At 62.0% G+C, this 112,022-nt stretch carries 109 protein-coding genes (2 of these 109 only partly in view); 79 read left to right on the plus strand and 30 right to left on the minus strand.

What is annotated here, in order from left to right:
* Together ABDK06_RS13925 and ABDK06_RS13930 are read left to right on the plus strand one after the other, a co-directional pair.
* Window positions 1-844, plus strand: partial view of an alpha-ketoacid dehydrogenase subunit beta gene (locus tag ABDK06_RS13925; RefSeq protein ID WP_394942070.1) — the 3' portion only. Its footprint begins 179 nt before the window's first position; only the last 844 of its 1,023 coding nucleotides appear in the window; its start codon lies off the left edge, out of view; it ends in the stop codon at window positions 842-844.
* Entirely contained in the window at window positions 841-2,214 is a 1,374-nt protein-coding gene (locus tag ABDK06_RS13930) for a dihydrolipoamide acetyltransferase family protein (RefSeq protein WP_394942072.1), read from the plus strand. The genes ABDK06_RS13925 and ABDK06_RS13930 overlap by 4 nt, the downstream gene beginning before the upstream one ends.
* 270 nt (window positions 2,215-2,484) lie before the next feature.
* Here the strand turns inward: ABDK06_RS13930 and ABDK06_RS13935 are convergent, their stop codons facing one another.
* Together ABDK06_RS13935 and ABDK06_RS13940 are read right to left on the minus strand one after the other, a co-directional pair.
* Window positions 2,485-3,300 carry a hypothetical protein gene (locus ABDK06_RS13935; RefSeq protein ID WP_394942074.1) on the minus strand — a complete coding sequence of 272 codons (816 nt, stop codon included), beginning with the start codon at window positions 3,298-3,300 and terminating at the stop codon, window positions 2,485-2,487.
* Between the two features lie 319 nt (window positions 3,301-3,619).
* Window positions 3,620-4,288, minus strand: coding sequence for a TetR/AcrR family transcriptional regulator (locus tag ABDK06_RS13940; protein ID WP_394942076.1), 669 nt, complete (start codon window positions 4,286-4,288; stop codon window positions 3,620-3,622).
* 134 nt (window positions 4,289-4,422) lie between these two features.
* Here ABDK06_RS13940 and ABDK06_RS13945 point away from each other — a divergent pair, with 134 nt between their 5' ends.
* From ABDK06_RS13945 to ABDK06_RS13975, 7 genes are all read left to right on the plus strand, one after another.
* The gene (locus ABDK06_RS13945; protein ID WP_394942078.1) at window positions 4,423-6,030 is read left to right on the plus strand and encodes a carboxyl transferase domain-containing protein; all 1,608 of its coding nucleotides are present in this window, start codon (window positions 4,423-4,425) and stop codon (window positions 6,028-6,030) included.
* 32 nt (window positions 6,031-6,062) lie between these two features.
* Window positions 6,063-8,063, plus strand: a complete 2,001-nt coding sequence (locus tag ABDK06_RS13950) for an ATP-binding protein (protein WP_394942080.1) — start codon at window positions 6,063-6,065, stop codon at window positions 8,061-8,063.
* On the plus strand, window positions 8,060-9,247 hold the full coding sequence (locus tag ABDK06_RS13955) for an acyl-CoA dehydrogenase family protein (RefSeq protein ID WP_394942082.1): 1,188 nt from the start codon (window positions 8,060-8,062) through the stop codon (window positions 9,245-9,247). The genes ABDK06_RS13950 and ABDK06_RS13955 overlap by 4 nt, the downstream gene beginning before the upstream one ends.
* 69 nt (window positions 9,248-9,316) lie before the next feature.
* Window positions 9,317-10,222 carry a CoA transferase subunit A gene (locus ABDK06_RS13960; RefSeq protein WP_394942084.1) on the plus strand — a complete coding sequence of 302 codons (906 nt, stop codon included), beginning with the start codon at window positions 9,317-9,319 and terminating at the stop codon, window positions 10,220-10,222.
* The gene (locus ABDK06_RS13965; protein WP_394942086.1) at window positions 10,219-10,875 is read left to right on the plus strand and encodes a CoA transferase subunit B; all 657 of its coding nucleotides are present in this window, start codon (window positions 10,219-10,221) and stop codon (window positions 10,873-10,875) included. The genes ABDK06_RS13960 and ABDK06_RS13965 overlap by 4 nt, the downstream gene beginning before the upstream one ends.
* On the plus strand, window positions 10,868-11,419 hold the full coding sequence (locus ABDK06_RS13970) for a MaoC family dehydratase (RefSeq protein ID WP_394942088.1): 552 nt from the start codon (window positions 10,868-10,870) through the stop codon (window positions 11,417-11,419). Before ABDK06_RS13965 ends, ABDK06_RS13970 begins: the two co-directional genes overlap by 8 nt.
* Window positions 11,420-11,436: 17 nt before the next feature.
* The gene (locus ABDK06_RS13975; protein ID WP_394942314.1) at window positions 11,437-12,240 is read left to right on the plus strand and encodes an HpcH/HpaI aldolase/citrate lyase family protein; all 804 of its coding nucleotides are present in this window, start codon (window positions 11,437-11,439) and stop codon (window positions 12,238-12,240) included.
* A 167-nt stretch (window positions 12,241-12,407) separates the two neighbouring features.
* Here the strand turns inward: ABDK06_RS13975 and ABDK06_RS13980 are convergent, their stop codons facing one another.
* Window positions 12,408-13,202: an isocitrate lyase/PEP mutase family protein gene (locus tag ABDK06_RS13980; RefSeq protein ID WP_394942090.1), complete on the minus strand. Its 795-nt coding sequence runs from the start codon at window positions 13,200-13,202 to the stop codon at window positions 12,408-12,410.
* 105 nt (window positions 13,203-13,307) lie between these two features.
* Here ABDK06_RS13980 and dxr point away from each other — a divergent pair, with 105 nt between their 5' ends.
* The 7 genes from dxr to ABDK06_RS14015 all read left to right on the plus strand — a co-directional run bounded on the left by dxr (window position 13,308) and on the right by ABDK06_RS14015 (window position 19,691).
* Window positions 13,308-14,531 carry a 1-deoxy-D-xylulose-5-phosphate reductoisomerase gene (dxr, locus tag ABDK06_RS13985; RefSeq protein ID WP_394942092.1) on the plus strand — a complete coding sequence of 408 codons (1,224 nt, stop codon included), beginning with the start codon at window positions 13,308-13,310 and terminating at the stop codon, window positions 14,529-14,531.
* An 11-nt stretch (window positions 14,532-14,542) separates the two neighbouring features.
* Window positions 14,543-15,934, plus strand: a complete 1,392-nt coding sequence (locus ABDK06_RS13990) for a M50 family metallopeptidase (protein WP_394942316.1) — start codon at window positions 14,543-14,545, stop codon at window positions 15,932-15,934.
* A 59-nt stretch (window positions 15,935-15,993) separates the two neighbouring features.
* The gene (locus ABDK06_RS13995; RefSeq protein ID WP_394942094.1) at window positions 15,994-16,608 is read left to right on the plus strand and encodes a MarR family transcriptional regulator; all 615 of its coding nucleotides are present in this window, start codon (window positions 15,994-15,996) and stop codon (window positions 16,606-16,608) included.
* A gap of 43 nt (window positions 16,609-16,651) precedes the next feature.
* Entirely contained in the window at window positions 16,652-17,137 is a 486-nt protein-coding gene (locus tag ABDK06_RS14000; protein WP_394942096.1) for a hypothetical protein, read from the plus strand.
* Window positions 17,138-17,283: 146 nt separating this feature from the next.
* Window positions 17,284-17,574 carry a YciI family protein gene (locus ABDK06_RS14005; protein ID WP_394942098.1) on the plus strand — a complete coding sequence of 97 codons (291 nt, stop codon included), beginning with the start codon at window positions 17,284-17,286 and terminating at the stop codon, window positions 17,572-17,574.
* 88 nt (window positions 17,575-17,662) lie between these two features.
* Window positions 17,663-18,838 (plus strand): flavodoxin-dependent (E)-4-hydroxy-3-methylbut-2-enyl-diphosphate synthase, encoded by a 1,176-nt coding sequence (gene ispG, locus ABDK06_RS14010; RefSeq protein ID WP_394942100.1) that lies wholly within the window; start codon window positions 17,663-17,665, stop codon window positions 18,836-18,838.
* A 58-nt stretch (window positions 18,839-18,896) separates the two neighbouring features.
* Window positions 18,897-19,691 carry a GNAT family N-acetyltransferase gene (locus ABDK06_RS14015; protein WP_394942102.1) on the plus strand — a complete coding sequence of 265 codons (795 nt, stop codon included), beginning with the start codon at window positions 18,897-18,899 and terminating at the stop codon, window positions 19,689-19,691.
* 22 nt (window positions 19,692-19,713) lie between these two features.
* Here ABDK06_RS14015 and ABDK06_RS14020 read toward each other — a convergent pair whose 3' ends face one another.
* Entirely contained in the window at window positions 19,714-19,989 is a 276-nt protein-coding gene (locus tag ABDK06_RS14020; RefSeq protein ID WP_394942104.1) for a hypothetical protein, read from the minus strand.
* A gap of 93 nt (window positions 19,990-20,082) precedes the next feature.
* A complete protein-coding gene (locus tag ABDK06_RS14025; protein WP_394942106.1) occupies window positions 20,083-20,769 on the minus strand; it encodes a TetR/AcrR family transcriptional regulator in 687 nt (228 codons plus the stop codon).
* A gap of 28 nt (window positions 20,770-20,797) precedes the next feature.
* On the opposite strand from ABDK06_RS14025, the gene ABDK06_RS14030 reads away from it, so the two are divergent.
* The gene (locus ABDK06_RS14030; protein ID WP_394942108.1) at window positions 20,798-21,727 is read left to right on the plus strand and encodes an FAD-dependent monooxygenase; all 930 of its coding nucleotides are present in this window, start codon (window positions 20,798-20,800) and stop codon (window positions 21,725-21,727) included.
* Between the two features lie 215 nt (window positions 21,728-21,942).
* Here the strand turns inward: ABDK06_RS14030 and ABDK06_RS14035 are convergent, their stop codons facing one another.
* On the minus strand, window positions 21,943-22,623 hold the full coding sequence (locus ABDK06_RS14035; RefSeq protein ID WP_394942110.1) for a PadR family transcriptional regulator: 681 nt from the start codon (window positions 22,621-22,623) through the stop codon (window positions 21,943-21,945).
* A 104-nt stretch (window positions 22,624-22,727) separates the two neighbouring features.
* Here ABDK06_RS14035 and ABDK06_RS14040 point away from each other — a divergent pair, with 104 nt between their 5' ends.
* Together ABDK06_RS14040 and ABDK06_RS14045 are read left to right on the plus strand one after the other, a co-directional pair.
* The gene (locus ABDK06_RS14040) at window positions 22,728-24,533 is read left to right on the plus strand and encodes a proline--tRNA ligase (protein WP_394942112.1); all 1,806 of its coding nucleotides are present in this window, start codon (window positions 22,728-22,730) and stop codon (window positions 24,531-24,533) included.
* Entirely contained in the window at window positions 24,534-25,337 is an 804-nt protein-coding gene (locus tag ABDK06_RS14045; protein ID WP_394942114.1) for a sulfite exporter TauE/SafE family protein, read from the plus strand.
* Between the two features lie 14 nt (window positions 25,338-25,351).
* Here the strand turns inward: ABDK06_RS14045 and ABDK06_RS14050 are convergent, their stop codons facing one another.
* Both ABDK06_RS14050 and ABDK06_RS14055 read right to left on the minus strand, forming a co-directional pair.
* Window positions 25,352-26,350, minus strand: a complete 999-nt coding sequence (locus tag ABDK06_RS14050) for an aminoglycoside phosphotransferase family protein (RefSeq protein ID WP_394942116.1) — start codon at window positions 26,348-26,350, stop codon at window positions 25,352-25,354.
* Complete coding sequence (locus ABDK06_RS14055; RefSeq protein ID WP_394942118.1) at window positions 26,347-28,479, minus strand: DUF4439 domain-containing protein; 2,133 nt, start codon at window positions 28,477-28,479, stop codon at window positions 26,347-26,349. Before ABDK06_RS14055 ends, ABDK06_RS14050 begins: the two co-directional genes overlap by 4 nt.
* 126 nt (window positions 28,480-28,605) lie before the next feature.
* Here ABDK06_RS14055 and ABDK06_RS14060 point away from each other — a divergent pair, with 126 nt between their 5' ends.
* The 5 genes from ABDK06_RS14060 to rbfA all read left to right on the plus strand — a co-directional run bounded on the left by ABDK06_RS14060 (window position 28,606) and on the right by rbfA (window position 34,262).
* Window positions 28,606-29,169 (plus strand): ribosome maturation factor RimP, encoded by a 564-nt coding sequence (locus ABDK06_RS14060; RefSeq protein ID WP_394942120.1) that lies wholly within the window; start codon window positions 28,606-28,608, stop codon window positions 29,167-29,169.
* Between the two features lies 1 nt (window position 29,170).
* On the plus strand, window positions 29,171-30,148 hold the full coding sequence (nusA, locus tag ABDK06_RS14065; protein WP_394942122.1) for a transcription termination factor NusA: 978 nt from the start codon (window positions 29,171-29,173) through the stop codon (window positions 30,146-30,148).
* Window positions 30,149-30,376: 228 nt separating this feature from the next.
* Entirely contained in the window at window positions 30,377-30,658 is a 282-nt protein-coding gene (locus ABDK06_RS14070; RefSeq protein WP_394942318.1) for a YlxR family protein, read from the plus strand.
* A gap of 157 nt (window positions 30,659-30,815) precedes the next feature.
* The gene (infB, locus tag ABDK06_RS14075) at window positions 30,816-33,665 is read left to right on the plus strand and encodes a translation initiation factor IF-2 (protein ID WP_394942124.1); all 2,850 of its coding nucleotides are present in this window, start codon (window positions 30,816-30,818) and stop codon (window positions 33,663-33,665) included.
* 165 nt (window positions 33,666-33,830) lie between these two features.
* Window positions 33,831-34,262 (plus strand): 30S ribosome-binding factor RbfA, encoded by a 432-nt coding sequence (gene rbfA, locus ABDK06_RS14080; protein ID WP_394942126.1) that lies wholly within the window; start codon window positions 33,831-33,833, stop codon window positions 34,260-34,262.
* A 200-nt stretch (window positions 34,263-34,462) separates the two neighbouring features.
* Here the strand turns inward: rbfA and ABDK06_RS14085 are convergent, their stop codons facing one another.
* On the minus strand, window positions 34,463-35,617 hold the full coding sequence (locus ABDK06_RS14085) for a pyridoxal phosphate-dependent aminotransferase (RefSeq protein ID WP_394942128.1): 1,155 nt from the start codon (window positions 35,615-35,617) through the stop codon (window positions 34,463-34,465).
* Window positions 35,618-35,640: 23 nt separating this feature from the next.
* Here ABDK06_RS14085 and truB point away from each other — a divergent pair, with 23 nt between their 5' ends.
* The 4 genes from truB to ABDK06_RS14105 are packed head-to-tail and all read left to right on the plus strand — an operon-like array spanning window position 35,641 to window position 38,054.
* Window positions 35,641-36,600, plus strand: coding sequence for a tRNA pseudouridine(55) synthase TruB (gene truB, locus ABDK06_RS14090; RefSeq protein ID WP_394942130.1), 960 nt, complete (start codon window positions 35,641-35,643; stop codon window positions 36,598-36,600).
* Window positions 36,597-36,962, plus strand: a complete 366-nt coding sequence (locus tag ABDK06_RS14095; RefSeq protein ID WP_394942132.1) for a hypothetical protein — start codon at window positions 36,597-36,599, stop codon at window positions 36,960-36,962. The genes truB and ABDK06_RS14095 overlap by 4 nt, the downstream gene beginning before the upstream one ends.
* Before the next feature lie 52 nt (window positions 36,963-37,014).
* Window positions 37,015-37,428, plus strand: coding sequence for a hypothetical protein (locus tag ABDK06_RS14100; RefSeq protein ID WP_394942134.1), 414 nt, complete (start codon window positions 37,015-37,017; stop codon window positions 37,426-37,428).
* A 2-nt stretch (window positions 37,429-37,430) separates the two neighbouring features.
* Window positions 37,431-38,054, plus strand: a complete 624-nt coding sequence (locus ABDK06_RS14105; RefSeq protein ID WP_394942136.1) for a GNAT family N-acetyltransferase — start codon at window positions 37,431-37,433, stop codon at window positions 38,052-38,054.
* A gap of 50 nt (window positions 38,055-38,104) precedes the next feature.
* Here the strand turns inward: ABDK06_RS14105 and ABDK06_RS14110 are convergent, their stop codons facing one another.
* Entirely contained in the window at window positions 38,105-39,121 is a 1,017-nt protein-coding gene (locus tag ABDK06_RS14110) for an amidohydrolase family protein (RefSeq protein WP_394942138.1), read from the minus strand.
* 47 nt (window positions 39,122-39,168) lie between these two features.
* On the opposite strand from ABDK06_RS14110, the gene ABDK06_RS14115 reads away from it, so the two are divergent.
* The 3 genes from ABDK06_RS14115 (at window position 39,169) to ABDK06_RS14125 (ending at window position 41,247) form a co-directional block, all read left to right on the plus strand.
* Window positions 39,169-39,606, plus strand: a complete 438-nt coding sequence (locus ABDK06_RS14115) for a MarR family winged helix-turn-helix transcriptional regulator (RefSeq protein ID WP_394942140.1) — start codon at window positions 39,169-39,171, stop codon at window positions 39,604-39,606.
* A 116-nt stretch (window positions 39,607-39,722) separates the two neighbouring features.
* Window positions 39,723-40,280, plus strand: coding sequence for a DUF4345 domain-containing protein (locus ABDK06_RS14120; protein ID WP_394942142.1), 558 nt, complete (start codon window positions 39,723-39,725; stop codon window positions 40,278-40,280).
* A 10-nt stretch (window positions 40,281-40,290) separates the two neighbouring features.
* A complete protein-coding gene (locus ABDK06_RS14125) occupies window positions 40,291-41,247 on the plus strand; it encodes a bifunctional riboflavin kinase/FAD synthetase (protein ID WP_394942144.1) in 957 nt (318 codons plus the stop codon).
* Between the two features lie 26 nt (window positions 41,248-41,273).
* Here ABDK06_RS14125 and ABDK06_RS14130 read toward each other — a convergent pair whose 3' ends face one another.
* A complete protein-coding gene (locus tag ABDK06_RS14130) occupies window positions 41,274-41,861 on the minus strand; it encodes a TetR family transcriptional regulator (protein WP_394942146.1) in 588 nt (195 codons plus the stop codon).
* A 129-nt stretch (window positions 41,862-41,990) separates the two neighbouring features.
* On the opposite strand from ABDK06_RS14130, the gene ABDK06_RS14135 reads away from it, so the two are divergent.
* The 4 genes from ABDK06_RS14135 (at window position 41,991) to ABDK06_RS14150 (ending at window position 47,566) form a co-directional block, all read left to right on the plus strand.
* Window positions 41,991-43,241, plus strand: a complete 1,251-nt coding sequence (locus tag ABDK06_RS14135; protein WP_394942148.1) for an FAD-dependent monooxygenase — start codon at window positions 41,991-41,993, stop codon at window positions 43,239-43,241.
* A 196-nt stretch (window positions 43,242-43,437) separates the two neighbouring features.
* Window positions 43,438-43,707, plus strand: coding sequence for a 30S ribosomal protein S15 (gene rpsO / locus ABDK06_RS14140; protein WP_394942150.1), 270 nt, complete (start codon window positions 43,438-43,440; stop codon window positions 43,705-43,707).
* Window positions 43,708-43,932: 225 nt separating this feature from the next.
* Window positions 43,933-46,167, plus strand: a complete 2,235-nt coding sequence (locus ABDK06_RS14145) for a polyribonucleotide nucleotidyltransferase (RefSeq protein WP_394942152.1) — start codon at window positions 43,933-43,935, stop codon at window positions 46,165-46,167.
* A 49-nt stretch (window positions 46,168-46,216) separates the two neighbouring features.
* Window positions 46,217-47,566: a M16 family metallopeptidase gene (locus ABDK06_RS14150; RefSeq protein ID WP_394942320.1), complete on the plus strand. Its 1,350-nt coding sequence runs from the start codon at window positions 46,217-46,219 to the stop codon at window positions 47,564-47,566.
* Window positions 47,567-47,678: 112 nt separating this feature from the next.
* On the opposite strand, the gene ABDK06_RS14155 is transcribed toward ABDK06_RS14150, so the two are convergent.
* Together ABDK06_RS14155 and ABDK06_RS14160 are read right to left on the minus strand one after the other, a co-directional pair.
* Complete coding sequence (locus ABDK06_RS14155) at window positions 47,679-47,873, minus strand: hypothetical protein (RefSeq protein ID WP_394942154.1); 195 nt, start codon at window positions 47,871-47,873, stop codon at window positions 47,679-47,681.
* Window positions 47,874-48,154: 281 nt separating this feature from the next.
* Window positions 48,155-48,766, minus strand: coding sequence for a TIGR00645 family protein (locus ABDK06_RS14160; RefSeq protein WP_394942156.1), 612 nt, complete (start codon window positions 48,764-48,766; stop codon window positions 48,155-48,157).
* A 328-nt stretch (window positions 48,767-49,094) separates the two neighbouring features.
* Between ABDK06_RS14160 and dapB the strand changes: the two genes are divergently transcribed.
* The 9 genes from dapB (at window position 49,095) to ABDK06_RS14205 (ending at window position 58,455) form a co-directional block, all read left to right on the plus strand.
* A complete protein-coding gene (gene dapB, locus ABDK06_RS14165; RefSeq protein WP_394942158.1) occupies window positions 49,095-49,838 on the plus strand; it encodes a 4-hydroxy-tetrahydrodipicolinate reductase in 744 nt (247 codons plus the stop codon).
* Window positions 49,838-50,290, plus strand: a complete 453-nt coding sequence (locus ABDK06_RS14170; protein ID WP_394942160.1) for a hypothetical protein — start codon at window positions 49,838-49,840, stop codon at window positions 50,288-50,290. Before dapB ends, ABDK06_RS14170 begins: the two co-directional genes overlap by 1 nt.
* A 49-nt stretch (window positions 50,291-50,339) precedes the next feature.
* On the plus strand, window positions 50,340-51,134 hold the full coding sequence (locus tag ABDK06_RS14175) for an alpha/beta fold hydrolase (protein WP_394942162.1): 795 nt from the start codon (window positions 50,340-50,342) through the stop codon (window positions 51,132-51,134).
* Between the two features lie 45 nt (window positions 51,135-51,179).
* Window positions 51,180-52,100, plus strand: a complete 921-nt coding sequence (gene dapA / locus ABDK06_RS14180) for a 4-hydroxy-tetrahydrodipicolinate synthase (RefSeq protein WP_394942164.1) — start codon at window positions 51,180-51,182, stop codon at window positions 52,098-52,100.
* A 10-nt stretch (window positions 52,101-52,110) separates the two neighbouring features.
* The gene (locus ABDK06_RS14185; protein ID WP_394942166.1) at window positions 52,111-53,802 is read left to right on the plus strand and encodes a ribonuclease J; all 1,692 of its coding nucleotides are present in this window, start codon (window positions 52,111-52,113) and stop codon (window positions 53,800-53,802) included.
* A 57-nt stretch (window positions 53,803-53,859) separates the two neighbouring features.
* A complete protein-coding gene (locus tag ABDK06_RS14190) occupies window positions 53,860-56,691 on the plus strand; it encodes a DNA translocase FtsK (RefSeq protein WP_394942168.1) in 2,832 nt (943 codons plus the stop codon).
* Between the two features lie 112 nt (window positions 56,692-56,803).
* Window positions 56,804-57,403 (plus strand): CDP-diacylglycerol--glycerol-3-phosphate 3-phosphatidyltransferase, encoded by a 600-nt coding sequence (pgsA, locus tag ABDK06_RS14195; RefSeq protein WP_394942170.1) that lies wholly within the window; start codon window positions 56,804-56,806, stop codon window positions 57,401-57,403.
* On the plus strand, window positions 57,400-57,921 hold the full coding sequence (locus ABDK06_RS14200) for a CinA family protein (protein WP_394942172.1): 522 nt from the start codon (window positions 57,400-57,402) through the stop codon (window positions 57,919-57,921). Before pgsA ends, ABDK06_RS14200 begins: the two co-directional genes overlap by 4 nt.
* An 84-nt stretch (window positions 57,922-58,005) precedes the next feature.
* Entirely contained in the window at window positions 58,006-58,455 is a 450-nt protein-coding gene (locus ABDK06_RS14205; RefSeq protein ID WP_394942174.1) for a helix-turn-helix domain-containing protein, read from the plus strand.
* Window positions 58,456-58,525: 70 nt separating this feature from the next.
* Here ABDK06_RS14205 and ABDK06_RS14210 read toward each other — a convergent pair whose 3' ends face one another.
* The gene (locus ABDK06_RS14210) at window positions 58,526-59,011 is read right to left on the minus strand and encodes a MarR family winged helix-turn-helix transcriptional regulator (protein WP_394942176.1); all 486 of its coding nucleotides are present in this window, start codon (window positions 59,009-59,011) and stop codon (window positions 58,526-58,528) included.
* 28 nt (window positions 59,012-59,039) lie between these two features.
* On the opposite strand from ABDK06_RS14210, the gene ABDK06_RS14215 reads away from it, so the two are divergent.
* The 8 genes from ABDK06_RS14215 (at window position 59,040) to ABDK06_RS14250 (ending at window position 67,722) form a co-directional block, all read left to right on the plus strand.
* Entirely contained in the window at window positions 59,040-59,261 is a 222-nt protein-coding gene (locus tag ABDK06_RS14215) for a DUF3046 domain-containing protein (RefSeq protein ID WP_394942178.1), read from the plus strand.
* Between the two features lie 254 nt (window positions 59,262-59,515).
* A complete protein-coding gene (gene recA / locus ABDK06_RS14220) occupies window positions 59,516-60,571 on the plus strand; it encodes a recombinase RecA (protein ID WP_394942180.1) in 1,056 nt (351 codons plus the stop codon).
* 87 nt (window positions 60,572-60,658) lie between these two features.
* Window positions 60,659-61,150, plus strand: a complete 492-nt coding sequence (locus ABDK06_RS14225; RefSeq protein WP_394942322.1) for a regulatory protein RecX — start codon at window positions 60,659-60,661, stop codon at window positions 61,148-61,150.
* 124 nt (window positions 61,151-61,274) lie between these two features.
* Window positions 61,275-62,492 carry an aggregation-promoting factor C-terminal-like domain-containing protein gene (locus tag ABDK06_RS14230; RefSeq protein ID WP_394942182.1) on the plus strand — a complete coding sequence of 406 codons (1,218 nt, stop codon included), beginning with the start codon at window positions 61,275-61,277 and terminating at the stop codon, window positions 62,490-62,492.
* Between the two features lie 144 nt (window positions 62,493-62,636).
* Complete coding sequence (gene miaB / locus ABDK06_RS14235; protein WP_394942184.1) at window positions 62,637-64,190, plus strand: tRNA (N6-isopentenyl adenosine(37)-C2)-methylthiotransferase MiaB; 1,554 nt, start codon at window positions 62,637-62,639, stop codon at window positions 64,188-64,190.
* Window positions 64,187-65,143, plus strand: a complete 957-nt coding sequence (gene miaA / locus ABDK06_RS14240; RefSeq protein ID WP_394942186.1) for a tRNA (adenosine(37)-N6)-dimethylallyltransferase MiaA — start codon at window positions 64,187-64,189, stop codon at window positions 65,141-65,143. The genes miaB and miaA overlap by 4 nt, the downstream gene beginning before the upstream one ends.
* 9 nt (window positions 65,144-65,152) lie before the next feature.
* Window positions 65,153-66,091: a diaminopimelate epimerase gene (gene dapF, locus ABDK06_RS14245; protein WP_394942188.1), complete on the plus strand. Its 939-nt coding sequence runs from the start codon at window positions 65,153-65,155 to the stop codon at window positions 66,089-66,091.
* 77 nt (window positions 66,092-66,168) lie between these two features.
* Window positions 66,169-67,722: an amino acid permease gene (locus tag ABDK06_RS14250; RefSeq protein WP_394942190.1), complete on the plus strand. Its 1,554-nt coding sequence runs from the start codon at window positions 66,169-66,171 to the stop codon at window positions 67,720-67,722.
* Between the two features lie 8 nt (window positions 67,723-67,730).
* Here the strand turns inward: ABDK06_RS14250 and ABDK06_RS14255 are convergent, their stop codons facing one another.
* The gene (locus tag ABDK06_RS14255; protein ID WP_394942192.1) at window positions 67,731-68,348 is read right to left on the minus strand and encodes a class I SAM-dependent methyltransferase; all 618 of its coding nucleotides are present in this window, start codon (window positions 68,346-68,348) and stop codon (window positions 67,731-67,733) included.
* A 31-nt stretch (window positions 68,349-68,379) separates the two neighbouring features.
* Between ABDK06_RS14255 and ABDK06_RS14260 the strand changes: the two genes are divergently transcribed.
* From ABDK06_RS14260 to ABDK06_RS14270, 3 genes are all read left to right on the plus strand, one after another.
* Complete coding sequence (locus ABDK06_RS14260) at window positions 68,380-68,865, plus strand: GNAT family N-acetyltransferase (protein ID WP_394942194.1); 486 nt, start codon at window positions 68,380-68,382, stop codon at window positions 68,863-68,865.
* A gap of 478 nt (window positions 68,866-69,343) precedes the next feature.
* Window positions 69,344-70,867: a GTPase HflX gene (gene hflX / locus ABDK06_RS14265; RefSeq protein ID WP_463401509.1), complete on the plus strand. Its 1,524-nt coding sequence runs from the start codon at window positions 69,344-69,346 to the stop codon at window positions 70,865-70,867.
* A complete protein-coding gene (locus tag ABDK06_RS14270) occupies window positions 70,860-72,914 on the plus strand; it encodes an ATP-dependent DNA helicase (protein ID WP_394942196.1) in 2,055 nt (684 codons plus the stop codon). Before hflX ends, ABDK06_RS14270 begins: the two co-directional genes overlap by 8 nt.
* Window positions 72,915-73,051: 137 nt before the next feature.
* Here ABDK06_RS14270 and lexA read toward each other — a convergent pair whose 3' ends face one another.
* The gene (gene lexA, locus ABDK06_RS14275; RefSeq protein WP_394942326.1) at window positions 73,052-73,726 is read right to left on the minus strand and encodes a transcriptional repressor LexA; all 675 of its coding nucleotides are present in this window, start codon (window positions 73,724-73,726) and stop codon (window positions 73,052-73,054) included.
* A 404-nt stretch (window positions 73,727-74,130) separates the two neighbouring features.
* On the opposite strand from lexA, the gene ABDK06_RS14280 reads away from it, so the two are divergent.
* From ABDK06_RS14280 to ABDK06_RS14315, 8 genes are all read left to right on the plus strand, one after another.
* On the plus strand, window positions 74,131-74,487 hold the full coding sequence (locus tag ABDK06_RS14280; RefSeq protein WP_394942198.1) for a LysM peptidoglycan-binding domain-containing protein: 357 nt from the start codon (window positions 74,131-74,133) through the stop codon (window positions 74,485-74,487).
* A gap of 207 nt (window positions 74,488-74,694) precedes the next feature.
* Window positions 74,695-75,855 (plus strand): histidinol-phosphate transaminase, encoded by a 1,161-nt coding sequence (locus tag ABDK06_RS14285; RefSeq protein ID WP_394942328.1) that lies wholly within the window; start codon window positions 74,695-74,697, stop codon window positions 75,853-75,855.
* A gap of 92 nt (window positions 75,856-75,947) precedes the next feature.
* Window positions 75,948-76,565: an imidazoleglycerol-phosphate dehydratase HisB gene (gene hisB / locus ABDK06_RS14290; protein ID WP_394942200.1), complete on the plus strand. Its 618-nt coding sequence runs from the start codon at window positions 75,948-75,950 to the stop codon at window positions 76,563-76,565.
* The gene (gene hisH / locus ABDK06_RS14295) at window positions 76,562-77,251 is read left to right on the plus strand and encodes an imidazole glycerol phosphate synthase subunit HisH (RefSeq protein ID WP_394942202.1); all 690 of its coding nucleotides are present in this window, start codon (window positions 76,562-76,564) and stop codon (window positions 77,249-77,251) included. The genes hisB and hisH overlap by 4 nt, the downstream gene beginning before the upstream one ends.
* The gene (locus tag ABDK06_RS14300; protein WP_394942204.1) at window positions 77,252-77,404 is read left to right on the plus strand and encodes a hypothetical protein; all 153 of its coding nucleotides are present in this window, start codon (window positions 77,252-77,254) and stop codon (window positions 77,402-77,404) included. It abuts the gene before it with no gap.
* A 27-nt stretch (window positions 77,405-77,431) separates the two neighbouring features.
* Window positions 77,432-78,169, plus strand: coding sequence for a bifunctional 1-(5-phosphoribosyl)-5-((5-phosphoribosylamino)methylideneamino)imidazole-4-carboxamide isomerase/phosphoribosylanthranilate isomerase PriA (gene priA / locus ABDK06_RS14305; protein WP_394942206.1), 738 nt, complete (start codon window positions 77,432-77,434; stop codon window positions 78,167-78,169).
* A complete protein-coding gene (locus ABDK06_RS14310; RefSeq protein ID WP_394942208.1) occupies window positions 78,166-79,116 on the plus strand; it encodes an SseB family protein in 951 nt (316 codons plus the stop codon). Before priA ends, ABDK06_RS14310 begins: the two co-directional genes overlap by 4 nt.
* Window positions 79,113-80,405, plus strand: a complete 1,293-nt coding sequence (locus tag ABDK06_RS14315; protein ID WP_394942210.1) for an MFS transporter — start codon at window positions 79,113-79,115, stop codon at window positions 80,403-80,405. Before ABDK06_RS14310 ends, ABDK06_RS14315 begins: the two co-directional genes overlap by 4 nt.
* 6 nt (window positions 80,406-80,411) lie before the next feature.
* Here the strand turns inward: ABDK06_RS14315 and ABDK06_RS14320 are convergent, their stop codons facing one another.
* A complete protein-coding gene (locus tag ABDK06_RS14320) occupies window positions 80,412-81,332 on the minus strand; it encodes an NAD-dependent epimerase/dehydratase family protein (protein ID WP_394942212.1) in 921 nt (306 codons plus the stop codon).
* A 126-nt stretch (window positions 81,333-81,458) separates the two neighbouring features.
* On the opposite strand from ABDK06_RS14320, the gene ABDK06_RS14325 reads away from it, so the two are divergent.
* A complete protein-coding gene (locus ABDK06_RS14325) occupies window positions 81,459-82,172 on the plus strand; it encodes a TetR/AcrR family transcriptional regulator (RefSeq protein WP_394942214.1) in 714 nt (237 codons plus the stop codon).
* Window positions 82,173-82,346: 174 nt separating this feature from the next.
* On the opposite strand, the gene ABDK06_RS14330 is transcribed toward ABDK06_RS14325, so the two are convergent.
* On the minus strand, window positions 82,347-82,712 hold the full coding sequence (locus ABDK06_RS14330) for a DUF1844 domain-containing protein (protein WP_394942216.1): 366 nt from the start codon (window positions 82,710-82,712) through the stop codon (window positions 82,347-82,349).
* Between the two features lie 328 nt (window positions 82,713-83,040).
* On the opposite strand from ABDK06_RS14330, the gene infC reads away from it, so the two are divergent.
* From infC to ABDK06_RS14350, 4 genes are all read left to right on the plus strand, one after another.
* A complete protein-coding gene (gene infC, locus ABDK06_RS14335; RefSeq protein WP_394942218.1) occupies window positions 83,041-84,012 on the plus strand; it encodes a translation initiation factor IF-3 in 972 nt (323 codons plus the stop codon).
* Between the two features lie 78 nt (window positions 84,013-84,090).
* The gene (gene rpmI, locus ABDK06_RS14340; RefSeq protein ID WP_394942220.1) at window positions 84,091-84,285 is read left to right on the plus strand and encodes a 50S ribosomal protein L35; all 195 of its coding nucleotides are present in this window, start codon (window positions 84,091-84,093) and stop codon (window positions 84,283-84,285) included.
* Between the two features lie 93 nt (window positions 84,286-84,378).
* The gene (gene rplT, locus ABDK06_RS14345) at window positions 84,379-84,762 is read left to right on the plus strand and encodes a 50S ribosomal protein L20 (protein WP_394942222.1); all 384 of its coding nucleotides are present in this window, start codon (window positions 84,379-84,381) and stop codon (window positions 84,760-84,762) included.
* A gap of 18 nt (window positions 84,763-84,780) precedes the next feature.
* Window positions 84,781-85,689, plus strand: a complete 909-nt coding sequence (locus ABDK06_RS14350; protein WP_394942224.1) for a TrmH family RNA methyltransferase — start codon at window positions 84,781-84,783, stop codon at window positions 85,687-85,689.
* Between the two features lie 92 nt (window positions 85,690-85,781).
* Here ABDK06_RS14350 and ABDK06_RS14355 read toward each other — a convergent pair whose 3' ends face one another.
* Window positions 85,782-86,048: a GlsB/YeaQ/YmgE family stress response membrane protein gene (locus ABDK06_RS14355; protein WP_394942226.1), complete on the minus strand. Its 267-nt coding sequence runs from the start codon at window positions 86,046-86,048 to the stop codon at window positions 85,782-85,784.
* Between the two features lie 169 nt (window positions 86,049-86,217).
* On the opposite strand from ABDK06_RS14355, the gene ABDK06_RS14360 reads away from it, so the two are divergent.
* Window positions 86,218-87,174 carry a cation diffusion facilitator family transporter gene (locus ABDK06_RS14360; protein ID WP_394942228.1) on the plus strand — a complete coding sequence of 319 codons (957 nt, stop codon included), beginning with the start codon at window positions 86,218-86,220 and terminating at the stop codon, window positions 87,172-87,174.
* Here the strand turns inward: ABDK06_RS14360 and ABDK06_RS14365 are convergent.
* Window positions 87,152-88,354, minus strand: coding sequence for an MFS transporter (locus tag ABDK06_RS14365; protein ID WP_394942230.1), 1,203 nt, complete (start codon window positions 88,352-88,354; stop codon window positions 87,152-87,154). The two genes, ABDK06_RS14360 and ABDK06_RS14365, sit on opposite strands and share 23 nt — an antisense overlap.
* Window positions 88,355-88,417: 63 nt before the next feature.
* Here ABDK06_RS14365 and ABDK06_RS14370 point away from each other — a divergent pair, with 63 nt between their 5' ends.
* Window positions 88,418-88,852 (plus strand): (deoxy)nucleoside triphosphate pyrophosphohydrolase, encoded by a 435-nt coding sequence (locus ABDK06_RS14370; protein WP_394942330.1) that lies wholly within the window; start codon window positions 88,418-88,420, stop codon window positions 88,850-88,852.
* A gap of 59 nt (window positions 88,853-88,911) precedes the next feature.
* On the opposite strand, the gene ABDK06_RS14375 is transcribed toward ABDK06_RS14370, so the two are convergent.
* Window positions 88,912-89,304, minus strand: coding sequence for a VOC family protein (locus ABDK06_RS14375; RefSeq protein ID WP_394942232.1), 393 nt, complete (start codon window positions 89,302-89,304; stop codon window positions 88,912-88,914).
* 114 nt (window positions 89,305-89,418) lie between these two features.
* Between ABDK06_RS14375 and ABDK06_RS14380 the strand changes: the two genes are divergently transcribed.
* Entirely contained in the window at window positions 89,419-89,607 is a 189-nt protein-coding gene (locus ABDK06_RS14380) for a DUF5302 domain-containing protein (RefSeq protein WP_394942234.1), read from the plus strand.
* A gap of 309 nt (window positions 89,608-89,916) precedes the next feature.
* Here the strand turns inward: ABDK06_RS14380 and ABDK06_RS14385 are convergent, their stop codons facing one another.
* Both ABDK06_RS14385 and ABDK06_RS14390 read right to left on the minus strand, forming a co-directional pair.
* Entirely contained in the window at window positions 89,917-91,035 is a 1,119-nt protein-coding gene (locus ABDK06_RS14385) for an Rv2578c family radical SAM protein (protein ID WP_394942236.1), read from the minus strand.
* An 89-nt stretch (window positions 91,036-91,124) separates the two neighbouring features.
* Window positions 91,125-91,925 (minus strand): glycoside hydrolase family 16 protein, encoded by an 801-nt coding sequence (locus ABDK06_RS14390; RefSeq protein WP_394942238.1) that lies wholly within the window; start codon window positions 91,923-91,925, stop codon window positions 91,125-91,127.
* Between the two features lie 205 nt (window positions 91,926-92,130).
* Here ABDK06_RS14390 and ABDK06_RS14395 point away from each other — a divergent pair, with 205 nt between their 5' ends.
* Window positions 92,131-93,618, plus strand: a complete 1,488-nt coding sequence (locus ABDK06_RS14395; protein WP_394942240.1) for a long-chain-fatty-acid--CoA ligase — start codon at window positions 92,131-92,133, stop codon at window positions 93,616-93,618.
* A 184-nt stretch (window positions 93,619-93,802) separates the two neighbouring features.
* Here the strand turns inward: ABDK06_RS14395 and ABDK06_RS14400 are convergent, their stop codons facing one another.
* The gene (locus ABDK06_RS14400) at window positions 93,803-94,438 is read right to left on the minus strand and encodes an SIMPL domain-containing protein (RefSeq protein ID WP_394942242.1); all 636 of its coding nucleotides are present in this window, start codon (window positions 94,436-94,438) and stop codon (window positions 93,803-93,805) included.
* Window positions 94,411-94,887 carry an eCIS core domain-containing protein gene (locus tag ABDK06_RS14405; RefSeq protein WP_394942244.1) on the minus strand — a complete coding sequence of 159 codons (477 nt, stop codon included), beginning with the start codon at window positions 94,885-94,887 and terminating at the stop codon, window positions 94,411-94,413. Before ABDK06_RS14405 ends, ABDK06_RS14400 begins: the two co-directional genes overlap by 28 nt.
* Before the next feature lie 90 nt (window positions 94,888-94,977).
* On the opposite strand from ABDK06_RS14405, the gene pheS reads away from it, so the two are divergent.
* Both pheS and pheT read left to right on the plus strand, forming a co-directional pair.
* A complete protein-coding gene (gene pheS / locus ABDK06_RS14410) occupies window positions 94,978-96,060 on the plus strand; it encodes a phenylalanine--tRNA ligase subunit alpha (RefSeq protein WP_394942246.1) in 1,083 nt (360 codons plus the stop codon).
* Window positions 96,060-98,606, plus strand: a complete 2,547-nt coding sequence (gene pheT, locus ABDK06_RS14415) for a phenylalanine--tRNA ligase subunit beta (protein WP_394942248.1) — start codon at window positions 96,060-96,062, stop codon at window positions 98,604-98,606. Before pheS ends, pheT begins: the two co-directional genes overlap by 1 nt.
* Window positions 98,607-98,786: 180 nt before the next feature.
* On the opposite strand, the gene ppk2 is transcribed toward pheT, so the two are convergent.
* Entirely contained in the window at window positions 98,787-99,677 is an 891-nt protein-coding gene (gene ppk2 / locus ABDK06_RS14420) for a polyphosphate kinase 2 (protein WP_394942250.1), read from the minus strand.
* A 48-nt stretch (window positions 99,678-99,725) separates the two neighbouring features.
* On the opposite strand from ppk2, the gene ABDK06_RS14425 reads away from it, so the two are divergent.
* The gene (locus ABDK06_RS14425; RefSeq protein ID WP_394942252.1) at window positions 99,726-100,481 is read left to right on the plus strand and encodes a 4'-phosphopantetheinyl transferase family protein; all 756 of its coding nucleotides are present in this window, start codon (window positions 99,726-99,728) and stop codon (window positions 100,479-100,481) included.
* Window positions 100,482-100,552: 71 nt separating this feature from the next.
* On the opposite strand, the gene ABDK06_RS14430 is transcribed toward ABDK06_RS14425, so the two are convergent.
* From ABDK06_RS14430 to ABDK06_RS14445, 4 genes are read right to left on the minus strand one after another with little or no spacing between them, the layout of a single operon-like run.
* On the minus strand, window positions 100,553-101,917 hold the full coding sequence (locus tag ABDK06_RS14430) for a M1 family metallopeptidase (RefSeq protein ID WP_394942254.1): 1,365 nt from the start codon (window positions 101,915-101,917) through the stop codon (window positions 100,553-100,555).
* Window positions 101,917-105,924, minus strand: a complete 4,008-nt coding sequence (locus ABDK06_RS14435) for a Pls/PosA family non-ribosomal peptide synthetase (protein WP_394942256.1) — start codon at window positions 105,922-105,924, stop codon at window positions 101,917-101,919. Before ABDK06_RS14435 ends, ABDK06_RS14430 begins: the two co-directional genes overlap by 1 nt.
* 10 nt (window positions 105,925-105,934) lie before the next feature.
* Window positions 105,935-106,915 carry a quinone oxidoreductase family protein gene (locus ABDK06_RS14440; protein ID WP_394942258.1) on the minus strand — a complete coding sequence of 327 codons (981 nt, stop codon included), beginning with the start codon at window positions 106,913-106,915 and terminating at the stop codon, window positions 105,935-105,937.
* A 53-nt stretch (window positions 106,916-106,968) separates the two neighbouring features.
* Entirely contained in the window at window positions 106,969-107,469 is a 501-nt protein-coding gene (locus tag ABDK06_RS14445; RefSeq protein ID WP_394942260.1) for an SRPBCC family protein, read from the minus strand.
* Between the two features lie 51 nt (window positions 107,470-107,520).
* On the opposite strand from ABDK06_RS14445, the gene argC reads away from it, so the two are divergent.
* The 4 genes from argC to ABDK06_RS14465 form a co-directional block, all read left to right on the plus strand.
* Window positions 107,521-108,582: an N-acetyl-gamma-glutamyl-phosphate reductase gene (gene argC / locus ABDK06_RS14450; protein WP_394942262.1), complete on the plus strand. Its 1,062-nt coding sequence runs from the start codon at window positions 107,521-107,523 to the stop codon at window positions 108,580-108,582.
* Window positions 108,579-109,784, plus strand: a complete 1,206-nt coding sequence (gene argJ, locus ABDK06_RS14455; RefSeq protein WP_394942264.1) for a bifunctional glutamate N-acetyltransferase/amino-acid acetyltransferase ArgJ — start codon at window positions 108,579-108,581, stop codon at window positions 109,782-109,784. Before argC ends, argJ begins: the two co-directional genes overlap by 4 nt.
* Before the next feature lie 65 nt (window positions 109,785-109,849).
* Window positions 109,850-110,746 (plus strand): acetylglutamate kinase, encoded by an 897-nt coding sequence (gene argB / locus ABDK06_RS14460; RefSeq protein WP_394942266.1) that lies wholly within the window; start codon window positions 109,850-109,852, stop codon window positions 110,744-110,746.
* A protein-coding gene (locus ABDK06_RS14465; protein ID WP_394942268.1) for an acetylornithine transaminase crosses the window boundary here: on the plus strand, window positions 110,743-112,022 show its 5' portion. It continues 79 nt past the right edge of the window; 1,280 of the gene's 1,359 nt are visible here — the first part of the coding sequence; it begins with the start codon at window positions 110,743-110,745; its stop codon lies beyond the right edge, outside the window. The genes argB and ABDK06_RS14465 overlap by 4 nt, the downstream gene beginning before the upstream one ends.

The following is a 112,022-nucleotide window of genomic DNA, read 5'->3' on the forward strand; positions in this document are numbered from 1 at the left end:
ATCCGGAATTATGGGCACCGCTGTCGGCTTGGCCTTCCGTGGGTACCGTCCCGTGGTGGAGATCCAGTTCGACGGCTTCATCTACCCGGCCTTCGACCAGATCGTCGCCCAGGTGGCCAAGCTGCACTACCGGACCCAGGGCAAGGTGACGATGCCGATCACCATTCGGGTGCCCTTCGGCGGCGGGATCGGTTCTCCGGAGCACCATTCAGAATCCCCTGAGGCCTACTTCACGCACACCTCGGGGCTGCGGGTGGTGAGCGTCTCCAACCCGCAAGACGCTTACACCATGATCCAGCAGGCCATCGCCAGCAATGACCCGGTGCTCTACTTCGAGCCGAAGCGGCGCTACCACACTAAGGGCGAGGTGGATGAGAATGCGGATCTCTCCAGTGCTCTGCCGCTGGGCAGTGCACGGATCGTGAATTCCGGCAGCGACGTCACCCTGGTGGTTTACGGTCCTTTGGTGGCCACCGCCCAGGATGTCGCCTTGGCCGCAGCGGATGAAGGGATCTCCGTGGAGGTCATCGACTTGCGTTCGCTGGCTCCGGTGGACTTCCCTCCGGTGGAGGCTTCGGTGCGGAAAACCGGACGTCTAGTGATCGCCCACGAGGCCTCGCAGAGCGGTGGCTTGGGTGCCGAACTGGCGGCCAGCATCACTGAACGCTGCTTTAACTATCTGGAATCCGCACCCGTGCGGGTCACTGGTTTCGATGTGCCCTACCCGCCGTCGAAACTGGAAAAGCATCATGTGCCGGATCTGGACAGGATCTTGGACGGCATCGACCGCGCGATGGGTCGGGCCAATTCGCTCAGTGGTTTGGAAGGATCATTGCCCTCATGATCAAAATTTTCAATCTGCCAGACCTCGGTGAAGGCCTGACCGAGTCGGAGATCGTCTCCTGGAAAGTCTCCGTGGGGGACCGGGTGGAGCTCAACCAGGTGATCGCCGAAGTCGAGACCGCGAAGGCCGTGGTGGAACTGCCTTCCCCTTATGACGGCGTGATCTCTGAGCTGCACGAAGAGCCCGGCAGCGTGGTTGACGTGGGTAATCCGATTGTTTCTTTTGACGTCGAAGGTGCCGATGAGGATCCTTCCGCTCCCGCGGGCGACGCCGTGTCCGCTTCAGCCGAGTCCGTTCCGGCCGGGGCAGCTCCATCCGGTCGGGTGCCGACTCTGGTGGGCTACGGAGCCGAACCGGAAAAGGGTGGGCGTCCCGCGCGGCGGGCGCGGCTCCATGGCGCAGCGCAAGCCGCTTCGGTGGTTCCGGCGGTTGCAGCTGTTCCGTCTGTCAGTGCAGAGCCCATTAGTCAGACCGAGGAACGTCCGAGGTCGACGCCGCCGGTGCGGAAACTAGCGCGGGATCTCGGCGTCGACCTGAGCACCCTGAGCGGAACCGGCGCCGGCGGGCTGATCACCCGGGAGGATGTGCAGGCAGCCGCGAATAAACCGCAGGACGTCGATTTCGCCTTTGTGGCTGGTTCGCAGAACACGCCTTTCGACCTGACGAAGCCGCGCGAAACCCGAACCCCGATCAAGGGCGTTCGCAAGTACACCGCGGCTGCCATGGTGGCGAGCGCCTTCACTGCACCGCACGTCACCGAGATGCTCACCGTGGACGTCACGCCCACCATGGAGTTGCTCAGCAAACTCAAGGCCAGCCGTGCCTTCGCGGGGCTTAAGCTGACTCCACTCACCGTGGTCGCCAAGGCGCTGTGCATCGCCGTCGCCCGCAATCCTTCGGTCAATTCACGATGGGAGGAGGCGAGCCAGGAGATCGTCACGATGAACTACGTGAACCTGGGTATCGCAGCCGCCACACCACGTGGGTTGATGGTGCCCAATATCAAGGACGCCCATTCGCTCACGCTCAGTGAGCTAGCCGGGGCGCTCGCTGAGCTGACCGATACCGCTCGGGCTGGCAAGACCAGCCCGGAGGAACTCTCTCGTGGCACCATCTCGATCACCAATATCGGTGTCTTCGGGATCGACGCCGGGACGCCGATCCTCAATCCCGGTGAGGCCGCGATCCTCGCGATGGGAGCGGTGCGCCGTCAACCCTGGGAATACCAGGGAGAGATCGCGTTGCGCCAGCTGATGACCTTGAGTCTGTCCTTCGACCACCGGCTGGTGGACGGCGAGCAGGGCTCCAGATTCCTGGCGGATATTGGAACCATCCTGTCCGATCCGGGCATGCTGATCACTATGGTGTAGTTTCTTCTCGAAATTGCTGGGTGGTCCGTTGTTATTACGGGTTGCTTATTACTTGGCTGGCCGAGTTTTCTCGTTGTCGAAGTTTCACGTTGGTGGGTTTTCTCGTTGGCTGGCCTTCCCCGTTGGTAGGTTTCCTCCTCCAACTTATGTCTGTTTGTGGGCACTCAGTATCCCTGCCCACTGAAACACGCATTCGGTGGGCAGGAACGTGGCTTTGCCGCTGACGCTGTGAGGGGTGCGGTTCGGTGCCCACGGCTCTTTTGCCCGCGTTCAGTGCACGCTGCGAGCTTGCACGGTTTCCATTGCCCGGCCCACCAGAGCGATGAACTCTTCAGGGCGATAGACCACGACGGCGAAGCCGACCCGGAGCACTGGAACTCCGGCGACGGTATACAGGTTGAAACGCCGAAGGTCCTCCGCGAAAGCTCGGTCGTTCAGATGATATTGCTTTCCCATCAGTTCCAGGGCGAGGGCATGGTCGATGTACTGGTCCATCCGGCCAAGACCCGGCAGATAGACCTGGGAAGCGACCACGAACCCGGCGTTCTCCAGGTGAAAGCGCGAGGCGACTTCTAAGGCTGACTCCGCATGAGGGTCACAGCGACGGATCAAGGCACGCAGTTTGGCATCCCGTTTGCCCTTCAGACGCTGGAGCAACTCGCTGAGACTCACGCGGCTTTGCCGTACCGCCGAGGTCAGCACCACCAAGGCCTGCACTTCATCGGCGCAGCGCAGAACTTGTATGACGACGTCCGAATCGGAGAGCGGCAGCTTGGCTCGGTGCCTGATGAAACCGGGCGTCGGTTCGCCGCGATCGAGGGCAATATGGGGTAAGTCGGGAGGAATCAGCACCCAGAACCCCCGTTCCTGAGCAGCGCTGAGGCAGGCAACCGTTCCTCCATGCCGCAGCGTCTCTACTCGCGTTTTGCTGATTCCGGGCAAACCGTAGACGCCGTAGCCGAATCTGACGACTCGCCCCTTCCTCAGCGCCGCGGCGAGCTGCGAGGAGCTAACTCCCCGCTCGGTCAGGAGCTTCCACCTGGCACCGCCGTGCTGGGCAGCGAGGACTTCGACGGGATCAGCCACCCTGTCAGTTTTGTCGATCGTTCTCTCGAAGGGCAGCCGAGCAGCTGTCGATGTGGACAAACTGCTCAGTAGCGGGCTTGTTGAGGGCGAGTGATAGACGGTTTACCGGCGGGGCGGGGCGGGGCGGAGCTGAGGAGGCCGGCCGGGCCATTGTCTATGCCCATATTCTGGCCCACCGAATCAGCGTTTCGCTGGGCTGGGGTTAGTTTGGCCCACTGAAACCCCTTATTCAGTGGGCTCTGGTCCTCGGTGAGGTGAGGTGAGGCGAAGTGAGGCGAAGTGAGGTGAGTGGAAAGAATAACCCGACGTCGAGAGTGCCTCAGGCCAGCAGTCCGGCCAGGGCCATCTGCTCCAGGATCGGGCGTGCAGTTTTGGCTGAGACATTCTTGGCTGGGATGCTGCCCCCCTTGCCGGGAGAACGCAAGGAGTGCGGGGTTGAATTGATCAGTCCGAAAGCGGCGTGCGCCCGGATCCTGAGTTCCGGTTCTTCCGCAGCGGGGTGCAGCTGGCTGAGCACTCCGACCCAGAGCTGCAGATAATCCCGTTGCAGTGCCCGCACGGTATGCCGGTCCTCGGTGCTCATGCTGGCTAAATCTCGGTCCTGAACCCGGATGATATCGGCGTTCTGCAAGGCGAACTCCACATGGAACTCCACCAGCGAGCGGAGCGTCTGCTCCGCGCTGGTCTGAGCGGTGATCACCGAACGACCACCGGCGAGCAGATCTTCGCTGACCCCCACCAGGAGGGCCGCCAGAATGGTCTGCTTTCCGCTGAAGTGGCGGTACACCGCGGGCCCGCTCACCCCGGCAGCGGAGCCGAGCTCCTCGATCGAAACCCCGTTGAAGCCGCGTTGCGCGAAGAGCTGGGCTGCCGCGTGGAGCAGCGCCTCTCGGCGAGTGGCCTTCGCCTGGCTGCGCTGGGTGGGGCCGGATTCCTGGAGCTGAGGGTCTTCCAGCGCCTGACCGGCGTCATCAACGGGGGCTTCCACAGCTGCACCTTCCGTGGTGGACATCACAGTTAATAAAGACTAACCTAAAACTCAGTTAGTGAATACTAACCCAGGTTGGTTCGGGTACCGAGAATGTGCGCCCACTGGGTGGGAGACAGGTGAGAGGGAAGCCAATGGAGACTTTGACCACATCGGTGGTACCGGGCAGCGAGGATTTCGCCGCCAACGATGCGGGTCATCGGCAACTTCTCAAAGAGCTGCGAGAGAAGCTGGATACCGCAGCGCTCGGCGGACCAGAGCGATCCAGGCAGCGGCATATCGATCGCGGCAAGCTGCTGCCCCGTGAGCGCATTGACCAGCTGCTCGACGAAGGCAGCCCTTTTCTGGAGATCGCGCCGCTCGCAGCCGATGGACTCTACGACAACGAATGCCCCGGCGCGGGAGTGATCGCCGGGATCGGCCTGGTGCACGGACGTCAGGTTGTGGTGGTCTCCAATGACGCCACCGTCAAAGGCGGCACTTACTACCCGATGACGGTGAAGAAGCATCTGCGCGCCCAGGAGATCGCCCTGGAGAACCGGCTGCCTTGTATCTATCTGGTTGACTCCGGTGGAGCGTTCCTGCCCAAGCAGGACGAGGTCTTCCCGGACCGCGATCACTTCGGCAGGATCTTCTACAACCAGGCCCGGCTCTCCGCCGCCAAAATCCCGCAGATCGCCTCGGTGATGGGCTCCTGCACCGCGGGCGGTGCCTATGTGCCCGCGATGAGCGATGAAACCGTCATCGTGCGCAACCAGGGCACCATCTTCCTGGGTGGCCCGCCGCTGGTGAAGGCCGCCATCGGGGAGATCGTCACCGCTGAAGAATTGGGCGGCGGCGAGGTCCACTCGAAGATCTCCGGCGTCACCGATCACCTCGCCGAGAACGACGAGCATGCCCTGCAGATCGTCAGGGATATCGTCTCCACCTTACCTCTGCCGGAAGCCCCGGCCTGGGATACCGTGGAGAACCGTGAGCCAGTGGTAGACCCTGACGAGCTCTATGGTGCGGTTCCGGTGGATGTTCAGGCCCCCTACGACGCCCACGAGATCATCGCCCGGCTGGTCGACGCGAGCGAATTCCACGAGTTCAAAAAGAACTACGGCACCACCCTGGTCACCGGCTTCGCGCATATCCACGGTCATCCCGTGGGCATCATCGCAAACAACGGCGTGCTGTTCAGCGAATCCGCGCTCAAGGGCGCGCACTTCATCGAGCTGTGCGATCAACGTGGCATCCCGCTACTCTTCCTGCAGAACATCAACGGCTTCATGGTCGGCCGGGACTACGAGGCCGGTGGCATTGCCAAGAACGGCGCCAAAATGGTGACCGCGGTGGCCTCCACCCGGGTGCCCAAGCTCACCGTCGTGGTCGGTGGCTCCTTCGGCGCCGGGAACTACTCGATGTGCGGCCGGGCCTACAGCCCGCGCTTCCTCTGGATGTGGCCGAACGCCCGGATCTCAGTAATGGGCGGCGCTCAGGCCTCCTCGGTGTTGGCCACGGTGCGCCGCGAGCAGCTCGAAGGCCGTGGCGAGGAGTGGTCAGCGGAAGCCGAAGAGGCTTTCAAAGCGCCGATCAAAGAGCAGTACGAGGCACAGGGCAGTCCCTACTACTCCACTGCGAGGCTCTGGGACGACGGCATCATCGACCCCGCCGACACCAGGGACATCGTGGGCCTCGCGCTCCAGGTATGTTCGCAGACCCCGCTGCCGGAGACCTCCTTCGGCCTGTTCAGAATGTGATCGGCCAAAAGGTGAGCACACAGCAGATGACGATGTTTCAGACAGTTCTCGTTGCCAACCGCGGCGAAATCGCCTGCCGGGTGATCCGCACCCTGCGCAGCATGGGGATCCAGTCCGTCGCGGTGTACAGCGACGCCGACGCCGATGCCCGGCATGTCCGCGAGGCGGACCTCGCGGTCCGGATCGGCCCCGCTTCGGCCGCGGAAAGCTACCTCAAGATCGACGCCGTGCTGGAGGCCTGCCGGAAGACCGGCGCTCAGGCGGTGCACCCCGGCTACGGCTTCCTGAGTGAGAACCTGGCCTTCGCCCAAGCCCTCGACGCCGCCGGAATCACCTTCATCGGACCGAACCTCGAAGCGCTCAAGGTAATGGGCGATAAGATCCGCTCCAAGAACCACGTACAGCAGCATCAGGTGCCGGTGGTGCCCGGCATCGCTGAACCGGGGCTCTCCGATCAGGCGCTGATTGAAGCAGCGGCCGAGATCGGTTATCCGATCCTGATCAAACCCTCTGCCGGTGGCGGCGGGAAGGGCATGCACTCGGTGTTCGGTCCCGAGGAACTGCCGGAAACCCTCAAGACTGCGCGCCGGGTGGCGGCGTCATCTTTCGGCGATGACACACTGTTCCTGGAGCGGCTGGTGTCCACGCCCCGGCATATCGAAGTACAGGTGCTGGGCGATAACTTCGGGAACGTGATCCACCTCGGTGAACGCGAATGCTCGTTGCAAAGGCGGCACCAGAAGGTCATCGAGGAAGCGCCCTCCGCGCTGCTGGACGAAGCAACCCGGGCCAGGATCGGTGAGGCTGCCTGCAATGCTGCACGCAGCGTGAACTACACGGGAGCCGGAACCGTTGAGTTCCTGGTCTCCGACGACGCCCCCGACGAGTTCTTCTTCATGGAGATGAATACCCGGTTGCAGGTTGAACACCCGGTGACCGAGATGGTGACCGGTGTGGACCTGGTGGAATGGCAGATCCGGATCGCGGCAGGGGAGCGGCTCACCCTGGAGCAACACGACGTCGTGCTGGCCGGTCACGCGGTGGAGGCCCGGCTCTACGCCGAGAACCCGGAGCAGGGCTTCCTGCCGGAGACCGGAACGGTGCTCGCGCTCGCCGAATCGCCGCTGTCGCGTAATGATTCGGCGCTGCTGGAAGGCCTGAAGGTCGGTTCGAACTACGATCCGATGCTGGCCAAGGTGATCGTCTGGGCTGAAGACCGGGAGTCCGCGCTGAGTAAGCTCGATTCCGCGCTCGCGGAGACTCTGGTGCTGGGCGTGAAGACCAATATCGAATACCTGCGCCTGCTGGTGGGCGACGCCGACGTCCGGGCCGGGCGGCTGGACACCACGATGATCGAGCGGAAGCTACCGGGCTTCGTTTTCGCTGCTCCTGGGGAGGACGAGCTGCAAGCCGCAGCGCATTTCTTCGCCGCGCAACTGATCGATCAGACAACGGTCGGCGATTCTGTCTGGGGCTCAGCGAACGGCTGGCGGATCGGCGCGCATCGGCCGCTTTCCTTCTCTATCGCCAACGGGCTGGAAAACCACCGGGTCACCGTCGGCGACGGCGAGCTGGAGTTCGATGGCGAACAGCTGGCGCTGACGGTCGACGGCCTGCGTCGTCATTGGTACTACGCTTTTGACGCCGTCACGGAGACCCTCTGGCTGGGCCGCGATGGTGTGGGCTTCGCCTTGCACAAGCGAAGCCGTCAGGAGATCGTCGAGGCAAAGAATTCGGCGATGGACCGGGCCGAAGGGAGCGCCGACCCCACGGTTCGCTCACCGATGCCGGGGACCGTGGTCTCACTCTCTGTCGCGGATGGCGATTCCGTCGTCGAGGGCCAGACCCTGCTCGCCGTGGAGGCGATGAAGATGGAACACCAGCTCGCCGCTGCGATGGCCGGAGTGGTCAAGCTAGCGGTACACACCGGTGACTTGGTCAAGGCCCATCAGGTCCTCGCCACTATTCACCCCCTTGAAACCTCAGATACAGCCAGACCAGAAGAGTCGGCGCGGAACCAGGAGCAATCATGACGAACTCAGACAGCTACGGACTGAGCGAGGAATATCAGGACCTCAGCGATACCGTTCGCGAATTCGCTGACGAAGTGGTGGCCCCGGTCTCCGCCAAACACGACGAAGAGCACAGCTTCCCCTACGAAGTGGTCAAGCAGATGGGCGAGATGGGCCTCTTCGGGCTGCCCTTCCCCGAGGAATACGGCGGTATGGGCGGGGACTACTTCGCCCTCGCGCTGGCCCTGGAACAGCTGGGCCGGGTCGATCAGTCGGTCGCCATCACCCTGGAAGCCGGGGTCTCGCTCGGCGCGATGCCGGTGTATCGCTTCGGTACCGAGGAGCAGAAGCAGCAGTGGCTGCCGATGCTCGCTTCGGGGCAGGCCTTGGCTGGCTTCGGCCTGACCGAGCCGGAGGCCGGTTCGGACGCCGGCGGCACGAAGACCAAAGCTCGCCGGGAAGACGGTAACTGGGTGATCAATGGCAATAAGGAGTTCATCACCAACTCTGGCACCGAGATCACCCGACTGGTCACGGTGACCGCGGTGACGGGCGAATCGACCCGGGTGGCTGGCCCGAACGGGCAAAACACAGTCAAAAAAGAGATCTCCACCATCCTGGTACCCACCGACACCGAGGGGTTCACCGCCGAGAAGGCCTATAACAAAGTGGGCTGGAACGCCTCCGACACCCACCCGCTGACCCTCAAGGACGTTCGGGTGCCTGAGGAGAACCTGCTGGGCGTCGCAGGCCGCGGCTACGCGAACTTCCTCTCCATTCTCGACGAGGGCCGGATCGCGATCGCCGCTCTGGCCACCGGAGCGGCACAGGGCTGCGTGGACGAATCGGTGCGCTATGCCAAGGAACGGGTGGCCTTCGGCAACCATATCGGCAAGTACCAGGCCATTCAGTTCAAGATCGCCCGGATGGCGGCCCGTGCGCACACCGCCCGGCTGGCCTACTACGATGCGGCAGGCCGGATGCTCGCGGGCAAGCCGTTCAAAACCGAAGCCGCGATGGCCAAGATGATCGCCGGTGAGGCCGCGATGGACAACGCCCGCGACGCGACCCAGGTCTTCGGCGGCTATGGCTTTATCAACGAATTCACTGTCTCGCGTCACTACCGCGATTCCAAGATACTTGAAGTGGGCGAAGGCACCACCGAGGTTCAGCTCATGCTGATCGCCCGGGAACTGGGTCTCTAGGCTTCGCTGTCCAGGGAAACGGGCTGGAATGAAGGCCGAAATAAAGGATTGGGTAGAGGGAGATCGAGGATGATCGACAAAACAGTCGCCAGTGCCACTGAAGCGGTAGCCGATATACCCGATGGAGCCTCGCTCGCCGTCGGCGGTTTCGGGCTGTGCGGTATTCCGGTGGCGCTGATTGACGCGCTGCACGCCCAGGGCACCTCCGAACTGGAGACCGTGAGCAATAACTGCGGGGTCGACGACTGGGGTCTGGGCATCCTGCTCAGTGACGGGCGGATCCGGCGGACCATTTCCTCCTACGTGGGGGAGAACAAGGAGTTCGCCCGGCAGTACCTCTCCGGTGAGCTCGAGGTAGTGCTCACTCCGCAGGGCACCCTGGCAGAGAAGCTGCGAGCCGGTGGGGCGGGTATTCCCGCTTTCTACACCACCGCCGGGGTAGGGAGCCAGGTCTCCGAGGGCGGCCTGCCGCAGAAGTACGACGCCGAGGGCAAGGTGCTGATCGCCTCGGAACCCAAGGAGGTCCGCGAGTTCGGCGGCGCCGATTACGTGCTGGAGGAATCGCTGACCCCCGACTTCGCCCTGGTGCACGCCGCCAAGGGTGATCGGCACGGCAATCTGGTCTTCCACGCCACCGCGATGAACTTCAACCCGCTCTGCGCGATGGCCGGCAAGGTGACCATCGCCGAGGTCGAGGAGCTCGTGGAACCGGGAGAGCTGGACCCGGAACAGGTTCATTTGCCCGGGATCTTCGTGCAGCGCGTGGTGCATGTGCCGGTCGGAGCGCCGCACTCCGAGAAACGGATTGAGAAGCGGACAGTTTCAGCGGCCATCGGCGGAGACGGATCAACCGCCCCCGCCCGCTTCGCGGTGCCCGATGCCACTCCCTGGTCGGCTGATCCGTCCCCCACTAACTCTCTTGCCCCAAATCCCGGCTCTGCCCAACCTTCAGCGAATACGGGAGCTGCATCATGACTCTGACTCGAAACGAACTGGCTGCCCGGGTGGCTCAGGAGCTGGAAAACGGACAGTACGTGAACCTGGGCATCGGAATGCCGACGCTGATCCCGAACTACATCCCCGAGGGGGTGGAGGTGGTGCTGCACTCGGAGAACGGCATCCTGGGCACCGGGCCGTACCCCACCGAGGACGCCGTCGATCCGGACCTGATCAACGCCGGGAAGGAGACCGTCACGGTCAATAAGGGTGCTGCCTTTTTCGACTCCGCCGCTTCCTTCGGCATGGTGCGCGGCGGTCACGTCGACGTCGCGGTGCTCGGCGCCATGGAGGTCGCGCAGAATGGTGACCTGGCCAATTGGATGATCCCCGGCAAGATGGTCAAGGGTATGGGCGGCGCAATGGACCTGGTCTTCGGCGCTAAGAAGCTCATCGTGATGATGGAGCACACCGATAAAAACGGCAAGCCCAAGATCCTCAGCGAGTGCACGTTACCGCTCACCGGTAAGGGCTGTGTGGACCTGATTATTACCGATCTTGCGGTGATCGAAGTGGTCGCTGGCCAGGGGCTAGTGCTTCGCGAAACTGCTCCGGGGGTTTCGGTGGAGGGCGTCGTCGCGGCCACCGGAGCGCCGCTCACCGTGGACTTAAAGGCGGAACCCAATGTCTGAACTGCAAAACCTCTTAGGGCCGAGCCCTGAGCCGGCCGACTCCGAGTTGCCGGTGATCGAGCAGCGCGGCCTCTTCCTCGATGAACTGCAAACCGGCGTCATTTATGCGCACCGCCCCGGTCGTACTGTGACCGAGGCGGATAACGTGCTGTTCACCACGCTCACCATGAACACCCAGGCGCTGCACCTGGATGCCGCCTGGAGCGCCACCCAGCCTTTCGGACAGCGGCTGGTGAACTCGATGTTCACGCTCTCCACCGTGGTAGGACTCTCGGTGGCACAGCTCACCCAGGGCACCATCATCGGCCAGCTCGGGCTCACCGACGTGCGCTTTCCGCACCCGGTCTTCCACGGCGACACGCTCTACGCCGAGACCGTGGTGACCGAGAAACGGCTCTCCGCCTCACGGCATGGTCAGGGCATCGCCACCATGAAGCTGGTAGGCAAGAACCAGGACGGCGTGATGGTGGCCGAAGCGACCCGAAGCTGTCTGATCTGGGCCAACGCCCAAGCCGCCGCCGCTTCTGGCCGAAAGGAAGCTTGATCGTGGAAGCTTTCACCATGGGCCCGGCTCTGCTGTTCTGCCCGGCGGACCGCCCCGAGCGCTACACCAAGGCCGCCGAGCGGGCCGACGCCGTGATCCTCGACCTGGAGGACGCCGTCGCCCCCGAAGCGAAGGCCGCAGCCCGGCAGGCACTGATCGAGAATCCACTGGATCCGGAGCGCACCGTGGTCCGGGTGAATCCGCTCGACACCCCGGAGTTCGCTCTCGATCTGGAAGCGCTGCGCAGCACCGCCTACCGAACCGTGATGGTGGCCAAAGCGGAAGATGCGCAAGCTATCGCCCAGGCGCTCGCCGATTACCCGGTGCTCGCGCTCTGCGAGACCGCGCTCGGCGTGGTGCGGGCCGCGGAGATCGCCCAGGCCCACAATGTGGTGGGGCTGATGTGGGGAGCCGAGGATCTGGTGGCCTCGCTCGGCGGTACCTCCTCCCGCGATGAGGACGGCGGCTACCGCGCGGTGGCGCTGCAGGCCAGGTCTCAAGTGCTTTTGGCCGCGGGCGCCTATAGCAAGGCCGCTATCGACGCCGTCTATCTGAACATCCCCGACGTCGACGGTCTCTACCGGGAAGCCCAAGACGCGGTGGCTTCAGGTTTTTCAGCCACCGCCTGCATTCACCCCTCCCAGGTGGAGCACCTGCGACGGGCTTATCAGCCGCCGCGAGCCGACGTCGAATACGCTCGTGCGCTATTGGCGGCGGCTGCCGAGGCACAGAACGGCGTCTTCAGTTTCCAAGGCCGGATGATCGACGGCCCGGTGCTCAAACACGCCCAAGCGACTCTGCGACGCGCCGGCCAAGCCTAAATTTCTCGCTCACCAAACCAGCCGTCCCACTGAGTGTTACGGAAGTGAAAGATGCACACTCACAAGGTTCACCTTGGAAACATCTGCAACATTCAATGGGACGGCTGGTTAACGAACAGCTGGTTAAGGTGCGACGGATAAGAGCGGTTTTGGTTCGATGGGCGGTGTTAATTGAGCGGCTTGATGCCTTCGGGCAGCACGCCTCCGGCCAAGAGGTTCTCTGCCGCTGCCTGCAACGCGGTGAGTGCCAGCCGCTGGGTGAGCGGGCCGTAGGAGATCCGGCTGACGCCGAGTTCGCTGAGCTTCGCGGGTGCGAGCGAACCCGGGATGCCGATCACCGAGAGCTTATTCCGGCCCAGGCCTTCGACCAGCGCGCTGACTGTCGTTTCATCGAAAAGCCCGGGGACGAAGACGTTGGTCGCTCCTTCGTCGAGGAAGGCCTTGCCACGCTTCACGGCTTCGGCGATCTGCTCGTTCTTATCGGCGTCCGGGCCGCCTTTGACGAACACATCAGTGCGAGCGTTCAGGGCGAAAGTGACTCCTTCGTCGGAGGCGGCTTTTACCGCGGCGCGGACCGCGGCCACGGCTTCGTCAAAGGGCTTCAGCTGATCCTCTAGGTTCGCCCCGACGATGCCGACGCCGATGGCTTGCCGAACCGTCTCCCCGGCGTCGCCGTAGCCCGCTTCGAGATCTGCGCTGACCGGTAGTTCGGTGGAGGCTGCGATCCGACCCACCGCTTCGATCATCAGCTCGCGTGGGATGTTCTCGCCATCCTCATACCCCAGTGAAGCCGCAATGGAGTGGCTTGCCGTGGCTAAGGCCTTGGTCCCAGGCAGGTCCGCAATGACCTTGGCGGAGATCACGTCCCAGACATTGATCACCTGGAGCAGTTCCGGGGCGTTGTGCAATTCGACGAGCCGTTGGCCCTTGGCATTATTCGCTGAGCTCTGTGCTGTGTTCATGCTGCCCACGTTACCCTTGGCAGGCGGCTTCCCCAAGGTGGCTTTGCTCACCTCAAAGGGGTGGATGTTAGCTTCTCTCAGCCGAGTATGCGAGATACTCGGTCTATGCATCTTGAAATCATCGGCGATGCCTCGCAGCCTCGCCGGGTCACCATTCTCGGTTCTACCGGCTCCATCGGCACTCAGGCCCTCGACGTCATCGAACGGGCTTTCCATGAGGACGGCGCGCCGCGTTTCCTGGTCACCGCGCTGAGCGCGGGCGGCGGAAAGCTTGAGCTGCTGGCTCGGCAGGCCGTTGCCACCCGAGCTGCTGTGATCGGCATCGCGACCGGGGATCCCGAAGAGCTCCGAGCCATCATCCACCAGCTAGCCCCGGGCTATCAACCGCAGATCGAGGCCGGGCCGAATGCCGCCGCGCTGATCGCCGCCCTGCCGACGGACGTTGTGCTCAACGGAGTGACTGGCTCGATTGGATTGGCCCCTACGCTGGCTGCCTTGCAGGCCGGAACCACGCTAGCGCTGGCAAATAAAGAGTCACTCATCGTGGGCGGCCAATTGGTCAAGGACGCCGCCCGAGAGCACGGAGCGCAGCTGGTCCCGGTCGACTCTGAGCATTCTGCCATCGCCCAAGCTCTGCGTTCCGGCACTCCGGAGGAAGTCGACCGGCTGATTCTGACCGCTTCCGGCGGGCCATTCCGGGGCTGGCAGCGCTCCGAGTTGCAGGGGGTCACCCCGGCTCAGGCTCTTAAGCACCCCACCTGGGATATGGGGCTGATGGTCACTACCAATTCGGCGACCCTGGTCAACAAGGGTTTGGAGCTCATTGAGGCTCACCTGCTCTTCGACGTACCCCTGGATCGGATCGATGTCGTAGTTCATCCCCAGTCAGTGGTGCACTCCATGGTGCAGTTCATTGACGGCTCCACCATCGCGCAAGCCTCCCCGCCGGATATGCGCTTGCCGATCGCGCTCGGCCTCGCCTGGCCCGAACGGGTCAGGGGCGCCGCGCAGCCCTGCGACTGGAGCAAAGCCACTGAGTGGACCTTCGAACCGCTCGACAGCGAAGCCTTTCCCGCCGTCGAACTGGCCAGGGACGCCGCGAAACAGGGCGGAACCCACCCCGCGGTGTTCAACGCCGCGAATGAAGAGGCCGTGACCGCTTTCCATCAGGGCAGAGTGGATTTCCTGGGCATCGTCAATCTCGTTGAGGCGGTGCTCAGCGAACACTCAGCGGGGGCATCAGCAGAGGGGCTTACGCTAGATGCGGTGCTGAACGCTGAAAACTGGGCACGGTTACGGGCTCAGGAACGTTTGGCTAAGCAGAACTAGCGGGAAGATTGATCGTGACGGTATTGCTTTTTGTTCTCGGGGTGCTTTTCGTCGTCCTCGGGATCGGCGTCTCTATTGCGCTGCACGAGGTGGGTCACTTGGTGCCCGCGAAGCTCTTCAAGGTGCGGGTCACCCGCTACATGATCGGCTTCGGGCCCACTCTCTGGTCGCGTAAGAAGGGCGAAACCGAGTACGGGATCAAAGCGATTCCAGCGGGCGGTTATGTCGCGATGATCGGCATGTATCCGCCGAATAAGGCCGATGGCAGCATCCGGCCCTCCAGTACGGGTATGTTCCAGACTCTGGCGGAATCCGGAGCCGCTCAGCGCGAGAAGCGCCAGCGCAAGGCCGGTCGGTTCGAGCAGCTGGCTACCGAGGCACGCGCTATGGCGCACGAAGAAGTCGGGCCTGGCGATGAGAACCGGGTGTTCTACAAGCTGCCGGTGTGGAAGAAGATCATCATCATGCTCGGCGGCCCCTTCATGAACTTGCTGATCGGCACCGTGCTGATGGCCGTGCTGCTTATGGGCTTCGGAGTCGCGCAGCCGACCACTACGCTCTCAGTGGTCAACGCCTGCCAGGTCAAAGAAGGGGAGACCGCGGCTGATCCAGCGAATTGCACGCCGACGCCGGCCGCTGCGGCGAACCTGAAACCGGGTGATGTGATCAGCTCCTTCGACGGCAAGACCGTGACCAGCTGGGATGAGCTCACCTCCTGGATTCGAACCTCGGCTGGAAAGAATGTTCCGGTCACCGTGCAGCGCAACGGGCAGACCGTGCAACTCACGATCACCCCGGTGCTCACGGCCCGGCCCGTGCTGACTGCCGCAGGTACCCCTCAGAAGGACGCCTCGGGCAAGGCAGTGACCCAGGACGTCGGCTTCATCGGGGTGAGCCCGACGAGCCAGAACGTGCAGCAGCCGATCACCGCGGTACTGCCCGCAGTGGGCAACAACATCGCCCAAGTGGCGGGTGTAGTGATCAACCTTCCGCAGCGGCTAGTCGCGGTGGCTCAGGCGGCCTTCAGCTCCGCGCCGCGCGACCCGAACGGCCCGGTCTCGGTGGTCGGCGTGGGACGGGTCGCGGGTGAAGTCGCAGCGATGGAGGATGTGCCGTTGAGTGCTCGGTTCGCCACGCTGCTCGGTCTGCTGGCCGGGCTGAACTTCGCGCTCTGCGTTTTCAACCTGATCCCCTTGCTGCCGCTGGACGGCGGGCATGTGATCGGGGCGCTCTACGAGGCGGCCCGACGTCGGATCGCGAAGCTCTTCAAGCGCAAGGACCCGGGACCCTTCGATATCGCCAAGCTTTTGCCGCTGACCTATGTAGTGGCCTCCTTGATGCTCGTGATGGGTGCTCTGCTGATTTACGCCGATATCGTCAAACCAGTGAATCTCTTCGGTTGATTTCAGTAAATCAAGCAATAAAGATTGATTTACTGAAATCAAACATATATGGTTGATCAATGTTCGTGATGACCATTGATCAACGGGGCAGCCGCCGGAGCGAGGATCTGATCCCCGGCCTGGTCAAAGAGCTGGAGGGCGTGTCGACGCTCTTGCCCTTCGAGCGATCCGTCGGCGATGAGCTGCAGGGGGTGCTGCCTTCTGCGCAGGACGTCGTGGAAGTCTCGATGCGCGCTCTTCGCGCGGGCCAGTGGTACATCGGCATCGGGGTTGGGGCGGTGCAGACCCCGGTCTTTCAACATTCCCGCGATGCCAAGGGGAGTGCTTTCATCGCAGCACGCGAAGCAGTTGAGCAGGCCAAGAAATCCGGGAACCGAGTTCCGTTGGCGGTCTGCGGTGCTATTCCGAGCAAGCAGATAGCGGCGGCGGAAGCGGTGCTCCGATTGCTCGGGGGATTGGTGAGCGGGAGGAGCGCTGCGGAATGGCGGATCCTGGACCGGCTTACCCCTGGGGTGCGCGGGAATCAAGCCGAGGTGGCGGCGGCTCTCCAGGTCAGCCCGCAAGCGGTGAGCAACGCCGTCCGACGTTCTGGCTGGCTTGAGGAGTGGGCGGGGCGGGATGCCGCAGCGCTGTTATTGGAACTCGCGGATCGGACCGTTGAGGAATGGAGCTGAGTCGGGGAAGCCATCGCCGGGATGCCGAACGTAGGCTGGAGTCATGACGTTTTTGATCATCATCGCGGCTCTGCTGGTGGCGAGCCTTCTCGGTTGGCCACTGACCGCCCTGGTCCTCAAATTGGCGCGCAATGTGGATCTCAAGGCCAAGGCGACGGATGAAACGGCTTCGGAGAGTTTGCCGACGGCGATCCCAGAGAGTGAGCAAGCAGCCCAGGCCGAGCAAACAGCCGGTTCGGCTGAGATCGAGAAGCTAGCTGAACGCCCGCAACCCAGCCAGAACTCATCGAAAGTGCTCCGCGGCGGGCTGCTGATCGGCGTCCTGGAACGTCTAGCCGTGGTGCTCTGCCTGGTCTTCGATCAGCCGGTGGCGATCGCCTACGTGATCGCCGTAAAGGGACTGGGCCGGTATCCGGAATTGAAGGAAAGTCCGGCGGCGAGCGAACGATTCATCATCGGCACTCTGGCCTCGCTGATCTGGGCCACCGTGGTGGGCGTTACGGCCCGCTGGCTGATGAGTCTGCTCTAGCCCGCCGAGAAGCCACGAATTTCTCAGCCAGCGATCCCACTGAGTTTTACTGCTGCGACAGCAGATCGCTTATCCCAGCAACAGGAATAACTTCAGTAACACTCAGTGGGACGGCTGGATGTAGAGGTTCTGTGTAGGGTGAAGGTATGAGTATTTATGCGGTGGAATATCACTACGATCCGAAGACCGCCGGACTGCGCGATGAGCACCGGCCGGTGCATCGAGACTGGCTTTCCAGCCAATCAGAGGCCGGCGTCATCCTCGCCTCGGGGCCTTACCCGGACGGCAGCGGCGCGCTGCTGATCTTCCGTGCTGAGAACGAGGACGAACTGAGAGCACTCTTGCAGCAGGACCCCTTTGCGATTCAGCAGTGCATCGCTGGCGTCGGCGTTAAGGCCTGGAATCCGGTGATTGGGCGGCTCAAGGAATATGTCTGAGCCGCTCGAAGCTTAGAATGAAGAGTACGTCCGTCACCCGACAACCGTCGTCGTCACAGGACGCGAAGCACATAATGGAGTCACAGCAATGACATCAGTCAGTTTGGGTATGCCAGCCGCGCCACCGCCGGTGCTAGCTCCCCGGAGGAAGACCCGGCAGATCAAGGTCGGTTCGGTCGGGGTGGGATCGGATTCACCGATCAGCGTCCAATCGATGACCACTACGCCCACCACCGATATCAATGCCACTCTGCAACAGATCGCCGAACTGACGGCCTCGGGCTGCGATATCGTCCGGGTCGCCTGCCCCTCAGCGGACGACGCCGAGGCCCTGCCGATCATTGCCAAGAAATCACAGATCCCGGTGATCGCGGATATTCATTTTCAGCCCAAATACGTTTTCGCCGCGATCGAAGCCGGTTGCGCCGCGGTACGGGTGAACCCGGGCAATATCCGCAAATTCGACGATCAGGTCAAGGAGATCGCCCAGGCGGCCAAGGACCACGGCGTCTCGATCCGGATCGGCGTCAACGCCGGTTCGCTGGACCCCCGACTGATGCAGAAGTACGGCAAAGCGACTCCCGAAGCGCTCGTGGAGAGCGCGGTTTGGGAGGCTTCGCTCTTCGAAGAGCACGATTTCCATGACTTCAAGATCTCGGTGAAGCATAACGACCCGGTAGTGATGGTGCGGGCCTACGAACTGTTGGCGGAACGTGGAGATTGGCCTTTGCACCTCGGCGTGACCGAGGCAGGGCCGGCTTTCCAGGGCACCATTAAATCGGCCACCGCCTTCGGAGCTTTGCTCTCCAAGGGGATCGGCGACACCATCCGGGTCTCGCTTTCTGCTCCTCCGGTGGAGGAGATCAAGGTCGGCAATCAGATCCTGCAGTCCCTCAATCTGCGGCCTCGGAAGCTGGAGATCGTCTCCTGCCCCTCCTGCGGCCGAGCCCAGGTGGATGTCTACACCCTCGCTGAGCAGGTCACCTCAGGGCTGGAGGGCATGGAAGTGCCGTTGCGGGTGGCCGTCATGGGCTGTGTGGTAAACGGGCCGGGAGAAGCGCGTGAGGCCGATCTCGGAGTGGCCTCCGGCAATGGCAAAGGCCAGATTTTTGTGAAGGGAGAAGTCATTAAGACTGTTCCTGAGGATCAGATTGTTGAGACACTCATTGAGGAAGCAATGCGGATCGCCGAGGAAATAGAAGAGGCGGGTGGAACCGATGGCCAGAACGGCGTCAAGGGCTCTCCCGTGGTCAGCGTTTCCTAAAGCTGCCCGAACGGGCGAATCTCCGATTCGGGTACTCACCGAATCGGACACTGCGGCGTTGCGCGAATTGGTCGACCAAGACCCAGTGGCCAATGTCTTCATGGCCTCTCAGCTCGATCAGCACCACAGCGCCGTGCCCAATATCCTGGGGGTTCACACCGCAGGGTTCTTTGCCCCTGACGGTGAGTTATTGGCGGCCAGCTGGGTCGGTGCGAATGTCATTCCGATCGCCGTCACCGAGCAGCTAGCGCCGGCTTTCGGCAATTATCTGAGCGCTTTAGGACGTCGTCACGCCAGCATTTACGGCCCTGCGGAAGCGGTGCTCGCTATCTTCCGGCAGATGCGCGCCAAAGGTGCCCGGGCCAGCGAAGTCCGGCCGTGCCAGCCCCTGCTGGCGATGAGCGGGGCTTCATCGATCGCCCCGCATCCGCAGCTGCGCCCCAGTCGGATGGAATGTTTCGAACAGATCCTGCCCGCTGCGGTGGCGATGTTCGAAGAGGAAGTCGGCTACTCCCCGCTGACCACGGGGGAGGACTTCTATCGACGCCGGGTCGCCTCGCTGATTCGCCAGGGCTATTCCCTGAGCCACTTGGATCGATTCGGCGAAGTGATCTTCAAAGCCGATCTGGGTGCTGTCTCGCGGGCGGCGAGCCAGGTGCAAGGAGTCTGGTTGCGACCGGACCACCGCGGCCGGGGTCTCAGCCACGCCTATATGGCCGCAGTGGTCGAATTGGCCCGCCGGCACGCGCCGGTGGTGAGCCTCTACGTCAATGATTACAATACGAGGGCTTTCGCAAGCTACCAGCGAGTGGGCTTTGAACGGGTCGGCACCTTCGCCACCGTCCTTTTCTAGTCTTTCCGCCCTCCTGGCCGGCTCAGCTGGCGCTGGTGTCCTCTTGCTGCTGGGCCTGGCGGCCCAGCGCGAGCGAGCTATTGTGCAGCATCTCCGCGGCGTTCAGCAGAGTCGGGGCGTGAGAGGAATTCCAGGCGTGCTTGAAGAAGAAGGAGTCGGGGCCGTGCCATTCCAGAGGGCCGTTGATCTTGGCGCTCAGCGTAGCCCTGGCGGTTCTTAGTAAATCCGCCCCCTGGGCCATCTGACGGGCGAGGGCGCGCAGTTCCTCCGGATCGGCTCCCAGCAGGCTTTCGCTCACCGGTGCGCTCCTAGGTAGTTCACCTTTTCAGCCTAGAGCCCGGCTGCCCGGGCCGCGATGGGTAGTACTGCCCATTGAACTCTTGAGTGAGGATCACTCGCTGCTGTATGGAGCATAGAGCCGTCTGCCCGGCGCCGGGATTCCTGATGGCGTCATTTCCGGGGTCGTGGTTTCCGGGGTCGTCGCCCGGATTCCCTTGAGCACGATATCGACGATGTGCTCAGCGGTGCTCCGATCAAAAGCTCTGCGCTCTCTGAAGACAAAAAGGTACACCGGTCCTACCAGTAACTCGCCGAGGAAATAGGCATCGAGAGCGGGTAATTCCCCGGCCGCGGTCGCGGCATCGAGCCTGCGCTGCAGAGCTTCGACGCGGGTGTTCAGGATGGAGTTCTCAATGGCATGCAATGCCGGGGTGCCACGGGCGTGCTCCAGGAAACCCATAATGGCGCGGCCTCTCGGGGTGCGGATTCCCTCCGCTATCGCCAGCAGGTAACGGATCAGATCCTCGCGCAGATCGGCGCTGCTCTGCAAGGAGATCTGCACCGTGGAGAACCGTTCGAAGGCGGCCCGGATCAGGTCGTCTTTATTCGGCCAATTGCGGTAGAGGGTCGTCTTATGCACGCCGGATCGCTGGGCCACGGTTTCATAGCGCAGCGCGCCGATGCCTTCTTCAGCAAAGAGATCGAGGGTTGCTTCCAGTACGCGAGCCTTGATGGCCGCGGTGCGACCTCCCGGTCGGGAGCTGCGCTGGGTATTCGCTGTGGGCTCGATAGCATCCATGGATTATTGATCATAGCGCGTCCATCAGGTGACGATCGTCGAGCGGGCAAGCCATTTGCGGGTGACTGGTACACCGATCGATGTGCGCGGTGATGCCATTGAGATCGCGCGGCAGATGGGCATCCTGCCCCGCCTGATCGAGGAGCGAGTCAGGATGACCGAGCTCGTGCAACTCGTTGATGGGCAGGGCCGAGTGCTAGCCGATCTCGTCCCAGAGCAGATCAGCGATTCACCGGACGACCTTGAGATCGCCAGAAAGGATCTCAGCCAGATCCTGACCGATGCCCTTCCTGAATCGGTGCAGCTCACCTTTGCGGAATCCATCTCGGCCTTGCACGACACGGGCGACGTCGTCGAGGTCACCTTCACCTCGGCAGGTCAGGATGTGCACGATCTGGTGGTCGGCGCGGACGGGCTTCACTCGGCGGTGCGGAGGCCGGTGTTCGGACCCGAAGAGAACTACCTGAAGTATCTCGGTGTGTACTTCGGGATCACCACTTTGCCGTCCGTGCCCGACGATGGACGACGTTCCATGATGTACAACTTCCCGAACCATCCGGTCGGCTATCTCACCTACCGGACCGGAGCTCTCGGGTTCTTCGTCTTCCGTTCTGAGCCGCTGCACTATGACCATCAAGATATCGAAGCACAGCGCCGTCTGCTGCGTGAGGCGTTTTCCGCGGAGGGTTCTTGGAAGCTCCCAGATCTGCTCGACAACGCGCAACACGATGAGGACTTCTACCTTGATTCAGCGAGTCAGATCCATCTGCCTAGCTGGTCCAGCGGCCGGGTGGTGTTGATCGGCGACGCCGCCCATTCCGCGGCTTTCATCTCCGGACGGGGCATTTCGCTCGCCCTCACCGGCACTTGGTTCCTGGCCCAGGCGCTCGAACAGCACCCGAACGATCTGAAGGCAGCTTTTGCCGCCTATGCGGAGCAACAGCGGCCTTTATGTTGAACATCCGCAAAACAGCATGGGGCGCGGCAAAGAACTGATGGTTCCGCAGGGTTGGGAGGCCATTCATGAGCGCAATGCCCGCTTTCGCGAGTTGCAGGGTGACCAATTCACCGGATCTGCCCGCTAGCACGAAGCCTGGATCCTGTTCGGTCTGGAGCTCATGGACACCGCACTGCCTTTGGCTCGAGGGCCGATTACTCAGCCTTCTGGGGCTCTCACTGAGGCGGTGAGTCTTCGCTCTCGGCGACCTTGTGCCGCGAAAGTCGGACGGCCTGTTGATGGGAATTGCCCCAGATCGGGTCGTCCTCTCGCGGTTCCCAGATCGGCGGTTCGCCCAGGAAAGCATAATTCCCAGCAGTGATCCGGGCCAGAGCTCCATCGGTCCACCGAAGATCGCCCTGCAGCCGTTCCACCGCGAACAGGTGGTGCTCCATAACGTGCGGCGGTGTATCGCGACTGCCCTGCGAAAGCTCAGAGATGGCTTTCGCTTCCCGCCGTAGCGCTTCATTGAGGCCGTTTTTTCTTTCACCCAATAAGACTGAGACCTCCTCACGGCCGAAAAATGGCAGAAAAGCGATTCCCGCCATCGTTGTCGCTAGCGTTGGGGACGCCACATCGCGCAGCGCCTGGCGGAAGAGCTTGGAGAATTCAGCAGAGCCCGAATCAGTGATTCGGTAGGTGGCCTTGGCCGCGGATTCGTCGGCTTCCGTGGGGACCACCTCCAATAGGCCTTCTTTGGCCAGCGTACCCAGTGCCGAATAGATCGAACCCGGCTTCACATTCGCCCACTCATCGGCCTTCCAGGAATTGAGCTCCTGTAGCAGTAAATAGCCGTGAGCAGGCTGGAAGATCCGGACAACGCCGAGCACCAGTAAACGTGTGGAGTAGGGAGCCATGAACTTGAGTGTAAGTCACCGTTCTGCAAGTACTCTAGCGGCGGGTAGATTAGTAGTGACTTTTCAGCCGAAGAGTGTGTTCGAGTCAGAAGGGAGCCACATCAGTGGTACTTCGCCTTTCCCAGTTGTTCCTGCGCACCCTGCGCGAAGATCCGGTGGATGCCGAGATCGCCAGCCATAAGCTGCTGGTCCGAGCCGGGTACATCCGTCGCGCTGCGCCAGGAATCTATAGCTGGTTGCCGATGGGCCTCAAGGTGCTCGGCAAGGTGGAAGCCATCGTGCGCGAAGAAATGGCCTCGATCGGTGCTCAGGAAGTGCACTTTCCGGCGTTGCTGCCCCGCGAGCCCTATGAAGCCACTAACCGCTGGACCGAATACGGCGACGGCATCTTCCGGCTCAAGGACCGCAAGGAGAACGACTACCTGCTCGCTCCCACTCATGAGGAGATGTTCACCCTCTTAGTGAAGGATCTGTATTCCTCGTACAAGGATCTGCCGGTCAGCCTCTACCAGATTCAGACCAAATACCGTGACGAGGCCCGGCCCCGCGCCGGTCTGATGCGTGGCCGGGAATTCATTATGAAGGATTCCTACTCCTTCGACATGGACGACGCCGGTCTGGAGGCCAGCTACCAAGCGCACCGAGCCGCCTACTTCCGGATCTTCGAGCGGTTGGGCCTGGAAGTGGTCGCCGTTAAGGCCACCTCGGGGGCGATGGGCGGCTCGAAGAGCGAGGAGTTCCTGCACCCGACTCCGGTAGGCGAGGATACTTTCGTGCGTTCCGCAGGGGGCTATGCGGCCAATGTGGAGGCGGTGAGCACCGTGGTGCCCGCTGACATCGAGCACGCTGAGTTGCCCCCCGCTGAGGTTCGGGACACCCCTGACACCCCCACGATCGATACTTTGGTGAGTGCCGCCAATGAACTGGCCCCGCGAGCGGATGGCCTGGCTTGGACTGCCGCGGATACCTTGAAGAACGTAGTTCTCGCGGTGGATCTGCCCACCGGGGAACGGCAGCTCGTGGTGATCGGCCTACCCGGTGATCGCGGCGTCGACCTGAAGCGCATTGAGGCCAATATCGCCGGGCACCTGGGCATCGGCGGCGAGGTCGAGGTGGAAGCCGCCGGGGATGAAGATCTGAAGAAACACTCGCTGTTGGTGAAGGGCTATATCGGCCCAGGTTTGAATCTGGAAAACGGCCTGCTGGGTGCAGAAGCCGCCAGTAAGATCCTTTACCTGGTGGATCCGCGCGTGGTGAGCGGAAGCAGCTGGATCACCGGAGCCAATCAGGCGGGGAAGCACGTTTTCGGCCTGGTCGCCGGGCGGGATTTTACCTGGGACGGCGTGATCGAGGCGGCCGAAGTCCGTGAGGGCGATGAGGCCCCTGACGGCAGCGGGCCCCTGGAGATCGCCAGGGGAGTTGAAATGGGTCATGTCTTCCAACTGGGCCGCAAATACGCGGAGATCCTGGGCCTGAAGGTGCTCGATCAGAATGGCAAGCAGGTCGTTGTCACGATGGGATCTTACGGCGTCGGCGTCACTCGCGCGGTGGCAGCGATCGCTGAGAAATACCACGACGATCGCGGCCTGATCTGGCCCGTGGCAGTGGCTCCGGCCCACGTTCACCTGGTGGCAGTCGGCAAGGACCCGGCGGTCTTCGAAGCGGCCGAGCAGCTCGCTCAAGATCTTGAGGCGGCCGGCGTCGACGTTCTCTACGATGATCGTCCCAAGGTCTCCCCGGGGGTGAAGTTTGGCGACGCCGAGCTGATCGGCGTACCGATCGTGCTGGCGGTTGGCCGTGGTTTGGCGGATGGCGTGGTCGAACTGAAGAGCCGGGTCAGTGGCGAGGCCGTTGACGTTCCTCTGGAACAGGTGGTCCAGCAGGTCATCGCGCTTCGCGATTCACTGTAGATGCTCTCCGGCTTCGAGGATCTTCAGCTCTTCACTATCCTGCTGATCATCGTGGCGGGCTTCGCCGCGGGCTGGGTGGATGCCGTGGTCGGTGGCGGGGGCCTGATCATGCTTCCGGTGATGCTGATGGTCCCGGGGATCACCCCGGTGCAGGCCTTGGCGACCAATAAAATGGGTTCGATTTTCGGCACCACAACGAGTTCGATCACTTTTTACCGCCGCGTCAGACCGGATCTGCGCACCGCGCTGCCGATGGCGCTGATTGCTCTCGGCGGCAGCTTCGGCGGGGCCGTGGTGGCCGCCAATCTGCCGCAGTCGGTCTTCAAGCCGATCATTGTGCTGGCCTTGATCGCGGTGGCGCTCTTTACCGCGCTCAAGCCGAATCTGGGCGGAGAAACGGTGCTCAAGCACCAAGGGCGTCGGCACTATATTCTGGCCTGCCTGATCGGGGCGGTGATCGGTTTCTACGACGGGCTGCTCGGGCCGGGCACCGGTTCCTTCCTGGTGATCGCCCTGGTGAGCTTGATGGGCTACGCCTTCTTAGAAGCCAGTGCCAAAGCGAAAATCGTCAATATGGCCACCAACGCCGGTGCCCTGCTGTTCTTTCTGCCGCACGGCTCCATCCTGTGGGGACTCGGCCTCGTGGTGGGGGCGGCGAATATGGCCGGAGGCTACCTGGGGTCCCGGATGGCGGTGCAGAAGGGGAACAGGTTCATCCGAATTGTGTTCCTGCTCGTGGTGGCCGTGCTGATCATCAAGCTGGGCTGGGACGTGATTCAGGAGAACATTCTGCGCACTCGCTGAATTGAGCGGGCTGACTAGCGCTTATCCAGCAGATGCGGATGGGGTAAATCGGGGATGGACCGCCCGGCGAGCGTGCTGGCAACCCACAGCGAGCGGTGCAAATCGTCGTGGTGATCTACCTTGGCGGCGTACCACAGAGCGTCTTCGACTTCGCGGGCGATGGTCCACTGTCGAGCGATTTCGACGTCCAAACCGGCGGATTCGCAGAGTCGATTGAGCCGGTCCAGCAGACCCAATTCGGGATTGCGCTCCGGCAAATCGACCAGCCGGTTATCCAGCATCGGGGCCACCGCGAATTCGGCTTCGCCCAGCAGACCCTGCGGATCAATCGCCAAGAAGTCCTCGGCGTGCCACTCCGTGCTGCCCAGCCTGGCCAGGATGTTCATCCCGTGCAGATCGCCGTGCACCAGAACATCCCGGTTCTCCCGGCGTCCCACCGCGCCCCTGGTCTGGCAGACTTCCAGCGCGGTCTCCAGAAGCCAGCGCGGAAAGGGTTCCGCCAACTCTTTCCAGCGGTAAGGCAGCTCGTCATTCCAGCGTTCTGCTTGCTCTGCCAGGGCGGGTATCTGCCGCCAGGAAGGGCGATCATCGGGGAGGATCGAGAGTTTGCGCAGCACGGCTCCCCAGACCTCAATGGCCTGATCCATCGGAGCGGCTTGTAACCAGCGGTCGGCGTCTAGCCGTTCCAGCAGCATGGCTCGCTCTGCTGCGTCGCTGTCCAGCAGCCGCACCGCGCCGTTTCCCGCCCACAGTCTGAGCGTATCGGGCTCGTGGCGGATGTCGTCGTAAGGGTAGGAGATCTTCAGCACGGCCTGACCGCCGTCCTGAGTCTTTACTGGAAGGGCGATTCCGCTGAAACCGTTCCAGGCCGGTTGATCATCCGAGAGATCTGGCTGAACCGCCCACCGCGCGTAGGCATTGTCCAGCAGTTGCGGCAGCCTGCTCAGCCAGGCACGGCGCTCCGCTGTATTGCTGTATCGCCGTTGCAGATCTTCCGGGATCGGGATGCTCACGGCTGCAATCCGGGTAGCGGCTGTTGCGGGGCCGCGAAGATCAGAGCCTGGCGGCTGCTCGCCAGCAATTGACCGATTGCCCAGCTGCGGAGTGTGCCATCGCTGAGCGCCACCAGATCCCCGTAGCCGAGAGTGATCTGATTCTCCAGAGTGGCCAGTTCCGGACCGGGTGCGGAGAGGAACTTCACATCCAGCGGGAAGCCAGCTTGCTGGGCGGGCGGTTGCTGGCACAGCGCAGTGATCTGCGCCCGGTTTGCCTTGAGCGAGGCCTGATGACTTTCCAGCAGGCTGAGCGCGGAGTTCACCGCATCCTGGGTTTCCAGTCGGGTCGCCGCCACCTGGTAGGCGTAAACAGCTTTTTGTTCGGCGAGGTCAAGAGCATTCAGCGCCTGTTGCGTGTTCGGTTGCTGACCGTCCGGCGCTGCCGCTTCAGCGGCGGAGAGGCTGGCGCAGGACGTCGGGGCGGCCGGTGCAGCACCGGGGTCAAAACTCACGACGGCTGGCTTGAGGCCGCTCGATTGAGCGAGATACTGGCCGGTGACGGCTTGCCCGGCTCCCAGCGCAGCCAGTAAACGTGCCATTCCGGGATCTACAGTACGCGCCGCAGCGAGGTTTTTGCCGGCCGCTTCGTGGAGTGAGGTCAAGAACCCGGAGAGACTCGGTTGAGTCCGGCCGGTGCTGGAGGAGGTCGGGCTGGAGCTCGCTGTCGCTGAACCGGATGAGCTGGTACTCGGAAGATTCAGGGTCAAGGCACTGACGCCCGTGCTGAGCGTAGCGATCGCTTTGTTCAGCGCGGGTAGCAGGCTGGCGGCCGAGGGCTGCGCGGCGAGGGTTTTGGCTTCCGCCAGTAGTTGCTTGCTGTTCTCCAGCGCGGCGACTCTCGCCACTTCGGTGGCGGTCGGCCCCTCGGGCCCCTTGCTGGTCACTGAACTGCCCAGTGCGACGATGAGCAGAGCGACTAGTGCTAGGAGCAAGACCCGGCGTAGCCAACGTAGCGCTTGCCGGTCGGTGCGGCGTGCTGGCTGCTCGGCGGCTTTGGCTTGTTCGCGGGCGGCTTGTTGTAAACGCAGTGCCTGGCGGGTCTGTGGCTGTTCCGAGGCCGGCAGCGGAGGCAGTGATGCCGGAACAACGGATGCCGGGACAACGGATGCCGGGACAACGGAGGAAGGTTCGGTGGCTGCCGGCTCGGGGGATGCCGAGATCTCGGGCGTTTCAGTATCGGGGGAGGACTCGCGGAGAGGTGCCTCGCGGATCGCTGATTCTTGGTCTGCTTCGGCTTCTGCGAGGGAAGCAGAAGCAGTGCTGGAAGCGGCTTCAGTGGTTTCTTCTGCCGTTGTTTCAGTTTCTCGCGAAGCTTCTGTCGCTGAGCTTGCCGCCGATTCTGAATCGGGCGGCGTGGATTCCGGGCCTTCTGCCGCTGCGGGATCGGAAAATACGGCCTCAGCTGAATCTATCGATTCGTCGTCAGCCGGATGAGGCTCGTCGGAACCGGAGTCCGTAGTTGGCTCGGAGTTCGCTGGGGTATCGGCTACCTCCTCGCCCGCTGCATCGGTAGCTACCGAGGCTGCTTCGGCCTCGGGCTGCTGCTCGGTCTGGCCGGTGGCTTTTTCAGCCTCCGGGGTGGCTGAGCCGGTCGGGGAATCAGCTGAATCCTCAGCACCTTGAGCTTGTTCGGGCTTGGCATCTTCGCCCTCTGCTTCGTTGGGTTCTGCTTCGTTGGGTTCTGGCCGAACGCCAGTTGTCTCGGGTTGCCCAGCTCCGGTATTTTCGGCTTCAGGGGCTTCAGGGGCTTCAGGGGCTTCAGGGGCTTCAGGGGCTTCAGGGGCTTCAGGGGCTTCAGGGGCTTCAGGGGCTTCAGGGGCTAGCTTCGCCGTCGCACCTTCACCGTCTTCGGGCTGGGCATCCGCGGAGTCTTGCTCAGCAACAGCTGGTTCAGTGTCCGAGCCGAGAATGATCAGCGGGTTCGCCTGAGAACCAGAAGGCGCACCCGCCGGGGTGCTGACCCGGCGGGATTTGCCGCGTTTAGGCTTGATCGCAGCGGGGCTGGCCGCCGCTTCGGCAGCAACCGGAAGTACGCCGTCGGCTTGTTCTGAATCCGGGGCGTTCTGCTTTGGCTGCTGCTCAGTCACGGCTACGATCATGCCATGTTCGCCCAGTCAATGCACTTGGAATCACCGCAGCGCTGAACGGTTGGTAGGCTATATACCTACAACATCATCACGTGGGGCCCGCAGGGGCGCAGGAAGGCTTTGAGTATGTCCAAGCCGGATCGTTCGCAGCGGCTCTTCGAGCTGCTTGAGCCCGTAGTGATCGCACAGGGCCTCTATTTAGAAGAGGTCACTGTGCAGCATGCCGGAGATCAGCGCACGGTGCAGGTCGTCGTGGACCTGCCCGAGACGCAGCCTGGCAGTGTCAGCCTCGACGCCATTGCTGAGGTGTCCCAGCAACTCGGAACAGCTCTGGACAATGATCCAGAAGATGATGGACGCCCGTATGATCTGGAAGTCTCTTCCCCCGGGGTCAGCCGCCCATTGACCGAAGAACGGCATTGGCGCAGAGCGCTGGGCCGGATGGTCAGGGTGAATCTGCTCGCCGGGGACAATCCCACGGGTCGGCTCGTTGAGGTCAAAGATGACGGTGTGATCATCCGCCAAGAGCGAGTGGTCAAAAAAGGTATGAAACCCAAGATTTCCGATCCTGAGTTCATTGACTTCGCGGATATCCGCCGCGGCAATGTCGAGGTGGAATTTGCTCGATTGGATGCAATCGAAGCGCAAGAACCGGCCGGAGAAGAATCCGGCCAGAAAGGTCAGGATTGAGATGGATATTGACATGAGCGCGCTGCGTTTGTTGGAGCGCGAACGTGAGATTCCGTTAGAGAAGCTCATCCCGACCATTGAGCAAGCTCTCCTCGTGGCTTACCACAAGACCTCCGGCGCCTATGAGCAAGCCCGTGCGGAACTCGACCGGAAGAGCGGTCACGTCACCATCTGGGCTGCGGAACTTGACGACGACGGAGCGGTCATCGGCGAGTTCGACGACACCCCTGCTGGCTTCGGGCGGATCGCAGCGAGCACCGCGCGGCAGATCATCCTGCAGCGGCTGCGCGATGTGGAAGACGATAACGTGCTGGGAGAATTCCGTGGCAAAGAGGGGGAACTGGTCTCCGGCCAGATCCAGCAGGGTCACAACCCCAATATGGTGCAGGTCAACCTGGGATCAGTGGAAGCGGTACTGCCGCCCACCGAGCAGGCCCCCGGGGAGCGCTATCTGCACGGCAATCGTTTGCGGGCTTTCGTGATCGATGTGCACCGCGGTCCGAAGGGCCCCTCGATCACGCTGTCCCGTTCTCATCCGGGACTGGTTCGCAAGCTCTTTGAGCTGGAAGTGCCGGAGATCGCCGATAAATCGGTGGAGATCGTCGCCCTGGCTCGCGAAGCCGGGCACCGCACCAAGATCGCGGTCAAAGCCAATCAGGCCGGAATCAATGCCAAGGGCGCCTGCATCGGCGAAATGGGTGCCCGGGTGCGGGCCGTGATGAACGAGCTCAACGACGAGAAGATCGACATCGTCGACTTCAGCGATGATCCGGCGACCTTCATCGCCAACTCGCTTTCGCCATCCCGAGTGAACTCGGTGACCATTGTGGATGAGGCTGCCAGGTCTGCCCGGGTGATCGTGCCCGACTATCAGCTCTCGCTGGCGATTGGAAAAGAGGGCCAGAACGCCCGTTTGGCCGCCAAGCTGACCGGCTGGCGGATCGATATCATCTCGGACGCCGTCTCAACCGATTCCTGATCCGTTCTACTAAACCTTTTCGCAGAACGGGGCGAAAGAGGCCCCTCAAAGCGAATCGTTCGGTCACAGCGTTGCTTCGGTTGCGCGCTTTGAACCCCGCTGGACTCTCCGTGCAAGGCCGGGATTCGTTCCAGGTCGCACCGGAGGGCTAGAATGAATAGGCCGGGTCTTTCGACCGCAGCACTCCCACCAGGTGTAGCAGAAGGTTTTGCAGTGTCCAACACACCAATGCGCACTTGCGTAGGATGCCGTCGTCGAGATTTCCAGCAAAAGTTGCTACGCGTAGTGAAGACCCCAACCGGCTTGCTGGAGGCGGATCTCGGACGGCGGATGGCTGGCAGAGGTGCTTGGTTGCACCCCGATCAGGACTGTCTGACGTTAGCGCTCAAACGCCATGGTTTCTCAAGGGCTTTCAAAAGCCCGGTGGACACCGCGCCGATTGAACAGCCGCTACGTGAAGCAATAGCACGAAACGAACTTATCCAACCTGAAAGCGGGTCAGAAAACTGATGGAAACCCGATGAGTACCCAGCGATGAGTGCCGAACTGCGAGCTAAGCAATGAGGATTGTATTTAGCTCAAAAGTTGGCCATTCCCCGGTGGAAACCCAACAGAAGAATTAGATGGTTCGTGCCTGACTCGGTGCGAGCCGAGACAGGAGTAAAGCGTGGCCAAGGCCCGTGTACATGAGCTCGCCAAAGAGCTCGGAATTACCTCAAAAGATGCAGTAGCTAAGCTGCAGGAACTGGGCGAATTCGTTCGCTCAGCATCATCGACGATCGAAGCGCCGGTGGTCAAAAAACTTCGTGACGCCTTCCCGAACGTGGCTCCCGCCGCCAAAGAAGAAACACCTAAGGCCGCTGTCAAGCCTGCTCCTAAGGCGCCGGTCAAAGCGGCTGAGGCTCCTTCGGCGCCTGCCGCTCCGGAAGCCAAGGTCAGCGAAAGCCCCGTGGCAGCCGCGCCGGCTCCCGCAGCACCAGCTGCGCAGCGCCCTGCGGCACCGGTGAAAAACACTTCCGGAAGCGCTGGTCAGTCCAGTGCTGCCGCTGGTCCGCGTCCCGGTAATAACCCTTTCGCCACCTCGCAGGGCATGCCCCGCGCCGGTGCTGCTGCCGAGGGTGAGCGTCCCGCGGCTTCCGCCGCTCCGCGTCCGGGGGCTCCGGCCCCGCGGCCAGCTGAGCAGCGCGCTCCGCGTCCGGGAGGTTCCGGAGGCCCACGCCCCGGTAACAACCCCTTCGCTTCTTCGCAGGGCATGCCCCGCGCCGGTGCCCGCCCTGACGGCGAGCGTCCCGGTGGGCCTCGTCCGGCAGCCGGTGCCGGTGGACCCCGTCCCGGTGCCTCAGCGGGCCCGCGACCGGGTGGCTCTGCTGGCCCTCGCGGTGCCGGTGGCAATCGTCCGACACCCGGCATGATGCCGAACCGCACCGAACGCCCGGCTCCGGGTGCTCGTGGCGGTGCTGGCGGTGCCGGTGGCCCAGGTCGTGGTGGCGGAGCCGCTCGTCCGGGTGGAGCTCCAGGCGGCGCGCCGGGTGGCGCACCGGCCGGTGGTGGCTTCGGCAAGGGCGGTCGCGGTCGCGGCGGCACCCAGGGAGCCTTCGGTAAGGGCGGCGCAGGCCGCGGCAAGCAGCGCAAGTCGAAGCGGGCGAAGCGGCAAGAGCTGGAGCAGATGAGTGCTCCGTCGCTGGGTGGCGTGAGCGTACCCAGAGGCGACGGGAACACCGTGGTGCGCTTGCGCCGTGGCTCCTCGATCACCGACTTCGCAGACAAGATCGAGGCGAATCCCGCCGCGCTGGTCACCGTGCTGTTCCACCTGGGCGAGATGGCGACCGCCACTCAGTCCCTGGATGAGGACACCTTCGCCCTGCTCGGCGAGGAACTCGGTTACAAGCTCCAGGTGGTTTCCCCCGAGGACGAAGAGCGCGAGCTGCTCTCCAGCTTCGATATCGACTTCGACGCCGAGCTCGATGCTGAAGGCGACGACGACCTGGAGGCTCGTCCGCCGGTGGTCACCGTGATGGGTCACGTCGACCACGGTAAGACCCGCCTGTTGGACGCGATCCGGAACTCGGATGTGATGGCTGATGAGCACGGTGGCATCACCCAGCACATTGGCGCCTACCAGGTGCATCATGAACACGAAGGTCAAGTTCGTAAGATCACCTTCATCGACACCCCCGGTCACGAGGCGTTCACCGCTATGCGTGCCCGTGGTGCTCGGGTCACCGATATCGCCATCTTGGTGGTCGCAGCGGATGACGGCGTGATGCCGCAGACCGTTGAAGCGCTCAACCACGCGCAGGCGGCCAATGTGCCGATTGTGGTGGCGGTCAACAAGATCGATAAGGAAGGGGCCAACCCGGAGAAGATCCGTGGTCAGCTCACCGAATACGGTCTGGTGCCCGAAGAGTACGGTGGCGACACCATGTTCGTGGACGTCTCCGCACGGCAGAACCTGAACATCGACGATCTGCTCGAAGCCGTGATGCTCACCGCGGACGCCGCTCTGGATCTGCGCGCCAATCCGAATAAGGACGCTCGTGGCATTGCCATCGAAGCGAACCTCGACAAGGGCCGCGGTTCAGTGGCTACCGTGCTGGTGCAGTCCGGTACCTTGCACGTCGGTGACACCATCGTCGCCGGTACGGCTCACGGCCGGGTTCGTGCGATGTTCGATGAGGACGGCGTAGCAGTCGAAGAAGCCGGTCCATCACGGCCCGTGCAGGTGCTCGGCCTTTCCTCGGTGCCGAGCGCAGGCGACACCTTCTTCGTTACCAGTGACGAGCGCACCGCGCGGCAGATCGCTGAGAAGCGGGAAGCCGCCGATCGCAACGCCGCCCTGGCGAAGCGTCGCAAGCGGATCAGCCTTGAGGACTTCGATCAGGCCGTCGCCGACGGCAAGGTCGACACCCTCAACCTCATCCTCAAGGGCGACGTCTCCGGTGCTGTCGAAGCGCTGGAAGACTCGCTGCTCAAGATCGATGTTGGCGAAGGCGTGCAACTGCGCGTCATCCACCGCGGTGTTGGTGCGATCACCCAGAACGACGTCAACCTGGCGACCGTGGACAACGCGATCATCATCGGCTTCAACGTCAAGCCCGCTGAGCGGGTGGCCGAGCTGGCCGACCGCGAAGGCGTCGATATGCGCTTCTACTCGGTCATCTACGCCGCGATCGACGATATCGAGCTGGCCCTCAAGGGCATGCTCAAGCCCGAGTACGAGGAGGTCCAGCTGGGTACCGCGGAAATCCGCGAGATCTTCCGCTCCTCCAAGTTCGGCAATATCGCCGGTTCCATCGTGCGCAGCGGCTTGATTCGCCGTAACGCCAAGGCCCGGGTGCTGCGTGGCGGCAACGTCATCGGCGACAATCTCACGGTTGACTCGCTCAAGCGGTTCAAGGACGATGCCACCGAGGTCCGCGAGGGCTTCGAGTGCGGTATCGGCTTGGGATCCTTCAACGATCTGCAGGCCGAAGACATCATCGAGACCTTCGAGATGCGCGAAAAGCCAAGGGTCTAATTCCTTTGACGAGCCGGATGGACAGCTCCCCGCCCGTCCCTCGCTGGCTCCCAGAGCAGAGAAACCCGCTCTGCTCTGGGGCCCTCGCCAGCAGGGGACTCACCGCGGCGCGGCCTGGTCTCGCATACGAAAACTAGCTCTCAGATTGAGTTGAGGAGGAACACCATGGTTGATCCGGCACGGGCTGCTCGTTTGGCCCAACGTATTAAGGTGATCGTCGCCGAGGCGCTGCGCAAGCAGGTCAAAGAGCCCGGCGTCGAGAACATCACGCTGACTGAGGCGCGGGTCACCAATGATTTGCAGCATGCCACGCTGTATTACACGATCTTTGGTGACGAAGAGGCTAAGGCAGAAGCCACCGCCTCGTTAGAGAAGTCTCGCGGGATTCTGCGCCGTGAGGTGGGCAAGAACCTCACCATCAGGCTCACCCCGACTCTGGAGTTCATCGCTGATGAGATTCCGGAGACGGCGACTCACCTTGAGGAACTGATTCGCGAAGCTAAGGCTCGCGACGCCGAACTGGCCGCCCAGGCTGCACAAGCCAAGTTCGCGGGCGACGCCGATCCTTATAAAAAGGCAGAGGACGACGAGGAGTAGTTCTCGGCTCGTTTGGTTCGGCCCGGATGGAGTTTTTCGGAACTTCATCCGGGCCGCCTCTGTTTAACCCAGCTAGTGAGATCCAGATATCCCCTTGAGTGTTTCAGAAGTTATAGAAGTGACGCCGAATTTGTCACTTTGGAAACTCTGGTAACACTCACTGGGACGGCTGGTTCGGATTGGTAGAGATCGGGTTTGGCTCAGACCCCGGGAATCTTGGAGATCCCGGCTAGCAGCTCAGCCGTATCGCCGCAGAGCGCGATCCGCACCCAGCCCTCGCCCTGGGAGCCGAACGCGGTTCCGGGGGCGAGCGCGACGCCCTCGGCGGCCAAGAACCGGTGTACCCAGGCTCGTACATCGCCTTGACTGAGGTGGGAGACATCGGCCCAGAGGTAGAAGGCGCCGGTGGCTTTGAGGAAGCGGAGGCCCTGGGCACTCAATTGTGCTTCGGCGGCATCGCGATTGAGTCGATAGTGTTCCCGTGCAGTGTCGACATAGTCCTGCGGTCCGGTTAAAGCTGCCAGTGCGGCGTACTGTGCGGGAGTGCTGACACAGGAGAAGCTCGATTCAACCACACTGGCCACTGTTGATTCCAGACCCGGCGGAGTGAGCAGCGCGCCGACCCGAAGGCCGGTCAGCCCGTAGGTTTTAGAAGCCGTCCAGGACATTAAGACTCGGCCGTCGGTATCGAAGCGCGCCGGGCTGATATGCGGAGTTTCAAAGGTGAAAGCCTCATAGCATTCGTCAGAGACCACCCAGAGATCGTGTTTGCGAGCCAGCTCCACCAGCTGCTCGGTGAGCTGAGGATCCAAGACGGCGCCCAGCGGATTGGAGGGTGAGTTGAGCATCAGCACGCGGGTGCGAGGGGTGATCAGCGTCTCGATATCCGCTACCTGGGGCTGGAAAGCGTGTTCTGCCCGCAAGGGGTAGCTCACCGGCACCGCATTGAGCAGCTGACTGGTCATCGTAAAGGTCGGGTAGCCGGGATTAGGCAGCAGCACCTCATCCCCGGGGGCCAGTAATAAACTGAGCGCGAGGTGCAGGCCCTGCTGGGCTCCCGCCGTGACCACAATGCGCTTCGGGTCCACCTGAACGCCTTGCTGGGCCTGCAAACGTGCCGCAAAAGCCTCACGCAGCGCCCAGATCCCGGCGTTCGGCGTGTAGTTGGTCTCATCGCGCACCAAGCAGTCAATCGCCGCCTGCCGAATGTGCGGGGACACCTCGAAAGCGGGCTCTCCGATGCTCAGCACCACGGCACCCGGGCGTGCCCAAGCCGCCTCGGTGATTTCCCGGATCTGATTGGCGGGCAGGGAACGGACCTGTGTGGCGAGCGCCGACGCTGCATCAAATGGCATAGGGCCAACATATACTGAAAGGCGTGCTTTCAGGACTCGTGATCGTGGACAAACCCCAGGGCTGGACCAGCCACGATGTGGTGGCCAGAATGCGGCGCTTAGCCGGTACCCGCAAAGTCGGCCATGCCGGCACCCTGGATCCGATGGCCACCGGTGTCCTGGTGATCGGAATCAACCGGGCCACCAGGTTGCTCACCTACATCGTCGGAACCTCCAAGACCTACACCACCACCATCCGTCTGGGACAGTCCACCATCACCGACGACGCCGAAGGCGACGTGACCGGTTCGCACAGCACCGAGGCGATCACCGAAGAACAGCTCAGAGCCGGAGTGGCGAAGCTGACCGGCGAGATCCAGCAGGTGCCCAGCAGCGTGAGCGCGATCAAGGTCAACGGAGAACGCTCCTATGCCCGGGTCCGGGCCGGTGAAGACGTGAAACTCGCTGCCCGGGCGGTGAGCATCACAAGATTCGATATCCACAGCTGGCAGCGGATCCAACTGGTAGCAGAGGACGGCGCCCCGCAGCAGGTCATCGATCTGCAAGCCACCGTTGAATGCTCCTCCGGAACCTATATCCGGGCTCTGGCCCGGGATCTCGGAGAAGGGCTCGGAGTCGGCGGGCATCTGACCGCGCTGCGTCGCACCGCCGTCGGCCCCTATCAGATCGCCCAGGCGAAGACCCTCGAGGAACTCGAAAAAGAGTTCAACCTGCTGGAGATGTCCGAAGCCGCCCGGGCCCTGATGCCGGTACGGGAACTGAGCGAAGAGGAGGCCGTTGAGCTCTCCTACGGGCGTCGGATCGCTGCTACCGATCAACTTCACTCCGCTGAGCAGCCGGTGGCTGCCTTCGCCCCGGACGGTTCCCTGGTGGCTCTGCTGGAGGATCCCGGGAGCGCCGGTAAGTACGCCAAAGCGGTATTGGTCTTCGCGGCTTCGGGGGAACAGCATACGCCGGGGACCGCGCCAAGGAGCGCCTCATGATCGTCGATGGTTGGTTCATTGCCTCGCTCATCGTCGGGCTGCTCTCCGCGGTGATCTGCTTCGGTGCCGGTGTTCTCAAGAAGGGGCCGAACGACGTCACGATTCTCTCGGTGGCCGCCGTCGAACTCTTCCTGCTGGTTTTCCTAGTGGCTAGTATCGTCCGGCAGAGCGGAGGGGAGCCGATTCGCGGCGAGGTCTGGGAGTTCTGGGGCTACCTGATCACCGCTGTGGTGATTCCGATCGGCGGAGTCTGGTGGTCGTTGATCGAACGCAGTCGGTGGAGCAACTTCGTGCTCGGCGCGGTGGGGCTCATCGTCGTGGTGATGATGTACCGGATGAATCAGATCTGGTTCGGTGGATAGAGTGGGAAGCTCAGCTGGAGACGATGGTTCCAGAGGCGACGGAGGACAAAGAGTGACTGAGGATACGACGAGCAGGGCCACCGGTGCGGGGCGACTGTTGATCGCGGTGTACGGGATCTTTGCACTGGCCGCTACAGCGAGGGCGGGTTACCAGATCGCCACGAAGTTCTCCGAAGCGCCCACCGCCTATCTGCTCTCCGCTTTCGCCGCGGTGGTGTACATCGCGGCCACGGTGTCCTTGGCACGACGAGGACGGCGCTGGTACTGGATCTCAGTGGCGGCCGTGCTGATCGAGTTGCTGGGCGTCCTGGTGATCGGAGCGCTGAGTCTGCTGGATGCCGCAGTTTTCCCGCACGATACGGTCTGGAGCGTCTTCGGTCGGGGCTATGGTTTCGTCCCGCTCCTGTTGCCGATTCTCGGATTGATCTGGCTCTACCGAAAACGACCAACTATTCAGGAGGCCTGATCATGACCACGCAGGACGACGGCGCAGCAATTGAGCCGGTGGTAATTCCTCGGTTGAGCGATGGCGTGGTGACGCTTCGCGGGATCGAACTCTCTGATGCTGAGCAGATCGTTGCGATCTGTCAGGATCGACAAGCCCAGCGCTGGTTGCCCGATCTGCCGAATCCGTACACCTTGCACGATGCTGAGTCCTATATTCAGGAAATTGTTTTGCCCGGCTGGCAGAAAGGTGAACGGCATAGTTTTGCCGTCATCAAGGAAGGTCAAGACGACTATTTGGGCAGTGTAGATGTGCATCTTATTCGTGGCAGCATCGCGGAGATCGGCGTTAATATCGGTCCCGGCGCCCGCGGAACCGGGGTCGCCCTGCGAGCGGTGCAACTCATCATCGACTATGCTTTCAACGGGCTGAACCTGAAGCATCTCTATTGGCGCGCCGAAGTGCCTAACTGGGCAAGTCGGAAGCTCGCTTGGAAAGCGGGGTTCAGGTTCGAGGCCGAGCTACGGGCTTTCGCCGATAACAGGGGAGAGTCCGTGGATATGTGGCTGCTTTCGCTGGCGCATAACGAACCCCGAGATCCTCAGCAAGCCTGGACCGGTCCACAACAACGTGAGACCCAAAGCTAGCAGAATCCCGAGGTTCGAGCTGCCTGACGGTGTTCTTGTGTTTTTGAACGCTATGGCTTGAGCCGCAGAATGCGCTCGGCATTACCATGTGAGATAAGTTCTTTGTCTTCAGAACTGAGCGGTGCGGTACGGATGAACTCAGTGGCCTCTTCGTTTTTCTCGAAGGGGTAGTCGGCGGAGAACATCACATTCTCTGCGCCGATAACCTCTATTGCGTCTAATAGCCCCGAGTGCGAGAACACTCCGGAGGTAGTGATCGAAATATTGGTTCCGAAGTATTCCGAGGGGAGTTTCGGTAACCTCGGCTGGGCCTTGAGGTCGAGGGACTGATAGCGATTGTCGATACGGGATAGCTGGGCGGGCAGGAATTCCCCCATATGCCCCAAGATGATCTTGGCCTTAGGGTATCGGTCGAAGACTCCGCCGAAGATCAAACGCATAGCGTGTCCACCGGTGCGATGGTTCCAGCTCCAGACTGCGCCTTCTAGCCCAGGGTAGCCCTGTAAAACTTTCCATTCATCGCTAGGCACTGGGCTCGGGTGAATGTAGAGTGGCACTTCCAGTTCCTCCATTGCTTCCCAGAATGGTGCGAACTGTGGTTCGTCTAGGTAGTGGCCCTGGGTGTGGTCATTGACTAGGGCGCCGCACAGCCCCAGTTCGTTGACCGCGCGGCGCAGTTCCGCAGCGGCTCGTTCCGGGTCCTGTAACGGAATTGCGGCCAGGCCCTGGAACCTGCCCGGATAATCACGGATTACCTTGGCCAGGTAGTCATTGGCCAGACGTGCATCGGCTACCGCGATCTCCGGGTCTGACTGGGCCTGAATGCCGGGGGCGGTCAGCGAAAGCACCTGCATATCGATGCCATATTTGTCCATCTCTGGCAGCCGGAACTCGGTGAAGTCGGATAGTCTCCGCACCCAGTCGGCCAGAATCTCCGGTTTGCAGGGAACTTGGCCCTCGGGGGTGCCTTTGGTGGCCAATTTGTCGTACCAGAACGCTTCTTCTAAAGCGATCAGCTTCATGATATTGCCTTCCGTTGAAAGTGGATTTCGATCAGGCATGCTCATCGAAAAATTGTTAAGTAACTTAACGATTACGCTGTTATGCTAGCACCATGTCCACACAAGACAAGTCGGCTCCGGAACCCCTCGGTAAGCTGCTCTGGCAAGCGCACAACTGGTTTCGCGCGGCGGTGACCACCAGCCTGGGAAACGACAACGGCGGGGTCAGTCCGGCGCACGCCACGCTGCTCAGCCAGCTCGATCCGGAGGGTATGCCGATGGCCGAGTTGGCGCGGCGTATTGGGGTGAGCACCCCGGCGATCCATCAGATGGTGCATCGCCTGGTTGATCTCGACATCCTCGAGATCGTGCCAAACCCGAGCTCTGGGCGATCAAAACTCGTCTTGTTGACGCCGAAAGGCCAGACCCGCCGTCAGGAAGCTCTCGAGGTGATCGCCGAACTGGAAGCCAAGCTCGCTCAGCACATCGGACAGCGGCGGGTTAGCGCGCTGCGCGATGCGCTGGAGCAAGATTGGACCGGGGCCATCTGAGCTAGCTGCCGGGGCTCGGGGGGTCCGGATCTGCTGCGCATCGCCGTCGTGAAGCCGCTGAGCGCTTGAAGCGTGAGAACATATCAGAAGCGGCCCCAACCGGAAGGACTTGTCAGATGACTGAAGCAAAAGATTCAGAGGAAGCGGTTCCCCTGGAAATGGCTCCCGATGAAATCCTTCCGGCGGAGGAATCGGCGGAGGTTCCTGCGGAAGCGGCTGCCTCGCCGCAGCCTGCGAACGATCTGGCTGATTGGAAGGTCTTCCGGCTCGCGGTGGCCGCTCTCGGTATCGTCATCGTCGCTTTCGGTGCCTTCAGCTTGTTCGCCGGGGTAAAGGGCCTGCCGGATGCGATCAGCGAAAGCAACGCGACGCTGGAAAGCAATTATCGCTTCTTCGCGGCTCTGTTGGTCGGTGTGGGCGCTGCTTTTGTCGCGATAGCGATCAAGTTCAACTGGGCCAATGTGCTGATCTTCGTCTGCGCCACGATCTTCCTGGGTGGTTTGGCGAGAGTGCTCTCCTGGGCGATCAGCGGATTGCCGAACTTTCTGATGATCCTGCTGATGATCGTCGAACTGGTGATTCCGCCGGTCATTGCTGTCTGGTATCTCTGGATCAACCGCACCCAGAAGCTGCGCGAAAGCTACCGTGGAATGAATACGGTCCCGAAGCAGTAACCTGAGATACGTGCAATATTTCAATGGCCTGGCCGAGGTGCCCGCTGACTTCGGCCCCTCGGTAGTGACTCTCGGCAACTTCGATGGCGTGCACCGCGGCCACCAGGAAGTTCTGAACCACCTGGTGGCAACGGCTCGGCAGCGGCAAGCCCGAGCCGTTGCCATCACCTTTGACCCGCCACCGGCGCAGGTGCACCGGCCGGAGACCGCGCCAGGGCAAATCATGAGTCTCTCTGACCGCTTGGAGACCATGGCGCAGACCGGTTTGGACGCCGTCCTGGTCCTGCCGTACAGTCTGGAATTCGCTGCCCAGAGCGCGGAAGAGTTCGTCTCCTCCACCTTTGTCGCGGCGCTCCACGCGAGTGTTGTGGTGATCGGCCACGATGTGCGCTTCGGGCGCAATAACTCGGGTGATCTGAGCACTATGCAGGCACTCGGTCGAAAATACGATTTCGACGTCGAGGTGATCGAGGAGTTCGGCGAGGGGCGGCGCTGTTCCTCGACCTGGGTGCGAGAAGCCCTGGAATCCGGAGATGTGGCGAGTGCCGCTGCGGTGCTCGGCCGGCCGCACCAAATGCGTGGAGAAGTGGTGCACGGCGCTGCACGGGGCCGTGAGCTGGGCTTCCCGACGGCGAACCTCGCCGCGGATTCCTCGGGGTACATTCCGGCGGATGGGGTATATGCGGGGTGGCTGATCGATCAGCTCGGAGTGCGTTGGCCTGCGGCGATCTCAGTGGGCAGTAACCCGACCTTTGAAGGCGTCAGCAGGCAAGTGGAGGCCCACGTGCTGGATCGGCCCGAGGAAGCAGTGGAGGACTTCAATCTCTACGGGCAGTTCGTCACCGTGGAGTTCGTCGAGCGCTTGCGCGGCATGGTGGCCTATACCGGCCCCGAAGCCCTGATTGATCAGATGTGCAAGGACGTCGAGCGGAGCAGGGGAGTGCTGCTCGGTTCAGAGCTCACTTAGATCCTGCCTTTTCCGCGAGTGCGGGTTTAAGAGAGTTCGCCCAGGGCTCCCATCGCCTGATCGAGCACCAGGGAGAAGGGTTTTTTCGCTCCGCTTTCAATCCAGCTTGTCTCGGCGGCGTCCAGGCAGGCCAGAGCTGCGCCAGCCATGGCGTGGGGTCGTGGGTCATCCGCGCTGAGCTGCTCTGGAAAGCGATCCACAAGATTCGGTCTCAGCAGCTTTGGCCAGCCTGAGATCTGCTCGAAATAGTAGCCCTGAAGCGCCGGGGTCTCCATTCTCAGCCGAACCAGCGGCAAGGACTCCTGCGGGGAGCGGTTCAGCGGTTCGATCAGCACCTCGAAGGCTTGCCGCAGTGCGGCCCAACAGGGAACCTCGGCCGGTATCTCGGCCAATCTTCCATTGAGTCGTTCGCCCATTCGCTTGAGTCCTCCCAGCACCACCCCTTCCTTGGAGGGGAAGTACCGGAAAAAACTCCGCCGAGAGATTCCGGTAGCCGCTGCGATCTGATCCACCGTGGTTTCGGTGTAGCCGTACTCGACGAAAAGCTTGAGCGCCGCAGACATCAACTCTTCTCGGACGGCGCGTTGTGTTCTGGTCCTCAGGTCTTCTGGCATCTCCTGAGAATACCCGGTTTCCTGTGAAGATGTTGTTTTTGGCACTGCAAGTTGTTTTTGGCACTAAGTGCCATATACTGAATTCACATATTCACGACACCGTTGGTGCCGCATTGAAAGGGAAGAAAAATGTCAGCACATAGCAGCAGTCAGGGAACCCCTCGTGCACTGATCGTGGGGGCCGGAATAGCCGGTCTCGCCGCAGCCACAAGCTTGCATCGAGCCGGCTGGGAAGCCGTGATTATTGAGCGTGCAGCAGGTCGGCGCAGGGGCGGATATTTCGTCGCTTTGACCGGGGCGGGCCGCTACGCAGCGGAGCGCCTTGGCTCGCTCGATCTGATGCCGGACCGTGCCTCGCAGACCCGCAATGCCTTCGATATTGACCGAGAGGGCAACTTCAGTCCCAGCATCAGCCTTGCCGACCAGGTCGGGGCGCCCAGAATGATGCTGCGCGGCGATATCGAAAATGCGCTCTTCGAGCGGTTGCCCAGTGAAGTCGAGATCCGATTCTCTTCCCAGCCCACTGAGATCGTGGACCATGGAAGCCATGTTGAGGTCACGATCGTGAATGCGGAAACCGGAACGAGCAGCACGGAGAGATTCGATCTGCTGATCGGTGCCGATGGGCTGCGTTCCACGGTGCGCAGGATGGCTTTCGGCCCCGACGAGGACTTCCTGGCCCCTCTGGGCTATGTGATCGCGGCGACCGTGTTGGACGGCGGTTTGCGGGGTATCTCCCCGCAGGATGGTGTGAGCCTGGTCGAATCAGGGCGCGGCGCCTTCGCTTTCGGTCTGGAAGATGGGCGGCAGACGCTGTTCCTCAACTATCGTCCGGACGATATGAAAGCCGAATTCTCCCGCTCGGCTATCGAGTCGCTGCGGGCGGCTTTCGGTCCTGAGCCGGCCGGGGAAGTGCTGGGGGACATGCTCGATCAGTTCGAGAACTCCGATGAATTCCTCTTCGATTCCGCGAGCCAAGTGAAGATGCCGCAGTGGGTGAAGGGCAGGGTGATAGTGCTCGGCGACTCCGCATGGTGCCCGACCCTCTACGCCGGGCTGGGTGCCTCAAGCGCCCTTGCCGGGGCCGATCTGCTGGGCAAGATGCTCGAGTTGCACCCCGAGGATCTCGCTGAGGCCCTCGCTGACTGGGAACGCACCATGCGACCTCACGTGGATAAATTCCAGGAGTGCTGCTTCATCCTGAGGCCTTTCTTTATCGTGAATACACCGGAAGAGTTGCGGCAGCGCCAGGAGGCGGTGGCGAAGCTGTCCGATGCGAAGCTGCGCGAGGAATTCTACGCAACGGAAGAACAGAAGAAGTATGCGGAATGGAAGAACGTCGATGTCGTCCCGATCGTCTCGGAGATGCTCAGTGTCTAAGGATCACTGACCCTTCCACCGGAATCAACACCTTGAGCAAAATAGAGTAAACTGGAGGTGTGAATCCGGCTGCAGTCCGTGGCGGCTGGATTTCGTGATGCTCAAGCGTCAAACGTCGGTGATGTTTGACGCAGGGCACCTCGCACCCGTTGACGCAGGGTCCTCGGGATTCACGGCACAACTCAAGGAGTTACTTGTGGCATTAGACGCCGCTGTAAAGCAAGACATCATCAAGGAATACGCCACCACTGAGGGTGACACCGGTTCGCCGGAGGTTCAGATCGCGATGCTCTCCAAGCGCATCTCTGACTTGACCGAGCACCTGAAGATGCACAAGCACGATCACCACACTCGTCGTGGTCTGATGGCTCTGGTGGGTCGTCGGAAGCGTCTGCTGGCTTACCTGCATGACACCGACATTGCACGCTACCGTTCGCTCATCGAGCGTCTCGGCCTGCGTCGATAAAACTGTTTGAGGCCGCATTTCCCTGCCGGGAATGCGGCCTCAAAACTTTCAACTAAACCACAGCTGAAAGTCATCCACCGCTGCGCATTCGCGGTCCTCGGTAGTGACCTCCGGAAGATTTTGACATTCCGTGGGTCTCGATCGAAGGCCGGGTGCGGCCCGCCGTGAGGCTGGGCGGGTGGGGATGACCGAGGCTAGAACACAGAGAAACGGAGGTGACTCTCTATGGAGGGTCCCGAAATCCAATTCGCCGAAGCAGTGATCGACAACGGTCGCTTCGGCCAACGCACTATTCGCTTTGAAACCGGTCGCCTGGCGCAACAAGCCGCAGGCTCCGCGATGGTCTACATCGACGACGACACCGCGTTGCTCTCCGCGACCACCGCGGGCAAGCAGCCGCGTGAAGGCTTCGACTTCTTCCCGCTCACCGTGGACGTGGAAGAGCGGATGTATGCCGCAGGCCGCATCCCGGGCTCGTTCTTCCGCCGCGAAGGCCGCCCCTCCACCGAAGCTATCCTGGCTTGTCGGCTGATGGACCGCCCGCTGCGCCCAGCCTTCGTGAAGGGCCTGCGCAACGAGGTGCAGATCGTGGTCACCGTGCTGGCGATCAACCCCGATGAGCTGTACGACGTCGTCGCGATCAACGCTTCCTCGATGTCCACTCAGCTTTCCGGTCTGCCCTTCTCCGGCCCGATCGGCGGCGTCCGCGTCGCTCTGATCGAGGGCCAGTGGGTTGCATTCCCGCGTCACTCCGAGCTGGAGAACGCAGTCTTCGATATGGTCGTTGCTGGCCGAGTAGCTGGCGACGACGTTGCGATCATGATGGTCGAGGCGGAAGCCACCGACAACTCCTGGAAGCTGATCAAGGAAGACGGCGCCACTGCACCGACCGAAGAGGTCGTCGCCGAGGGCCTCGAAGCGGCTAAGCCGTTTATCAAGGTGCTCTGCGAGGCACAGGCCGATCTGGCTGCTCGCGCGGCTAAGCCCACCGTTGAGTTCCCGATCTTCCTGGACTACGAGCAGGATGCTTACGACGCCGTTGACGCGGCTGCCGCTACTCGTCTCGCCGAGGTCTTCCAGATCGCCGATAAGCAGGAGCGCGACAACGCTTCCGACGCGCTCAAGGACGAGGTTGTCTCAAGCTTGGCTGCGCAGTTCGAAGGCCGCGAGAAGGAGCTTTCGGCTGCTTTCCGCTCGGTCACCAAGAAGGTGGTACGCCAGCGCATCCTGAAGGATCAGGTCCGCATCGACGGCCGTGGCCTGACCGACATTCGCCAGCTCACCGCCGAGGTCGAGGTACTGCCTCGGGTTCACGGTTCAGCGATCTTCGAGCGCGGTGAAACCCAGATCATGGGTGTCACCACCTTGAACATGCTCAAGATGGAACAGCAGATCGACTCGCTCTCTCCGGAGAAGACGAAGCGCTACATGCACAACTACAACTTCCCGCCGTACTCCACCGGTGAAACCGGTCGGGTGGGTTCGCCCAAGCGCCGCGAAATCGGCCACGGTGCGCTCGCTGAGCGCGCTCTGGTGCCGGTGCTGCCTTCGCGTGAGGAATTCCCCTACGCGATCCGCCAGGTCTCCGAAGCGCTCGGATCCAACGGCTCCACCTCGATGGGCTCGGTCTGCGCTTCGACGCTCTCGCTGCTCAATGCCGGTGTGCCGTTGAAGGCTCCCGTGGCTGGTATCGCGATGGGCTTGGTCTCCGATGAGGTCGATGGTCAGACCCGTTACGCCGCGCTGACCGACATCCTGGGTGCCGAAGACGCCTTCGGCGATATGGACTTCAAGGTAGCCGGTACTTCCGAGTTCGTCACCGCGATCCAGCTCGACACCAAGCTCGACGGCATCCCCGCCTCCGTGCTGGCTGCCGCGCTCAAGCAGGCTCGCGAAGCCCGATTGCACATCCTGGGTGTGCTGAACGCCGCGATCGACGTACCGGATGAACTCTCCGAGTTCGCCCCGCGGGTCATCGCAGTCAAGATCCCGGTTGACAAGATCGGCGAGGTCATCGGGCCGAAGGGCAAGATGATCAACCAGATCCAGGAGGACACTGGCGCGGACATCTCGATCGAAGATGACGGCACGGTGTACATCGGCGCTACCAACGGTCCTTCGGCCGACGCAGCCCGATCGGCGATCAACGCGATCGCCAACCCGCAGGTCCCCGAGATCGGCGAGCGGTACCTGGGCACCGTGGTGAAGACCACCACCTTCGGTGCTTTCGTTTCACTCACCCCGGGCAAGGACGGTCTGTTGCACGTCACCGAGCTGCGCAAGATCAACGACGGCAAGCGAGTGGACAACGTCGACGACGTTGTCTCCGTAGGCCAGAAGATCCAGGTGGAGATCACCAAGATCGACGATCGTGGAAAGCTCTCGCTCTCCCCGGTGATCGCCGACGAGGCTTCCGCGGAGGCCACTGAGGCAGAGTCCGTCGAAGTTCAGGCTAACTAAAAAGTTGACTGAACAACTACCACTGCTCTCGGCTCAGACGCTCGAGAAGCTGTTCCGCTCGGAACAGGCCGTTGAAGGGCAGTTAGCTCCGGGGCAAGTGGTTTCAGGCCAGCCGGGCGGCGCCGTCGTGCGCCGCTCGGTGCTGCCTGGTGGAGTCCGGGTGCTGACCGAGTCGATGCCCGGCCAGCGTAGCGCTACTATCGGCTTCTGGGTCGGGGTGGGCTCGCGGGACGAGGCTGATGACCAGCACGGCTCCACCCATTTTCTTGAGCATTTGCTCTTCAAGGGCACCGCTCGTCGCACCGCGCTGGACATCGCCTCGGCTTTCGACGAGGTGGGCGGCGAATCCAATGCGGCGACCGCCAAGGAAAGCACCTGTTACTACGCTCGGGTGCTGGATAGCGATGTTGCGATGGCGATCGAGGTGATCGCCGATATGATCACTTCCGCCGTGCTTGACACCGAGGAACTCGAAGCAGAACGCGAGGTCATTCTCGAAGAAATCGCGATGGACAGCGACGACCCCACGGACGTGGCGCACGAGAAGTTCGTCGCGGCTGTGCTCGGGAATCACCCACTCGGCAGGCCCATCGGTGGCACTCCGGAAGCGATCAAAGAGGTTTCCCGGGACTCGGTATGGCAGCACTACCGGCGGTATTATCGCCCGGATGAGCTAGTGATCACCGCTGCAGGCGGATTGGACCACGACGTCGTCTGCGCCCGGGTGCTCGAAGCGCTGAGTTCGGCTGGCTGGCAGTTGGACCCGGCGGCAGCCCCGGTGCCACGTCGGAATACCGAGTTCGCGGCGATCAGCGGCACTGCTGGCCTCCAGGTTTTCCATCGCCAGGTGGAACAGGCAAATATCATCATGGGTTGCCCGTCGATCGTGGCCACCGATGAACGCCGCTTCGTGATGAGCGTGCTGAACGCCATTCTGGGCGGTGGGATGTCTTCCCGGTTGTTCCAGGAGATCCGTGAAAAGCGCGGCTTGGTGTACTCCACCTATTCTTTTTCCTCCGCGTACGCGGATGCCGGCTACTTCGGCATGTATGCGGGATGCTCGCCGCAGAAGGTGCCTCAGGTGCTCGGCCTGCTGGCCGCTGAACTGGAGAAGCTCGCTGCCGAGGGCATCTCTGCCGAAGAATTACGCAAGGCTACCGGACAGCTCTCCGGCGGTATTGTGCTCGCCCTGGAAGACACCGGTTCCCGGATGTCCAGGCTTGGCCGGGCTGAGCTGGTCTCCGGTGAGTTCCTGGACATCGATCAAACCCTGGAACGGATTCACGCGGTGACCGCTGAGCAGGTGCAGGAGCTGGCTCGAGAGCTGGCTGCTGCGCCTCGGACGATCACCGTGGTGGGGCCTTTTGAAGAGGATGAGACCTTCGGCCTCTCACTCTAGGCTGACTGTTGAGTAGCGCAGGGCGCTTGCAACCGAGTTTCCACTCACCAATCGCTGGATGTCTGTGGAGACGGTGCAAGCGCCCTGCGCTTTTAATAGCTCGCCATCACCATCAACGAGCGTTGAAGGTGATGCCTCGCCACCGATCTGTGTAATAGTTCTGAGATCCATTGCTGTACTTAAAGCAACCGCTGCCGCATGAACCTTGGTACACATAGGAATTTGCGGCGCTGGCGCTGCTGGCCGCTGCCAGTCCAATAGTTGAAGCGATGCCGATCGCAAGGACGGTGCCGACTAACTTTTTCATGTCGTACTCCTGACGGTGGTTGATGCTGTTTTTATCCCGGAAACTCTCCGGGTACAAGGAATATAACTCGACGATGGATAAATTAGCAATAGGTTATTCTATTGTTTATTTAAATTGAATCGCAGCTGATTGCCAGGCCAGAAATTGGCTGAATATTCTGATCGCGCGCAGCTCTGAGCTACCTTGCCGAGTACCTCGGCCTGCCGCCTCATTGGATTCCAAGAGGCTCTCCAACTGCTCGAATGGCTCTGGGCGCAGTGAGCTGCCGATCCCTGAGAACGCTAAGCGGTGACCGCTTGGGCCTTGTATTCTGCGGTCTTTTTCTGGCCGATCCTGTCGATCCAGGCCAGCGCCATCGCTGAGACGATGAAAGCCAGGTGAATCAAGGTCTGCCACATCAGGATGCCACCGGCATGCTCCGAGGTTTCTGGATCTGTGTACAGTCCTTGGATCCCGATGAAGGAACGCAGCAGGTGAATCGAGGAGATGCCGATGATCGACATCGCTAGCTTGGTTTTCAGCACATTGGCGTTCACATGGGAGAGCCACTCCGGCTGATCCGGGTGCCCCTTCAGATTGATCCTCGAGACGAAGGTCTCATAACCGCCGATGATGACCATGATCAAGAGGTTGGCGATCATCACCACGTCGACCAGGCCGAGCACAGCCAGCATCACCTTGGCCTCGGTCAGTTCACCACCGTGGTTGATCACCTCGTCGCCAAGGTGCCAGAGCTCTTTGACGAAAACCCAGACGTAGATCAACTGGGCCACGATCAGACCCAGATAGAGCGGCGCCTGCAACCAGCGGCTGAAGAAAATGAAACCGCCCAGCGTGCGAGGCGTGGCTTTGTTCAGGTAGTTATCATCGGTGGTGCTTTGATTCTGCGGCACGGTTTCTCCGGATGCTCGTCGTTGTGGCGGGTATTCGGGTGGTGAGTGAGGACCACTCTAGCCGAGCTCCGGCGAGCTGGTTCAGGATGGTCCTTACCTTCTCCCAACGCCTGTGCTTCGCTGTGGGTTCCTCGGACGTCTGGGCCCGAACCCCTCTCGATAGGTCAGTGACCCGGCGATAGCTTATTCACCGTGCAGCGGGCTATCCCGAAGCCGCTGGGCTATCCCGGCATGAGTACGAGCAGGCCCGGCATGAGCACGATCAGCCCCGACGTGAGGACGAACAGCCGGTCTCGGCGCCCGAGCCAGAAGCATTAGGCTTAGAAGCATGGAAAAAATGCGGATCGCCGTGCTCGGAGCGAAGGGGCGGATGGGTCAAGCCGCCGTCGCTGCGGTGCAGAACGCCTCCGATCTTGAGCTCGTCGCCGCCCTGGGCCGCGGGGACTCTCTTGAGGAACTCGTCACAGCCGGGGCTCAGCTGGTGATTGATCTGAGTGTGCCGGATGCTTCCGAGGCCAATGTCCGCTTCGCCGTAACCCACGGCATGCACGCCGTGGTCGGTACCACGGGCTGGGATGAGGCGAAACGGAAGTCCCTCGAAGAGCTACTGGCAGCGCACTCCGGCATCGGAGTGCTGATCGCGCCGAATTTCGCGCTCGGTTCGGTGCTCGCCACGCACTTCGCGGCCAAAGCCGCCAAATACTTTGACTCGGTAGAGATCATCGAACTCCATCACCCGGAAAAAATCGACGCTCCCTCGGGAACCGCGATCCGCACCGCGCAACTGATCGCCGAATCGCGGGACGGTCGCACTGCGCCTGACGCCACCAGCAAATCGCTCGACGGCGCCCGCGGCGCTCAAGTGCACGGCATCCCGGTGCACTCAGTGCGGCTCGCGGGGCTCTATGCACACCAAGAAGTGCTCCTCGGTTCGGTCGGGGAGCAACTGACCCTACGGCACGACTCTTTTGGTCAGGCCTCCTTCATGCCCGGCCTGCTGATCGGCGTCCGCACCGTGTCGAGCCGCCCCGGGCTGACCTACGGCCTCGACGGATACTTGGAACTCGACTGATGCGCACTAAGATCTGGGTGGCCGCGATCTGCCTGCTGCTGGTTTTTTACTTAGTGGTCCTGGTACAGCGCTCGGTGCTGCTGCTTACGGACGCCAATCCGGTAGCCAAAGCCTTAGGAGCCGCGCTCATCGTGCTGCCGCCGATCGGCGCCTGGGCGATGCTCCGGGAGCTTTTCTTCGGCGTCCGGATGGAAAAGTTGGCGAGCATCCTGGAAAAGGAGGGCGGACTGCCGGTGGACGATCTGCCGCGCACCCCCGGTGGCAGGATCGTCCGTGAAGCCGCCGACGCCGAATTCTTGAAGTACCAGCGCGAGGCGGAGGCAGCGCCGGAGGACTGGCGCTCCTGGTTCCGGCTCTCCTGCGCTTATGACGCCGCCGGTGACCGGAAACGGGCCCGCTCCTCGATGCGGGATGCTATCCGGCTGTACCGCAGCGCTCCCGCCGTCGGATAACCGCGCAGTAACTGATGAGCAGTACACACCCTGGAAGGATTCTGCGCTGATGCATTTTGCTAGCAATCCACAGGACGGCGTCGCCCTCGCCTGGGAGGAGCACGGCAACCCGGAAGGCGAACCGCTGTTGCTAGTGCACGGCAGCGCCTTGTCGAAAGCAGTTTGGCGCGGCATGGGCTACCTCCGTGCCCTCGGTCCGAAGTATCGTCTGCTCACCATGGATCTGCGGGGTCACGGTCGGAGCGGCAAACCGCGGCAGCCCGAGGACTACCGGATGCCGCTCGTGATGGCCGATGTGCTCGCGGTGTTGGATGCGGCCGGGGTGGCCTCGGCGCATTTCCTGGGCTACTCCTTCGGCGCCCGGATCGGGTTCTCACTCGGGGTGACGGCGCCCGAGCGGATGCGCAGCTTCATCTCAGCGGGCGGCAGCTACCGGATTTCCACGGGGTCGATCGGTCAGCTGTTCTTCCCAGAGTACGACGCCGCTCTCGCCCAGCGGGGGATGGCCGGTTTTATCGATGGCTGGGAACATCGCCTCGGCCACCCGGTGGACCCGGTCACCAGAATGGCCTTTATGGCGAACGACCCGGTGGCTCTGCGAGCCTATTTCGCCCAGACCGAGCGCGGTGAAGGAGTTCCGGAGCAGCGTCTGGCGGAGTTCCAGATCCCCAGCCTGTTACTGGCGGGCTCTCTTGATGCCCAGCGGCTCGACGATTCACGGTATGCCGTGAGCCTGATGCCGCACGCCGAATTGCTTGAACTGCCCGGCCGAGACCACGCCGACACGCTCTTCCCCGCAGGACCGGTGCTCGCCGTCATCGAACCCTTTTTGGACTCGCAGTGAGGGTTCGTTCTTCGAATCTCAGCCGGAGCGGGTAACGTTTTACCTATGGCCCCCCAGAAGCATTCGTACCCCTTCGGCACTTTGCTGACCGCCATGGTCACGCCTTTCAGCTCCGAAGGTGAGGTGGACTATCAGCAGGCCGCGCAACTCGCGGTGAAGCTGGTCGACGATGGATGCGACGGGCTCGTGGTGACCGGCACCACGGGGGAGACCTCAACACTGAGCGACGACGAAAAACTCAAGATGTTCCGCACGGTCAAAGAAGCCGTAGGCGATCGGGCAGCGATTATTGCCGGTACCGGCACCAGTGACACCAAGCATTCGGTTTCACTCTCCCAGCAGGCCGCTAAGCTCGGCGTCGATGGGCTGCTGATCGTCACCCCGTACTACAACAAGCCAAGCCAGTCCGGCGTGCAGGCACATTTCGAAACCATCGCCTCCGCCACCGAGCTGCCGGTGATGGTCTATGACGTTCCGGGCCGTACCGGCATTCCGATCAGCACCGAGACTCTGATCCGGTTGGCAGATCATCCGCAGATCATCGCCCTGAAAGACGCCAAAGCGGATCTCGCGGCCACTACGCGGGTGATGGCGAACACTGATCTGCATATTTACTCGGGCGACGACGCCCTGATTCTGCCGTGGATGGCCGCTGGAGCGGTGGGCCTGGTAGGCGTCACGACTCATCTGGCGACCAAGAAGTTCCGAGCCTTGATCGATGCTGCGCGATCAGGCGACTTCGCTACCGCGCGAACATTGCACTTTGAGCTGGAGCCCTTGTCCCGTGCCGTGATGACACGGATTCAGGGAGCTGTATCGGCCAAACAGATTTTGAAATGGCAGGGAGTCCTGCCGAACTCAGTGGTCAGATTGCCACTGGTGGAACCAAGCAGTGCGGAACTTGCCGTGATTAGAGCTGATCTGGAAGAGATCAGTTTTGATCTGGGGGCAAAATTCCCTGAATGAAAGAGACAGTATGACCCAAGTAGCCCAACCCGGCTTGCGCACCCCGCCTAAACTTTCACCGGGAACGCTCCGGGTGGTCCCACTCGGTGGACTGGGCGAGATCGGCCGGAATATGGCCGTCTTCGAAATCGACGGCAAATTGCTCATTGTGGACTGCGGGGTGCTCTTCCCCGAGGAGACCCAGCCCGGCGTCGACCTGATCCTGCCCGATTTCTCCTACATCGAAGACCGCCTGGACGACGTCGTCGCCGTGGTGCTCACCCACGGTCATGAGGACCATATCGGCGCGGTTCCTTATCTGTTGCGACTGCGCAAGGACATCCCCTTGATCGGTTCGCAACTGACCCTGGCATTGATCGAGGCGAAGCTTCAAGAACACCGGATCAAGCCCTATACGATGGCTGTCTCCGAGGGACAGGTTGAGCAGCTCGGCCCCTTCGAATGCGAATTCGTCGCGGTAAACCACTCGATTCCGGATGCCCTCGCGGTTTTCATCCGGACCGCAGGCGGCAATGTGCTGCACACCGGCGACTTCAAAATGGACCAGTTGCCGCTCGATGGCCGGATCACCGATTTGCGGGCTTTTGCCCGGCTCGGCGAAGAGGGCGTAGACCTCTTCATGGTGGACTCCACCAACGCTGATGTGCCCGGATTCACCACCGCCGAACGCGAGATCGGTCCGACGCTGGATCGGCTTTTCGGGCAGGCTGAAAAGCGGATCATCGTGGCGTCCTTCTCCTCCCACGTGCACCGGGTGCAGCAGGTGCTCAACGCGGCGGCCTTACATCGCCGCAAAGTCGCCTTCGTGGGGCGTTCCATGGTGCGGAATATGGGCATCGCCGCTCAGCTGGGTTATCTCGACGTGCCGCCGGGAATCCTGGTGGATATCAAGAATGTGGACAACCTTCCGGATAGTCAGGTCGTGCTGATGAGTACCGGCTCGCAGGGCGAACCGATGGCCGCACTGTCCAGGATGGCCAATGGTGATCACCGGATCCAGGTGGGCCACGGCGATACCGTGATCCTGGCTTCCTCCTTGATCCCGGGTAATGAGAACGCCGTCTTCCGGGTGATCAACGGCTTGCTCAAGCTAGGCGCTGAAGTCATTCACAAGGGCAATGCCAAGGTTCACGTCTCCGGCCACGCCGCCGCGGGGGAGCTGCTGTACTGCTACAACATCCTCAAGCCCAATAACGTGATGCCGGTGCACGGCGAGACTCGGCACCTGATCGCCAATGGCCGGATCGCCGAGAGCAGCGGGGTGCCCGCGGAGAACGTGCTGCTCACCGACGGCGGCACCGTGGTCGATCTGGTCAATCACCAGGCCAAAATCGTCGGCCAGGTGGAATGCGGATTCGTCTACGTCGACGGCACCAGCATCGGTGAAGTCACCGAAACCGATCTGAAGGACCGGCGGGTGCTCGGCGACGAAGGATTTATCTCCATCGTCACCGTGGTGAACCGCACCACCGGAAAGATCGTCAGCGGCCCGGAGATCCATGCGCGGGGCGTCGCCGAGGATGACGCGGTCTTTGACGAGATCATCCCGAAGATCAATGCTGCGCTCGAAGAAGCCGTGATGGCCTCGAAGGACCATACGAATTATCAGCTGCAGCAGGTGGTGCGCCGGGTGGTGGGTACCTGGGTGAACCGCAGGCTGCGGCGTCGTCCAATGATCGTCCCGGTGGTGCTGGAAGCATAAAGTGGGCACGGGGGCGAAATCCCAGAGAAACAGGGCTTCCACAGGTAGCGTGGGGGTATGGCGACTCGTACTTCCCCCGTGCGCCCAACCGCTAGTCGTGCCACTAAGGCAAATGGCAAGACCTCGACTGGCTCTGCTCGCACGCCCAAACACCCCGAACCCTCCCAACAAGCTGGCTCGGAGGTACAGCCTTGGCCGGTCCGAGCGATTGTCGGGCTGTGGCAAGGCATTGCCCACACCGTTGGTGGCGGCCTTCGCCGCGTCGGCCACGATGTCTCGGGCTTAGATCCGGCGCTGCGGCGTGATGGCAGCGCGCTGTTGTTGTTGCTGCTCGCGGTGGGCATCGCCACCTTCGAGTGGTGGGGGCTCAAAGGCTGGCTCGCCGACGGCGTGCACGGAGTGGTGAACGGCACTCTCGGCTGGATGGGCTTGCTGCTCCCTCTGATGCTGCTGATCTGCTCGATCGGTCAGTTCCGTCACCCCGAAAGCGTACGAGCCAATAACCGGATCGCGATCGGCTTCAGCATCATGACGGTGGCCGGGGCGGCTATTGCACATCTGGTGGCTGGCCAACCCAGCCTCTCTGCGGGTTTCGACGGCGTCAGCAAGGCCGGGGGAACCATCGGTTTCCTGGCGGCCACGCCGTTTTCCGCCGTGAACTTCTGGCTCGCGATCATCGCCTATATCGCAGTGGCTTTCGTGAGTCTGCTGATCGTCACCGCGACGCCATTCCGCGCTATCCCGTCCCGTTTGCGGCATCTTTACGAGCATCTGATGGGCCAGGATCCGGCGCCGGAGTCCGACCGCGACGGGCACGACCAGAGCTACCTCTACGACCGAGATGCGGTTCAGCCGGAACCGAAGAAGAAACGTGTAAAGCGAGGTTTGTTCGGCCGGAAGAAAGATCACCAGGACAGTACCGAGCTCTTCGACGCGCTGAGCGGAGATGAAGCCTTCGAGCGTGCTTTAGTGGATGAGCCGGCCACCGAACCGGTAATCCCGCCGGGCGTCCGGCGTCCCACCAAGGCTGAGCTCGCCGCCGAGCAGCTGAAAGCTGCCCAAGGCATCGGCGCAGCGGGTATCGGCACAGCGGCCGCAGCCCAGGTCGCTCCGGTGACTGAGGCACTCGCCACCTTGCCGGTGGTGCCTGAGAAGCCCACGGTCAGCCCGACCATCGCGGTGGCCAGAATTACCCCGCAGCCTCCCGCTACGCCCATCCCGCAGCGCTCCGAGCAGCTCAGCCTGGCCGGCGATGTGACCTACACCCTGCCCAACTCCGATCTGCTGACTCCCGGCACGATGCCCAAAGAACGCACCGAGGCGAATGACGCCGTCGTCGCCGCGCTGACCAATGTGCTGACTCAATTCGGGGTTGACGCCCAGGTGACCGGATTCTCCCGCGGTCCGACCGTGACGCGCTACGAGATCGAACTGGGTGCGGGCACCAAAGTGGAACGGGTCACCGCGCTGTCCAAGAACATCTCCTACGCGGTAGCGAGCGCTGATGTGCGCATTCTCTCGCCGATCCCCGGTAAGAGTGCGATCGGCATCGAGATTCCCAACACCGACCGTGAAGTGGTTTCGCTGGGCGATGTGCTGCGTTCGCAGAACGCGCGCCGCACCGATCACCCGATGGTGATGGGTGTCGGCAAGGACGTCGAAGGCGGCTTCGTGGTCGCCAACCTGGCCAAGATGCCGCACCTTCTGGTGGCCGGTGCCACCGGTGCTGGTAAGTCCTCCTTCGTGAATTCGATGATTACCTCGATTCTGATGCGTTCGACGCCGGATGAGGTCCGGATGGTGATGGTCGACCCGAAACGAGTCGAACTCACCGCCTACGAAGGCGTGCCGCACCTGATCACCCCGATCATCACTAACCCGAAGAAAGCTGCGGAGGCTCTGCAGTGGGTGGTGCGTGAGATGGATACGCGTTACGACGATCTCTCCAACTTCGGTTTCAAGCACATCGACGATTTCAACAAGGCAGTGCGCGCGGGCAAGGTCAAGCTGCCGCCGGACTCCAAACGGATTCTGAAGCCGTACCCGTACCTGCTGGTGATCGTGGACGAGCTGGCCGATCTGATGATGGTGGCTCCGCGCGACGTGGAAGACTCCATTGTCCGAATCACCCAGCTGGCACGGGCTGCCGGCATCCACCTGGTGCTCGCCACGCAGCGCCCCTCGGTCGATGTGGTGACCGGTCTGATCAAGGCCAATGTGCCGTCTCGGATGGCCTTCGCCACTTCCTCGGTCACCGACTCCCGGGTGGTACTGGATCAGCCCGGTGCGGAGAAGCTGATCGGTCAGGGCGACGCGCTCTTCCTGCCGATGGGCGCCTCCAAGGCGATCCGGGTGCAGGGTGCCTGGGTCACCGAGTCCGAGATCCACCAGATCGTCGAGCATGTGAAGGGCCAGCTGCAAGCTGTCTACCGGGACGACGTCGCGGTCGAGGCGCCGAAGAAGCAGGTCGACGAAGAGATCGGCGACGACCTGGATGTGCTCTTGCAAGCCACGGAGCTCGTGGTGACCACCCAGTTCGGCTCCACCTCCATGTTGCAGCGCAAGTTGCGGGTCGGCTTCGCCAAGGCCGGGCGTCTGATGGACCTGCTGGAATCACGCGGCGTAGTGGGCCCCTCGGAAGGCTCCAAAGCCCGTGACGTCCTGGTGAAGCCGGATGACCTGGCGGCGACACTGGCCGCCATTCGGGGCGATGAACCGACAGCCGCGGTGGATCCGACGACTGCGGCCTTAGCCGCCAACGCCAACGTGAATCAGGGCTATGGCACTGACCTAGTGGCAGAGGATCTGAACGCTCGTGCTCAGGCGGTCGACTACGGCGACGACGATGAGGACGGCGGAGAGGACGCCTGGCAACTTACCGGGCGCTAAGCCAACGGTGTGTGGAGATCTACGCCTTATGAAGGCTCGATAAGGTGTAGATCCCCGCACACGACCTCCATGCTCGACGGAGCTTCGCTGGCCGCGAGCTAAGGTAGATGCTGTGACTGAATCGGAAACGCGGCCGGCATCGGCGCTCAATATCGCCAATGCACTGACCGTGCTGCGCATCGCCATGGTGCCTTTTTTCATCTGGTTCTTGCTCGCGGATTCTGCTGAGTACTCCTGGTGGCGTTGGGCAGCATTACTGGTTTTCGCGGCCGCCATCTACACCGACAAGCTCGACGGGGATCTGGCGCGCAGCCGGGGGCTGATCACCAACTTCGGCAAGATCGCCGATCCGATCGCGGATAAATTACTCATCGGCTCGGCGCTGATCATCCTCTCCACGCTGGGTGAATTGTCCTGGTGGATCACCCTGCCGATCTTAATTCGCGAAGTCGGCATCACGCTGCTCAGGTTCGTGGTGATCCGCTATGGTGTGATCCCCGCTTCGCGGGGAGGCAAGCTCAAAACCGTGCTGCAGACCGCGGCGATCCTGCTCTATTTGCTCCCGCTCACCCCGCAGTGGCCCTGGTTGGGAGTCGTGGCTCTGTCGGTGATGCTCGCGGCCTTCGTTGTCACCCTGTGGACCGGGGTGGACTACATTGTGCAAGCGGTCCGGCTGCGGCGTTCCAGCGCCGCGGAGGGAACAGCCCGGTGAGCGCCCCGACGTCCCTCGAACCCCTGGTGGAGCTGATGATCCAGCGGCGGTTGAGCCTTGCGACGGCGGAATCTCTGACCGGCGGCGCCCTAGCCGCCGAGCTGGTCGGCGTTCCCGGAGTGTCGGCGATTTTTCAAGGCGGTGTGGTGGCTTACCAGAACCGGGTGAAAGCCACTGTGCTGGGCGTCTCCACGGAGCTGCTGGACCGGGTCGGCTCAGTTGACGGGGAAGTGGCCCGTCAGATGGCGCTGGGGGTCTGCCGGGCGGTGGGCGCCGAGGTCGGCGTCGCAACCACCGGCGCCGCTGGGCCGGAACCTCACGACGGAAAACCCGTCGGCACGGTGTTCCTCGCGGTGGCTCAGGCCGGGCGGGCGCAGTGCCGGGAGTATCACTTCAGCGGAGATCGGGCCGCTATTAGAGCCCAAGCGGTGCGGGCCGCTCTGCAACTGCTGGCCGAACTGCTGGGGCCCTCACAGCAAACTCCCGGGAACGAGCCGGGAACAAAACAAATCGGTTGATAGTTGGGCAATATATCCACGGTGCGTGATAAACACCTAGGATGTAAACATAAGTTCCCCGCAAGGGGATAGCTGAGGGAGTAAATGGTGAAACAACCCGTATCCGTAAACGGCGTAGTGCGCTGGCGCGATGTGGGTTTGGCAAACGAGGCCAAGGTGGCTCCCAGCTCCGGAAAGAAGCTGGTAGTTATTCGCCACGAAATTGGGGACGTTCTGCGAGACCTGCGTCAACGTCAAGGGCGTACACTGCGCGAAGTCTCACACAGTGCACGAGTGTCGCTGGGGTATCTCAGCGAAGTCGAGCGAGGCCAGAAGGAAGCTTCTTCCGAGCTGCTCTCCTCGATTTGCGCAGCCCTGGATGTGCCGTTGTCGATCATGCTCCGTGAGGTGAGCGACCGCCTTGCAGTCGCTGAAGGCCTAGCCGTTCCCGACACCCTGCCACAGGATTTCGCCACTCGGTATGGACGCTCGATCGACGGTCAGGATCTCGAAGAGCAATTCTCAGCGGAATTTCCTTCTCCCGCTTATAACTGAGCTTTGATCCGACGAGACCCGGCACGCTGAGTGCCGGGTTTCGTCGTCTGTCGTCAAAAGTCAGTTAGGCTTATGACTCGTCTATCTCCTCCGAGAACTTGCGAAGCAGGCGTGCGAATTCGCGGACGTCAGAGGAGGGCCAGGAGGACAGCCGGTCATCGAGTGCCTTCTTTCGGGCGTTCTGACTCGCTTTGATCTGCTCTTGGCCTTTGTCGGTGAGATGAATCATCTGCGCTCGGCCGTCCTGGGGATCGTCCTGTTTGCGGACCAGGCCGATTTTCTCCAGGAAAGCGATCTGCCGACTCACCGAGGGCTTTCCGACGCCGATATTGGCCGCCAGATCCGTCAGCCGCATTGGTCCGTCGTTGAACAAGATGGCGAGCAGCCCATAAGCGGCCGGTTCCAGATCGGGGTGCACGGTCCGGGCGAACTGGTAGGAAGCAGCACGCGAGCGGCGCCATAACAGGCTCAATTGTTCTTCGGCGGCTTCGATAGCCGCCTCGTCTGGGCCGCTGGCGGTAGAAGAATTACGGCGGCCTTCCGGTGGGGTCGTCATTGAACCATTCTAGTGGGAGGATCGAATAATGCGGGTGAGCGAGTTTTGGCGGTTGATGGAGGATGAGTTCGGTGCGCGTTATGCGCGCTCGTTGGCGAGCGATTTGATTCTCACCGCGATAGGCGGACGCAGCGCCATCGAAGCGCTTGAGGCAGGAGTCTCACCTCGCGAGATCTGGCACGCCGTCTGCGATGTCCAGGAAGTTCCAGCCAGTCGACGGCTGGGCAAGGATCTCAAGCCCAAAGGCTGAGCGAGATATTTCCGCCGCAGTGATGACACGCCGGAAAGACATTCGAATATCTGTTCGGATAAAGGTAGGCTCAGAGCAGAGAAGATCCACTTCTCCTGCGGACTCAGCAGACCGAATAAGTTATCCACATTGGTACGGGTTTTTGGCAGAACGGCGGATATTGTCGGTGCTGGCTCGTAGCGTCAAGGGTAATCGGTTCGGTACAGCATCGAGCCGCGGGAAAAGCACCGGAAAAGAAAGCATTGAGGTGTCACATGGCAGCATCACCAGATCGCGAGAAGGCGCTAGAAGCCGCACTTGCCCAGATCGATAAGCAGTACGGTAAAGGCTCCATCATGCGCCTGGGCGATGACGTCCGAGCGCCCATCGAGACCATTCCCACCGGGTCGATAGCGCTCGACGTCGCGCTCGGCATCGGCGGCTTGCCGCGCGGTCGCGTGGTGGAGATCTACGGGCCGGAATCCTCGGGTAAGACCACCGTGGCGTTGCACGCGGTGGCCAATGCTCAGCGTAATGGCGGCATCGCTGCCTTCATCGACGCCGAGCACGCCCTGGACCCGGAGTACGCTGCAAAGCTCGGGGTGGATGTGGATGCCCTGCTGGTCTCCCAGCCGGACACCGGTGAACAGGCGCTGGAGATCATGGACATGCTGATCGGCTCCGGCTCGCTGGACATCATTGTGATCGACTCCGTCGCCGCCCTCGTGCCGCGCGCCGAAATCGAAGGTGAAATGGGTGACAGCCACGTCGGCCTGCAGGCTCGTTTGATGAGCCAGGCACTGCGTAAGATCACCGGTCGGCTCAATCAGACCAAGACCACCGCGATCTTCATTAACCAGCTGCGTGAAAAGATCGGTGTTTTCTTCGGCAGCCCGGAAACCACCACGGGTGGCAAGGCTTTGAAGTTCTACGCTTCGGTGCGCATCGATGTGCGCCGCATCCAGACGCTCAAAGAAGGCGCCGATTCGGTCGGCAACCGCACCAAGGCGAAGATCGTCAAGAACAAGATGGCGCCGCCTTTCAAGGTTGCCGAATTCGACATCATCTATGGGCAGGGTATTTCCCGCGAGGGCGGCATCATCGATATGGGTGTTGAGCACGGCATCATCAAGAAGTCCGGTTCCTGGTTCACCTACGACGGTGATCAGTTGGGGCAGGGCATGGAGAACTCTCGACGCTTCCTGCGCGATAATCCCGAATTGGCCGAAGAGCTGGAACGGCTGATCAAGGAGAAGCTGGGGGTCGGCGTGAAGGCCGCCGACGCTGAGATTGCCCAGGAACCCAAGCTCAGGGCCGTTGACGGCATCTAGTTGACGGTGTCTCCACGAGGACGGCGAGGAGGGCATGAGTTCTCCTCGCCACCGAGCGAATTTGATCCGGAGGCGGATCCAGCGTCTGTGGCCCGGGCTATCGTGCTCAGGCAGCTGACCAACTCCGCTAAGACCAGACGTCAGCTCGCCGATAAGCTGGCTGAGCGCAATGTCCCTCAGCAGGTTGCTGAGACCGTGCTCGACCGTTTCGAAGAACTCAAACTCATCGATGATGCGGAGTTCGCCAGGGCATGGGTGCGTTCGCGATCGCAAACGCGTTCCCTGGCGCGTAGTGCTTTGCGACGCGAGTTGCAGGACAAAGGAGTTGCCCCCGAACTCGTTGAAGAGGCGCTCCTGCAAGTGAACGACGACTCCGAGCGTGCGGCGGCGGCTGAGTTAGTACGGCGTAAGCTGCGGCCGGGGTCACTGCTCTCCGACCGTGCCGAGCGGGATAAGTTGCTGCGCAGACTGGTCTCCATGCTCGCGCGGAAGGGCTACTCACCGGGCTTGGCCTTTGCGGTAGCGAGCCAGGAGCTCGAAGAGCGGCTGGTCGAGGAGCGGCGAGACGCTCAGCTCTAGCCTTTGGATCTGTGATCTTCTCTCGCTTTAGTTTTTCTGTGTTTTCTGGTGTTTTGCGGCCAAGGATGATCAAGCAGGGTTATCCTGAAGACCTATGTTTAGGTTCAAGCAGAGGTTGAAGCTTGTGGTTCCCGGGAGTGTCTTGCTCTCCGGGGTGTTGTTGATCTCTGCCATCGGGAGTACCCCGGTCTACGCCGATGACGCACCACCCAGCGGCTATCCGAGTTGGCAGGATGTGCAGAACTCCAAGCAGAACGCCGCCGCCACTGCCCGGCAGATCAGCAATATCACCAAGCTGCTGGGAGATCTGCAGAATCAGGCTGCGGTATTGGGCGACGCGGCCGTCTCGGCCTCAGCCGATTATGGCCGGACCAAACTAGCACTGGACGCAGCCACCTCAAAAACTGAGATGCTCACCGGCCAGCTACAGCAATCGCAGCAGCAGTCGGGCAAGCTCAAAACCGAAGCCGGTGCGCTGGCTGCCATCTCCTATAAAACCGGCGGGACCAGTCTGGGGTTCCTCAGTGCGCTGAGCGAGTTGCAGTCGCCCGGCGGTCTGGGCCGGATCGATCTGATCAACGCCTTGACCAGTAATGCCGCGCATTTGTATGCCAGGGCAGATCAAGCACAGAAGGTCGCTTCCGCTCTGCAATCTCAGCAGCAAGCCGCTGAGCAGGAACAGCAGTCACTCACCGACGAAGCTAAGACGAAGCTGGACGCGGCCGTTTCGGCTCAGCAGGCCGCTGAGGCCGAGGTCGCCAAGAATCAGGCGAACAGCAACACCCTGAAGCAGCAACTGGCCTCGCTGAACAATACGACCGCTGATCTGGAGAACAAGTATCAGCAAGGGGTCGCCGCTCAAGCCGCCTATGAGGCAGCGCAGGAGGCCAAGCGCAAAGCCGCTGAAGAAGAAGCTCAGCGGCAACAAGCAGCTCAACAGGCAGCTGCCAATGCGGCTCGGCCACCCGCTGGAGGCGGAGGCGGCTACATTCCACCGGATGTGCTGCTGCCCAATATTCCTGGCGGTGGAGTGAATGACCCGGCTGGTGCTCAGGCCTATGCCTCCGCCAATCTCGGTGTCTTCGGTTGGGGGCAAGACCAAATGGGCTGCCTGGTCCAGTTATGGACCCAGGAATCCAGCTGGCTGACGAATGCCACCAACCCCAGTAGCGGAGCCTACGGCATCGCGCAGTCCTTGCCGCCGTCGAAAATGTACGACGCCGGAAGTGACTGGCTGACGAACTACCGGACCCAGATTAACTGGGGTCTGAATTACATCAAGGGCCGTTATGGATCACCCTGCGGGGCCTGGGCTCATGAAGTTGCGATTGGCTGGTACTAGGCCGTTCCGAACCCTCAGCGAGTGTGTAGATCTACACGCTATGAAACCCTGAAAACGTGTGGATCTGCACACTCGATCAACGAGTAACAGTGGCAGCCAGACTGCTCTGCAACGAGGCGCGGCCAGCCCGGCTAAACTTGTCTGGTGAGTAACGACGTTTTTCAAGCCCCCTCGATCACTCAACTGTCGGCTGCCCCAGCACAGCGCACCTATCAGGTGCGTACCTATGGCTGTCAGATGAACGTCCACGATTCCGAGCGGATGGCGGGCCTGCTGGAGAGTAGCGGACTGGTCAAGGCTGAAGGCGAGCTGGCCGACGTCGTGGTGTTCAACACCTGCGCCGTGCGGGAGAACGCGGATAACAAGCTGTACGGTAACCTCGGTATGCTCGCGAGCGTCAAAGAAGCCAACCCAGGTATGCAGATCGCGGTCGGCGGTTGCCTGGCGCAGAAGGACCGGGACACCATCCTGAAACGGGCTCCCTGGGTCGATGTGGTCTTCGGCACTCATAACGTCGGCTCGCTGCCAACTCTGCTGGAACGTGCCCGACACAACCAGGACGCGCAGTGGGAGATCCTGGAATCTCTCGAAGTCTTCCCCTCAACCCTGCCGACCAAACGTGATTCTGTCTACTCGGGCTGGGTCTCCATCTCGGTGGGCTGCAATAACACCTGCACTTTCTGCATTGTGCCGTCGCTGCGCGGTAAGGAAAAGGACCGGCGTCCCGGCGATATCCTCGCCGAGATCCAGGCTCTGGTGGATGACGGTGCCATCGAGGTTACGCTGCTCGGGCAGAACGTGAACTCCTACGGGGTGGAATTCGGTGATCGGCAGGCCTTCAGCAAACTGTTGCGTGCCTGTGGTGAGATTCAAGGCCTGGAGCGGGTCAGATTCACCAGCCCGCATCCGGCGGCCTTCACCGATGATGTCATCGAGGCGATGGCCGAGACCCCCAATGTGATGCCACAGTTGCATATGCCGCTGCAATCGGGCTCCGATAAGGTACTCAAGGAGATGCGCCGTTCCTATCGCTCCAGCAAGTTCCTGGGCATCCTGGATAAGGTCCGGGAGCGCATTCCGGAGGCCGCGATTTCCACCGATATCATTGTGGGTTTCCCGGGTGAGACCGAAGAGGACTTCCAGGCCACCCTCGACGTCGTGGAGCGGTCTCGCTTTGCCACGGCCTTCACCTTCCAGTATTCCAAGCGTCCGGGCACTCCGGCGGCGGAGCTGCCGGATCAGCTGCCCAAGGCCGTGGTTCAGGAGCGGTTCGAACGATTGACCGCTTTGCAGGACAGGATCTCCGCGGAAGAGAATGCCAAGCAACTGGGCCGCGAAGTAGAGGTCCTGGTCACTGCCGAGAGTGGTAAGAAGGCGGCGGAAACCCACCGGCTTTCCGGGCGTTCGAAGGATTCCCGGCTCGTGCACTTCACCGTTCCGGAAGGCGCCGAGACGCCGCGCCCCGGGGACCTGGTCACCGTGACGATCACCGAAGCAGCTGGCTTCCACCTGGTCGCCGACCCAGGCCCGGGAAGCGTCTACCGGCTCCGCCGCTCACGCGCCGGTGATGCCTGGGACAGGTCGCAAGCCGAATCCTGTGCTGTGCCCAGTGGTCCGGGCGCCGTCGGCACCGCAAGCAGCACGGTCTCCCTCGGCATGCCGACGCTTCCGATCAGATCAGCGCTATCTGCTCAATGAGCATGGGCCGGCAGCTGAGCACCGGCTCTGCCGAAGCCTCACCGCTGCTCATCGCAGTGGTCGGCCCCACCGGTTCGGGGAAATCCGAACTGGGTTTGCAGTTGGCGGAATCGCTCGGCGGTGAGATCATCAACGCCGATTCCATGCAGTTTTATCGCGGGATGGACATCGGTACCGCCAAGCTCAGCCTTGCGGAGCGCCGGGGTATTCCCCATCACCTGCTGGACACCCTGGAGATCACTGAGGAAGCCAGTGCCGCCGATTTCCAGGCCCAGGCACGCAGCCTCATCGCACAGATCCAAGACCGCGGCCTGCACCCGATTCTGGTCGGGGGTTCCGGGCTCTACCTCAGGGCGGCACTGGACGTTCTGGATTTTCCGAGCACGGATCCGCAGATCCGCAAACGACTCGAAGAAGAACTCGCTGTTCAAGGGGCGGGTGTGCTCAAGGAGCGTTTGCTACGGGTGGATCCCATTTCGGCCGCTCGAATAGGTGACGATAAGCGACTGGTACGAGCCTTGGAGGTCTTCGAACTCACTGGGCGCCCCTTCTCCTCCTTCATGCCCCAAAGGGAATACGTTCAGCCCAGTGTGCAAATCGGGCTGAACGGAGACCGTGCGCAATTGCACGAGCGATTGGCACGGCGGGTCCATCGGATGCTCGATGAGGGGCTGGAACAAGAAGTCAAAGAACTGGCTGCCCGGGGGCTCAGGGAAGGCAAAACCGCTTCCCGGGCGCTGGGTTACCAGCAGTTCCTCAGAGCTCTCGACGAGCCCGAATACACCAATGCACGGGCCGCGGAGGAGACTATCGTAGCGACTCGGCAGTTCGCCCGCCGCCAGCTCACCTGGTTCCGGGCGGATCCTCGGGTCAGCTGGTTCGATTGGGCGGATGCCGAGCTGCCCCTGCATGCCGAGCAGTCGATCAGGCGGGCCATCAGCGCGATGTCGTAGGCTTGAAGAATGAGTCAGCCGGACGCCGTCAACATAGAACTTCAACAGTTATCCGGAGTGGTCTTTTCCAAGGGGCACGGCACCGGCAACGACTTCGTGCTGATAGCCGACCCGGATGGGCGGCACGAGTTCTCCGCCCGTGCGACCGCGGCTATCTGCGACCGGCATCTGGGCATCGGTGCCGATGGGCTGATCAGAGCGGTGAAATCGAGTCAATTGCCGGAAGGCCGAGAGCTACTCAGTGCCGCCCCGGACGCGGAATGGTTCATGGACTACCGCAATTCAGACGGTTCGATCGCCCAGATGTGTGGCAACGGGGTGCGGGTCTTCGTCCGATTCCTGCTCGAAGAGGGGCTGCTCACCCTTCAACAAGGCGAGGTTCTGCCCATCGGCACCCGGGCCGGGGTGAAACTGGTGGAGCGCACCGCGACCGGCTTCGCGGTGGACATGGGGGTCTGGAATTTCAGTTATCCTGAGCTCGTCGAGGAACGCGGCGTAGACTCACTGGTCACCGTGCACTTCCTTGAAGTGGCCAGACCGGCCCTGTCAATCAATACCGGCAACCCGCACACCGTGGTCGCGCTGGCGCACCGGACGGAACTCGACGAACTCGATCTGAGCCGGGCACCCGGCGTCGTACCGGTTCCGGAAGAGGGTTCTAATGTGGAGTTCGCGCTGCCCGAGGATCCCTTGGTGAGCGACGGCGTGGCGACCATCAGCATGAGAGTCTATGAGCGTGGTTCGGGTGAAACCCAGTCCTGTGGCACTGGAGCCTGCGCCGCAGCGCTGGCCAGCCGGTTCTGGGCCGGCCCTGGCGCTCCCGATGACTGGCGGGTCAAGGTGCCCGGCGGCACCGTGCAGGTCAGCTTCTTCATTGCTGATGACGGTGCGGAGCATATCAGGCTCTCCGGCCCCGCTGTCATGGTCGCCAAGGGCAGCTTCATCTAGATGCGGCTATGAGCTAGCTCACGGTTTCGTGGGGTAATCTGTGCTTTTGACCATTGGTGTCGGAAGGAAATCACGGAATGTCAGAAGAAAAGGGCGCCTCGACAGAGGTTGCAGACGGCGCGGAACCAATCGGCAACGTGGCCCATCTTCCGGGCCACCCCTCGGAGTCGGAACTTCACATCGAGGACGCCGGCTACCATAAAGGGCTGAAGAACCGGCAGATCCAGATGATCGCGATCGGCGGAGCCATCGGCACCGGCTTGTTTATGGGCGCCGGCGGACGGTTGGCGAGCGCCGGCCCCGCTTTGGTGCTCTGCTATGCGGTCTGCGGTTTCTTCGCCTTCATCATTCTGCGGGCACTTGGCGAGCTCGTGCTGCATCGCCCTTCCTCGGGTTCTTTCGTCTCCTATGCTCGCGAATTCTTCGGTGAGAAAGCAGCTTTCGTCAGCGGCTGGCTCTACTGGCTGAACTGGGCGATGACCTCCATCGTGGATTCCACCGCCATCGCGCTCTACATGGGCTTCTTCGGTAAGTACTGGCAGCCGATCGCCGATGTGCCGCAGTGGGTTTACGCCCTCGCGGCTCTGGTGATCGTGCTCGCCCTCAACCTGGTCTCGGTCAAGGTCTTCGGCGAGATGGAATTCTGGTTCGCCTTGATTAAGGTGGTGGCGCTGGTGGCCTTCTTGATCGTCGGTGTCTACTTCGTCATCTTCGGTACCCCGGTTCCCGGGCAAGAGGTCGGTTTCAGCTTGATCACGGATAACGGCGGGGTCTTCCCGAACGGCATCCTGCCGGCCATCGTGGTGATGCAGGGCGTGCTCTTCGCTTACGCTTCCATTGAGCTGATCGGCACCGCGGCGGGGGAGACGGAGAACCCCGCTAAGGTCATTCCCAAGGCGATCAATACGGTGATCTTCCGGATCGCGATCTTCTACGTTGGCTCGCTCATTCTGCTCTCCCTGCTGTTGCCCTATAACGCTTATAAGGCGGGGGAGAGCCCCTTCGTCACCTTCTTCGGTCATATCGGCGTGCAGGGTGTCGATGCGATTATGAACCTCGTGGTGCTCACCGCGGCGCTGTCTTCACTCAACGCCGGGCTGTACTCCACCGGGCGGATCTTGCGTTCCATGTCGATGGCCGGTTCGGCGCCGAAGTTCGCCGCCCGGATGAACAAAGCCGGGGTGCCCTACGGCGGCATCGCGCTGACCGCCGTGGTCGGTCTGCTCGGTGTGGTGCTCAATGCCTTCGTGCCCTCAGACGCTTTCGAGATCGTGCTGAACGTCGCCTCGATCGGGATCATCTCCACCTGGGGAATGATCGTGCTGTGTCAGATGCGCTTGGCGGCCTGGGCCAAGAAGGGTCTGCTGATCAGGCCTTCTTTCCGGCTCTTCGGTGCGCCTTACACCGGGTATTTGACTCTGTTGTTCCTCTTCGGCGTGCTGGTGCTGATGGCACTCGACTGGCCGGTGGGAACCTATACCGTGGGCTCGCTGGTGATCATCATCCCCTTGCTGATCATCGGGTGGTTCGCTTTCCGACAGCGGATCAAGGAATTGGCTGCGGAGCGGGAGGGCTTCACCGGGTCCTACCCGGTGGTGGCGAACCGTCCGGTGAACAAACCTCATCCCTGAGTTCGCGCTCAGCTTTCAGGGCTGGTGATTTCAAGGATCCGGAATGACTTCGCGGTGGCGTAACGACGCACCGCGAAGTCATTCGCTTTAAAGCGCTCTTGTAGCCAGCGCTGCAGGGAATCCGAACCGAGGTTCTTCTGTACCACCAGGTAGGCCTTGCCACCCGGAGCTAACCGCGGGAGCCACTGCTCGAGGATCCGGTGCAGTACCTCTTTACCGACCCGGATCGGCGGATTGGACCAGATGGTCTGGAACCTCAGCGCCGAATCGATCCGATCGGGAAGCTCCGCATGCAGATTGCTCAGGCTCAGAGCCTCGGCGTTCTTGCGGGTCAGCCCCAGCGCGCGTTCGTTCACGTCTACCGCGTAGACCGAAGCTTCCGGAGAGAGCAGGGCCAGGCTGAGCGCAATCGGACCCCAGCCGCAGCCGACGTCGAGCAGATTGCCCCGGGCCGCAGGCGCGGGAGCTTCGGCGAGCAGAATGGCGGTGCCCTTATCGATACCGTCGGGGCTGAAGATCCCTGAGTCGGTGGTGAGCAAGCGGTCCTCACCGGCGAGTGTGACGCGCAGCTCGCGGGGCTGGTGTTCGGCCGTGGGTTCGGCACTGAAGTAGTGAGATGACATCATCGATAAGAATAGCTGCGCCTAGACTGAAACGGTGATTATCCGTGAAGCTAGCTTGCAGGACTGGAAGCAGATCTATCCCTTTTTCCGCGAGATCGTTGCCGCCGGAACCAGTTATGCCTACCCGGAAGATCTCAACTCAGAACAAGCTCGTGAGCTCTGGATGGGGCAGGGCCGCACGGTTGTGGCTGTGCAGGACGGATTAGTTCTGGGCACTGCGGCGATGGGCGTTAACCGCCCGGGGCGGGGCAACCATATAGCGACCGGCAGTTTCATGGTCGATAGCAGGCATAGTGGACGAGGCGTAGGCAGAGCCTTGGGTGAGCACCTCATCGACTGGGCGCGTGCCGCTGGTTATCGGGGGATTCAATTCAACGCCGTCGTGGAGAGCAATACCGTGGCAGTGAAGCTCTGGAGCTCGCTCGGCTTCCAGATCATCGGCACGGTGCCGGGTGCTTTCAAACAGCTCGACGGCGATTACGTCGGATTGCATGTGATGTATCTATCCCTGCTGGACTAGAGGTTGCCCGATTTTTGAGGCATTGACCTGCTAGAATAGACCGGTGAAGATTTTCCTCTAGAGGCTATTCCTGCCGCAATTGCCGCAGTCGAACCCTTTTTCCGAGCCCAGACGCTGTAGCGTGCTCGTTTTCACTTTCTGAGGAAATCATGTCTTTTTCATTTCATACTCATCGTTATCTACTGCGCGATAAATTTCCCCTTCGACTCAGGGCAATCGCGGTAGCTCTGCACGCCCAGTTGCCCGATGAAAATCGCTTAGAGCAAGAACCCGGCCGCGTCGATCGCCGCCGTCGTGATCTTTGGAGGTCCAGATGACCGAACACACTCAACCCGTCACAGCGGGAAACACCAGCACGCACCACGGGGTTGTCAGCACCCCGGACTACGATAGAAACCTCAGTCCCACAAAGGAGAATATGACCACGCAGCACAACGCCGATCAGCAGCCCACTTCTGACTCTCAGGGCGGCACCGATATGTCCCCGGCCGAGATTCAGGCAGTGATCGATCGGATCCTGGCCAAAGACGTCGCGGCAGCCTCCGCTGAGCACGACGTGCTCAACGGTCGTGCTCAAGCCCTCAGTTCGCTTTCCCGCGAACACGGTGACTATGACGGCGACCAGGAGGACTTGCAGGACCGTCGTGCACTGCGAAGAGTCGCAGGGCTCTCCACTGAACTCGACGACGTCACCGAAGTCGAATACCGGCAGCTCCGACTGGAGCGCGTGGTGCTCGCCGGGTTGTGGAGCGAAGGGACCTTAGCCGATGCCGAGAACTCCTTGAGGGAACTCGCCGCGCTGGCCGAGACCGCCGGTTCAGAGGTGCTCGACGGTTTGGTACAACGCCGAACCAAACCCGATCCTGGGACTTTCCTCGGTTCGGGCAAGGCTCTCGAATTGAAGGACGTGGTGGCAGCCACCGGAGCGGACACCGTGGTGGTGGACGCAGAATTGGCGCCTTCTCAGCGCCGCGGACTGGAAGACATCGTCAAGGTCAAGGTCATTGATCGCACCGCACTGATCCTCGATATCTTCGCGCAGCATGCGAAGTCCAGAGAAGGCAAGGCCCAGGTTGAACTGGCTCAGCTGGAATACCTGCTGCCCAGGCTGCGCGGCTGGGGCGAATCGATGTCCCGGCAGGCCGGTGGACAGGTGGGCGGCGCGGGCGCTGGAATGGGTTCGCGCGGCCCCGGTGAGACGAAGATCGAACTGGATCGGCGCCGAATCCGCACCCGGATGGCCAAGCTGCGTCGCGAGATCGCGGCGATGAAGCCCGCTCGAGAGACCAAACGGGCTAACCGCCGTCGTACCGAGATCCCTTCGGTGGCGATCGCCGGATACACCAACGCTGGGAAATCTTCGATCCTGAACCGGCTCACCCACGCCGGGGTGTTGGTGGAGAACGCGTTGTTTGCCACCCTCGACCCTACGGTGCGTAAAGCCAGCACCCCGGATGGCATCGGCTTCACCCTTGCGGACACTGTCGGCTTTGTCAGATCTTTGCCCACCCAGCTGGTGGAAGCCTTCCGCTCCACTTTGGAAGAGGTCGCGGACGCCGATCTGATTCTGCACGTGGTGGACGTCTCGCATCCGGACCCGGAAGGCCAGATCACCGCCGTCCGGGAAGTTTTCTCAGAGGTCGACGCTCGGAAAGTACCCGAGATCATCGTGCTCAACAAAGCTGACGCCGCTGATCCCGAGGTGGTTGAACGGCTGCGTCTGCGCGAGCCGCGTTCGGTAGTGGTCTCCGCACGAACCGGCGAAGGGATGGACGAGCTGCTGCAACAGATCAGCAACTCGATTCCACGTCCCAGCGTTGAGCTGGAGCTTCTGATTCCTTATGACCGGGGAGATCTGGTGAATAAATTGCACCAGTCCGACGCCGACATCCTGGAACAGCAGCACGGCCAGGACGGCACCTGGCTCAAGGTCAAGGTCCGCGAAGGCCTGGCCGCTGAACTGGCGCCTTTCAAGAACCAGGGCTCCAGGCCGAATGGCTGAAGCCGTTGAGGCGGAATCCACCGCCACGAAGGAAGCTCTAGCGCTCAAGTTACTGGACGCCGCAGTGGCCGCAATGGGCGGTCAGCAGCGTCCCGGGCAGCATGAGATGGTCCGGCAGGTGGTTCGCTCGATCGAATCGGGCGACCACCTGCTGGTCCAGGCGGGTACCGGCACTGGTAAATCTCTCGCCTATCTGATTCCACTCATTGTGCACGCGCTGGAAAGCGATCGTCCTTCCCTGGTGGCCACCGCAACCCTGGCCTTGCAGGCTCAGATCGTCGGCCGGGATCTGCCGCGGCTGCTGGCTGCCATCGAGCCTGAAGTGGGCAGGAAGATCGACGTCGCGCTGGTCAAAGGCCGGAGCAACTACCTCTGCAAGCACAAGGTCTCCGGCGGATTCCCCACCGATGAACCGGAGGACGGCCAGCTGTTCGCTTTGGGTGAAGACACGGCGGTCGTGCACCTGCCGGGCAGCGGTCCAACCACCGCCCTGGGCCGTGAAGTGGTGCGGCTCCGAGAGTGGGCTGAGGACACTGAAACCGGAGATCGGGACGAACTCACTCCCGGTGTCACCGACCGTGCTTGGCGACAGGTCTCGGTCACCTCGGTGGAGTGCCTGGGCACTCAGAAGTGCCCGATGGCCGGGGAGTGCTTCAGCGAGCTGGCGCGGGCGCGCGGCAACCAGGCCGACGTCGTGGTCACCAACCACGCGATGCTGGCGATCACTGCCTTTGAGGGACTCGCGGTGCTGCCCGACTACGATGTGGTGGTGGTCGACGAAGCGCACGAGCTGGTTGACCGGGTGACCGGTGCGGTGACCGGTCAGCTTTCGGCAGCGATGGTCAATATAGCCGCCAGTGCGGCACGGAAGCACACCGCAATCAGTGTCGATGATCTCAATGCCGCCGCGACCGCCTTGGACGCCGTCCTGGAGAACGTCACGGAAGGCTGGCTGCCGGAAGGGCTCAGTCCACAGCAGCTCGAAGCGGTATCGATGGTGCGTGAAGCTGCGCGTACCGCACTCTCGGACTCCAAGGGGGATTCCTCTCAGGTGGCTGATGGCGGTCGTCAGATGGCGCGCTCGCGGCTCTCGATCATCCTGGAGCTCTCCGAACGGCTGCTCACCGCGGCGGATTCCGGCGAAGTGGTCTGGCTCTCCCGGCAGGGAGTGTTCGACCCGAAGAAGGGTTATGCTGCAGCGGATCCCACGGTTCCCGGAACCTTGAACATCGCACCCTTGAGCGTGGCGATGAAACTGCGGGATGGGCTCTTCGCCGAGCACACCGCAATCCTGACTTCTGCGACGCTCGCGATCGGCTCGGCTTTCGAGCCGACGGCGGCTGGGCTGGGCCTGCTGGGAGCCGGTGCACCGAGCTGGAGCGGTGCTGACGTGGGCAGCCCCTTCGACTACACCAAGCAGGGCATGCTCTATGTGGCGGCTCATTTGGAGAAACCCGGCCGGGGCAATTCTCCGGAACAGCTGAAAGAACTCGAGGAGCTCATTAAAGCTTCCGGGGGCGGTGCGCTGTGCCTCTTCTCCTCGCGCCGGGCGGCTGAAGATGCGGCCGATGAACTACGCTCGCGAGTGGGGGTCAGCATTCTGTGCCAGGGGGAATCGTCGATGGCTGCGCTGATCAAACAATTCGAGGCCGAGCCCGACACGTGTCTTTTCGGCACTATGTCGCTGTGGCAAGGAGTCGATGTGCAGGGAGCCTCATGCCGTCTGGTGACCATCGATCGGATTCCCTTTCCACGCCCCGATGATCCGCTGATGACGGCGCGCACCAGGGCGGTGGCGCAGGCCGGGGGCAATGGATTCATGAGTGTTTCCGCTACTCACGCTGCGATCAGATTGGCGCAAGGGGCCGGTCGGCTGATCCGTTCTTCGCAGGACAGGGGAGTGGTCGCGGTACTGGATTCCCGTTTGGCGACCGCGAGATACGGTGGTTTCTTGCGGGCGGCATTGCCACCGTTCTGGGCCACTACGGATCGGAATATCGCCTTGGGTGCGTTGCAGAGGCTTTCAGAAGTTAGCTCTGCCAAGTGACTATTGCAGCCCACTGAACCGAAGGTTCGGTGGGCAGGGATTAGTTTGACCTATTGAAACCTGGATTCAGTGGGGTCCAGTGCAGAGGATTTTTCCCTCCTGGGAATTTTCGTTGCGAACCGAAGTGAAGACTGGAGCTAAAGCGCGCGCAGCACGGTGACCACTTTGCCCATCACAGTGGCATGATCGCCCAGGATCGGCTCGTACTGGGTGTTCTGTGGCAGCAGCCAGGTGTGACCATCACGCTGCCGGAAGGTCTTCACGGTTGCTTCGTCGTCGAGCAGGGCGGCCACGATGTCTCCGTTGACGGCGTCGTTCTGACGCCGCACCACGACCCAGTCGCCATCGCAGATCGCGGCATCGATCATTGAATCACCGGCGACTTTCAGCATGAACAATTCGCCGTGCCCCACCAGCTGGCGAGGCAGTGGCATCACGTCTTCCACCACTTGGTCGGCCAGGATCGGTCCACCGGCGGCGATCCGCCCGACCAGGGGGACCATTGCGGTGTCCTGCGCGCTGGCGAGCTGAGCGACATTGAGACCGCTGGCGCTGCGGAGTTTGGCGGCATCCGAGACGCCTTCAATATCTGGATCGCCTTCGCCCAGGGTGAGCGGGATCAGCACTTCCATCGCCCGCGGTCGTTTGGGATCACGCCGTAGGTAGCCCTGTTTTTCCAGCTGGGAGAGCTGGTGGGTCACGCTGGAGAGACTGGCCAGACCGACTACATCGCCGATCTCGCGCATTGACGGCGGGTAACCATTGCTCGTAATGGAGCGCTGAATGCACTCCAGGATCTTCTTCTGCCGCATGGACAGGCCCTTCAAGCCGCTTCGTCGTACGACCCCGTTCTCTGGCTGCTCCGCTGTCTGCGGCTTCTGCTCTGCCATGGTAAATCGTCCTTTCAGCCCTGCCATCCGCTTGCCAGATAAGGTCCCGGCAATACTGTCGGTGCTCGATGATGGACTGTTTCCATGAACGGCACCGGATGTGAAGTAACTCTTGAATCTGGCTCAAGGCTAGGCGAATCCGGAGCGGATTTCAAACATATGTTCTAGCGAGTCTTTGCAAGTATCGATCATTCGTGCTAAAAATAAAGCAGCAGATTCGAAAACATGTTCTATTAGAACTCCATGTCGCGGAGAAAATAGAAAGTCTTCGAAACAACGAGAGGAAAGGCAAGGCAATGTCCAGCGGAATCGTAGCTAGCAGTGCAATGTCAGCAATCACCTTCAACTCCGGCAGGGCCACTGCTCAGGAGGCTAATCCTTCACGGCTCAAGCTCACTCGCCGTGGTCGTTTCCTGCTGTTCGGCTTGCCGCTCATGCTCTTGGCCGTGGCAGCTCTCGTGCTGCTGGGTTTTGCTACCACCTCGGCACACGCCGGGGTGGGGAGCGTCGGTACCGGCACCGCTCAGGTGACCGTGCAGGCCGGGGACTCCATCTGGTCGATTGCTGCCGCGAATGCTGCCGACCGGGACCCCCGTGAAGTCGTCGCTGAGATCGTGGAATTGAATAATCTGGACAGTTCGGTCTTACTGCCCGGCCAGCAGATCTTCGTTCCCACTCGCTAGAAATAAGGCGCTAGAAATACTGTGCTGAAGCGTCTTGTTCTTGAACACTCATTGGATCATCCATCTCGCTGGTGACCATGGAAAGCGTTGATCGAGCGCTTTTTCGAAGACCCTGCTGCGTCATCCAATGACTCGAGCACCCCTCCCGGAACTCAAGGGCTTAAACTCGGTAGGGTGAATCAAGAACCAGGATCAGAACCCTTCCGGTTGGTAAGCCCCGCCTCTTCAGCCCTTGGAACTGAAGTTCTTGAATCCAGCCACGCCGAACGCCTCAAGCGGCTCAATAAGCTCCCCTTGCGGGATAACCTGCGGGGCCTAGAGCCTTACGGTGCTCCTCAGTTAGACGCTCCGGTTCTGCTGAACGTCAACGAAAATACCCACGGCGTGCCCGCAGATGCCCGTCAGGCGATTATCAGCGCGGTCGAAGAGGCGTTGAGTGGCCTCAACCGTTACCCGGATCGCGAATTCACCGCTTTGCGTGAAGCCCTGGCCAGTTATCTAGGTCATGGGTTGAACGCGGAGAATATCTGGGCTGCCAATGGCTCGAATGAAGTTTTGCAACAGATTCTGCAAGCTTTTGGCGGGCCAGGCAGGGCCCTGCTGAGCTTTCCCCCGACGTACTCGATGTACCCGCTGCTCGCGAGCGGTACGAATACTGAGTACCTTAGCGGGCGTCGGTCCGCTGATTTTTCGCTCAGCGCCGATTCGGCTGCTCAACAGGTGACGGAAGCCGCCCCTCAACTGGTGATCCTCTGCTCACCGAACAACCCTACGGGTACTGCTTTGGATCTTGAGGTGGTGCGGGCTGTCTATGACGCCAGCGAAGCAGCGCAGAGCATAGTGATTGTTGATGAGGCCTATGCTGAATTCGCGCATCCGGGGACTCCCAGTGCTCTGACGTTATTGCCGGGTCGGGACCGTCTCATCGTCTCTCGCACCATGAGCAAGGCCTTCGCGCTAGCCGGAGCCAGATTGGGTTATCTCGCTGCGGCACCTGAGGTGACCGATGCCCTTCGCCTGGTTCGCTTGCCCTATCATCTTTCGGCGCTGACCCAGGCGACCGCTGTCGCCGCTTTGGAGCATTCCGTCTCCTTGCAAGCGAATGTCGAAGATATCAAAGTGCAGCGAGATCGCATTGTCGAGGGGCTGCGGCAACTCGGCTTGCAACCGGCCCCTTCGGACGCCAATTTCGTCTTCTTCGGTGGGCTTGCCGAGCCCACCGTGATTTGGCAGGGATTGTTGGACGCCGGAGTGCTGATCCGAGATGTCGGCATTCCGGGAAGCCTGCGAGTGACCGCTGGTACCGAAGCTGAAACCACGGCCTTCTTAGAGAACCTAGCCAGGTTGCTCGGTCATGAACAGTTCTGAACTCACACCAGCCGGGCCGGACTCTCTAGACTGGAAAAACTCCCTAAACTGGGAACAGCATCGTTTCACCGGAACCAGATCGAAGGATTTTGATGAGCAGCACCCCCCTTACCGGGCGCACCGCACGACTGGAGCGGAAAACCTCTGAGTCGTCCGTACTGGTCGAACTAAATCTCGATGGTACCGGGGTCTCCCAGATCGATACCACCGTGCCCTTCTATGACCATATGCTCACCGCGCTGTCGAAGCATTCGCTGATCGACCTGACCGTCAAAGCCAGCGGGGACACCCAGATCGACGTGCACCACACGGTAGAGGATGTCGCCATCACGCTCGGTGAAGTGTTGCGCACCGCCCTGGGGAACAAAGCCGGAATCCGGCGCTTCGGTGAGGCCACAGTGCCCCTCGATGAAGCTCTGGCCCACGCCGTGGTCGATGTTTCCGGGCGTCCCTATCTGGTGCACGGCGGAGAGCCTGCGGGGCAGGAGTATCACCTGATCGGCGGACACTTCACCGGTTCATTGACCAGGCACGTTTTCGAAGCGATCACTCTGCACGCTCAGATCTGTCTGCACATGCGGGTGCTCGCGGGCCGAGATCCGCACCATATCGTCGAAGCGCAGTTCAAAGCTTTCGCCCGTGCCCTGCGTTCCGCTGTGGAGAGCGATCCCAGGGTGGAAGGCGTGCCGTCCACTAAAGGATCGTTGTGAAACCTACTGTTACCGTCCTGGATTACGGCTCCGGGAATGTGCGTTCCGCGGTGCGTGCTTTAGAGCGGGCAGGAGCTGAGGTCACCTTGAGTGCCAAGGCCGCCGATGTCCTGGAAGCCGACGGTCTGGTGGTTCCCGGCGTCGGCGCTTACGAGACCGTGATGAACGAACTCCGGCAGGTCGATGCGCTGCGGATGATCGGTCGCCGGGTGGCCGGAGGTCGGCCCGTGCTGGCGATCTGCGTGGGCCTGCAGATCCTCTTCGACGCCGGTGTTGAGCACGGCAAACGTACCCAGGGCATGGGGGAGTGGCCTGGAACCGTTGAGCAACTTCCTGCCGAGGTGCTTCCGCATATGGGCTGGAACACTGTTGAAGCACCGGCCGAAAGCGTGCTCTTCGACGGGGTGGCCGGTGAACGCTTCTACTTCGTGCACTCCTACGCCGTGCAGGCCTGGGATTTCGATGTCACTCAGCCCAAGATGCGAGCACCGCTGGTCACCTGGAGTGAGCATGGCAGCCGCTTCATCGCCGCGGTCGAGAACGGACCGTTGAGCGCAACTCAATTCCATCCCGAGAAATCGGGTGACGCCGGCGCCAGACTGCTCAGCAACTGGGTCGGCGCCCTGCCGAAGAAAACCGGGCCGAGGAAAACCGGCCAATCGAACATCAAAACTGAGGTGCGCTAGATGGTGTCAATTCTGTTGATGGGCCTCGGCGGCTTGCTGATCGGCGGGGTGATTGCCTTTTGGCAGCAGAAGACTCCTCGCTGGATTCCGATTTCCTTCGGCGTTTTAGCCGTGCTGGCTCTGCTCGGTGCTTACCTCTTCACGCTCTCTTAAACCAGTCCACGACAAAAGGAACGACTGATGAACATTCTTGAACTGCTTCCCGCGGTGGACGTCGCCGATGGCCAGGCGGTGCGCCTGGTCCAGGGCGAAGCGGGCAGCGAGACAGCCTACGGTGCCCCTCTTGAGGCGGCTCTGGCCTGGCAGAACGATGGGGCTGAATGGGTTCATCTGGTCGATTTGGACGCTGCTTTCGGCCGCGGATCAAACCTGCCGCTGCTGCGTGAAGTGATTTCCGCGCTCCGGGTCAAAGTGGAGCTCTCCGGCGGAATCCGGGACGATGCTTCGCTCGAAGGCGCCTTGGAGTTGGGGGCGGAGCGGGTCAATCTGGGAACCGCCGCGCTGGAGGACCCGGAGTGGACGGCACGTGCCATCAGCCGTTTCGGCGACAAGATCGCGGTCGGCCTGGATGTTCGGGGCACCACTTTGGCCGCCCGCGGCTGGACTCGGGAAGGCGGGGACCTCTGGGAAGTACTGGCTCGCTTGGAAGATGCAGGCTGCCCCCGGTACGTGGTGACCGACGTCACCAAGGACGGCACTTTGCGCGGGCCCAACCTCGAACTGCTTCGCGAAGTGCTGGAAAAAACCGGGAAACCGGTGGTCGCCTCGGGCGGGATCTCCAGCCTGCGGGATCTCGAAGAGCTCCGCAGCCTGGTGCCGCTCGGCCTGGAGGGTGCCATTGTGGGCAAAGCGCTCTATGCTGGCGCGTTTACTCTGCCGCAGGCCCTCGACGTTGCCGGACGCCCTCAGTTCTCGTGACCGGATCGCAGCCGAGGGACTTGCCGGCGCATATTGCCGCGGCACTGCAAGGAGCCGGTGGTGAGAGCGATACCGCGGGTCAGCCCTGGGCAGGCCGTGAACTGCACGGTCAATACCATCAGTTCGATGCCGACGAAGGTGCTGCTGATCCTGCTCTGGAGTCGGCGCTGAAAGCCCTGATCTCCGGGATGACGGATGAAGCAGCCGTGGTGCAGAGCCTGAGCCAGGCGAGGGTTTTCGTACCGATCGTCGCCGAAGTCGCGCAGAGCGAAGCCGGGCCGCACGGTTTGCACAGTGACAAGGAATCCGAGATGGCCCTGGTGAGCGTGCAGGCTCCGGATGGTCGCCGCGCACTGCCGGTTTTCAGTGATATTCAGCGGCTGCAGGCCTGGCATCCGCAGGCCAGACCGGTTGCGGTGTACGCGCCCCGGGCCGCGCTCTCCGCGGTGGCCGAAGAGGCCCAATTGCTGGTGCTCGATCCCGGTGCCGAATTCACTTTTGTGGTGCGGCGTCCAGCGGTCTGGGCCTTGGCCCAGCAAAAGCCGTGGCTGCCCAGTTATCTGGATGGTGCTCTCCATGCCAGGGTGCGCGAGATCGTAGAGCAGACCGGCGATGAACTGGTGGCTCAGTCACCGGCAGCGAGCCGAAAGGAAGCGACGACGTCGGCCGCCATACCTCTGCTGCGCGGGCTGGATGTGCTTCCCGGCTCGGGGATCAGGGCTCGCACCGCAGGGATCGCTGCGGCTCCCGTCGCTGTCGCTGGTGGCGGGATCGGCCCGGAGCTCAGATTGGTGCTGCTGCTGGGGGCCGGTCTGCAACAAGGTGAGCTGAACGAACTGGTGGCGGGTTTACAACGCCGCTTGGCCGAGGATTCACTGTTTGCAGAACTGGTCGACTCATTAGAAATCAGCATTCAGGGTATTGAAAGCGAGGAGGGCGCGCAGTGAATTTTCGACAGTACGGGCAACTGCTTCGGGTTCCTGCGCTGCGTCAGTTGCTTCTGGTGGCCATGCTGGCCCGTATTCCGCACTCCGCCTCAGCTGTGGTGCTCACCTTGCATGTGGTGAACAATCTGGGTCTCGACTATGCCTCCGCCGGTATGGTGGGGGCAGCGGTCACCGTGGGCATAGCTTTCGGCGGCCCTTGGCGCGGTCGGCTCGTGGACACCAAAGGCCTGCGCAGGGCGGTGCTGCCCTCCATTGTGAGCGAAGTGGTGATCTGGTCGATCGCTCCTTTCCTGACCTATCAGTTACTCTTGGTCGCCGCGCTGGTCGGCGGGGCACTGGCGGTGCCGATCTTCAGCGTGGTGCGGCAGGCTCTGGGCGTCATGGTGCCCGCTGAACAACGCAGAACCGCCTATGCCCTGGACTCAATCGGTGCTGAGCTGACCTTCATGATCGGCCCGGCAGCCGGTGTCGCCTTGGCGACTATCAATACGGTGCCGGCCCTGATCGTTATCGGCGTTGCAGCCTCTCTGGCAGGGGTGCTGCTTTTCTGGTTCAACCCGCCCACTCGGAGCGGCCAGCCCGGCAGCTATCAGGCTGATGTCGCAGACGCCGTTGATTCTTTCGAAGAGCTCTCCCCGGCGGAAGCCGCCAGTAGTACTTCTTCGGCGGCAACCAGCCCGTTGAGCAGAATCCTGAGTCCCTTCAAAGGGCAACTGAACTGGCTCAACGTAGCGGTGCTCGCGGTGCTCGCCGCCTCGGTGGGAGTGGGCATGACGCTCACCGGAACAGATATCGGAATCGTCGCGGTGCTGCGAGAGCACGATCAGCAGCCGACCATCGGCATCGTCTTCGTCTTCTGGTGCGCTGCTTCGATTGTGGGTGGTTTGATCTACGGCGCCCTGCACCGGAAGATCAATCCGCTCTGGTTGCTCGCCTTGATGGCCGCGCTGACCATACCGATGGGCTTCGCCACCGATACCTGGGCACTGGCCCTGCTGAGCGTGCTACCGGGTTTGCTGTGCGCGCCGGTACTCTCGGCGAGTTCGGAGTGGATAGCCAACCTGGTTCCCGAGGAACGTCGTGGCGAGGCGATGGGGTGGTACGGCTCCGCGATCACGCTGGGCAGTGCGATGGGTGCACCGCTCGCGGGTGCAGCGATCGACTGGGTTGGTCCGTGGGGAGGCTTTGGCTCAGTGGGCGTCATCTCTGCCCTCCTCGCCCTGCTGGGACTGGCCGCCCAGTGGCTACGCCGTCGTCCTTCGACTGCCGCAAGCAGCCAGCTCGGCTAGCTCTGGCTAGAGAGCCTTGATCGAGTCCAGGGTAGTGTGTAAAGCCTGCTCAAAGGGGGTGGCCCGGAGGCCGAAGCGCTCTTCGGTCTCGGTGGAATCCGCGATGAATTCATGAGTGAACTGGTAACTGCTAGCGGCTACTTCACGCATCCGGGGATTGAACAGGCCCATGCCACGCAATACCCAGCCGGGAATGCCGATGACCTTGCCCTGTACCCCGCTGAGTTCCGCAACCTGATCAGCGATCCGCAGCCTGCTGTCATGGCTGGAATGCGGGGTGACCCAGGCTCTGCTCAAGGCATCTTCTTCCCGCGCGACAGCGATCAAGGTCTCGGCGATGTCCGGTAAATAGGCCCAGCTGTGCTTGAGTGAGGGGTCACCCACCACCTGAGTGGTCTTTCCCTCCAGCAGCGGTCCGAAAAAACGATCTCCCAGATGCGCATTGACCGATGACCCCGGGCCGAAATAATCGCTGGCGCGTACCTCTGCAGCGCGGATATCACCCTTTTCCTGCGCAGACAGCAGGCTCTGCCACAGCTCGGCGCGAATCTGCCCCTTGCTGTCGTGGGGATTGAAGGGGGTTTGGGCGGTCATTGCGCCATCGGGGACGCCGTAGGCATAGAGATTGCCCATTAAGACGATCTTTGCCCCAGTGGCCTTGGCAGCTGCGATGGCTGCTCGGCCGATCGGCGGCCATTCCTCGGCCCAGGTGTGATACGGCGGATTGGTGCAGATGAAGAGCGTCTCAGAGCCTCGAACGGCCTCGGTCAAGGCATGAGCATCCGAGCCGTTGACCACGACGGCGGTTGCCCCGGCCACTGGGGTGCCCCGGCGGCTGCCGATGAGGACCTGATCTCCCGCAGCGCTGAGTTGTCTTGCCAGTTCCGCGCCGATCAGACCTGCGCCGAGAATGAATTGCTGTGCCACGATTCCTCCAAAGATTTTCAGTTTGAGAGAGCAGTGCTCTCGAAATGAGATTAGCGGATGTTTCAACATAAAACAAGAGCAGTGCTCACGTTTGTAATCATCGCTCTCTAATGGCACCATAGTTCTATGCAGGATTCAGCGGATCAAGTGGTTCAGGGGATGCGAGGGGTGCGTGCCCGGGCCCGTGAACAGGTGCTCTCGGAGATCATCTCGATCGCTGAGCTGCAATTGCGGCAACGAGGGGCTTCTGAGCTCTCGCTGCGCGCTATCGCTCGCGAGCTGGGAATGGTTTCTTCGGCCATCTATCGCTATTTTCCGAGCGCAGATGCCCTGCTGACCACACTGATCATCAGGGCGTATAACGATCTGGCTGATGCTGCCGAGGCGGCTTTGCAGGCTAAAGGCGGTGATTCCTCGCTGCGACGGTATTTGGCGGTCTGTCACGGCTGCCGGGACTGGGCGCTGGAGAATCCGCAGCGATTCGCGCTAATCTACGGTACTCCGATACCCGGTTATGTCGCCCCCAGGGAAACGATTGACCCAGCGACCAGGGTGGCCAGATTGTTGATGTCGACCATTGAGCTGAATCGGCCCGCTCCACAATTTTCCGAGGCCGCGGACTGGGCGGCGGAGCGATCTCAACTTGCGCTCAAGCTCTCCGAGGTCGTCGGCGAAGAGGTCGACGGCGATCAGATCGCGGCCGGCGTGGCGGGCTGGAATCAGCTCTTCGGCTTACTGAGCTTCGAGTTGTTCGGGCATTTCGTCGGTTCGGTAACGGATAACCGGAGTTATTTCGACGCCGTGATGCTGCACTGGGGCAGGCATCTCGGCCTGGACTAGCCGCGGTTCGGGCCATTCCGATCCCTCACTCCTTAACCAGCTATCCCACTGAGTGGTGCAGATGTTCTGGAAGTTCTGTTTTTGGTGTCGTAGCTGACCCTCCAGTAACACTGGGTGGGACGGCTGGACCAGGTTGGAGGGGTTTTGATTTGGCGTTGAGTGGTGGCTGCTGAGTTAGTTGACCGGGCCGGTGAATTTCTCGCCTGGGCCCTGGCCCGGGGCATCAGGAAAAGCTGATGCCTCACGGAAGGCGAGTTGCAGGGAGCGCAGTCCATCGCGCAAGGGTCCGGCGTGCTGGCTGCCGATTTCGGGGGCAGCGGCGGTGACGAAACCGGCGAGAGAGGTGATCAGCTTACGCGCCTCATCGAGATCCTTGAGAGATTCCGCCTCCGGTCCTTCGGCCAGACCGACTTTGACCGCGGCCGCACTCATCAAGTGCACCGCAGCGGTATTGATCACTTCGATCGCAGGTACCTCAGCGATATCGCGGATCACCGCGGCTTGTCTGTCGGGGGTCAGATTATCCTCAGGGCTGCTCATACTGCTAAGCTTGTCATAGACCGGCTGGAAGTCGCTATTTTCCCGTGTCCATCTGAAAGCAGATTGACTGGAATGAACGACCGCCAGCTAGCAAGCGGAGTTCTCTCCCACCTGTCGACCCGAATGCCTTGCTCCAACGGCAAGCCGGAGTTGCCGGGTATAGGTCGGTCGCCCGGTTCTGACTGGGTGAGCCGTATCTTTGAGGCCTTCGATTGCACCGGCAATCGGAGGCCTTCTCTTATGCCCGGTGTCTGAACATCACGCAAAAGACATACAGGAGTCACACATTAGCGAGCCACGAATCAATGATCGAATCCGCGTCCCGGAGGTGCGGTTGGTTGGACCAGCTGGCGAACAGGTCGGCATTGTCCGTATAGAGGATGCCCTGCGCCTAGCCGCTGAGTCAGATCTGGATCTTGTTGAGGTTGCACCGATGGCTAAGCCGCCGGTCGCTAAACTTATGGATTTTGGTAAGTACAAATACGAAGCTGCCGTCAAGGCACGCGAAGCCCGGAAGAATCAGACGAATACGGTTCTGAAGGAAATTCGCTTCCGGCTCAAGATTGACAAGCACGATTATGAGACCAAGACCGGTCACGCCCTGCGCTTCCTTGGTGCGGGTGACAAGGTCAAAGCCATGATCCAGTTCCGTGGTCGTGAGCAGCAGCGTCCTGAGATGGGCATCCGTCTCTTGCAGCGCTTCGCTGATGACGTCGCTGAGGTCGGTGTGGTGGAGTCCACTCCACGGATCGACGGCCGCAATATGGTGATGGTGATCGGTCCTTTGAAGAACAAGGCCGAGGCGAAAGCCGAGGCCCGTCGTGCCGCTCAGCGTGCTGAAGCGAAAGCGGCCAATGAGGCCAAAGTCAAGATCGACGTCGAAGGCTCCGGCCCGATGACGCAGAGCCTTGGAGATTTGCTGCCGGAGGCACTCAAGCCGAAGGCCGAGCCAGAAGCTGAGACAGCCGTGGAAGAAGAGATCATTGAGGTCTTGGAAGCCCCGGTGGTTGAAGCCGAGGTGGAAGAGAAGGAAGCTGCTGAGGTGGTGGAGGAGCCTGCTGTTAAGCCTGCTGCCGCCAAGCCAGCCGCTGCCAAGCCCGCAGCTAAGGCTGTGAGTTCGGCCGCTAAGCCTGCGGCAGCCAAACCGGCCGCTGCTAAGCCGGTGGCTAAGCCCGTTGCGGCCAAGCCGGTAGCTGCAAAACCAGTTGCTGCTAAGCCAGCGGCCGCTGCTAAGCCGGCGGCCCCGCGCAGTGCAGCCAAGCCGGCAGCCAGCCGGAGCACCAAAGATTCAACTGAATAGTCAATACCCAGAGCTTCGCCCCGATCCATTGAACGGTGGCATAGCGTAGCGAGAGCACAATGAAGGAGATCGGTTCCCATGCCGAAGATGAAGACCCACAGCGGCGCCAAGAAGCGCTTCAAGCTGACCGGTAGCGGAAAGCTCAAGCGCCAGCAGGCGAACCGCCGCCACTACCTGGAGCACAAGCCGACCACGTTGACTCGTCGTCTGGCAGCGGACAAGATCGTTGCCCCGGCTGATGCCAAGAACATCAAGAAGATGCTGGGCATCTAACACCAACTAATCGGCCGCCCAGGCGGTGAAAACCATCCCGAGGCGCTGCCAACTATGCAGCGGACCGGGAGTATGACATGAATGGAGACGCACGTGGCACGTGTGAAGCGGGCAGTCAACGCCCATAAGAAGCGTCGGGTTATCCTCGAACGCGCCAAAGGTTACCGTGGACAGCGCTCACGCCTTTACCGCAAGGCTAAAGAGCAGCTGCTGCACTCGTTTGTTTACAGCTACGGCGATCGCCGTAAGCGCAAGGGCGACTTCCGTCGGCTCTGGATCCAGCGTATCAACGCGGCATCCCGTGCCAACGGCCTGACTTACAACCGTCTGATCCAGGGCCTGAAGGCTGCTGAGATCGAGGTTGATCGCCGGATGCTCGCCGAGCTCGCCGTCAATGACGCTGCCGCTTTCGCGGGGCTGGTCAAGCTGGCCAAGGCTGCTTTGCCCGCAGATACTTCCGCTCCGGTTGCCAGCTAACGCTGAGCCAACCATAGTATGAGCGAATACGAGCGCCCCTCAGCGGACGCCATGACCAATCCCCGAGCTGATCGGGTGAAGGATGTGGCCAAGCTGAGTGGGCGCTCTTCGCGTATTCGGCGTCGGCAGTTCCTGGTGGAAGGGCCACAGGCCGTTCGAGAGGCGCTGCGGGCGCACCGTGACTGCCTGCTGGCCGGTGGCACCGCCATCGTGGATGAGGTCTACGCGAGCCGGGAATGCCTGGATCGTTTTCCTGAATTCGAAGAGCTACTCGAAGCCGCTGGGGACGGTGTGCGGATTCGGATCGCCAGCGAGCTGGTGCTTTCCACGATGGCCGACACGGTGAATCCGCAGGGCATCATCGCGATCTGCCGTTTCATCGATGTGCCGCTTTCCGAGGTGCTGACGGCGAAGCCCCGATTGATTGCCTTGCTGTGCAGGGTGCAGGACCCGGGCAACGCCGGTACTCTGTTGCGGGCCGCCGATGCGGCGGGGGCGGACGCGGTGATCTTCAGCCAGTCCAGTGTGGATGTCTATAACCCCAAGACCGTACGTAGTACCGTGGGCTCGCTTTTCCATCTGCCCGTGGTGCTGGGAGCAGAAGCAGCAGCTGTGGTTTCGGCCTGCAAAGCTGCCGGGCTGGGCGTATTGGCCGCAGACGGTTACGGTGCGCTCAATCTCGATCAGTTGCAGGACGAATCCGCAGCCCGCAGCTTCGATCAGGAGACACCCGAGGCCGCTTATCCGCTGGAAAGCCCGACACTTTGGCTTTTCGGCAACGAAGCCCAGGGACTTTCCACCGATGAACTCGAATTGGCAGACCACCGGGTGGCTGTTCCGGTCTATGGTGCCGCTGAAAGCCTCAACCTCGGCACGGCTGCCACGGTCTGCCTCTACGCCAGCGCCAGGGCGCAGCGCCGAGCTTGAAACAGCTTTAAATAAACGCTGCGCCGTTACCAGCCTTCAGCTCGGTAGCGGCGCAGCGTTTCGTGGTTAAAGCTCAGGCCTCGACGCCTGGGCTAAGCGTTCGACTTCCGACCGGTGATGGCTCCCCAGATTCCGGCGACCACCAAGCCACCGATAATCGCTAGAACCCACGAACCGAGATTCCAGAATTCCATCCTTCCGGAGTTGAAGAGCAGGCTTCCGATCCAGCCGCCGACAACGCCGCCGACCAGCCCTAGAACCAGGCTGGTGATCCAGCCTCCGCCGACTTTACCCGGCATCACTGCTTTGACGATGGCCCCGACGACGAGGCCCAGAATAATCCATCCGATGAAACCCATAACTCCTCCTATGGTTGAGTTGGTAGTGACGATTTTACTCTCTTTACCGGATGAAATCGCTGAAGTGCGTGGGGTGTTCGACTTTCCAGGCTTGGGCTGAGCGGGTCAGCACGGTAGCGTTGGCTCAGCGTTTAAAGCGATTGACTAAAGAACAGAAGAGGAAGTGCAGATGTCCACCGAAGGCGGAAATCGGGCCATTATTGCGGCGCTGAGCGCTAATTTAGCCATCGCGGTTCTCAAGTTCTTAGCGTTCTTGCTGACGCGTTCTTCCTCGATGCTGGCCGAGTCAATTCACTCCGTGGCGGACTCGGGAAACCAGCTGCTCCTGCTCATCGGTGGCAAAAGGGCCGCGAGACAAGCCAGTCCGCAGCACCCCTTCGGCTATGGCCGCGAACGCTATATCTACGCTTTCATCGTCTCTATCGTGCTGTTCAGCGTCGGCGGCCTGTTCGCGCTCTACGAGGCGTGGGAGAAATTCCACGACCCACATGGCTTCGAGGGTCCGTGGTGGTGGGTGCCCTTGGTGGTGCTGCTCGGCGCTATTGTGCTGGAGAGCTTTTCCTTCCGCACCGCGATCAGAGAATCCAATCACACCCGTGGCAAGCGCAGTTGGGGCAACTTCATCCGCACCGCCAAGGCTCCCGAGCTTCCCGTGGTGTTACTGGAAGACGCGGCCGCCTTGCTGGGCTTGCTCTTTGCTCTGTTCGGTGTGGGGGTGACTTTGATCACCGGCAATGGAGTCTGGGACGCCGTGGGCACCGCGTTGATCGGCCTGCTGCTCGTGGTGGTCGCCGTCGTGCTCGCTCTTGAGACCAAATCATTGCTGCTCGGTGAATCCGCCACCGCCGAGCACGTCAGTGCTATCGAAGCCGCACTGGTCGGGCCAGGTGTCAGCCGGGTGATTCACCTGAAGACCATGCACCTAGGACCGGAAGAGCTTCTGGTGGCGGCTAAGATCGCCATCGAGGACGGCGCGACCGGGGCCGGCGTCGTCCAGGCTATCAATCAGGCCGAGCAGCGAGTACGCAGCGCGGTGCCGATTGCCAGGGTGATCTACCTGGAACCGGATATTTTCAGTTCTCAAGCAGCCAGCACCGAGGCAGTCAGTTCTTTGGAGCCGAAGTAATCGGCGGTAGCTTGCGATCCACCCAGCCGCTCAGCAGCGCAATGCCCAGCCCAAGCACGGCAAGGCCAGCGCCCACCAGCGCCGGGGCGACATAGCCCCAGCCCCAGGCAATGACCAATCCGCCGAGGAAGGCCCCCAGCGCATTGGCGATGTTCAAAGCGGAGTGGTTCATCGACGAGGCGAGGGACTGGGCATCAGGCGAAGCATCGAGCAGCCTGGTCTGCAATGCGGGCACCAGCATCGCCCCGGCGGCGCCGATCAGTAGCACCATCGGCAGTGCGGACCAGGGTTGGTGCACCGCCAGGGTGAAGACCAGCAGTACGACGGCGATCGTGGCCATCATGAGATAGATACTGCCCATCACCGACTTGTCCGCCATTCGGCCGCCCAGCACATTGCCGATCACCATGCCGACTCCGTAGAGTGCGACGACGAACGGCAGCGCCGCTGAGGGCAAACCGGTCACCTCGGTCATCGTCGGCGCGATATAGGAGTAAAAGGCGAAAAAGCCGCCGAAACCCACGATGCCGATCAGCAGCGCAAGCCAGACCTGGATGCGCTTCAGGGCGCGGAGCTCGCCCCGGATCGAGGCATCATGAGCCGCGGGCTGATGCGGCACCACGAACCAGATGCTCAGCACGGTGACCGCGCCGATCAGGGCGACCATAATGAAAAGCAGCCGCCAGCCCCACTGCTGGCCGATGAAGGTGGCCAGCGGAACCCCGATCACGTTGGCGATAGACAGGCCAAGCATCACCATGGAGATGGCACGTCCACGCTTGGTGGCCGGGACCAAAGAAGCCGCGAGAACAGCAGCCACACCGAAATAGGCTCCGTGCGGCAATCCGGAGAGGAACCGCGTGACCATCAAAGTGCCGTAATCGGGTGCGAAGAAGGAAGAAAAATTAGCCAGGGTGAAGATCACCATGAGTCCGATCACCACCTGTTTACGAGGCAGCTTCGCCGCGATCGCAGCCAGGATCGGTGCACCGACAACCACTCCCAAGGCATACGCTGAGATCAGATTTCCGGCCTCCGGAATGCTCACGCCGACGCCCTCGGCGACATTGGGAAGCAGTCCCATCATGGCGAACTCGATGGTGCCGATCCCGAAACCTCCGATGGCGAGCGAGACTATTGCCGCTGCCACCCGACGCGGGGAGTATTCCTGCTGTTGCATTTGGCTTCTTTCAGTGGAGATGTTGCCTAGCTATTCCATCATCGCCCATAGACTGGACGGGTGATGCCGAAACTGATTGTGGGTGCCGCGTTACTGGACGATCTGGTCAAGCCGCGTGAACTGCTGGTGGCCCGGAGAAACGCCCCAGCCTCTCTCGCCGGTCTCTGGGAGTTCCCCGGCGGCAAGGTGGAAGCCGGGGAGTCTGCGGAGCAGGCTCTGCACCGGGAACTCAGCGAAGAATTGGGAGTGGGAATCCAATTGGGTGAGGAATTGCTGAACCCGGCGGCTGAAGCTTGGCCCTTAGCCGGTTCCGCGGTGATGCGGGTCTGGTTCGCCACGTTGACTCAGGGAGTGCCCACCGCTCTGCAAGATCACGATGAACTGCGATGGATGGCGCTCGATGAGGGTGAGCAGATTCTGCGCCTGCCTTGGATTCCGGCGGACTTCCCGATTGTCGCTGAGTTGCTGAAAGCCGTGCAACCCCAGCTCGCCGAGTGAATGCTGTCCCTGCGCGGCAATCAGTAAGTTGTCCCTTCTCCGCGAGCTTCGAGTAGGGCTCAGGATTCAATTTTATGAGCGAAGCGCAATAGATTGCCGTCTGGATCGACGTGCGCGCCTTCCCGAAGGCCGTACTCGGTGTTGACCGGAAGGCTGGTGGGGCAGTTGAATTCCGAGGCCTCGGAGACCTTCTGCCAGTCTGCGGCGAGGGCGTCGGCGTCATCCACCTCTACGAAGGCCGAGGAGAAATTCGTCTCCGGATCAATGCCAGGCGCTTGCCAGAGATGGACCCGGATATTGCCGATCTTGGCATAGGCGTAATCTTCATCGCCGTCGTACTTGGTGACCTCGAAACCGAGGGCAGAGTAGTGCGCAACCGATCTTTCCAGATCGACGACAGGAAAGACCGGAGCGATTTGTGCGAAGCTGACGGTACGGAGCTCGTTGACCATGATTTGAGCCTATCTTGCGGGTGCGCGGGATAGCCAGCAACTACGCAGTGAGTCTGAGCTGTGCCACACTGGGGAGGTATCGTTTTCCAGCTTGTTTCCAGCGAGGAGAGTTTTGTGGCACAACCTGAAGAGAACCAGGAGAGTCCTTCTGCGAGCGAGGAGACCAAACGGAAATTTCGTGAGGCCTTAGAGCGGAAGAACTCTCAGCATCACGCCACCATCGAGTCGGCGAAGAATTCGAAGATCGGCCACGAGCACGCTTCGGCCTCGACCAAGCGGGAATTCCGGCGCAAAAGCGGCTAACGCGAGATTGCCGCCCCTTACCCTCGCAAGCTCGGTCGGGGCCCCCGCAATCTCGCTTATCGACGCAAGCGAGACCAGCTGTCCCACTGAGTGTTACTGGAGTGCTGGGAGTTCTCCCAGATTGGTAACTTCTGCATCATCCGTAACATTCAGTGGGATAGCTGGGTATTAAATGACGTGGCCTAGTGGGACGGTTTGGGCATTGCAGGGTCGTGGGGTGGCGCTGGAGCTTTGGCAAGGTTGAGTTCTGCGTTGAGCTTGATCGAGCGCAGCTTTGGAATTACCGAGTCCGGGCGCTTCAGTGACTCTCTAGAACAGAGTGGGTTCTGCTGCTGTGGCTTTTGCTGCTTTGGGACCCGGCGGAAGGCTGCCCGGTGGGTATTGGGCTTCTTCAGACTTAGCATCCAGCACGACTCGATGCATATTCGCCCCGGTGCGCTCAAAGCCGTGTCGTGCCTTGGCCGTACGGACTTTTCCGGCTAACCATTGCCGGTACTCCTTCGGTGCATAAGAACCAGAGCCGTAGAGCCTGCGGTACTTGCCCACCAAAGCCGGATGGTGTTTTGCCAGCCATCCCATGAACCATTCTCTGGTCCCCGAACGTAAATGCAGTGCCCCAGCGGTCACTCCGGTGGCACCCGCTTTCGCCAGCGCCGCGAACAGCGAATCGAGGGCGTCGTCACTATCGCTGAGCCAAGGCAGAATCGGCATCGCCATCACCCCGCACGGCAAACCGGCGTCCCGCAGTCGGGAGACCAGGGCCAACCGGGCTTTAGGGGAGGGGGTTCCCGGTTCCAGGAACTTCCCCAGCTCCTCATCCAGCAGGGCTAGTGAGATGCCCATGCCGATCGGCACCTGATCGGCCGCTTTTTTCAGTAGCGGGATATCCCTTGCCAGCAAGGTGCCTTTGGTCAGGATGGAAAACGGCGTCCCGGAATCCGCTAAGGCCGAGATGATCCCCGGCATCAACTGATACCTGCCCTCTGCCCTTTGATAGGGATCGGTATTGGTGCCGAGCGCCACCGGTCTGCGCTGCCAGCCGGGCTTTGCGAGTTCAACACGCAGAACTTCGACGGCGTTGACCTTGACCACGACTTGGGAATCGAAATCCAGTCCGGCGTCGAAATCCAGATAGCTGTGAGTGTTCCGGGCGAAGCAGTAGACGCAGGCGTGAGAGCAGCCCCGATAGGGGTTGATGGTCCATTGGAAAGGCATCGCGGAAGTCTGCGGAACCTTATTCAAGACGGACTTTGAAAGCACCTCGTGGAAGGTCACGCCGGAGAAATCCGGGGACCTCACCGAACGCAGGAAGCCTTTGACGGGCAGCAGCGCGGCCTGCACTGGAGCTTTGACTCCGGACGAGGAGGAGCCTGCCGCTTCGGCGGAAGATGAATCCAGGAGCGTGAGTTGCTGAGAGTCCCATCGCATGTAATGTATTCGAACATATATTCGAATACATTACAAGACTTCGGCTAGCTCGAGGGGGCCGTAGGGGTGCTCAACCGGCTCCCTGGAATTCAGTGGCCTGAGTTCCAGCCGCGCACTCGATGGATCCGAGCGGTTTTCGGATACGCCTCAGGATCCGCGGTTCTGCCGCCGATTTCGAAGAGGTCGATCATCAGAAAAAGCGGATAGCTGGGAGCCTGCTCCAACCGCCTGAGGAGGATGCCGTCGCAGCCGATCAGGGTGCATCCAGCACTCCATTGCACAGCCCAAGTATGCGGTTCTGAGGCGTCTATCGGCAGCGTCGAGGTGATCATATCGGTCTGAAGTCGAGGGTCGGAGTGGGCTTTGATGCCGCTTCGAACCCGAGTCTCCTCGGTGGCCACGGCCTCGGCGTCGATTTCGAAAATGCAGATCTCTCCGCTGTCTTGCGCGGAGAGGTGTTCAGTGCCGATCAGCCAGCCGGCCAGCATGGATCCTGGATCTTTGCTCGCACTCACCGTCAATTCGACTCTTCCTTCGGACGGTGCCCAGAAGAGCTGCAAGGGGGTCTCAGTGCGCACGACGAGCCCATCCGGTCGATGTCGATGGGTGCCCTGGGTGGACCCCAAAGGTCCGGAGAAGGTTCCTGTTTGAAGATTGGAAACCCGCAGCGGTGCGTCCTCGGCCCGCCAGTCCGGTTGGTCCGCGTCAATACGGAGACGCAGCCCGGCGGCGTCGAGATCGTATTGGGCGATGGATCGCTCCGGCTCCGTCCAGTGCGGCAAATAGTGATCTACCCAGCGATTAGGCAGAAGAGCTGGCGCGGAAAAGTCCTCATCGAAATCAGGATTCCGATCGGGTGGTTCAGGGAAACGACCTGCTACCGACGTCATCACTTTATTCTGCCCTACCAAGACGCGGTCAGCCGATGAATTCGAACTCTCAGGAGGGTGAAGAGGAGGACTCCTCGAGTCAGCTCGATGTCGTGGAACTCTCTGTGCCAGCGGGGCGTTACGATGTAAATGTAATGGGGGTCACAGTATGACCAGCTCGCACTCGGCCCCGCTCGCCGAGCATATCGTGTCAAGGGAGACCACAATGCCGAACGTCGCAACGATCCTCAGCAATAGCGCGGCCAAGTACCCCGATGCTCCAGCTATTCTGTTGGACGATATTGTGCTCAGCTATGCCGCTCTGGATGGTTTGAGTGCGAAAGTGGCGGGATTGCTTGCCTCACGCGGCGTGAAAGCCGGTGATCGGGTGGCCTTGGTGAGTCCCAATATTCCGCAGATGCCGGCGCTCTACTACGGCATCTTGCGCTTCGGCGCGGTGGTGGTGCCGCTCAACCCTTTGCTCAAGGCGCGTGAAGTTGAATACCACTTGCAGAATTCTGAGGCTTCATTGGTCTTTGCCTGGGAAGGCATCCTGGACCAGGTTCAGCCCGCTGCAGAAGCCGTGGGTATTCCGGTGGTGCCGGTGGACGCCGCACTATTGCCTCTGCTCGCCGAAATTACGGCGATACCCGAGATTGCTCCGGTCAAAGAGTCTGATACTGCGGTGATCCTCTACACTTCGGGAACCACGGGACGCCCTAAAGGGGCAGAACTTACTCACTCCAATCTGCTGAGCAATGCATCAGTCTCCCGAGACCTCTTCGAGACCGGCCCCGGGGACGTGCTTTTCGGCGGACTGCCGTTCTTCCATATCTTCGGCCAGACCTGTGCGCTGAACGCCGCGATGCTCGCCGGTGCAGCGGTGACTTTGTTGCCGAAATTCGACCCGGTCAAAGCCCTGGAAATCGTACAACGGGACAAAGTGACGATCTTCATGGGAGTGCCCACCATGCATATCGCGGTGCTCAGAGTGCCGAATAAGCAGGACTACGATCTCTCCTCGCTGAAGGTCGGCGTCTCTGGCGGCGCCCCGCTGCCGCTGGAGGTGCTGCGTGAATACGAGGCGAGTTTCGGCGTCACCATGCTGGAGGGTTACGGTCTCTCCGAGACCTCGCCCGTGGTGAGCTTCAACCAGCTGGACGGCGTCCGCAAGCCCGGTTCAATCGGGACTCCGGTGCGCGGCGCGCAGATGCGGGTTTCCGACGACGCCGGTCACGAAGTGCCGCGCGGCGAGGTCGGCGAGATCGCGGTGGCCGGACCGTATGTCATGAAGGGCTACTGGCGGAATCCGGAGGCTACCGAGAGCGCGATTCGAGACGGTTGGTTCTACACCGGAGACTTGGGCACCGAGGACGAAGACGGCGTCTTCTTCGTCGTCGACCGCAAGAAGGACATGATTCTGCGCGGTGGCTACAACGTCTATCCGCGCGAGGTGGAAGAAGTGCTGTACGAACACCCCGCAGTGGCGGAGGCCGCCGTCAAAGGTCGCCCGGATGAGGTGCACGGCGAAGAGATCATCGCCGTCGTCTCGTTGAAACCCGGTGTTGAGGACAATGGTGAGTTGGCCGAAGAGATCCGCGATTACGTCAAGGAACGGATCGCCGCCTATAAGTACCCGCGCGAGGTGCGGATCGTCGAGGAGCTGCCCAAGGGCCCGACTGGCAAGATCCTGAAACGCGAGATCGAGGTCTGAGGACCGATCTCCGCAGCGCTGACTACCTCGTACCTCTTCGTACCTCTTCGCGCTACCAGCCGTCCCAATGAGTGATGCAGATGTTGCCAAAGTGACCGGATCGGGTGAACTTCTGCCTCACCAGTAACATTCAGTGGGACGGCTGGTAGTGCGGGCTTGTTGTTGATCTGCTTTTCGGCCTGACTTAGACCAGTTCCCAGGTCACCGTGACGCTTGCGCTCACCGCAGCTTCGCCCGCTTCGATCGGCATCGCACCGGCAAAGGCGGCCTTATCCATCCGCTCGAAGCGCATCGGGGGCATTGAGCCGTCCTGATTCTCCATGATGCTCAGCACCCGGCCCAGAGTACGCCCGGAGAGCTCGGCGAAGTGGGAGGCATTGCGCACGGCATCGGCCCAGGCCAGGGTGCGGGCCTGCTCGGCGACCTCGCCGGGGTCGGAGATACTGGCTTGCAGCCCATTGAGCCGTACATCATTGCCGCCAGCTTCCACGATGGCGGCGATTGCCTGCTGGGCATCGCGGGCCAGAGCCAGCTTGACGGTGAGGGTGCTCGAACAGCTATAACCGGTGACCAGATTTCCTTTGCCCTCTTGCCAGCTGGTCTCGGCGCGCAGCGAAAGCCCGCTGGTAGCGCTATCTTTACGGGCGACGTCGACAGCATCCAAGGCTCGCTGCACGGCTTGCAGGGAGCGGGCGGCGTCCTGATAGGCGTCGGTCAGGGTGCTGCGCACCACCTCGACGCCGATGTTCAAGGTCAGGGTATCCGGTGCCTGGCTCGCGGCGCCCCGGCCGGTCACCGTGACGGTATTGTTCGTTTCCATTGAGAAAACCTCTTCATCATCGTCGATTTCTGCCACCATCCACGCAGCCGTGGAAGGGTCTCCCTCTCACGGTAGCCGCCTTCGGTCAACCCTGCCCAGCGTTCGAAGGGATTCCGCGATCCAGGATCGCCGGTGCGCCACCAGGACCAGGCTGCTCCGGCGAAATACAGCGGGAAGAACGGCAGGCCCAGGCAAAGCATGTACTGCGTGGAATGCCTGGCTTCGTGATCCAACAGGGCTAACTCGGGTTCAGTGGCGCGAAAGAAAATCACATTGCCCACCGTAAAGGCTCTGGCTTGCGGGAAGAGCGGGCGGTAATCGGTGCCGAAGATTAGCCCTCGAGTGCCTTTGCGCAGCGGCGTGCCGGTGATTGCCGCCAGCAGCACGCCGAGCGGAGTGGAGAGATTGAGCAGGTTCGAAAACCGCCTGATGCGGACGAAGGCCGTCATGTCACGATGCTACGGCATACCGGGCTATTGCATAGACTAGTTCAGGCATTCTCCCTCAGCTCGACCTATTGAACCCACAAGGTACTTTTTATGACCGAACCACTGGACGGCGACGTCCTCAATGTCCCAGAGACCCAGGTCCCGGACCCCACCGACCAGGCGGCCCTCGACGCTGCGGTGCAAATCGCTCTCGAGGCAATAGCCCAGGCAAAGGATCTGGAGGAGCTCAAGGCTGCCCGGCTGGCGCACACCGGTGAGAAATCTCCGCTCAGCCTGGCCAATCGCGGAATCAAAGGCTTACCCAATGAGCTGAAAGCCACCGCGGGCAAGCTAATGGGCGCTTCTCGGGGAGCGGTGAACCAAGCGCTCGCCGCCCGCACCGAGGTGCTCGAAGCGGAGGCCGCCGAGCGCATCCTGGTCGAGGAGACCGTCGATGTCACCGCCGCGCCGCGCCGTCGTCGAGCCGGTGCCCGGCACCCGCTGTCCACCCTGCAGGAACGGGTCGCCGATATTTTCGTCGGGATGGGCTGGGAGATCGCCGAAGGCCCGGAACTGGAATCTGAGTGGTTCAACTTCGACGCGCTGAACTTCAAACCGGATCATCCGGCCCGTGAGTTGCAGGACACCTTCTTCATCGAGCCGCCGGAAGCGCATCTCGTCCTGCGCACTCATACCTCGCCGGTGCAGGTGCGCTCCATGCTGGAACGCGAACTGCCGATCTATGTGCTCTGCCCCGGCAAGACCTTCCGTACCGACGAACTCGACGCCACCCACACCCCGGTCTTCCACCAGTTCGAGGGCCTGGCGATCGATAAGAACCTCTCGATGGCTCAGCTGCGGGGCACCCTTGAGCACTTCGCCCGGCAGATGTTCGGTGAGGAAGCCCAGATCCGACTGCGCCCCAATTACTTCCCCTTCACCGAGCCCTCCGCGGAGCTGGACATTTGGCACCCCGGTGCCAAGGGCGGACCGCAGTGGATCGAATGGGGCGGCTGCGGCATGGTGAACCCCAATGTGCTGCGCGCCGCCGGCATTGACCCGGAGGAGTACTCCGGCTTCGCCTTCGGCATGGGTATTGAGCGGACGCTGATGTTCCGCAACGAAGTCTCCGATATGCGCGACATGATCGAAGGCGATGTACGTTTCAGTGAGCACTTCGGGATGGAGATCTAATGCGTATTCCTCTGACGTGGCTGCGGGAATTCGCCGCTGTTCCTGCGGATGCGAGCGCCGAAGACGTGATGGCCGAACTGGTCAAGGTCGGTTTGGAAGAAGAGGCCGTGCACCGGCCCAGCGACGAACTCTCCGGCCCGATCGTGGTCGGACAGGTGCTCTCGCTGGTGAAGGAACCGCAGAGCAACGGCAAGACGATCAACTGGTGCCAGGTCCGCGTGGTTCCCGAAGGTGCCGCCCAGACCCTAGAGGGTGAGGGGATTTCGCCCGACGGCGTACAGGGCATCGTCTGTGGGGCGCACAACTTCGTCGAGGGCGATAAAGTCATCGTCACGCTGCCCGGTGCGGTGCTGCCCGGCGACTTCCACATTTCCCCGCGAAAGACCTACGGTCACGTCTCGGCAGGCATGATCGCCTCCTCGCGGGAACTCGGCATCGGCCAGGACCACGACGGCATCGTGGTGCTCTCCAGGCTGGGCCTCGACCCCGAACTCGGCACCTCGGTGTACGAGCTGCTTGGCCTGCACGATCAGGCCGCCGAGATCAACGTCACCCCGGACCGCGGCTATGCCTTCTCGATCCGGGGCATCGCCCGCGAATACGCGCACGCTACCGGCACCGAATTCACCGACCCGGCTTCGCTGCCCGTGGTGGTTCCGGCCGATGGCCAGGGCTACCCGGTGCGGATCGAAGACGCCGCGCCGATCCACGGCAAGCCGGGAGCCGACCGTTTTGTGGCCCGTCTGGTCCGTGACATCGATCCGAGCGTGCCCACCCCGCAGTGGATGGTCTCCCGCTTGCGGCTCGCCGGCATCCGGTCCATCTCGCTGCCGGTGGATATCTCCAACTACGTGATGTGGGAACTTGGACAGCCACTGCACTTCTACGACGCCGATAAGCTGCAAGGCCCCATCGTGGTGCGCCGGACCAGCGCGGGGGAGCAGCTCACCACTCTGGATGAGAAAACCCGGACGCTCGATGCCGAAGACTTGCTGATCACCGACGACTCCGGGCCGATTGGCATCGCCGGGGTGATGGGTGGTGCCAGCACCGAAGTGGGCGGGCAGACCAGGAACATCCTGATCGAGGCCGCGCACTTCGAAGAGGTCTCGATCGGTCGCAGTCGACGTCGTCATAAACTGCCCTCGGAAGCCTCCAAGCGCTTTGAGCGCGGGGTCGATTGGCGGGTGGCGGATATCGCTGCGCAGCGCGCCGTCGACCTGCTGGTCGAGCTGGCCGGTGGCGTAGCCGATGCACACGGTACCGATGTCGGCACCGAACCGACAGCTCCGCTGATCGAGCTGACCGCCGATTACCCGGTCCGTCGAGTGGGCATTGACTTCAGCCAGGAGCAGATCGTCAAGGCCTTGCAGGATGTCGGAGCCACGGTTCAGACCACTGAGGGCGGTTATCTGGTCACTCCGCCGAGTTGGCGACCGGATCTGGAGACCAAGGACGACCTGAGTGAGGAAATCGCCCGGTTGGTCGGTTACGACCAGATCCCCTCGGTACTTCCGGTGGCCCCTCCGGGCCGTGGACTGACCCGCGTTCAGCAGCAGCGACGTCGGCTGCTTCAGGCCTTCGCCGACTCCGGGCTGGTGGAAGTGCTCTCCTACCCCTTCGTCTCCAAAGCCTCCAACCAGACCTTCGGCCCAGCAGCTCAGCCTGCGGGCTCGGCGGTTGAGGATATTGAGGTTGCTTCGATCAAGCTGGCGAATCCGCTGAGCGAGGAGTTCGGCTATTTGCGTACCTCGGTGCTGCCGGGACTTCTCGAGGTGGCTAAGCGCAATATCTCCCGGGGTTTCAGGGATCTTCAGCTTTTCGAGTCCGGCTCAGTCTTCTTGCCCGGTGAGGTGATGGGTACCAGTTCGATCCCGCCGCTCGGTGAGCGCCCCAGCGATGAGGTGCTGGACGCATTGTTCGACGGCGTCCCCGAGCAGCCCTTCCACCTCGCCGCTGTGCTGGTGGGAGCCGACCTCGCCGGGCGGGCCTGGGATTGGGCGGATGCTCTTGATCTGGCCTCGCTGGCCGGAGAGGTGCTGGGCGTGGACGTCGTGATCGGCCAAGGGCAGCATCGGGCTTTCCACCCCGGACGCACCGCGCAACTGGGGCTTCGCGATGGCAGCGTGATCGGCGTCGCCGGTGAACTGCACCCCAAACTCGTCGCAGAACTCGACCTGCCCGCCCGCACCGTGGCCGTGGAGTTCAACGCCGATGCGCTGTTCGCCGCTGCTGCCGATGTGATCGTGGCCAAGCCGCTCTCCACCTTCCCGATCGCTACTCAGGATGTGGCGCTCGTGGTGCCCTTGGAGGTTTCGGCGGGGGAGCTGCTCGAGGTGCTGCGCAGTGGTGCGGGTGAGCTGCTGGAGGACGTCGCGCTGTTCGACGATTACCGGGGCACCGGGATCCCGGAGGGCAGGAAGTCGCTGGCCTTCGGCCTCCGGTTCAGGGCTGATGACCGGACCCTGACCGCAGAAGAGGCTTCGGCCGCTCGGGAAGCCGCGGTAGCCGCTGCCGCTGAGGCCTTCGGAGCCGTCCTGCGCTGACCCGCACAGCCTCATCCTCTGACCAGCCGTCCCACCGAATGTTAAGGATGAGCCAGAAGTGCTGCTTTTGGGCGTGCTTTTGCCACACCAGACACACTCGGTGGGACAGCTGGTCAGGTTCGGTGGGATGGATGGTTGAGGGGCTGGGCTTTTGAAACTCAGCGGGGCTGGAACAAGACCCTAGAACAGGTTCGGATCGTTGGAATCGAAGAGGTCTGCTGCGGCTCCGACGACCAGCCCGTCGGGGCGACCGACCAGTTCGTGGTCCTTCTTGGGATAGTCGAAGAGCGCCAGCACATGCCGCATCGCTTCGAGGCGAGCGCGCTTCTTATCGTTGCTCTTCACCACGGTCCAGGGAGCGTGCCGGGTATCCGTTTTACGGAACATCGCCTCTTTAGCCGCGGTATACGCCTCCCATTTATCGAGCGAGGCCAAATCCATCGGAGAGAGCTTCCACTGCCGTACCGGATCCACTTGCCGGATGGTGAAACGGGTCAGTTGCTCGGAGCGGGATACGGAGAACCAGAATTTCACCACATCCATGCCGTCGTTGACCAGCATTTTCTCAAAGGCGGGAGCTTGTTTCAGAAACTCCCGGTATTGGGCATCCGTGCAGAATCCCATCACTTTTTCCACCCCGGCTCGGGAGTACCAGGAACGGTCGAAGAGCACGATCTCCCCGGCAGCGGGTAAATGCTGCACATGGCGCTGAAAATACCATTGGGTCTGTTCACGTTCGCTCGGCTTTTCCAGGGCCACCACTCGGCAGCCGCGCGGGTTCAGATGTTCGGTGAAGCGCTTGATGGTACCGCCCTTGCCCGCGGCATCGCGGCCCTCGAACAGTACGACCACTCGCCGTCCCGAGCTTTTCACCCAGCTCTGCAGCTTGAGCAATTCGATTTGCAGCAGCCTCTTCTCCAGTTCGTAGATTTCCCGGGAGAGCCGCTCTTCATAGGGGTAGCCTTCGCGCCAGGTATCCACCGCTTGCCCGTCTGGCCCGATCAGCACGGGATCGTCGTCGTCGGTGTCCACGACGGTGAAACCGGCCAGTTGCAGCTTCGCTTCAATCACCCCTTGACCCTAAGCTGAGAGGATGAACCGAGCGACGACGGAGTGTGAATGCCTGGTAAACAGCCTCGGTTGAGCTGTGCTCCGAGTCCCGCAGACTCGCAGCGCCTCCGCTGCACGGTTCCGCTCGTGGTTCCGAGTCGGCTCGGTGCTGAGCCCTCCGGTGAGGTCGAGCTCATCATCGACGCTGTCCGGCTCAGTATCGCAGCCGCTAGAACGGAGTGGCTGAGTCACGCAGAACTGGCGCGCGCCGAGAAGTTCGCCACCGAGGAGCTCAGGCAGCGCTTCATCAGCCGCCGCAGCGCGCTACGACGTTTCGTCGCCGAGAACCTGGATCTTGCGCCGGAAGAACTGCTCCCCGATTACTACTGCCCTGACCATGGTCGCGGCCCGGAACTCGATCACGGCCAACCCGGATTCACTCTGCGGGGGAAGCGTTTGGAGATCGCGCTGAGCAGCACCGGCAGCGGCGACTGGGCGGTATTTGCTTTGGCGGCCAGCCCGATTCGGCTCGGCATCGATGTGGAACGAGTCGGTGCGGCGAGCTTCCAGGGATTCGACGACGGCGTCCTGAGTCCCCGCGAAAAGGCGGAGTTGCAGGGCGTGCCGGAGCAGCAGCGAGCCGCCTATCGGGCACAGTGCTGGGCGCGTAAAGAGGCTTTGGTCAAGGCCCAGGGGATTGGCCTGCGGATGCGGCCGCGGGACATTGATTCGACGGCGCCCGGCCTTTACGACCTGCCCGCTGAGCCCCTGGGGCTCAGCGCAACATACGCTTGCGCCATTGCGGTACTGCCGGAGGTCGGCTAGCCCAGAACGGGCTAGCTCAGATCGGGCTAGCTCAGATCGGGCTAGCTCAGATCGGGCTAGCTCAGATCGGGCTAGCTCAGATCGGGCAGTTCCGCGCGGTAGAGCCAGGGCTCCAGGACCTGGGCCGCCTGGCAGCCGGGGACGAGTTCTTCGGCGAGTGCCACCAGATCCGAGGTCCGCACCGAAGCATGCCGGAAGCGTGAGGTCCACTCCCGGATAAAGGGCAGGAACTGATCTTCACCCACCGCGCCGCGCAGCGCGTGTAGCGCTAGCGCTCCGCGTTTGTAGACCCGGTCGTCGAACATCAACTCAGGCCCGGGAGCACCGATCAGCAGGTCCTGAGGTTGCTGGGCGAGCATGCGATGCGCTGCGCGGGCCCGGTCGGCGATCGACATGGTGCCGGAAACCTCCGACCAGATCCATTCGGCGTAGCAGGCGAAGCCCTCGTGCAGCCAAATGTCTTCCCAGCGGCTGAGCGTCAGGGAATTCCCGAACCACTGGTGCGAGAGCTCATGAGCGATCAAACGCTGGGATTCCCAGCTGCGATCGAGGTGATTCCGTCCGATGATGGACAGGGACTGCGCTTCCAAAGGGATCTCCAGCGAGTCCTCGGTGACCACCACGGTATAGCCAGCGAAAGGGTAAGGGCCGAAGCAATACTCAAAGGTGTCCATCATGGCGCGTTGCTTAGAGAGTCCGCGCAACGCCACTGAGCGCAGCCGTGCCGGGACGGCGAGCGCCAACGGGACAACCTGGGCAGTCGCTTCGGGCTGCTCCAAACGGTGCACGCCCCGGGCTTGTTCCTCCAGGCCCAGCAGCTCGTAGCGGCCGATCTGCACGGTGGCCAGGTACGTCGCCATCGGCTCGGGCTGTTCATAGACCCAGGTCTCCCGGCTGGACTTCGTGGTGCGCGCAACGAGAGTGCCATTGCAGACCGGGCGATAGTTCGCATCGGTGCTGATCGAGATCCGGAAGCTCGCCTTCTGGCTTGGATGGTCGTTGCAGGGGAACCAGCTCGGTGCGCCGGTGGGCTGCCCCGCGACCAGGACGCCGTCGTCGAGTTCTTCCCAGCCGACGTCGCCCCAGAGACCGACCGAAGGCCCCGGATTGCCCTCGTAGCGGATCTCCGCGGTGAACTTCTTGTCCTTGCTCATCGGCTCGCTCAGACTGATCAGCAATTGCTCATTCCGCTGTGCGTACTTGGCGATCTTGACGGCTTTGCCGGCGCTTTTGACCGAAACCTTCCCGACCTTGAGCCCCGCTAAGCTGAACACCAAGGATCTGACCTTGGCGGTGGTCACCCCGGAGACGGTCGCTTTGCCGATCAGCCGATTGCTCGCCAGTCGGCAGTCGAGTTCCAAATCGTAGTGAACGACTCGGAAATCGGCGCTGCCATGACCAGGGGTGTACGGGTCGAGCGTCTCTACAGCATTCATCAACTCTGCGTGGATCCAATCTTGGGGGCTGGGTCGGTCGCTGCGCTGCGTTGCGCGTGTTCTTTGGTGCTCGGCCCCTTCCAGGGACTGACCGGATTTCCCATCCAGTAGCTTCCGGCGGGCACTGTTTCACCGCGCATCACGAGTGACGCCGGGCCAACGGTACCGCCTCGGGCGATGCTGGCCGCCGGCAAGATCACGCCGTGCGGCCCCATCGTGGCACCGTCTTCCAGCGTAACGGTGTCTAGCGCCATGATCCGGTCATGGAAGAGGTGAGTCTGTACTACGCAGCCGCGATTCACCGTGGAGCTCTCGCCCAGAGTGACCAGATCAGCCTCGGGCAACCAATAGGATTCGCACCAGGTGCCGTGGCCGATCTTGGCGCCCAGAGCACGCAGCCACCAGACCAGGGCGGGGGTACCGCTGGCTGCCCTGGCGAACCAGGGGGCCGCCACCAATTCCACGAAGGTGTCCACCACTTCGTTCCGCCAGATAAAGGAACTCCACAAAGGGTGCTCTCCGGTTCTGATCCTGCCGACCAGAACCCATTTAGCCACCACGGCGCTGCCCGCAGCGACCGCTCCGGCCAGCATAATCACCACGCCGCTGAGCAGCGCGGCCACCAGATAGCCCCAGCCGAAGAAGTTCAGGGTGCTGGCCAGCCAGTCGAAAGCGGTGAGCACGCTCAGTGCAATCAAAACGGTCAGCACGGTGGGTACGAAGCGGCAGACCTCCCAGAGCGCCCGAGCCAGCTTGAGCTTGCGCGGCGGTTCGAAGGTCCGTGACGCATCCGAATCCTGAGCCACCCGGCGCAAGCGAACCGGTGGGGAACCGAGCCAGGAGGTGCCTGATTTGGCTTTGGCGGGAGTCGCTGAGAGCACCGCCACCAGGGAGTTCTTCGGCACCGAGCGGCCAGCCGCCGTCATTCCCGAGTTGCCCAGGAAAGCGCGTTTGCCGACCTTGGCCGGGGCGATATGCACGAAGCCGCCGCCCAGTTCGTAGGAGGCGACCATGGTGTCATCGGCGAGAAAAGCACCGTCGCCCACCGTGGTCATCGAAGGCAGCAGGAGCACCGTTGAGGCTTCCACGTTCTTACCGATTTTGGCCCCGAGCAGTCTGAGCCAGACCGGGGTGAACAAGGAGGCATAGATCGGGAAGAGCAGATCCCGAGCCAGATCCAGCACCCTCTCGGTGGCCCAGACCTGCCAGCCGATCCGGCCTCGCACCGGATGGAAGCCTTCGCGCACACCGATGCTGAGCAGTCGCACGGTGAGCAACACCAGCAGCATCAGGGTGAGGAACCAGATCAAGGTCGCCAGCGGTGCGAGGAACAGCAGACGAAGGTAGATCTCCGACAGCGAACCTGAGCCGGCCAGGCGCAGCGCCACGAATGCCGCAAAGGCGGCCGCGAGGAACGGGATCAGGGCCAGCACCGTGGAGGCCACCGCGTAGATGCCCAGCCAGAGCCGGGCACTGCGTTGCGGTGCGCTGGGCCAGTCCTGATGAGCTTTGCCGACTCGCTCCGCGGGGGAACCGGAGAACTGCTGGCCAGCCTTGACCTTGCCGAGCACCGCCGAACCGGCCGCCACTTGAGCGCCCCTGCCCACCCGGCTGCCGGGCATCAGGGTGCTCCTGGCGCCCACGGTGGCGTGCGCACCGACCGAGATGGAGCCGATATGCACGTTATCGCCGTCGATCCACCAGCCGGAGAGATCGACCTCGGGCTCAATGGAACAGCCCTCACCCAGGCTGAGCAGTCCGGTCACCGGCGGCACCGAGTGCAGGCTCACGTCTTTGCCGATCTTCGCACCCAGCGCGCGGGCATAGTAGGTCACCCAGGGGGCGCTGGCGAGGGAGATGGCCTGCGCCAGATCGGCGATCTGCTCGGCCAGCCAGAGTCTGAGATGCACCTTGCCGCTGCGCGGGTAGACGCCGGGAGCGATGCCTTTGAGCAGCACTCTGGCGGCCAGCACCGAAATCGCCATCCGGCCCCAGGGGCTGACGAAAATCGCCCAGCTGATCAGCACCCACCACCAGCTGATGCTGGGCTGCTGCCAGTTGATCACATTGTTGAGGATCATCAGGTAGGTCAGCCAGCGCATGCCGACCAGGATGTGCAGCGGGATGCCCATCAGGGTTTGGAAGATCTGGGATTTACGGGCGGTGCGCTTCACCTCGCGCACGACGGCGGGTTCCCCGGCCTCGTACTCGGGCACGCTCTGCCGGGCCAAGTCGATCAAGGCCCCGATCCGCGGATGGGCATAGATATCAGCCACCGTGATGGTCGGATAGTGGGCTCGTAGCGCGGAGACCAGTTGGGCCGCCGCCAGCGAACCACCGCCCTGGGCGAAGAAATCGGAGTCCAGGCTGTTCGAGGAACCACCCAGTACGGCGTTCCACTGGTCGAGGATCCACTGTTCGTCGGGAGCCAGGTTGAGTGCTTCGGCGGAGTCGCCATCACCCGGTTGAGCGCTGCCGGGCAGCGGCCACGGCAGGGCCGCCCGATCTACTTTGCCGCTGGTTTTACTGGGCAGCGTATCGGTCACGGCGAGCAGCGGAATCAACGGCGCGGGCAGTTCCTCGCTGAGCGCGCTGCGGAAAGCCGCCAGGTCTGGGGACTTCGACTCAGCGGTCTCGGCGCCCTCGGCCAGCACCAGATAACCGACCAGGATCTGGTTGCCTCCCGCTGTGGTCTTCACCGCGGCGGCCGCTCCGGCGACGCCGGGCAGACCTTGCAGGGCGGCGTCGATCTCGCCCAGTTCGATGCGCCGCCCGCCGAGTTTGACCTGCTCGTCGGCGCGGCCCATGAAGACCAGGCCCTCCGGCTCGTAGCGCACCAGATCACCGCTGCGGTAGGCCCGCTCCCAGCCCAGCGATGGCATCGGAGCATATTTTTCGGCGTCCTTGGCGGGGTCGAGATAACGGGCCAGGCCGACGCCGCCGATGATCAGTTCGCCGATTTCGCCTTCCGCGACGGGGAGGCCGTCGGGGCCGACGATGGCGAGATCCCAGCCGTCCAGCGGCAAGCCGATGCGCACCGGGGGAGTGCCGGTCAAGGGCGCGGCGCAAGCTACCACTGTCGCCTCGGTCGGCCCGTAAGTGTTCCAGACTTCGCGGTCTGCCACGGCGAGCCGTTCGGCCAGTTCCGGCGGGCAGGCTTCGCCGCCGAAGATCAGCAGTCTGACATTCTCCAGGGCATCCACCGGCCACAGCGCGGCGAGGGTGGGAACCGTGGAGACCACGGTGATGCCCTGAGAGATCAGCCACGGTCCGAGGTCCATGCCGGTTCGCACCAGCGAACGAGGGGCCGGGACCAGGCAGGCGCCGTGCCGCCAGGCGAGCCACATCTCTTCGCAGGAGGCATCGAAGGCCACCGAAAGCCCGGCGAGTACTCGGTCGTTGCTGCCGATCGGCCCGCCAGCGGCCTTTCCGGAGGTCTCGGACTGCAAGAAAAGCCGGGCCTCGGCGTCGACGAAGGCCGCTGAGGCCCGGTGTGTCACCGCCACGCCTTTGGGGGTGCCGGTGGAACCGGAGGTGAAGATCACCCAGGAGTCATCGTCCAGGGTAGGGGTGCGCGGATGTGGGAAGGGCGTCGGCCGGTCTTTGCCGACGATAATGTGCTCTTCGCCGGGTTTCGCGGCGTGCAGAATGCCAGCTACCCTGGCTTCGCTGAACACTAGCTTCGCCCGCTCATCGGGATCATCGGCGTCCACCGGAACATAGGCGGCGCCGATCATCAGCACCGAGAGGATCGCGATATAGAGTTCCGCGGTACCCGAAGGAATCCGGACGCCGATCTTATCTCCCGCGCCGAGCCCCGCGAGGTGCAGCGACTGGGCATAGCTCTTGATCTCCCGAAGCAATTCGGCGTAGCTCAGTGAACGGCTGCCGTCGTCGAGCGCAGAGGCATCTGGATAAGTTTCCGCCGTGCTGGTCAGAATATCGATCAGGGTGCGCGCGGGCGGGGTGTTCTGCGTGCCCGGAAGCTGCGGTAGGTGGTGGCTCATCGTTCAGAACTCATGGCAGTAGCAACAGCTTTCCGGTGGTTTTGCGGGCTTGCAGGTCACGGTGTGCCTGGGCTGCTTCGGCCAGTGGGTAACGACCGCCGATCCGAACGTTGAGCGAACCGTTCGTTACGGCGTCGAAGATCTCGGAAGAGCGCCAGCGTCGTTCCTCCGCGGTGAGGGTGTGATGCGCCAGCGTGGGGCGGGTCAGGAATAAGGAACCGCCCGCATTGAGCCGCATCGGATCGACGGGCGGAACCGCTCCGCTAGCGCCTCCATAGAGTACCAGGCTGCCACGAATGGCCAGCGAAGCGAGAGAGCCGTCGAAGGTGTCCTTGCCGACGCCGTCGAGCACGGCTTCCACTCCGCGGCCAGCGGTGATCTCACGGACTTTTTCCGCAAAACCTCGACCAGATTCGTCGTGGTAACGCAGCACATAGTCAGCCCCGGAGGCTTTGGCTAAGGCTTCCTTCTCGTCGGTGGAGACCGTGGTGATCACGGTGGCCCCCTTGGCCTTGAGCAGCTGAGTCAATAGCAGCCCGACACCGCCCGCCCCCGCGTGGGTCAAGATGGTGTGCCCGGCTTCGACTTTGAAGGAGGAGTTGATTAGGTAGTGCGCGGTCATGCCCTGCAAGGGCAGCGCCGCGGCGATTTCGAGGTCGAGGCCTTCGGGTACCGGGAGCGCCTTCGAGGCCTCGATCAGGGTGTATTCAGCGTAAGAGCGCTGCCCCTCAGCGGTGGCCACCCGGTCGCCCGGAGCGAAATCCGTGACGCCTTCCCCGATCTCCTCCACGACGCCGGCGGATTCGGCTCCCGGGGTGAAGGGCAGCGGCACCTGGTAGCGGCCTTCGCGTTGGTAGGTCTCAATAAAATTGACTCCGGCGGCGGCTACTTTGACCAGCAGCTGACCGGGGCCGGGCACCGGTTTCTCAGTCTCGGAAAGCTGTAGGACTTCCGGCCCGCCCAGGGTCTGCGCGACGATTGCTTGGCTCATAGCTCAATGCTAATCGGAGCCTGGCTACGCGCTGTGTTGTGCATGATGCGCGTTCAGCTTTTTTCGGGGTGGCTTTGCAACCAGTTCCGGAACCTTCTTTCGCCGTCTTGGAGCACTCTGCGGTGCGCCCAGCGGTACAGTGGCGCGAGCACCGGGGCGAAAAAGTTCATCCAGGGTTTGGTTGTTCGTACCAGCCAATTAATCTGCAAGGTACTGCTCTGCGGAGTGCCGGGATCTTGGGTGCCGGGATCATCCTGGAAGATCGCCTCGCCGCGGCCCTCCAGATCGCCGGTAGCGGTGACCGCCAGAAATCGCTGCGGTGTGACTCGGAGAATTCTGAGTTGCAGGCGCAGTTGGTATCCCAGAGGGCTGCGGACTTTCAGCTCAAGTTCCTCGCCTTCGAGGAGCGGCCTGCTTTTAATGGATACACCGCTCAAGGCAGGCCACCAGTGCTGCCAGCTACGACGTTCCAGTAGTTCCTGCCAGCAGCGCTCCTTCGAGGCGGGAAGCCGCCAGAGGGTCTGAAAGTCGTAAGGCCGCTCACCGCGCTGCATAAATATTTACCCTAATGTATATTTGCAAGGAATATGGGTTAGGATCGACACATGACAATTTCAGTTGCCGTCTCCGGCGCTAGCGGATACGCCGGAGGTGAGTTGCTCCGGCTGCTCGCCACCCATCCGCAGATCACCATCGGTGCGATCACCGCGCACAGCAACGCTGGTTCCAGACTAGGCGAGCTGCAGCCGCATTTACACACTTTGAGCGACCGTTTGCTGGAAGAGACCACGGTGGCCAACCTGGCTGGGCACGATGTGGTGTTCCTGGCTCTGCCGCACGGGGCTTCTGCGGAGATCGCTGCGCAGTTGCCGCAATCGACCCTGGTGATCGACGCGGGAGCGGACCACCGGCTGGAAGATCCGGCGGCGTGGAGTGCCTTTTACGGTTCCGAGCACGCCGGAACCTGGCCCTACGGCCTGCCGGAATTACCGGGCCAGCGGGAAAAGCTCAGGGGCAGCCAGCGCATCGCGGTGCCCGGCTGTTACCCGACCAGTGCGCTGCTCGCGTTGGCCCCGGGCTTCGGTGCGGCGGCGCTGCTTCCGGACGACGTCGTGATCGTCTCGGCCTCGGGCACCTCCGGTGCGGGAAAAGCGCTGAAAACCAATCTGCTGGGCTCGGAGGTGATCGGTTCGATGACTCCCTACGGAGTGGGCGGAGTGCATCGGCACACCCCCGAGATCGAGCAGGGACTCAGCCAGGTAGCAGGCGAACAGGTCACCGTGTCCTTCACCCCGACGCTGGCTCCGATGAGCCGTGGCATCCTGACCACGGCGACCGCCAAAATCGCGCCGCAGCTGCTTGAATCCCTTGTGGCGAAGCAAACTAAGCCGGGGGAGTACCTGCGGCAGATCTGGGCGGAGGCCTATCAGGACGAGCCGTTCATTCACCTCTTGCCGGAAGGCCAGTGGCCTGCCACGCAGAGCGTGCTCGGTTCGAACCACGTCGCCCTGCAAGTGGCTTTCGACGAGCGGACCGGGCGGGTCGTGGTGTGCTCGGTGATCGACAACCTGACCAAAGGCACCGCCGGTGGTGCCGTGCAGTCAATGAACATCGCCCTGGGGCTGGAAGAATCCCAGGGCCTGGCACAGCTGGGAGTGGCACCATGAGCAATGTCCCCGCAGGAGTAACCGCGGCTTCGGGGTTCCGGGCCGCCGGGGTGACCGCTGGATTGAAGGCCTCGGGCAAGCAGGACGTCGCGGTGGTGGTCAACGATGGACCGCTGAAGAACGCCGCGGCGGTTTTCACCAGCAATCGGGTGGCTGCCGCCCCGGTGCACTGGTCCCGGCGAGTGGTCGGCGACGGACGGGCGGATGCGGTGGTGCTCAACTCGGGCGGTGCCAATGCCTGCACCGGGCCGCAGGGGTTCCAGAACACGCACAGCACCGCGGAGAAGCTCGCTGAACTGCTTGGTGTCTCGGCGGCCGATGTGCTGGTCTGCTCCACCGGCCTGATCGGCGAGCAGCTGCCGATGGACAAGCTGCTGCCCGGCGTCGCCGATGCGGTGCGACAGCTCGCAGCGGACGGCGGGGCAGCCGCCGCCCACGCGATCATGACCACCGACACGGTGCCCAAGCAGGCGGTGCGCAGCGGTCACAATAAGAGCGACCACAGCGAGAACGGCCAGGCCTGGACCGTCGGCGGGATGGCCAAAGGCGCCGGTATGCTGGCGCCAGCACTCGCCACTATGCTCGTGGTGATCACCACCGACGCGGCGCTCGAATCGGAGACTCTGGACCGTGCGCTGCGCGAAGCCTGCCGGCTGAGCTTCGACCGGGCCGACTCGGACGGCTGCATGTCCACCAATGACACGGTGATCCTGATGTCCTCGGGAGCCAGCGGAGTCACCCCCGGAGAAGCCGAGTTCCAGAGCGCACTGACCGCTCTGTGCCAGGACTTGGCCCGGCAGCTGATCGGCGACGCCGAAGGCGCCAGCCACGATATCGCGATCCGCACCCACAACGCGGCGAGCGAGGAAGAAGCCGTGCTGGTCTCCAAAGCGGTGGCCCGCTCGAACCTCTTCAAAGCCGCGATCTTCGGCCAGGACCCCAACTGGGGCAGGGTGCTCTCCGCGGTGGGCACGCTCCCGGAGTCCCAGGTGGCTTTCGACCCGGATCAGCTCGACGTCCGGATGAACGGGGTGCAGATCTGCCGGAACGGCGGCATCGGCGATCCCCGCGAACTCGTGGATCTCTCGGCGCGGGAAGTCCATGTGGAGATCGACCTCAAAGCGGGCCAGGCTGAGGCCACCGTCTGGACCAACGACCTGACCCACGACTATGTCCATGAAAACAGCGCCTACTCTTCCTGAACGGCGGACAATGAGCGCGCTCTGAACCAGCTTTTGAATCACTCTTTTGAATCACTGAGGACCTGATGAGCACACAACAAGCGCAGGACAAGGCAGCCATCCTGGTTGAGGCGCTGCCCTGGATCCAGCACTTCGCCGGCACCGTGGCGGTGGTGAAATACGGCGGTAATGCGATGATCAGCGAGGAACTCCGGCGCGCCTTCGCTGAGGACATGGTGTTCCTGCACCACGTCGGCATCAAGCCCGTGGTGGTGCACGGCGGTGGCCCGCAGATCAACGCGATGCTGAGTAAGCTCGGCATCGAATCCGAGTTCAAATCCGGGCTCCGGGTGACCACCCCGGAGGCGATGGACGTGGTCAGGATGGTGCTCACCGGGCAGGTGGGGCGTGAGCTGGTCGGCCTGATCAACGCCCACGGACCCTACGCCGTCGGGTTATCCGGTGAGGACGGCGCACTGCTGCAAGCGCGCAAGACCTCTCAAGATCTGGGCCAGGTGGGCGAGGTGGTCGGGGTCAACCCCGGAGCGATTCTGGACCTTCTGGACGCCGGAAGGATCCCGGTGATCTCCACCATCGCCCCCGAAGTGGGGGACGCCTCCAGCGTGCTCAATGTCAACGCCGATACCGCTGCGGCGGCGCTCGCTGTGGCCCTGCACGCCTCCCGATTGGTGATCCTGACCGACGTCGAAGGCCTCTACCGGAACTGGCCGGAGAAGGATTCGTTGATCAGCGCGCTGAGCGTGAGCGAACTGCGGGAGCTATTGCCCAGCCTGGCCTCGGGAATGATCCCCAAGATGGAAGCCTGTCTCAAAGCCGTCGAGGGCGGTGTGCAGAGCGCCTCCGTGGTGGACGGCCGCAGCCCGCACTCCATGCTGCTGGAGATTTTCACCGCGGCTGGAAACGGCACCCAGGTCTTCCCCGACGCCATAGATCTGAACAACGAAGCAGGGGAGAAATTGTGAGTACTGAAATTGCAGCCGGTCAGCCGGAGCTCTCCGAATTGGTGCACGCCTCGAGCGGAGCGCAGTGGCTGGCCCGTTATCAGCGTTCTATGCTCGGCGTCTTCGGCACTCCGCAGCGGGTGCTGGTGCGCGGCGCCGGGGCGCTGGTCTGGGACGCCGACGGCAAGGAGTACCTCGACCTGCTGGGTGGCATCGCGGTCAATGCGCTGGGCCATGCGCACCCCTTCGTCACCTCGGTGATCTCCAGCCAGCTGGCGACCCTGGGGCATGTCTCCAATTTCTTCGCCAGCCCTACCCAGATAGCACTCGCCGAGAAGCTGCTGGAACTCAGTCAGGCGCCGCGGGGTTCAGCGGTGTTCTTCACGAACTCCGGAGCGGAGGCGAATGAAGCGGCTTTCAAGCTCGCCCGGATGTTCGGCAATGGCTCTGGGGGCGGAGTAGCGCGCAAGCCGAGGATCCTCGCGCTGGAGGGAGCTTTCCATGGCCGGACCATGGGAGCTCTGGCGCTCACCGCCAAGGAGGCGTACCGCAAGCCCTTTGAACCACTGCCTGGCGGGGTGGAGCATCTGCCCTTCGGGGATCTGGCCGCCCTCGAAGAGGCTCTGCAGAGCGGCGATGTGGCCGCCTTGTTCCTCGAACCGATCCAGGGTGAAATCGGCGTCCGGCCCTTGCCTGAGGGCTACTTGCGCGAAGCCCGGCGGCTGACCCGGGAAGCCGGGGCCCTGCTGATCCTCGATGAGGTGCAGACAGGTATCGGAAGAACCGGTGAATGGTTTGCCTGGCCGAAGCTCAGCGGCCTGACCGGCGGGATCATCGAACCCCAGGAGCTGCCCGATGCGATCACCCTGGCCAAGGGGCTGGGCAGCGGCTTCCCGGTGGGAGCCCTGATCGCGCTGGGTGAGCAGACCGCCCGGCTCCTGGGCGCGGGTTCTCACGGCACCACCTTCGGCGGTAACCCGGTGGCCACCGCAGCTGCTTTAGCGACGTTGCACACCATCGAATCCGGCGGACTGCTTGACCAGGTGCGCAGTCGGGGTGCTTTGCTCCGGAGGAACTTGGCCGACATTGCGCATATTACTGAGGTACGCGGCAGCGGACTGCTGATCGGCTTTGATCTCGATACCCCAATTGCAGCCCAGATGGTGCTTGCCGCCCTGGAACTCGGCTTCATCATTAATAGCCCTGGGCCCAGCACGATCCGCTTGGCCCCGCCGTTGATCCTCAGCCAAGAACAAGCGGATAGTTTTATTGCGGCGCTGCCGAAGATCATTGACCT

Origin of the sequence: Psychromicrobium ferritrahens, from assembly GCF_043789415.1 — a bacterium.
Lineage (GTDB): Bacteria > Actinomycetota > Actinomycetes > Actinomycetales > Micrococcaceae > Renibacterium.

What these genes read in the sequence shown, in the direction of transcription:
- ABDK06_RS13930 (WP_394942072.1), top strand. Translation starts at nt 841, where the DNA reads ATGATCAAAATTTTCAATCTGCCAGACCTCGGTGAAGGCCTGACCGAG.
- ABDK06_RS13945 (WP_394942078.1), top strand. Translation starts at nt 4,423, where the DNA reads ATGGAGACTTTGACCACATCGGTGGTACCGGGCAGCGAGGATTTCGCC.
- ABDK06_RS13950 (WP_394942080.1), top strand. Translation starts at nt 6,063, where the DNA reads ATGTTTCAGACAGTTCTCGTTGCCAACCGCGGCGAAATCGCCTGCCGG.
- ABDK06_RS13955 (WP_394942082.1), top strand. Translation starts at nt 8,060, where the DNA reads ATGACGAACTCAGACAGCTACGGACTGAGCGAGGAATATCAGGACCTC.
- ABDK06_RS13960 (WP_394942084.1), top strand. Translation starts at nt 9,317, where the DNA reads ATGATCGACAAAACAGTCGCCAGTGCCACTGAAGCGGTAGCCGATATA.
- ABDK06_RS13965 (WP_394942086.1), top strand. Translation starts at nt 10,219, where the DNA reads ATGACTCTGACTCGAAACGAACTGGCTGCCCGGGTGGCTCAGGAGCTG.
- ABDK06_RS13970 (WP_394942088.1), top strand. Translation starts at nt 10,868, where the DNA reads ATGTCTGAACTGCAAAACCTCTTAGGGCCGAGCCCTGAGCCGGCCGAC.
- ABDK06_RS13975 (WP_394942314.1), top strand. Translation starts at nt 11,437, where the DNA reads ATGGGCCCGGCTCTGCTGTTCTGCCCGGCGGACCGCCCCGAGCGCTAC.
- ABDK06_RS13980 (WP_394942090.1), bottom strand. Translation starts at nt 13,202, where the DNA reads ATGAACACAGCACAGAGCTCAGCGAATAATGCCAAGGGCCAACGGCTC.
- dxr (WP_394942092.1), top strand. Translation starts at nt 13,308, where the DNA reads ATGCATCTTGAAATCATCGGCGATGCCTCGCAGCCTCGCCGGGTCACC.
- ABDK06_RS13995 (WP_394942094.1), top strand. Translation starts at nt 15,994, where the DNA reads ATGTTCGTGATGACCATTGATCAACGGGGCAGCCGCCGGAGCGAGGAT.
- ABDK06_RS14000 (WP_394942096.1), top strand. Translation starts at nt 16,652, where the DNA reads ATGACGTTTTTGATCATCATCGCGGCTCTGCTGGTGGCGAGCCTTCTC.
- ABDK06_RS14005 (WP_394942098.1), top strand. Translation starts at nt 17,284, where the DNA reads ATGAGTATTTATGCGGTGGAATATCACTACGATCCGAAGACCGCCGGA.
- ispG (WP_394942100.1), top strand. Translation starts at nt 17,663, where the DNA reads ATGACATCAGTCAGTTTGGGTATGCCAGCCGCGCCACCGCCGGTGCTA.
- ABDK06_RS14025 (WP_394942106.1), bottom strand. Translation starts at nt 20,769, where the DNA reads ATGGATGCTATCGAGCCCACAGCGAATACCCAGCGCAGCTCCCGACCG.
- ABDK06_RS14035 (WP_394942110.1), bottom strand. Translation starts at nt 22,623, where the DNA reads ATGGCTCCCTACTCCACACGTTTACTGGTGCTCGGCGTTGTCCGGATC.
- ABDK06_RS14045 (WP_394942114.1), top strand. Translation starts at nt 24,534, where the DNA reads ATGCTCTCCGGCTTCGAGGATCTTCAGCTCTTCACTATCCTGCTGATC.
- ABDK06_RS14060 (WP_394942120.1), top strand. Translation starts at nt 28,606, where the DNA reads ATGTCCAAGCCGGATCGTTCGCAGCGGCTCTTCGAGCTGCTTGAGCCC.
- nusA (WP_394942122.1), top strand. Translation starts at nt 29,171, where the DNA reads ATGGATATTGACATGAGCGCGCTGCGTTTGTTGGAGCGCGAACGTGAG.
- ABDK06_RS14070 (WP_394942318.1), top strand. Translation starts at nt 30,377, where the DNA reads ATGCGCACTTGCGTAGGATGCCGTCGTCGAGATTTCCAGCAAAAGTTG.
- rbfA (WP_394942126.1), top strand. Translation starts at nt 33,831, where the DNA reads ATGGTTGATCCGGCACGGGCTGCTCGTTTGGCCCAACGTATTAAGGTG.
- ABDK06_RS14085 (WP_394942128.1), bottom strand. Translation starts at nt 35,617, where the DNA reads ATGCCATTTGATGCAGCGTCGGCGCTCGCCACACAGGTCCGTTCCCTG.
- ABDK06_RS14095 (WP_394942132.1), top strand. Translation starts at nt 36,597, where the DNA reads ATGATCGTCGATGGTTGGTTCATTGCCTCGCTCATCGTCGGGCTGCTC.
- ABDK06_RS14105 (WP_394942136.1), top strand. Translation starts at nt 37,431, where the DNA reads ATGACCACGCAGGACGACGGCGCAGCAATTGAGCCGGTGGTAATTCCT.
- ABDK06_RS14110 (WP_394942138.1), bottom strand. Translation starts at nt 39,121, where the DNA reads ATGAGCATGCCTGATCGAAATCCACTTTCAACGGAAGGCAATATCATG.
- ABDK06_RS14115 (WP_394942140.1), top strand. Translation starts at nt 39,169, where the DNA reads ATGTCCACACAAGACAAGTCGGCTCCGGAACCCCTCGGTAAGCTGCTC.
- ABDK06_RS14120 (WP_394942142.1), top strand. Translation starts at nt 39,723, where the DNA reads ATGACTGAAGCAAAAGATTCAGAGGAAGCGGTTCCCCTGGAAATGGCT.
- ABDK06_RS14130 (WP_394942146.1), bottom strand. Translation starts at nt 41,861, where the DNA reads ATGCCAGAAGACCTGAGGACCAGAACACAACGCGCCGTCCGAGAAGAG.
- ABDK06_RS14135 (WP_394942148.1), top strand. Translation starts at nt 41,991, where the DNA reads ATGTCAGCACATAGCAGCAGTCAGGGAACCCCTCGTGCACTGATCGTG.
- ABDK06_RS14145 (WP_394942152.1), top strand. Translation starts at nt 43,933, where the DNA reads ATGGAGGGTCCCGAAATCCAATTCGCCGAAGCAGTGATCGACAACGGT.
- ABDK06_RS14155 (WP_394942154.1), bottom strand. Translation starts at nt 47,873, where the DNA reads ATGAAAAAGTTAGTCGGCACCGTCCTTGCGATCGGCATCGCTTCAACT.
- dapB (WP_394942158.1), top strand. Translation starts at nt 49,095, where the DNA reads ATGGAAAAAATGCGGATCGCCGTGCTCGGAGCGAAGGGGCGGATGGGT.
- ABDK06_RS14170 (WP_394942160.1), top strand. Translation starts at nt 49,838, where the DNA reads ATGCGCACTAAGATCTGGGTGGCCGCGATCTGCCTGCTGCTGGTTTTT.
- ABDK06_RS14175 (WP_394942162.1), top strand. Translation starts at nt 50,340, where the DNA reads ATGCATTTTGCTAGCAATCCACAGGACGGCGTCGCCCTCGCCTGGGAG.
- dapA (WP_394942164.1), top strand. Translation starts at nt 51,180, where the DNA reads ATGGCCCCCCAGAAGCATTCGTACCCCTTCGGCACTTTGCTGACCGCC.
- ABDK06_RS14185 (WP_394942166.1), top strand. Translation starts at nt 52,111, where the DNA reads ATGACCCAAGTAGCCCAACCCGGCTTGCGCACCCCGCCTAAACTTTCA.
- ABDK06_RS14190 (WP_394942168.1), top strand. Translation starts at nt 53,860, where the DNA reads ATGGCGACTCGTACTTCCCCCGTGCGCCCAACCGCTAGTCGTGCCACT.
- ABDK06_RS14205 (WP_394942174.1), top strand. Translation starts at nt 58,006, where the DNA reads ATGGTGAAACAACCCGTATCCGTAAACGGCGTAGTGCGCTGGCGCGAT.
- ABDK06_RS14210 (WP_394942176.1), bottom strand. Translation starts at nt 59,011, where the DNA reads ATGACGACCCCACCGGAAGGCCGCCGTAATTCTTCTACCGCCAGCGGC.
- ABDK06_RS14215 (WP_394942178.1), top strand. Translation starts at nt 59,040, where the DNA reads ATGCGGGTGAGCGAGTTTTGGCGGTTGATGGAGGATGAGTTCGGTGCG.
- recA (WP_394942180.1), top strand. Translation starts at nt 59,516, where the DNA reads ATGGCAGCATCACCAGATCGCGAGAAGGCGCTAGAAGCCGCACTTGCC.
- miaA (WP_394942186.1), top strand. Translation starts at nt 64,187, where the DNA reads ATGAGCATGGGCCGGCAGCTGAGCACCGGCTCTGCCGAAGCCTCACCG.
- dapF (WP_394942188.1), top strand. Translation starts at nt 65,153, where the DNA reads ATGAGTCAGCCGGACGCCGTCAACATAGAACTTCAACAGTTATCCGGA.
- ABDK06_RS14250 (WP_394942190.1), top strand. Translation starts at nt 66,169, where the DNA reads ATGTCAGAAGAAAAGGGCGCCTCGACAGAGGTTGCAGACGGCGCGGAA.
- ABDK06_RS14255 (WP_394942192.1), bottom strand. Translation starts at nt 68,348, where the DNA reads ATGATGTCATCTCACTACTTCAGTGCCGAACCCACGGCCGAACACCAG.
- hflX (WP_463401509.1), top strand. Translation starts at nt 69,344, where the DNA reads ATGTCCCCGGCCGAGATTCAGGCAGTGATCGATCGGATCCTGGCCAAA.
- ABDK06_RS14270 (WP_394942196.1), top strand. Translation starts at nt 70,860, where the DNA reads ATGGCTGAAGCCGTTGAGGCGGAATCCACCGCCACGAAGGAAGCTCTA.
- lexA (WP_394942326.1), bottom strand. Translation starts at nt 73,726, where the DNA reads ATGCGGCAGAAGAAGATCCTGGAGTGCATTCAGCGCTCCATTACGAGC.
- ABDK06_RS14280 (WP_394942198.1), top strand. Translation starts at nt 74,131, where the DNA reads ATGTCAGCAATCACCTTCAACTCCGGCAGGGCCACTGCTCAGGAGGCT.
- hisB (WP_394942200.1), top strand. Translation starts at nt 75,948, where the DNA reads ATGAGCAGCACCCCCCTTACCGGGCGCACCGCACGACTGGAGCGGAAA.
- ABDK06_RS14300 (WP_394942204.1), top strand. Translation starts at nt 77,252, where the DNA reads ATGGTGTCAATTCTGTTGATGGGCCTCGGCGGCTTGCTGATCGGCGGG.
- priA (WP_394942206.1), top strand. Translation starts at nt 77,432, where the DNA reads ATGAACATTCTTGAACTGCTTCCCGCGGTGGACGTCGCCGATGGCCAG.
- ABDK06_RS14325 (WP_394942214.1), top strand. Translation starts at nt 81,459, where the DNA reads ATGCAGGATTCAGCGGATCAAGTGGTTCAGGGGATGCGAGGGGTGCGT.
- ABDK06_RS14330 (WP_394942216.1), bottom strand. Translation starts at nt 82,712, where the DNA reads ATGAGCAGCCCTGAGGATAATCTGACCCCCGACAGACAAGCCGCGGTG.
- rpmI (WP_394942220.1), top strand. Translation starts at nt 84,091, where the DNA reads ATGCCGAAGATGAAGACCCACAGCGGCGCCAAGAAGCGCTTCAAGCTG.
- ABDK06_RS14350 (WP_394942224.1), top strand. Translation starts at nt 84,781, where the DNA reads ATGAGCGAATACGAGCGCCCCTCAGCGGACGCCATGACCAATCCCCGA.
- ABDK06_RS14355 (WP_394942226.1), bottom strand. Translation starts at nt 86,048, where the DNA reads ATGGGTTTCATCGGATGGATTATTCTGGGCCTCGTCGTCGGGGCCATC.
- ABDK06_RS14360 (WP_394942228.1), top strand. Translation starts at nt 86,218, where the DNA reads ATGTCCACCGAAGGCGGAAATCGGGCCATTATTGCGGCGCTGAGCGCT.
- ABDK06_RS14365 (WP_394942230.1), bottom strand. Translation starts at nt 88,354, where the DNA reads ATGCAACAGCAGGAATACTCCCCGCGTCGGGTGGCAGCGGCAATAGTC.
- ABDK06_RS14370 (WP_394942330.1), top strand. Translation starts at nt 88,418, where the DNA reads ATGCCGAAACTGATTGTGGGTGCCGCGTTACTGGACGATCTGGTCAAG.
- ABDK06_RS14375 (WP_394942232.1), bottom strand. Translation starts at nt 89,304, where the DNA reads ATGGTCAACGAGCTCCGTACCGTCAGCTTCGCACAAATCGCTCCGGTC.
- ABDK06_RS14385 (WP_394942236.1), bottom strand. Translation starts at nt 91,035, where the DNA reads ATGCGATGGGACTCTCAGCAACTCACGCTCCTGGATTCATCTTCCGCC.
- ABDK06_RS14390 (WP_394942238.1), bottom strand. Translation starts at nt 91,925, where the DNA reads ATGACGTCGGTAGCAGGTCGTTTCCCTGAACCACCCGATCGGAATCCT.
- ABDK06_RS14395 (WP_394942240.1), top strand. Translation starts at nt 92,131, where the DNA reads ATGCCGAACGTCGCAACGATCCTCAGCAATAGCGCGGCCAAGTACCCC.
- ABDK06_RS14400 (WP_394942242.1), bottom strand. Translation starts at nt 94,438, where the DNA reads ATGGAAACGAACAATACCGTCACGGTGACCGGCCGGGGCGCCGCGAGC.
- ABDK06_RS14405 (WP_394942244.1), bottom strand. Translation starts at nt 94,887, where the DNA reads ATGACGGCCTTCGTCCGCATCAGGCGGTTTTCGAACCTGCTCAATCTC.
- pheS (WP_394942246.1), top strand. Translation starts at nt 94,978, where the DNA reads ATGACCGAACCACTGGACGGCGACGTCCTCAATGTCCCAGAGACCCAG.
- pheT (WP_394942248.1), top strand. Translation starts at nt 96,060, where the DNA reads ATGCGTATTCCTCTGACGTGGCTGCGGGAATTCGCCGCTGTTCCTGCG.
- ABDK06_RS14425 (WP_394942252.1), top strand. Translation starts at nt 99,726, where the DNA reads ATGCCTGGTAAACAGCCTCGGTTGAGCTGTGCTCCGAGTCCCGCAGAC.
- ABDK06_RS14430 (WP_394942254.1), bottom strand. Translation starts at nt 101,917, where the DNA reads ATGAATGCTGTAGAGACGCTCGACCCGTACACCCCTGGTCATGGCAGC.
- ABDK06_RS14435 (WP_394942256.1), bottom strand. Translation starts at nt 105,924, where the DNA reads ATGAGCCACCACCTACCGCAGCTTCCGGGCACGCAGAACACCCCGCCC.
- ABDK06_RS14440 (WP_394942258.1), bottom strand. Translation starts at nt 106,915, where the DNA reads ATGAGCCAAGCAATCGTCGCGCAGACCCTGGGCGGGCCGGAAGTCCTA.
- ABDK06_RS14445 (WP_394942260.1), bottom strand. Translation starts at nt 107,469, where the DNA reads ATGCAGCGCGGTGAGCGGCCTTACGACTTTCAGACCCTCTGGCGGCTT.
- argC (WP_394942262.1), top strand. Translation starts at nt 107,521, where the DNA reads ATGACAATTTCAGTTGCCGTCTCCGGCGCTAGCGGATACGCCGGAGGT.
- argJ (WP_394942264.1), top strand. Translation starts at nt 108,579, where the DNA reads ATGAGCAATGTCCCCGCAGGAGTAACCGCGGCTTCGGGGTTCCGGGCC.
- argB (WP_394942266.1), top strand. Translation starts at nt 109,850, where the DNA reads ATGAGCACACAACAAGCGCAGGACAAGGCAGCCATCCTGGTTGAGGCG.